The organism is Streptomyces sp. NPDC002676 (assembly GCF_053592455.1).
The window spans coordinates 617414-706584 of sequence record NZ_JBSFVT010000002.1 but is presented as its reverse complement, the minus strand read 5'-3'; the positions used below and the strand labels follow the sequence as shown (position 1 = coordinate 706584).

81 protein-coding genes and 5 pseudogenes (1 of these 86 cut by a window edge) are annotated in these 89171 nt (G+C 71.2%); 45 read left to right on the top strand and 41 right to left on the bottom strand.

Annotation, left to right across the window (positions count from 1 at the left end):
* From ACWD3E_RS10330 to ACWD3E_RS10305, 6 genes and pseudogenes are all read left to right on the top strand, one after another.
* A pseudogene (locus ACWD3E_RS10330) lies at positions 1-528 on the top strand (fumarate reductase/succinate dehydrogenase flavoprotein subunit); the annotation flags it as partial.
* Positions 525-1274 carry a succinate dehydrogenase/fumarate reductase iron-sulfur subunit gene (locus ACWD3E_RS10325; protein ID WP_451387102.1) on the top strand — a complete coding sequence of 250 codons (750 nt, stop codon included), beginning with the start codon at positions 525-527 and terminating at the stop codon, positions 1272-1274. The pseudogene ACWD3E_RS10330 and the gene ACWD3E_RS10325, both read left to right, overlap by 4 nt.
* Positions 1275-1512: 238 nt before the next feature.
* Positions 1513-2283 carry a GNAT family N-acetyltransferase gene (locus tag ACWD3E_RS10320; RefSeq protein WP_451387101.1) on the top strand — a complete coding sequence of 257 codons (771 nt, stop codon included), beginning with the start codon at positions 1513-1515 and terminating at the stop codon, positions 2281-2283.
* Positions 2283-3116, top strand: coding sequence for a lysophospholipid acyltransferase family protein (locus ACWD3E_RS10315; RefSeq protein ID WP_451387100.1), 834 nt, complete (start codon positions 2283-2285; stop codon positions 3114-3116). The genes ACWD3E_RS10320 and ACWD3E_RS10315 overlap by 1 nt, the downstream gene beginning before the upstream one ends.
* A gap of 62 nt (positions 3117-3178) precedes the next feature.
* Entirely contained in the window at positions 3179-3739 is a 561-nt protein-coding gene (locus tag ACWD3E_RS10310) for a hypothetical protein (protein ID WP_451387099.1), read from the top strand.
* Positions 3740-3770: 31 nt separating this feature from the next.
* The gene (locus tag ACWD3E_RS10305; RefSeq protein WP_451387098.1) at positions 3771-4316 is read left to right on the top strand and encodes a hypothetical protein; all 546 of its coding nucleotides are present in this window, start codon (positions 3771-3773) and stop codon (positions 4314-4316) included.
* A gap of 35 nt (positions 4317-4351) precedes the next feature.
* On the opposite strand, the gene ACWD3E_RS10300 is transcribed toward ACWD3E_RS10305, so the two are convergent.
* Positions 4352-6691 carry an ABC transporter gene (locus tag ACWD3E_RS10300; protein WP_451387097.1) on the bottom strand — a complete coding sequence of 780 codons (2340 nt, stop codon included), beginning with the start codon at positions 6689-6691 and terminating at the stop codon, positions 4352-4354.
* A gap of 188 nt (positions 6692-6879) precedes the next feature.
* Complete coding sequence (locus tag ACWD3E_RS10295) at positions 6880-7887, bottom strand: LLM class flavin-dependent oxidoreductase (protein ID WP_451387096.1); 1008 nt, start codon at positions 7885-7887, stop codon at positions 6880-6882.
* 137 nt (positions 7888-8024) lie between these two features.
* On the opposite strand from ACWD3E_RS10295, the gene ACWD3E_RS10290 reads away from it, so the two are divergent.
* Complete coding sequence (locus ACWD3E_RS10290) at positions 8025-8516, top strand: phosphatase domain-containing protein (RefSeq protein ID WP_451387095.1); 492 nt, start codon at positions 8025-8027, stop codon at positions 8514-8516.
* A 4-nt stretch (positions 8517-8520) separates the two neighbouring features.
* Here the strand turns inward: ACWD3E_RS10290 and ACWD3E_RS10285 are convergent, their stop codons facing one another.
* The gene (locus ACWD3E_RS10285; RefSeq protein ID WP_451387094.1) at positions 8521-8736 is read right to left on the bottom strand and encodes a dodecin; all 216 of its coding nucleotides are present in this window, start codon (positions 8734-8736) and stop codon (positions 8521-8523) included.
* Positions 8737-8819: 83 nt separating this feature from the next.
* Between ACWD3E_RS10285 and ACWD3E_RS10280 the strand changes: the two are divergent.
* Positions 8820-9154 (top strand): annotated as a pseudogene (locus ACWD3E_RS10280) (extracellular solute-binding protein); the annotation flags it as partial.
* Here ACWD3E_RS10280 and egtD read toward each other — a convergent pair.
* The 8 genes from egtD to ACWD3E_RS10240 form a co-directional block, all read right to left on the bottom strand.
* The gene (egtD, locus tag ACWD3E_RS10275; RefSeq protein WP_451387093.1) at positions 9145-10107 is read right to left on the bottom strand and encodes an L-histidine N(alpha)-methyltransferase; all 963 of its coding nucleotides are present in this window, start codon (positions 10105-10107) and stop codon (positions 9145-9147) included. The pseudogene ACWD3E_RS10280 and the gene egtD sit on opposite strands and share 10 nt — an antisense overlap.
* Positions 10104-10883: an ergothioneine biosynthesis protein EgtC gene (gene egtC, locus ACWD3E_RS10270; RefSeq protein WP_451387092.1), complete on the bottom strand. Its 780-nt coding sequence runs from the start codon at positions 10881-10883 to the stop codon at positions 10104-10106. Before egtC ends, egtD begins: the two co-directional genes overlap by 4 nt.
* Positions 10883-12235: an ergothioneine biosynthesis protein EgtB gene (gene egtB / locus ACWD3E_RS10265; RefSeq protein ID WP_451387091.1), complete on the bottom strand. Its 1353-nt coding sequence runs from the start codon at positions 12233-12235 to the stop codon at positions 10883-10885. Before egtB ends, egtC begins: the two co-directional genes overlap by 1 nt.
* Positions 12232-13548 (bottom strand): ergothioneine biosynthesis glutamate--cysteine ligase EgtA, encoded by a 1317-nt coding sequence (gene egtA, locus ACWD3E_RS10260; RefSeq protein ID WP_451387090.1) that lies wholly within the window; start codon positions 13546-13548, stop codon positions 12232-12234. Before egtA ends, egtB begins: the two co-directional genes overlap by 4 nt.
* Positions 13549-13896: 348 nt before the next feature.
* Positions 13897-14343 (bottom strand): type II toxin-antitoxin system PemK/MazF family toxin, encoded by a 447-nt coding sequence (locus ACWD3E_RS10255; protein ID WP_451387089.1) that lies wholly within the window; start codon positions 14341-14343, stop codon positions 13897-13899.
* Positions 14344-14385: 42 nt separating this feature from the next.
* Positions 14386-15855: an SPFH domain-containing protein gene (locus ACWD3E_RS10250; RefSeq protein ID WP_451387088.1), complete on the bottom strand. Its 1470-nt coding sequence runs from the start codon at positions 15853-15855 to the stop codon at positions 14386-14388.
* A gap of 176 nt (positions 15856-16031) precedes the next feature.
* Positions 16032-16250: a hypothetical protein gene (locus tag ACWD3E_RS10245; RefSeq protein ID WP_451387087.1), complete on the bottom strand. Its 219-nt coding sequence runs from the start codon at positions 16248-16250 to the stop codon at positions 16032-16034.
* 41 nt (positions 16251-16291) lie between these two features.
* Complete coding sequence (locus tag ACWD3E_RS10240) at positions 16292-17722, bottom strand: amidase (protein WP_451387086.1); 1431 nt, start codon at positions 17720-17722, stop codon at positions 16292-16294.
* 382 nt (positions 17723-18104) lie between these two features.
* Here ACWD3E_RS10240 and ACWD3E_RS10235 point away from each other — a divergent pair, with 382 nt between their 5' ends.
* The 4 genes from ACWD3E_RS10235 (at position 18105) to ACWD3E_RS10220 (ending at position 21846) form a co-directional block, all read left to right on the top strand.
* Positions 18105-20171 carry a molybdopterin cofactor-binding domain-containing protein gene (locus ACWD3E_RS10235; RefSeq protein ID WP_451387134.1) on the top strand — a complete coding sequence of 689 codons (2067 nt, stop codon included), beginning with the start codon at positions 18105-18107 and terminating at the stop codon, positions 20169-20171.
* Positions 20172-20219: 48 nt separating this feature from the next.
* Complete coding sequence (locus tag ACWD3E_RS10230; protein WP_451387085.1) at positions 20220-20678, top strand: (2Fe-2S)-binding protein; 459 nt, start codon at positions 20220-20222, stop codon at positions 20676-20678.
* On the top strand, positions 20675-20821 hold the full coding sequence (locus tag ACWD3E_RS10225) for a hypothetical protein (protein WP_451387084.1): 147 nt from the start codon (positions 20675-20677) through the stop codon (positions 20819-20821). Before ACWD3E_RS10230 ends, ACWD3E_RS10225 begins: the two co-directional genes overlap by 4 nt.
* A 143-nt stretch (positions 20822-20964) precedes the next feature.
* Entirely contained in the window at positions 20965-21846 is an 882-nt protein-coding gene (locus ACWD3E_RS10220; protein ID WP_451387083.1) for an LLM class F420-dependent oxidoreductase, read from the top strand.
* An 87-nt stretch (positions 21847-21933) separates the two neighbouring features.
* Here the strand turns inward: ACWD3E_RS10220 and ACWD3E_RS10215 are convergent, their stop codons facing one another.
* Positions 21934-22497 carry an NADPH-dependent FMN reductase gene (locus tag ACWD3E_RS10215; protein WP_451387082.1) on the bottom strand — a complete coding sequence of 188 codons (564 nt, stop codon included), beginning with the start codon at positions 22495-22497 and terminating at the stop codon, positions 21934-21936.
* Positions 22498-22596: 99 nt separating this feature from the next.
* Between ACWD3E_RS10215 and ACWD3E_RS10210 the strand changes: the two genes are divergently transcribed.
* The gene (locus ACWD3E_RS10210; RefSeq protein ID WP_451387133.1) at positions 22597-23277 is read left to right on the top strand and encodes a TetR/AcrR family transcriptional regulator; all 681 of its coding nucleotides are present in this window, start codon (positions 22597-22599) and stop codon (positions 23275-23277) included.
* Between the two features lie 128 nt (positions 23278-23405).
* The gene (locus tag ACWD3E_RS10205) at positions 23406-24407 is read left to right on the top strand and encodes a LacI family DNA-binding transcriptional regulator (protein WP_451387081.1); all 1002 of its coding nucleotides are present in this window, start codon (positions 23406-23408) and stop codon (positions 24405-24407) included.
* A 31-nt stretch (positions 24408-24438) separates the two neighbouring features.
* On the opposite strand, the gene trxA is transcribed toward ACWD3E_RS10205, so the two are convergent.
* On the bottom strand, positions 24439-24807 hold the full coding sequence (gene trxA / locus ACWD3E_RS10200) for a thioredoxin (RefSeq protein ID WP_451387080.1): 369 nt from the start codon (positions 24805-24807) through the stop codon (positions 24439-24441).
* A gap of 119 nt (positions 24808-24926) precedes the next feature.
* On the opposite strand from trxA, the gene ACWD3E_RS10195 reads away from it, so the two are divergent.
* On the top strand, positions 24927-26357 hold the full coding sequence (locus tag ACWD3E_RS10195) for a dihydrolipoyl dehydrogenase family protein (protein WP_451387079.1): 1431 nt from the start codon (positions 24927-24929) through the stop codon (positions 26355-26357).
* A gap of 42 nt (positions 26358-26399) precedes the next feature.
* On the opposite strand, the gene ACWD3E_RS10190 is transcribed toward ACWD3E_RS10195, so the two are convergent.
* The 4 genes from ACWD3E_RS10190 to ACWD3E_RS10175 form a co-directional block, all read right to left on the bottom strand.
* Positions 26400-27044 (bottom strand): peptide deformylase, encoded by a 645-nt coding sequence (locus ACWD3E_RS10190; protein ID WP_451387078.1) that lies wholly within the window; start codon positions 27042-27044, stop codon positions 26400-26402.
* 41 nt (positions 27045-27085) lie between these two features.
* The gene (locus tag ACWD3E_RS10185; RefSeq protein ID WP_451387077.1) at positions 27086-27433 is read right to left on the bottom strand and encodes a tetratricopeptide repeat protein; all 348 of its coding nucleotides are present in this window, start codon (positions 27431-27433) and stop codon (positions 27086-27088) included.
* 237 nt (positions 27434-27670) lie between these two features.
* Positions 27671-27955 carry a TetR/AcrR family transcriptional regulator gene (locus tag ACWD3E_RS10180; RefSeq protein ID WP_451387076.1) on the bottom strand — a complete coding sequence of 95 codons (285 nt, stop codon included), beginning with the start codon at positions 27953-27955 and terminating at the stop codon, positions 27671-27673.
* Positions 27956-27957: 2 nt separating this feature from the next.
* Positions 27958-28653 carry a type 1 glutamine amidotransferase domain-containing protein gene (locus ACWD3E_RS10175; RefSeq protein ID WP_451387075.1) on the bottom strand — a complete coding sequence of 232 codons (696 nt, stop codon included), beginning with the start codon at positions 28651-28653 and terminating at the stop codon, positions 27958-27960.
* Between the two features lie 190 nt (positions 28654-28843).
* On the opposite strand from ACWD3E_RS10175, the gene ACWD3E_RS10170 reads away from it, so the two are divergent.
* The gene (locus ACWD3E_RS10170) at positions 28844-29779 is read left to right on the top strand and encodes a LysR family transcriptional regulator (RefSeq protein WP_451387074.1); all 936 of its coding nucleotides are present in this window, start codon (positions 28844-28846) and stop codon (positions 29777-29779) included.
* 109 nt (positions 29780-29888) lie between these two features.
* Positions 29889-30671 carry an SGNH/GDSL hydrolase family protein gene (locus ACWD3E_RS10165; RefSeq protein WP_451387073.1) on the top strand — a complete coding sequence of 261 codons (783 nt, stop codon included), beginning with the start codon at positions 29889-29891 and terminating at the stop codon, positions 30669-30671.
* A gap of 84 nt (positions 30672-30755) precedes the next feature.
* On the opposite strand, the gene ACWD3E_RS10160 is transcribed toward ACWD3E_RS10165, so the two are convergent.
* The 3 genes from ACWD3E_RS10160 to ACWD3E_RS10150 form a co-directional block, all read right to left on the bottom strand.
* Positions 30756-31028, bottom strand: coding sequence for a hypothetical protein (locus ACWD3E_RS10160; RefSeq protein WP_451387072.1), 273 nt, complete (start codon positions 31026-31028; stop codon positions 30756-30758).
* An 89-nt stretch (positions 31029-31117) separates the two neighbouring features.
* Entirely contained in the window at positions 31118-31474 is a 357-nt protein-coding gene (locus ACWD3E_RS10155; protein ID WP_451387071.1) for a hypothetical protein, read from the bottom strand.
* Positions 31475-31597: 123 nt separating this feature from the next.
* The gene (locus ACWD3E_RS10150; RefSeq protein WP_451387070.1) at positions 31598-35974 is read right to left on the bottom strand and encodes an HAD-IC family P-type ATPase; all 4377 of its coding nucleotides are present in this window, start codon (positions 35972-35974) and stop codon (positions 31598-31600) included.
* Positions 35975-36124: 150 nt separating this feature from the next.
* On the opposite strand from ACWD3E_RS10150, the gene ACWD3E_RS10145 reads away from it, so the two are divergent.
* On the top strand, positions 36125-36451 hold the full coding sequence (locus tag ACWD3E_RS10145; RefSeq protein WP_451387069.1) for a hypothetical protein: 327 nt from the start codon (positions 36125-36127) through the stop codon (positions 36449-36451).
* Between the two features lie 425 nt (positions 36452-36876).
* Here the strand turns inward: ACWD3E_RS10145 and ACWD3E_RS10140 are convergent, their stop codons facing one another.
* Together ACWD3E_RS10140 and ACWD3E_RS10135 are read right to left on the bottom strand one after the other, a co-directional pair.
* The gene (locus ACWD3E_RS10140; RefSeq protein ID WP_451387068.1) at positions 36877-37659 is read right to left on the bottom strand and encodes an Fpg/Nei family DNA glycosylase; all 783 of its coding nucleotides are present in this window, start codon (positions 37657-37659) and stop codon (positions 36877-36879) included.
* A gap of 44 nt (positions 37660-37703) precedes the next feature.
* A complete protein-coding gene (locus ACWD3E_RS10135; RefSeq protein ID WP_451387067.1) occupies positions 37704-38510 on the bottom strand; it encodes a hypothetical protein in 807 nt (268 codons plus the stop codon).
* Between the two features lie 481 nt (positions 38511-38991).
* On the opposite strand from ACWD3E_RS10135, the gene ACWD3E_RS10130 reads away from it, so the two are divergent.
* From ACWD3E_RS10130 to ACWD3E_RS10105, 6 genes are all read left to right on the top strand, one after another.
* Complete coding sequence (locus ACWD3E_RS10130) at positions 38992-40539, top strand: long-chain-fatty-acid--CoA ligase (RefSeq protein ID WP_451387066.1); 1548 nt, start codon at positions 38992-38994, stop codon at positions 40537-40539.
* A 134-nt stretch (positions 40540-40673) separates the two neighbouring features.
* Complete coding sequence (locus ACWD3E_RS10125) at positions 40674-41876, top strand: exo-beta-N-acetylmuramidase NamZ family protein (RefSeq protein WP_451387065.1); 1203 nt, start codon at positions 40674-40676, stop codon at positions 41874-41876.
* A gap of 21 nt (positions 41877-41897) precedes the next feature.
* Positions 41898-42887: a GNAT family N-acetyltransferase gene (locus ACWD3E_RS10120; RefSeq protein ID WP_451387064.1), complete on the top strand. Its 990-nt coding sequence runs from the start codon at positions 41898-41900 to the stop codon at positions 42885-42887.
* Positions 42884-44248, top strand: coding sequence for an ABC transporter substrate-binding protein (locus tag ACWD3E_RS10115; RefSeq protein ID WP_451387063.1), 1365 nt, complete (start codon positions 42884-42886; stop codon positions 44246-44248). The genes ACWD3E_RS10120 and ACWD3E_RS10115 overlap by 4 nt, the downstream gene beginning before the upstream one ends.
* The gene (locus tag ACWD3E_RS10110; RefSeq protein WP_451387062.1) at positions 44242-45219 is read left to right on the top strand and encodes a carbohydrate ABC transporter permease; all 978 of its coding nucleotides are present in this window, start codon (positions 44242-44244) and stop codon (positions 45217-45219) included. The genes ACWD3E_RS10115 and ACWD3E_RS10110 overlap by 7 nt, the downstream gene beginning before the upstream one ends.
* Positions 45216-46085, top strand: a complete 870-nt coding sequence (locus tag ACWD3E_RS10105) for a carbohydrate ABC transporter permease (RefSeq protein ID WP_451387061.1) — start codon at positions 45216-45218, stop codon at positions 46083-46085. Before ACWD3E_RS10110 ends, ACWD3E_RS10105 begins: the two co-directional genes overlap by 4 nt.
* A gap of 36 nt (positions 46086-46121) precedes the next feature.
* Here the strand turns inward: ACWD3E_RS10105 and ACWD3E_RS10100 are convergent, their stop codons facing one another.
* Positions 46122-46823 carry a response regulator gene (locus tag ACWD3E_RS10100; RefSeq protein ID WP_451387060.1) on the bottom strand — a complete coding sequence of 234 codons (702 nt, stop codon included), beginning with the start codon at positions 46821-46823 and terminating at the stop codon, positions 46122-46124.
* A gap of 106 nt (positions 46824-46929) precedes the next feature.
* On the opposite strand from ACWD3E_RS10100, the gene ACWD3E_RS10095 reads away from it, so the two are divergent.
* Positions 46930-47073: a hypothetical protein gene (locus tag ACWD3E_RS10095; protein WP_451387059.1), complete on the top strand. Its 144-nt coding sequence runs from the start codon at positions 46930-46932 to the stop codon at positions 47071-47073.
* Positions 47074-47287: 214 nt separating this feature from the next.
* Here the strand turns inward: ACWD3E_RS10095 and ACWD3E_RS10090 are convergent, their stop codons facing one another.
* Entirely contained in the window at positions 47288-49003 is a 1716-nt protein-coding gene (locus tag ACWD3E_RS10090) for a SulP family inorganic anion transporter (RefSeq protein ID WP_451387132.1), read from the bottom strand.
* Between the two features lie 193 nt (positions 49004-49196).
* On the opposite strand from ACWD3E_RS10090, the gene ACWD3E_RS10085 reads away from it, so the two are divergent.
* Positions 49197-50102, top strand: coding sequence for a universal stress protein (locus tag ACWD3E_RS10085; protein ID WP_451387058.1), 906 nt, complete (start codon positions 49197-49199; stop codon positions 50100-50102).
* A gap of 24 nt (positions 50103-50126) precedes the next feature.
* Complete coding sequence (locus ACWD3E_RS10080; RefSeq protein ID WP_451387057.1) at positions 50127-50999, top strand: universal stress protein; 873 nt, start codon at positions 50127-50129, stop codon at positions 50997-50999.
* Between the two features lie 29 nt (positions 51000-51028).
* Here ACWD3E_RS10080 and ACWD3E_RS10075 read toward each other — a convergent pair whose 3' ends face one another.
* Positions 51029-51394 carry an STAS domain-containing protein gene (locus ACWD3E_RS10075; protein ID WP_451387056.1) on the bottom strand — a complete coding sequence of 122 codons (366 nt, stop codon included), beginning with the start codon at positions 51392-51394 and terminating at the stop codon, positions 51029-51031.
* 250 nt (positions 51395-51644) lie between these two features.
* Between ACWD3E_RS10075 and ACWD3E_RS10070 the strand changes: the two genes are divergently transcribed.
* Positions 51645-52715, top strand: a complete 1071-nt coding sequence (locus ACWD3E_RS10070; RefSeq protein ID WP_451387055.1) for a zinc-dependent alcohol dehydrogenase family protein — start codon at positions 51645-51647, stop codon at positions 52713-52715.
* A gap of 22 nt (positions 52716-52737) precedes the next feature.
* Here the strand turns inward: ACWD3E_RS10070 and ACWD3E_RS10065 are convergent, their stop codons facing one another.
* Positions 52738-53193, bottom strand: coding sequence for a pyridoxamine 5'-phosphate oxidase family protein (locus ACWD3E_RS10065; protein WP_451387054.1), 456 nt, complete (start codon positions 53191-53193; stop codon positions 52738-52740).
* A 373-nt stretch (positions 53194-53566) separates the two neighbouring features.
* Here ACWD3E_RS10065 and ACWD3E_RS10060 point away from each other — a divergent pair, with 373 nt between their 5' ends.
* Positions 53567-55285 carry a sensor histidine kinase gene (locus ACWD3E_RS10060; protein ID WP_451387053.1) on the top strand — a complete coding sequence of 573 codons (1719 nt, stop codon included), beginning with the start codon at positions 53567-53569 and terminating at the stop codon, positions 55283-55285.
* 122 nt (positions 55286-55407) lie between these two features.
* Complete coding sequence (locus tag ACWD3E_RS10055) at positions 55408-56112, top strand: CBS domain-containing protein (RefSeq protein WP_451387052.1); 705 nt, start codon at positions 55408-55410, stop codon at positions 56110-56112.
* A 115-nt stretch (positions 56113-56227) separates the two neighbouring features.
* Here ACWD3E_RS10055 and ACWD3E_RS10050 read toward each other — a convergent pair whose 3' ends face one another.
* The 3 genes from ACWD3E_RS10050 to ACWD3E_RS10040 all read right to left on the bottom strand — a co-directional run bounded on the left by ACWD3E_RS10050 (position 56228) and on the right by ACWD3E_RS10040 (position 58719).
* Positions 56228-56881 (bottom strand): CBS domain-containing protein, encoded by a 654-nt coding sequence (locus ACWD3E_RS10050; protein WP_451387051.1) that lies wholly within the window; start codon positions 56879-56881, stop codon positions 56228-56230.
* A gap of 25 nt (positions 56882-56906) precedes the next feature.
* On the bottom strand, positions 56907-57365 hold the full coding sequence (locus tag ACWD3E_RS10045; protein ID WP_451387050.1) for a cyclic nucleotide-binding domain-containing protein: 459 nt from the start codon (positions 57363-57365) through the stop codon (positions 56907-56909).
* Between the two features lie 148 nt (positions 57366-57513).
* Entirely contained in the window at positions 57514-58719 is a 1206-nt protein-coding gene (locus ACWD3E_RS10040) for an FAD-dependent oxidoreductase (RefSeq protein WP_451387049.1), read from the bottom strand.
* Between the two features lie 161 nt (positions 58720-58880).
* Here ACWD3E_RS10040 and ACWD3E_RS10035 point away from each other — a divergent pair, with 161 nt between their 5' ends.
* The 5 genes from ACWD3E_RS10035 (at position 58881) to ACWD3E_RS10015 (ending at position 62838) form a co-directional block, all read left to right on the top strand.
* Complete coding sequence (locus tag ACWD3E_RS10035; protein WP_451387048.1) at positions 58881-59639, top strand: GntR family transcriptional regulator; 759 nt, start codon at positions 58881-58883, stop codon at positions 59637-59639.
* Positions 59640-59758: 119 nt separating this feature from the next.
* Positions 59759-61120, top strand: coding sequence for a rhodanese-like domain-containing protein (locus ACWD3E_RS10030; protein ID WP_451387047.1), 1362 nt, complete (start codon positions 59759-59761; stop codon positions 61118-61120).
* A 49-nt stretch (positions 61121-61169) separates the two neighbouring features.
* Positions 61170-61541 carry a rhodanese-like domain-containing protein gene (locus ACWD3E_RS10025; RefSeq protein ID WP_451387046.1) on the top strand — a complete coding sequence of 124 codons (372 nt, stop codon included), beginning with the start codon at positions 61170-61172 and terminating at the stop codon, positions 61539-61541.
* The gene (locus ACWD3E_RS10020; RefSeq protein ID WP_451387045.1) at positions 61538-62284 is read left to right on the top strand and encodes a sulfite exporter TauE/SafE family protein; all 747 of its coding nucleotides are present in this window, start codon (positions 61538-61540) and stop codon (positions 62282-62284) included. Before ACWD3E_RS10025 ends, ACWD3E_RS10020 begins: the two co-directional genes overlap by 4 nt.
* A gap of 269 nt (positions 62285-62553) precedes the next feature.
* A complete protein-coding gene (locus tag ACWD3E_RS10015; RefSeq protein WP_451387044.1) occupies positions 62554-62838 on the top strand; it encodes a kelch repeat-containing protein in 285 nt (94 codons plus the stop codon).
* 36 nt (positions 62839-62874) lie between these two features.
* Here the strand turns inward: ACWD3E_RS10015 and ACWD3E_RS10010 are convergent, their stop codons facing one another.
* Positions 62875-63675, bottom strand: coding sequence for a helix-turn-helix transcriptional regulator (locus ACWD3E_RS10010; RefSeq protein ID WP_451387043.1), 801 nt, complete (start codon positions 63673-63675; stop codon positions 62875-62877).
* A 197-nt stretch (positions 63676-63872) separates the two neighbouring features.
* On the opposite strand from ACWD3E_RS10010, the gene ACWD3E_RS10005 reads away from it, so the two are divergent.
* Positions 63873-64610 (top strand): SDR family oxidoreductase, encoded by a 738-nt coding sequence (locus ACWD3E_RS10005; RefSeq protein WP_451387042.1) that lies wholly within the window; start codon positions 63873-63875, stop codon positions 64608-64610.
* A gap of 268 nt (positions 64611-64878) precedes the next feature.
* On the opposite strand, the gene ACWD3E_RS10000 is transcribed toward ACWD3E_RS10005, so the two are convergent.
* The gene (locus tag ACWD3E_RS10000) at positions 64879-65988 is read right to left on the bottom strand and encodes an FAD-dependent oxidoreductase (RefSeq protein WP_451387041.1); all 1110 of its coding nucleotides are present in this window, start codon (positions 65986-65988) and stop codon (positions 64879-64881) included.
* 353 nt (positions 65989-66341) lie between these two features.
* Between ACWD3E_RS10000 and ACWD3E_RS09995 the strand changes: the two genes are divergently transcribed.
* Complete coding sequence (locus ACWD3E_RS09995; protein ID WP_451387040.1) at positions 66342-67838, top strand: lysyl oxidase family protein; 1497 nt, start codon at positions 66342-66344, stop codon at positions 67836-67838.
* A 36-nt stretch (positions 67839-67874) separates the two neighbouring features.
* Here ACWD3E_RS09995 and ACWD3E_RS09990 read toward each other — a convergent pair whose 3' ends face one another.
* Positions 67875-68036 (bottom strand): hypothetical protein, encoded by a 162-nt coding sequence (locus tag ACWD3E_RS09990; RefSeq protein ID WP_451387138.1) that lies wholly within the window; start codon positions 68034-68036, stop codon positions 67875-67877.
* Between the two features lie 134 nt (positions 68037-68170).
* Here ACWD3E_RS09990 and ACWD3E_RS09985 point away from each other — a divergent pair.
* Positions 68171-68573 (top strand): annotated as a pseudogene (locus ACWD3E_RS09985) (transposase); the annotation flags it as partial.
* Between the two features lie 17 nt (positions 68574-68590).
* Here ACWD3E_RS09985 and ACWD3E_RS09980 read toward each other — a convergent pair.
* A complete protein-coding gene (locus tag ACWD3E_RS09980) occupies positions 68591-69322 on the bottom strand; it encodes an SDR family oxidoreductase (protein WP_451387039.1) in 732 nt (243 codons plus the stop codon).
* A 74-nt stretch (positions 69323-69396) separates the two neighbouring features.
* Entirely contained in the window at positions 69397-70398 is a 1002-nt protein-coding gene (locus ACWD3E_RS09975; RefSeq protein WP_451387038.1) for a GlxA family transcriptional regulator, read from the bottom strand.
* A 146-nt stretch (positions 70399-70544) separates the two neighbouring features.
* Between ACWD3E_RS09975 and ACWD3E_RS09970 the strand changes: the two genes are divergently transcribed.
* On the top strand, positions 70545-70940 hold the full coding sequence (locus tag ACWD3E_RS09970; RefSeq protein ID WP_451387037.1) for a nuclear transport factor 2 family protein: 396 nt from the start codon (positions 70545-70547) through the stop codon (positions 70938-70940).
* 232 nt (positions 70941-71172) lie between these two features.
* Here the strand turns inward: ACWD3E_RS09970 and ACWD3E_RS09965 are convergent, their stop codons facing one another.
* Entirely contained in the window at positions 71173-71319 is a 147-nt protein-coding gene (locus ACWD3E_RS09965) for a hypothetical protein (RefSeq protein ID WP_451387036.1), read from the bottom strand.
* Between the two features lie 35 nt (positions 71320-71354).
* Positions 71355-72851: an IMP dehydrogenase gene (locus ACWD3E_RS09960; RefSeq protein ID WP_451387035.1), complete on the bottom strand. Its 1497-nt coding sequence runs from the start codon at positions 72849-72851 to the stop codon at positions 71355-71357.
* A gap of 829 nt (positions 72852-73680) precedes the next feature.
* On the opposite strand from ACWD3E_RS09960, the gene ACWD3E_RS09955 reads away from it, so the two are divergent.
* On the top strand, positions 73681-75579 hold the full coding sequence (locus ACWD3E_RS09955; RefSeq protein WP_451387131.1) for a lamin tail domain-containing protein: 1899 nt from the start codon (positions 73681-73683) through the stop codon (positions 75577-75579).
* A gap of 265 nt (positions 75580-75844) precedes the next feature.
* Here the strand turns inward: ACWD3E_RS09955 and ACWD3E_RS09950 are convergent, their stop codons facing one another.
* Entirely contained in the window at positions 75845-76732 is an 888-nt protein-coding gene (locus tag ACWD3E_RS09950; RefSeq protein ID WP_451387034.1) for a TIGR03619 family F420-dependent LLM class oxidoreductase, read from the bottom strand.
* Positions 76733-76968: 236 nt separating this feature from the next.
* Between ACWD3E_RS09950 and ACWD3E_RS09945 the strand changes: the two genes are divergently transcribed.
* Complete coding sequence (locus tag ACWD3E_RS09945) at positions 76969-77622, top strand: class I SAM-dependent methyltransferase (protein WP_451387033.1); 654 nt, start codon at positions 76969-76971, stop codon at positions 77620-77622.
* A 42-nt stretch (positions 77623-77664) separates the two neighbouring features.
* Here the strand turns inward: ACWD3E_RS09945 and ACWD3E_RS09940 are convergent.
* Positions 77665-78218: pseudogene (locus tag ACWD3E_RS09940) on the bottom strand (IS630 family transposase); the annotation flags it as partial.
* Between the two features lie 827 nt (positions 78219-79045).
* Between ACWD3E_RS09940 and ACWD3E_RS09935 the strand changes: the two are divergent.
* The 3 genes from ACWD3E_RS09935 (at position 79046) to ACWD3E_RS09925 (ending at position 84380) form a co-directional block, all read left to right on the top strand.
* Positions 79046-79888 (top strand): alpha/beta fold hydrolase, encoded by an 843-nt coding sequence (locus ACWD3E_RS09935; protein WP_451387032.1) that lies wholly within the window; start codon positions 79046-79048, stop codon positions 79886-79888.
* Between the two features lie 552 nt (positions 79889-80440).
* Entirely contained in the window at positions 80441-82693 is a 2253-nt protein-coding gene (locus tag ACWD3E_RS09930) for an FUSC family protein (protein ID WP_451387031.1), read from the top strand.
* A 991-nt stretch (positions 82694-83684) separates the two neighbouring features.
* Positions 83685-84380: a type 1 glutamine amidotransferase domain-containing protein gene (locus tag ACWD3E_RS09925; protein WP_451387030.1), complete on the top strand. Its 696-nt coding sequence runs from the start codon at positions 83685-83687 to the stop codon at positions 84378-84380.
* Between the two features lie 91 nt (positions 84381-84471).
* Here ACWD3E_RS09925 and ACWD3E_RS09920 read toward each other — a convergent pair whose 3' ends face one another.
* Both ACWD3E_RS09920 and ACWD3E_RS09915 read right to left on the bottom strand, forming a co-directional pair.
* Complete coding sequence (locus ACWD3E_RS09920; protein ID WP_451387029.1) at positions 84472-85032, bottom strand: hypothetical protein; 561 nt, start codon at positions 85030-85032, stop codon at positions 84472-84474.
* A 1426-nt stretch (positions 85033-86458) separates the two neighbouring features.
* Positions 86459-87424: a pirin family protein gene (locus tag ACWD3E_RS09915; RefSeq protein ID WP_451387028.1), complete on the bottom strand. Its 966-nt coding sequence runs from the start codon at positions 87422-87424 to the stop codon at positions 86459-86461.
* A gap of 200 nt (positions 87425-87624) precedes the next feature.
* On the opposite strand from ACWD3E_RS09915, the pseudogene ACWD3E_RS09910 reads away from it, so the two are divergent.
* A pseudogene (locus ACWD3E_RS09910) lies at positions 87625-87788 on the top strand (cupin); the annotation flags it as partial.
* 73 nt (positions 87789-87861) lie between these two features.
* On the opposite strand, the gene ACWD3E_RS09905 reads toward ACWD3E_RS09910, so the two are convergent.
* On the bottom strand, positions 87862-89171 hold the 3' portion of the coding sequence (locus ACWD3E_RS09905) for a vWA domain-containing protein (protein ID WP_451387027.1). 43 nt of this gene lie beyond the right edge of the window; only the last 1310 of its 1353 coding nucleotides appear in the window; its start codon lies off the right edge, out of view; its stop codon occupies positions 87862-87864.

Genomic DNA, 89171 nt, shown 5'->3' with positions numbered 1-89171 from the left:
CCCGGGCAGGGCGAGGTGGGTTCGGACCACCCCGCCGTCAAGGAGGTCGCGGCCGAGACCGAGGCGCGGCTGGCGAAGCTGCTGGCCGTGGACGGCGACCGCACCCCCGACTCGTTCCACCGCGAACTCGGCGAACTCATGTGGGAGTTCTGCGGGATGGCCCGCACCGACGAGGGCCTGCGAAAAGCGCTCGACCGGATCCCGCAGATCCGCGAGGAGTTCTGGCGGCGCATCAAGGTCCCCGGCACAGGCGAGGAGTTCAACCAGTCGCTGGAGAAGGCCAACCGCATCGTCGACTACCTGGAACTTGCCGAGCTGATGTGTCTGGACGCGCTGCACCGCAGCGAGTCCTGCGGCGGCCACTTCCGCGAGGAGTCCCAGACGCCCGACGGCGAGGCGGCCCGCAGGGACGAGGAGTTCTCCTACGCTGCGGCCTGGGAGTTCACGGGCACGGGCGAAGCCCCGACCCTGCACAAGGAAGACCTGGTCTTCGAGTACGTCCACCCCACCCAGCGGAGCTACGCATGAAGCTCACCCTGCGCGTCTGGCGGCAGAAGAACGCCGACGCCGACGGCGCCATGTCCACGTACCAGGTGGACGGCATCTCGCCCGACATGTCCTTCCTGGAGATGCTGGACGTCCTCAACGAACAGCTCATCCTGGCCGGCGACGAGCCCGTCGCCTTCGACCACGACTGCCGCGAGGGGATCTGCGGGGCGTGCTCGCTGGTCATCAACGGCAACGCGCACGGCCCGGAGCGCACCACCACCTGCCAGCTGCACATGCGGTCCTTCAAGGACGGCGACACGATCGACATCGAGCCGTGGCGGGCCCGCGCGTTCCCGGTGATCAAGGACCTGGTCGTGGACCGCACGGCCTTCGACCGCATCATCCAGGCCGGCGGCTACATCACCGCGCCCACCGGTTCCGCTCCGGAGGCCCACGCCACGCCGGTGCCCAAGCCGGACGCCGACTACGCCTTCGAGCACGCCGAGTGCATCGGCTGCGGCGCGTGCGTGGCCGCGTGCCCGAACGGCGCCGCGATGCTGTTCACCTCCGCCAAGGTCAACCACCTGGGCGTCCTGCCGCAGGGCGCCCCCGAGCGCGAGACCCGCGTCCTCGACATGGTGGCGCAGATGGACGCGGAGGGCTTCGGCGGCTGCACGCTCACCGGCGAGTGCGCGACCGCCTGCCCCAAGGGCATTCCGCTCGTGTCGATCACCCGCATGAACCGGGAGTGGCTGCGGGCCACCCGGAAGGCGGGCAAGCGGTAGCCGCCCGATGAACGTTCGCCCAGGGACGGCGGACGGGCGGGGCCGGGAGTGGTGCTCATCCCCGGCCCCGTCTGGTTTTCGCCGTTCAAGATCTGGTTTTCGCCGTTCAACAAGCGCACATCCAGGCTCCTGACACCGGTCACGCGCAGGCCAACCGGCATCGGAAAAACAGGAGGAGCAGACCGGACCGCCGGACTGCCCCTCCTGCCGATCCCGGCCCGTGACCATGGAGAGAGCCATGACCGGCATCACCACGCTCGACCGCCCCGCGCAGCCCGCGCCACCCGCCCGCTACACCGTCTCCCTCGCCCGTGACGAGGCCGACGTACGAGCGGCGCAGCGGCTGCGGCACGACGTCTTCGCCGGGGAGATGGGCGCCCTGCTGACCACCCCGCAGCCGGGCCACGACGTCGACGCGTTCGACGCGTACTGCGACCACCTGCTCGTCCGTGACACCACGACCGGCCAGGTCGTCGGCACCTACCGCCTGCTGCCGCCTGAGCGGGCCGCGGTCGCCGGGCGGCTGTACTCGGAGGGCGAGTTCGAGCTGGGCGCCCTGGACCCGATCCGGCCCGGCCTGGTCGAGGTCGGCCGCTCCTGCGTCCACCCCGACCACCGCGACGGCGCCGTCATCGGCCTGATCTGGGCCGGCATAGCCCGCTACATGGTCGACCGGGGCCACGAGTGGCTGGCCGGCTGCTGCTCCGTCCCGCTCGCCGACGGCGGCGCCCTCGCCGCGGCCACCTGGGAGCGGGTGCGCGAGAAGCACCTCGCCCCGGCCGAGTACCCGGTACGGCCCCTGCTGCCCTGGGTCCCGGACGTCGAGGCCCCCGCCGGCCGCATGGAACTTCCCGCGCTGCTGCGCGGCTACCTCCGCCTCGGCGCCTGGGTGTGCGGCGAGCCCGCGCACGACCCCGACTTCGGGGTCGCCGACCTGTACGTGCTGCTGTCGATGCGCCGGGTCAACGCCCGCTATCTGCGGCACTTCCTCTCCCTCGTGCCCGCCTGATGAGCGCCTGGCTGCCCGCCGCGCCCTGCACCCCGGGCGCCTGTGTGGGGCCCGCCCCGGCCACCGTGGCCGTACCCCGGGCCGTGCTCCGGCTGCTCACGGTCGCCGTCCTGGTGATGACCGGGATCGTGCTGTCCCCGTTCGGCCGGAGGATCCCCGCCGACTGGATCAGCCGATGGTCCCGCATGGTCGTGCGGGCCGCGGGCGTCCGGGTCCGCGTCACCGGCACCACCGCGCCGGCCGGCGGGCTGCTGCTGGTCGCCAACCACGTCTCCTGGCTGGACATCCCGCTACTGGCCGCCGTACGCCCCGCCCGCATGCTCGCCAAGACCGAGATCCGGCAGTGGCCGGTGGCGGGCGCGCTCGTCGCGCGCGGCGGTGCCCTGTTCATCGAGCGCGACCGGCTGCGCGCCCTGCCCGGCACGGTCGCCCGGATCGCGCACGCGCTGCGGTCAGGCGCGGCCGTGGTCGCCTTCCCCGAGGGCAGCACCTGGTGCGGGCGAGCCCGGGGCACCTTCCACCGGGCTGTCTTCCAGGCCGCGCTGGACGCGGGCGTACCGGTTCAGCCGGTGCAGCTCAGCTACCGGCAGCCGGGCGGCGCCCCGAGCACCGCAGCCGCCTTCGTCGGCGAGGACACCCTGCTCTCCTCCCTGTGGCGGGTGGCCCGCGCCCGGGGCCTGACCGCCGAGGTGGCGGTACGGCCGCTGATCCCGGCCGGCACCCACCCCGACCGCCGCACCCTCGCGCAGGCCGCCGAGCCGGTCGTCCCCGGGCCGGCCTGGACGCATGCGGCCCTGGTCGCCCAGAGGCCGATCATGGGACGGGACGGGTGAAGGTGCGGCACAGGGGGTACCCGTAGGGCCGCATGTCACTACGTACTGAGGAGCGTGCGCCCATGTCGACCGGAACGCTTCTGGCCATCATCATTCCGATCGTCGTCGTGGTCGCCCTGGCCTTTGTGGCGGTCTTGCTGCTGATGCGGCGCCGCCGCCTCCGTGAGCGCTTCGGCCCGGAATACGAACGGACGGTCGAGGGATCCGACAGCCGGATGGCCGCCGAGCGTGAGCTGAGGGCCCGTGAGAAGCGGCACGACTCGCTGGAGATCAAACCGCTGCCCTCCGCCTCACGGGACCGCTACACGCGCGAGTGGAGCAGTGTCCAGGAGGAGTTCGTCGACCGGCCGGAGGACGCCGTGCACGACGCGGACCGGCTGGTGACCTCCCTGATGCACGAGCGCGGCTACCCGACCGAGGGGTACGAGCAGCAGATGAAGGACCTCTCGGTGGAACACGGCCGCACACTCGAGCACTACCGTGCCGCGCACGAGGTGGAGTCACTGACCACGCACAGCCGGGCGACGACCGAGCAACTGCGGGGCGCCATGGTGCACTACCGCGCCCTCTTCGACGAACTCGTCTCCGACGGCGGCGGCCGGGCACAGCCCGCCCGGTCCTGATCCCGATCACGACCTTGCACGGAGGGACGCCATGCACAGCAACGAGGGCGCGGACCGCAGCACCGGCGGTCCGTCCACCGAAGACCTCGCCCAGTCGTCCGGCACCGGCGCGGGCGAGGAAAGGCAGGCACCATCCACGGGAGCGCCCGTCTACCCGGGCGAGAGCACGGCGACCGGGCCTCCGAGCGGCGAGTCCGTCACCGGAGGAGCGACCGCCGCAGGAGCCGCCACCGGAGAGTCCGACGCCGAGGCCCGGGCCCCGGAGGCCGCGGCCGCCGAGGGTACCCCGGGCGCCGCGGACGAGGAGATGCCGCAGCTGCTGAGTGATGCGGAGGAACGGGACTACCGCGACCGCTGGCAGAAGATCCAGGGCAGGTTCGTGGACGACCCGCGCGAGGCCGTGCACGACGCCGACGCCCTGGTCGCGGACGTCATGCAGACCCTGGCCGGCACCTTCGCCGAGCACAAGAAGGACCTGGAGGGTCAGTGGAGCCAGGGCGAGAAGGTGGACACGGAGCAACTCCGCGGGGCACTGCGCCGCTACCGCTCCTTCTTCAACCGGCTGCTCAGCACCTGAGGTTCGACCTGCTGCCCATGCCCTGAGCGCTCCGCTCAGGGCATGACCCGTGCCAGATAGGGCGCCGTGACGCTGCCCGTCGCCTGTGCCACCTCTGCCGGTGGGCCGGACGCGACGATTCGGCCGCCGCGGTCGCCGCCGCCGGGTCCCAGGTCGATCACCCAGTCGGCGCCCGCGACCACCGTCATGTCGTGCTCGACCACCACGACCGTGTGCCCGGCGTCGACCAGCCCGTGCAGGCGGTCCATCAGCACCTCCACGTCGGCCGGATGCAGCCCGGTCGTCGGCTCGTCCAGGAGGTAGAGGGTGTGGCCGCGGCGACCGCGCTGCAGCTCGCTCGCCAGCTTGATCCGCTGCGCCTCCCCGCCGGACAGCTCGGTGGCGGGCTGGCCGAGGCGCAGATAGCCGAGGCCGACGTCGAGCAGCGTGCCGAGGCTGCGGGCCGCGGCCGGGGTGTCCGCGAAGAACGCCGCCGCGGCCTCCACCGTCAGGTCGAGCACCTCGGCGATGTTCCGTCCCCGGTACGTCACCCGGAGCGTCTCCGGGTTGTACCGGGCGCCGCCGCAGTCCGGGCAGGGCGCGTACGTGCTCGGCAGGAACAACAGCTCCACGCTGACGAAACCCTCGCCCTGGCAGGTCTCGCAGCGCCCTCCCGCCACGTTGAAGGAGAACCGCCCGACGCCGTACCCGCGCCCGCGCGCCTCGTCCGTGCCCGCGAACTCCTTGCGGACGACGTCGAACAGGCCCGTGTACGTCGCCAGGTTGGAGCGCGGGGTGCGCCCGATCGGTCGCTGGTCCACCCGCACCAGCCGGTCGACCCCCGCAACCTCTTCCGTCAACTCCCCGATGAGCGTGGACTTTCCGGAGCCGGACACGCCGGTCACCGCGGTGAACGCACCGACCGGGAAGCGCGCCGACACCTCCCGCAGGTTGTGCCGGGTCACCGGACCCACCGTCAACCAGCCGCGCGGCTCGCGGACTTCACGCGCCGGGCCGGGTGACTCGTCGAACAGGAAGACCGCCGTAGCCGAGTCCTCGACCGAGGCCAGCTCGGCCACCGGCCCGCTGTACAGCACCCGCCCGCCGTGCTCTCCCGCGCCGGGGCCCACGTCCACCAGCCAGTCGGCGCCGCGTACCACCTCCAGGTGATGCTCCACCACGAACACCGTGTTACCCGCCGCCTTCAGCCGCTCCAGCACGGTCAGCAGCGCCTCGGTGTCCGCCGGGTGCAGTCCCGCCGACGGCTCGTCCAGCACGTACACCACGCCGAACAGACCCGAGCGCAACTGGGTGGCGAGCCGCAGCCGTTGCAGCTCACCCGCCGACAGGGTCGGGGTGGAGCGGTCCAGGCTGAGATAGCCGAGGCCCAGTTCGAGGACGGGGGTGATACGGGACTTCAGGTCGTCCGTGAGGACCCGGGCGGTCTCCGTGGTCCCGTGCAGCAGCCCGGCCAGGCCGGTCAGCGGCATGGCCGCCAGCTCCGCGATGGTGCGGCCCCCGAAGGTCACCGCCAGCGCCTCGGGCCGCAGCCGGCTGCCCCCGCAGGCCGGACAGGGCGCGCTGGTCAGGAAGCGTTCCGCCTTGGCCCGAAGCGTGGGCGACTTGGTGTCCGAGTACGTCTTCATGACGTACCGGCGGGCACTCATGTACGTGCCCTGGTACGGCCGTTGGATCCGGTCGGCGTCCCGGACGGGGTGCACGGTGACGACCGGCTGCTCGTCCGTGAACAGGATCCACTCCCGCTCCTCGGCGGGCAGTTCGCGCCAGGGGCGGTCCACGTCGTGGCCGAGCGTGTCCAGGATGTCGCGCAGGTTCTTGCCCTGCCAGGCACCCGGCCAGGCGGCGATCGCGCCCTCGCGGATCGACAGCGAGGGATCCGGCACCAGCAACTCCTCGGTGGTGCGGTGCACTTGGCCGAGCCCGTGGCACTCCGGGCAGGCACCCGTCGGCGTGTTCGGCGAGAACGCGTCCGAGTCGAGCCGTTCGGTACCGGGCGGATAGTCGCCGGCACGCGAGTACAGCATGCGCAGGGAGTTGGAGAGATTGGTGACGGTGCCCACCGAGGAGCGCGAGGTGGGGGCCGAACGGCGCTGCTGCAGCGAGACCGCGGGCGGCAGCCCGGTGATCTCGCCGACCTTGGGCGCCCCGACCTGGTGGATCAGTCTGCGCGCGTACGGCGCGACCGACTCGAAGTAGCGCCGCTGGGCCTCGGCGTAGATGGTGCCGAACGCCAGGGACGACTTCCCCGAGCCGGACACCCCGGTGAACACGGCCAGGACGTCCCGCGGGATGTCCACGTCGACGCCCTTGAGGTTGTGCTCGCGGGCACCGCGAACGCGGACGTAGGGGTCGTGCGGGTCATGTGGACTGTGCATAGAGGCGCAACCCTATCTGCGCCCGCGCCCGTGCACTGCTACTGCGGAGGGTTGTCCGTGTCCCGCAGCTGCTCCTTCGGCTTGCTCTGCCTGAGCTTGTCCAGTACGGGCATGGCAGCCCTCCTCGTCGCTCGAGGCTTTCCTCCCAGGGTCACCGGGCCCGGCGGGGTCCGCATCTCGGGCCCGGTTCAGCGGCCCGGCGCGAACAGGGCCGCCAGTCGCCGGTAGGAGCCCAGCAGCGCGTCACGGTCGTACGTGCTGGTGGTGACGAGGACCTCGTCGGCTTCCGTCTCCTTCAGCACCGCCTCCAGCTCGGCGGCGACCTGCTCCTCGGGGCCCGCGATGTGTCCGGCGAGCCCGGACTCGTAGAAGCCGCGTTCCTTCGCGGTCATCGTGCGGGCCGCGAGCTCCTCGGCGGGGGCCAGCGGAGGGAAGGTGCCGTGGGTGCGGGAGTACGCCATGGACCAGGCCTCCGGGGCCAGCAGCCGGTGTACGGCCTCGGGGGTGTCGGCGACGGCGACCGTGCCGGAGATCACGACGTACGGCTCGTGCGCCCAGGGGGAGGGGCGGAACAAGGAGCGGTACTGGTCGATGCCGCGCAGCATCTTCTCGCGGCCCCGCAGATCACCGATGACCATGGGCAGGCCGGCGCGGGCCGCGATCCGCGCGCCCTCGCCCATGGCCAGCACGAACGGCGGCACCCTGAGGCCCTCCGCCGGGCGGGCGTGTGCCCCGGTCGGCGAGGTGCCCTCGAACCAGCCCAGCAGCTCACCGAGCTGGGCCGCGAAGTCCTCGGCGTCGCCCTTGTCCCGGCCGAGCGCCCTGCGCACCCCGTCCGTGAAGCCCACGGAACGGCCGAGCCCCATGTCGATCCGGCCCGGGAAGAGCGACTCCAGCACTCCGAACTGCTCGGCCACCACGAGCGGCTGATGGTTGGGCAGCATGACTCCGCCGGTGCCGACCCGGATCGTGCGGGTCGCCCCGGCCACGGCGGCGGCGAGCACGGTCGGCGCCGACCCGGCGACCCCGGGCACGCCGTGGTGCTCGGACACCCAGAAGCGGTGGTAGCCGAGCGCCTCCGCCTCTCGCGCCAGCGCGACGGTGTTCCGCAGCGCCTCGCCGGGCGGGCGCCCCTCGCGGGTGCGGGAACGGTCGAGGACGGAGAACCTGGTCCGGGCGATCACTGCGCTGCTCACGCAGGGTTCAACACCGTGGCGCGCGGGTGATTCCCGCCACCGCCCGCGACTCCCGCCACAACCGGGCGCCGGCGATTCCGGTCACAACCGGGTGCCCGAGTTCCCTGCCACGACCGGGCGCTGGCTAGTGTGGTCCGGTGACCGACAGCAGTAAGCGCCCGATCGCCGTGTTCGACCTGGACAACACCCTCGCCGACACGGCCCACCGGCAGCACTTCCTGGAGGGCAGGCGGCGGGACTGGGCCGGTTTCTTCTCCGCCGCCCCGGACGATCCGCCGCTCGCGGTGGGCGTGGCGCTGGCCCTGGACAGCGCCCGGGAGTGCGAGATCGTCTACCTCACCGGCCGCCCCGAGCGGTGCCGGCGCGACACGCTGGACTGGCTCGCGGCACACGGGCTGCCCAAGGGCGACGTCCATATGCGGGACAACGCCGACCGCAGGCCCGCCCGGTTCACCAAGCTGGAGCTGCTGCGCCGGCTCGCCCGGGACCGCGAGATCCGTGTCCTCGTCGACGACGACGAGCTGGTCTGCGACGACGCCGAGCGCGCCGGGTTCACGGTCGTACGGGCCCGCTGGAGCGCAAAGTCGGCCGTTCTGGAGGAGGCCCAGGAGCGAGAGGGCCGGACCTGAGGCCCTACGCGCTGTCCTCGATGCGGAAGCCCACCTTCAGGCCCACCTGCCAGTGCTCGATCTGGCCGTCCGTGAGCTGACCCCGGACCTGGGTCACCTCGAACCAGTCCAGATTGCGCAGCGTCTGGCCGGCCCGGGAGATGCCGTTGCGGATGGCCTGGTCGACGCCCTCGTGAGAGCTGCCGACGATCTCCGTGACCCGGTAGGTGTGGTTCGTCATGAGGGTGCTCCTCTCCTCCGTGACCGGGGTGTCACGCCGTACTCCACCGTGCCCCATGACCGCCCCGGCCGCACGGCGTCGCGGTCGTATCGGCGACATCCCTTGACGGGCTCGCCCAGGCGATCGTGCAGCAGAACCCCGGGCTCAAGGGCAAGCTCGGCTTCTTCCCGGTGCCCCGCAGCACCGCCGGCCGGCCCGGCACCGTCTTCACCGGCGGCTCCGACCTCGTCGTCCCGCGCATCACCGATGACCAGTTCGCCGCGACCGCCGGGGAGGAGGGGGTCGCCGCCATGGCGGCGGGGGCCGCGCACGGCCGGGCGACCCCCAACACGCCTCAGTGGGCCGAGTCGAGGCCGACAACCCGATCAAGGAGTACATGACCAGGGTGCTGACCGGACCCGCCCCGGCTCACCGGGCCACGTTCAGCGACAGCGCGAACCTGCCCTCCGCGTCGGTCCACCAGTGGGTCAACTCAAGCCCGGCCTCGGCAAGTTCGGCATTCACGCTTTCCCTGCGGAACTTCGCCGACACCTCGGTGCGCATCTCCTCGCCCGCCGCGAAGTGCACGGCGAGGTCCAGCGCGGGCACCTTCACGGTCTGTGCGGTGCGCGAGCGCAGCCGCATCTCGATCCACTCCTGCTCCGGGTCCCACCGCGCCACGTGCTCGAAGGCGGCGGGGTCGAAGTCGGCGCCCAGTTCGCGGTTGACGACGGCCAGCACGTTCTTGTTGAACGCCGCCGTCACCCCGGCCGCGTCGTCGTACGCCCGGACCAGGACGTGCTCGTCCTTGACCAGGTCCGTGCCGAGCAGCAGCCCGTCGCCCGGGGCGAGCAGCTTCCGTACGGAGGCCAGGAACTCGGCCCGCTCGGCGGGCAGCAGGTTGCCGATCGTGCCGCCGAGGAAGGCCACCAGGCGCGGCCCGGGCGTCTCGGGCAGCGTCAGGGGCGCGGTGAAGTCGGCGATCAGCGCGTGCACGTCCAGGCCCGGCCGCTCGGCGATGAGCGCCCGCCCGGCCTGGGTGAGCGCGCTCTCGCTGACGTCGACCGGGACGTACGCGGCAAGCCGGGGCAGCGCGTCGATCAGATAGCGGGTCTTCTCCGAGGAGCCTGAGCCCAGTTCGACCAGAGTGCGGGCGCCGCTCGCGGCGGCGATCTCCCCGGACCGGGTGGCCAGGATCTCCCGCTCGGCGCGCGTGGGGTAGTACTCGGGCAGTTCCGTGATCTGCTCGAACAGCTCGCTGCCGCGCGCGTCGTAGAACCACTTGGGCGGCAGCCACTTCGGGCGGACGGTGAGGCCGTGCCGGACGTCGGCGCGCAGCGCGGCGTCGGTCGCGTCCTCGGGCAGGGTGCGGGTGACTCGCAGGGGACTCACGTACAGGGCTCCTTCGGGGATACGGACGCCGGGTCCTCCAGCGGCGTGAGCAGCACGCCGGCGCGGCTCGCGGTGAGCACGGTGCGGTCGGGGACCTCCTGCCAGAGCGGGTCGTCGTCGTACGGCTCGGAGGCGACGACCGTGCACCGGCCCGGTTCCGTGCGGTGCCAGAGGCTGTCGCCCCAGGCTGTGGCGGCGATGGTGTCGCCGTCGGTGAGCAGGAGGTTCAGGCGTGAGGCGGGCGCCGCCTCGGCCAGTTGCTGAACGGTTTCGCCGAGGGCGCGGGCAGGCTCGTCGCCCAGGCGCAGCCGGTGCAGCACCAGCGCCCAGACGAACGCCGAGTCGGTACGGGCCTCCAGCGACAGCAGGTCGACCGGGGGCAGGGCGGACACCAGGGGCGCCGCCGACTGCGGCCAGCCCGCGATCGCGCCGTTGTGGCTGAACAGCCACCGCCCGGCCGCGAACGGCGCCGCCGCGGCCTCGCCGTCCGCACCGGCCACGGTCGCGTCGCGTACGGCGGCGAGCACGGCACCGGAGCGCACCACGCGCGCCAGGTCGGCGAAGGACAGGTCGGCCCAGATCGGCCCCGACCGGCGGTAGCGGGCCGGCACCGGATCGCCGGGGGCGTACCAGCCGACCCCGAAACCGTCGGCGTTGACCGTGCCGTACCGCTGCCGGCGCGGTGCCCACGACTGGCGGTACAGGCCGTGCGGGGGATCCACCAGGAGCCGGCCGAGCGGCTCCTCCGGTCCCAGACAGGCGAGGTGACGGCACATCAGGCACGCTCCGAGCTGGCGGTGCGGAATCCGGAGAAGATCTGCCGCCGGATCGGGTAGTCCCAGTTGCGGAACGTGCCCCGGCAGGCCACCGGGTCCACGGCGAACGAACCGCCGCGCAGCACCTTGTACTCGGGGCCGAAGAACACCTCCGAGTACTCCTTGTACGGGTACGCCGTGAAGCCCGGGTACGGCAGGAAGTCGCTCGCCGTCCACTCCCACACGTCACCGATCAACTGCCGTACGCCGAGCGCGGATTCACCGGCCGGGTAGCTGCCGGCCGGGGCGGGCCGCAGATGCCGCTGGCCGAGGTTGGCGTGTTCCGGCGCCGGGTCGGCGTCGCCCCACGGGTAGCGCCGGGAACGGCCGGTGGCCGGGTCGTGGCGGGCGGCCTTCTCCCACTCCGTCTCCGTGGGCAGCCGGCGCCCGGCCCAGCGGGCGTACGCGTCGGCCTCGTACCAGCACACGTGCAGCACCGGCTCGTCGGGCGGGACCACCTCTGTGACCCCGAAGTGCCGGCGCAGCCACTGGCCGCCGTCCCGGCGCCAGAACAGCGGTGCCGTGATCGCGTGCCGCCGGATGTGCGCCCAGCCCTCCGGCGTCCACCAGCGCTCGGTGTCATAGCCGCCGTCCTCGATGAACGCCTGGTACGACGCGTTCGTCACCGGTGTCGTGTCGATCCAGAACGGCGCCACCTCCCGCTGGTGTGCGGGGCGCTCGTTGTCCAGTGCCCACGGCTCGGTGGAGGTGCCCATGGTGAACGGCCCGCCGGGGACCAGGACTTCGGCCGCGCCCCGGAACGGGGGAGCGGGCTGCGGGTCGGGCGCGGTCAGGGCCTGTGGCCCCTTGCGGAGCTGATGGGTGATCAGCATGGTCTCGTCGTGCTGCTGTTCGTGCTGCGCGATCATCCCGAAGGCGAAACCGGCAGCGGTGAGCCGGGTGCCGTGGAAGTCCGCGCCCTCCAGCAGGTCCAGGGCCCGGCCACGCACCTCGGCCGCGTAGCGGCGGGCCTCGTCGGGCGGCAGCAGCGGCAGCGTGGGGCGCTCGGAACGCGGGTGCTCGAAGGCGTCGTACAGGCTGTCGATCTCCGGCCGCATCGCCTCCCGGCCGCCGACCGCCCGCAGCAGCCACAGCTCCTCCTGGTTGCCGATGTGCGCGAGGTCCCACACCAGCGGGGACATCAACGGCGAGTGCTGCGCGGTGAGTTCGGGCTCCTCGACACAGCTGGTGAGCAGGGTGGTGCGGGCCCGGGCGGTGGTGAGCGAGTCGAGCGCGCGCTTCCGGAGGGCCTCGACGTCGGTGTCGAGGCCGGCTGCGATATCGGTCTCCATACCGTTTTCGGGGGCGGTCATGTGCGGATGTCCTTCCCATGGGCGGTGCCGGTGGCGCTCAGTTGTTCCAGCAGGTCGTCGGCGGGGCAGCGGGCCCGGACGACATGGCGGTCGAGGAACGTCGCGACGGCGTCCGTGACTTCGGGTGTGGCGCCGATCCGGGGCAGGGCCTCCAGGGCGGCCGAGAAACAGGCGACGGCGGCCTCGTGCAGTTCCCGGTCGGCGAGGCCGTGGCGGGCCGCGTCGGTCCACAGGGGATTGTGCGGCGCGGGGCGGCCGAGGGTTCGCTCGGCCAGCGGCTTCACCGTCCGGTACGCCGTCTCGGCGGCCTCCGGGTCGTCGAACAGTGCCGCCGTCACCGCGAACGGCACGATCCAGCCGTCATCGCCGGGCTGCGCGTCGATCATGCGAAGTTCCAGGTGACCGCGCGGTCTGACCGGCGGGAACAGCGTCGTGAGGTGGTAGTCGACGTCCTCCCGCGCCGGCGGGCGGGGCGCCCCGGACCGGGTCCAGTCACGGAAGGTGAGGCCCTCGGGCACGTCCCAGGGTCCGCCGTCGCGCCGTACGCACATCACCGGGGCGTCCAGCGCGTGCCGGGCCCAGGCGGACCGGGGCTCGCCGTCCAGCGGAGGCGCGCCCGCCCGCCCGGGGCCGATCTCCGTCCACCACAGCTGCCGGCTGGACAGCCAGCCCGTGGGCCGCCCTCCGGCCAGCGGGGAGTTGGCGAACGCGGCCACCAGCACCGGGCCGAGCTGGTGCGCGAGCCACCAGCGCCGTACGTGCCCGAGCGGGCCGGGCTCGTCGTGGCCGGCGTCCACGCAGACCTGGACGGAGGCCGAACTGCACATCATCCGGCGGCCGGCCGCGCCGGTGCGGTCGAGGCAGGTCTCCAGGGCGTCGTAGCGCGGTGCGCGCAGGAACCGGCGGGGCTCGTGCCAGGGGTCGTTGCCGAAGCCGACGAGACCGAGCTCGTCCTTGGCGAGGACCGCGCGGACGGCGTCCAGATCGGCGGAGACGGTACCGATGCACTCCATCAGGGAGGCGGCGGGCGGCGAGCTCAGCTCCAGCTGACCGCCGGGTTCGACGGTGAGCGCCGACCTCAGGGGCACGGTACGCAGCGCGGCGTAGGCCGCTTCGAGTCGTTCGGGTGTCACGGGGAGCCGCGGTCGCCGCAGCTCATGAACGAGCCATTCCACTTCGACCCCGAGGAACCGGGGTGGTCCGGTCTTGAAGCAGATGCCCTTGACCAGGGCCTCCACCTCGGCCTCCGTGACGGCGGTGCGGTGCCCCGTACAGTCGCCGCCTTTACTCGTTGAACCTGATGAATCAGACATGTAGGGATCCTCCTGAGATTCCACCATGCCATCGGCCCGGTTCCGGATGAGCCGGGCAAACACTCGTCCCACCCAAGACCCTCGCGTCGCTTCGCACAAGAGTGCCCTTCGGGACGTCCGGAGCCGATCATCTCCGTTTCCTCGTGCGTTCCGGGACTGTTCCGCGGTGTTCAGGAGTCCGGGAAACTCCGTTGCACCGTCCGTCCAGCATCGCCCACGATGCGTACATGAGCACGGCGGAGGAAACCGCACGGGCCGCGCTCGTGGCTCCCACGGGGGTGGTGCCATGAGCGCGCGCCTGCGCGGTTTCCGCTGCTCAGAGAGGGTATGCGAGGGGCTCGGCGCGCCTCAGGTCCAGCCGTAGCGCTCGTGCAGCCGCTGCCGGACAAGGTTGAACCGCATGCGGTCCAGCGCGCAGGCCTCCCGGCGCATGCCCTCCTCGTGCAGCCGCAGGACGCGGTCCACGTCCACCCAGGAGTCCCGGCCCGTCCGGTCCCAGGGCCCGCTGCCGATCGCCACCCACTCGCGATCGCTGTCGTGCCGCTTGCTGGAGAGCTGCACCGCGAGGAAGGTGCCCGCCGCCTCCCGGGCGACGACCAGCACCGGGCGGTCCTTGCCCCGGCCGTCGTTCTCCTCGAACGGCACCCAGGTCCAGACGATCTCCCCGGGATCGGGGTCGCCGTCATGGGCGGGGGAGTACTCGGTGCGCACCCGGCCGACCTCGCGCGGATCGGCCTCGGTGGTGGCGTGGGGGCCGTGGCGGCCAGGGACGTTCTCATCCGTAAACGTGGTCACGGGGGCACCTTAGAGGGTGCCCCCGTGACTGCGCCCGCAGGGTTACTGCTCGTCCACCGTCACCTTCTGGGCAGGGCCGTCGACGGAGGGAGTACCGTTCTGCGCCTGGCCGTTCTGGTTCATCGAGGACAGCAGCTGGCGGGCCAGGCCGAGGCCGGTGCCGCCCATGGTGAGCGCCTTCGCGAACAACTCCGCCATGCCGTCGGCGCCGTTGAGCAGCACCATGTTGTCCACGTTGCCGAACGCGGACGCGCCGGCCTGGACGATCTCCGGCCACTTCTCGGCGAGTTGCTGGGCGACGACCGCCTCCTGGTTCTCGGCGAGCGCGGCGGCGCGGGCCTTGATGGCCTCCGCCTCCGCCAGACCCTGCGCCTTTGTCGCCTCGGCCTCCGCCAGACCCCTCGCCTGCGCGGCGGCGGCCTCGGCCTCACCGGTCGCCCGGGTCGCCGCGGCGGTCGCCGCACCCCGGGTCTTGGTCGCCTCGGCCTCGGCGCCCGCAGCCGTCTTGACACGGGTCGCCTCGGCCGCCGCCGCCAGCTCCGTCTCCTTCGCCTTGGCCTGCGCCGCCGAGATCCGCGCGTCGCGCTCGGCCTCGGCGAGCGTGCGCTTCTCGTACGCCTTGGCGTCCGCCGGCTTGCGGACGTCCGCCTGGAGCTGCTGCTCGCGCCGGTGCGCCTCCAGTTCCGCGACCCGCGTCTCCTGGACGACGACCTCCTGCCGGGCGGCTGCGTCGGCGAGTGGACCGGCCTGCCGGGCCTTCGCCGATGCCTTGTCCCGCTCGGCCTGGTAGCCGGCCTGGAGGATCTCGCTGTCCCGGGTCGCCTCCGACATCCGGGCCGCCGCCTGCTGTTCAGCCTCGGTGGCGAGCCGGTTCGCCTCCGCCTGCGCGATGCGCGCGTCCCGCTGGACGGCCGCCGCGTGCGGCATCGCCAGGTTCTGGATGTACCCGGTCGGGTCCTCGATCTCGTGGATCTGCAGCGAGTCGACGATCAGGCCGAGCTTCTCCATCTCGGTACCGCAGGCCGCCCGGGTCTGGCCCGTCAGCTTCTCCCGGTCGCGGATCATGTCTTCGACCGTCAACCCGCCCACGATGGACCGGAGATGACCGGCGAAGACGTTGTGCACCCGCTCCGACATCAGCCGCTGCTGGTCCAGGAAACGGCGGGCGGCGTTGGCGATCGACACGAAGTCGTCGCCGACCTTGAAGATGACCACGCCCCGCACCTTCAGCGGAATGCCCTGGTGCGTCACGCAGTCCACGTGCAACTCGGTCTCGTTCAGGTCCAGGGAGAGCCGGCGCACCGCCTGCACACCGGGCAGTACCAGCGTGCCGCGCCCGGTGACGATGCGGAAGCCCATGCCCTCCTCGAGGCCCTCGGTGCGGTGGTTGGACCCGGAGATGACGAGCGCCTCGTTCGGCTCGGCGACCCGCCACATCAACTTGAACAGACCGATCACTACAAGGACGGCAACGACGACCGCCCCCGCTACGACGCCGACAACCATCGGCATGCGCCCCCTTTGCATGGTGCCCGTTCGGCACCGAACGAAGGGAGTGTGCGCCTGTGCGAGCCCCGGGTGAAGACGCTGACGAATCCTTGTTGCAATCTTGATGCGCGTCGTCTCACCTGCGACGGAGCTTGCTCAACTGTCGTAGCGGGCGCGCTCAGTTGTCGCAGCGGACCTGCTCAGTTGTCGTACGCCGCCGTCACGTACACCGTTCTCGGCGGCAGGTGGTCCACCACCATCACCACCGTGCCCGGTGCCAACCGGCCCGTGCCGTCGGCCGGGTAGGCGAGAAAGTGCTCCGCGCCTCCGCGTACGCGGACGATCACCTCGCCGACGAGCCCGGGTCCGACCGTTCCGGTCACCCGTCCCATGAGCCCGACCAACGACGCATCGTCCATCGTCACAGGGTAGGGCCTGCGCGGTGGTGACAGAGAGCCCCTCACGCGGCTGCGGACGCGGCAGCCGTTCCGCCCGGCCGCTGCGGCCACCGCTCGAACCAGCGCAGCCGGTCCTCCAGCTGCGCGGCGACCGAGACCAGCACCGGCTCGCTGCCGGCCGGGCCGAGCAACTGCGCGCCCACCGGCAGCCCCGGACCGGCGAACCCGGCGGGCACGTTCACACCGGGCCACCCCAGCACGTTCCACGGCCAGGCATACGGACACGCGGCGATCATCGCGCGGTCCGTGGCCGCCCCGCCGAGCCGGTGCAGGGCGCCGATCGGGGGCGGGGGAGTGGCCGTGGTCGGGGCGAGGACGACGTCGTACGACCGGAAGAACGCGCCGATCCGCCGCTGCAGGACCGCCTCCGCGCGCCGGGCCGCCCGGAGCGGGGCCCCGCTCAGCAGCCGGCCCAGCCGGGCGGCGGACCGGGTGCGCGGGTCGAGCAGCGCCGGGTCGGGTACCTCCCGGACATAGTCCGCGATGCCGGCGGTGGCGCGCGGCACGAAGGTCAGCCCGATCTGGCCGTAAGGCGGGTCGGCCTCCTCCACGCTGTGCCCCAACGCGGCCAGTTCCTCCGCGAGTTGGCGGACCCGGTCGCGTACCTCCGGGTGCAGCCGGGCGGGCAGCGCGGTGAACGGCGGCTTCAGCGAGAGCGCGATGCGCAGCCGGCCGGGGTCGCGGCCGGTCCAGTCCGACACCGTGAGCGCAGGGGGCCGGTGCGGGTCCCGGGGGTGGTTGCCGCTCGCCGCGTCCAGCAGCAGGGCCGCGTCGGCGACGGTACGGGCGAGGGTGCCGTTGACGGTGATGCCGTGGAAGGCCTCGCCGCGCGGCCAGGTGGAGATGCGCCCGCGCTGCGGCTTGATGCCGATCAGGTGGGTCCAGGCGGCCGGGATCCGCACCGACCCGGCACCGTCCGAGCCGAGCGCGGCCGGGACCAGACCGGCGGCCACGGCGGCGGCCGACCCGCCCGAGGAACCGCCCGGGGTGTGACCGGTGTGCCACGGGTTGCGGGTCTCCCCGAACGCCGGGCCCTCGGTGAACGGCCACTGGCCCAGCTCGCAGGTGTTCGTCTTGCCGACGATCACGGCCCCGGCCGCGCGCAGCCGCCGTACCGCCTCCGCGTCCTCGGCGGCGGGCGGGAAGTCGCCCCGGCAGCCGAACGCGGTCGGCTCGCCCGCCACGTCCATGTCGTCCTTGACCGCCATCGGCACCCCGAGCAGCGGGCGGCGCGCACCGGCCGCCAACTCCCGGTCGGCGGCGTCCGCTTCGGCGAGCGCTGCCTCCGCGCGGACGACGCGGAAGGCGTTCAGGGTCGGCCGGCCGGCCTCGATCCTGGCCAGCGCCTGCTCCACCAGCACACGGGAGGTCACCTCACCTGCGGCCAGTGCACGGACGGACTCCGCGAGGCCTGCGGCACGGTCGGGCGTCATGATGGGGCACCTCCGGGGCTCGGGGCACGACTACTGAACGGTAACGTCAGATGGGGTGCCGCCGTAAAGCTTTCGCACAGGTCGGTTGGGCCGACCGGAGGTATGTGGCCGGTCAGCCCCGCCGCGGACGTCCAGCCGCCGCTGAAGCCTCGAATCAGACGGCCGTTGCCGAGCAGCACAACCGAAGCCGGGGCAGCCGAACGGATCCGGCAGGCAACCTGCGCACGGCCGGACCCCTCCTACCTGTCGAGTGAACCCCACCGGGACACGCGCAGCTCTCCGTGCCGTGCCCGTGCCCCTGCCCGCCACACGCGCCCACAGGAGCCCTCGTTTGGACCGCACCGCGCCCGAGCCCTCCGCCGGGCTGTCCCGCCGCAGGTTCATGGTGTACTCGGTGGCCGCGACCACGCTGACGGTCGCCGCACCACTCGCCTGCGCCTGCGCACCCGCCGAAGCCGCCGACGGCGCCGAACAGGCCCGCACGGACGCCGGTGTCCTGGCGACCGGCACCGACGAGGAGATGCTCGTCCTGGAGGTCACGACGGACAACCATGTCGTCGTCCGGCTGCCGCGCGCCGAGGTCGGCCAGGGCATCACCACCGCCGTCGCCATGATGATCGCCGAGGAACTGGACGCCCGCCTCACCGACGTCCGCATCCCGCTCGCCGACGCCCGCAGGAAGGGCAACCAGTACACCGGCGGGTCGAGTTCGGTGAGTTCGCTCTACGGCCCGGCCCGGCAGCTCGCCGCCACCGCACGGGCGAAACTCGTCACCGCCGCCGCCCGGCGCTGGCACGTGTCCCCGCGGCTGCTGCGCACGCACGACACCATGGTCGTCGCCCCGGACGGGCGGACGGCCACCTACGGCTCGCTGACCGAGAGCGCGGCCCGCATCAGCAACCCGGCCGTGCCGGGCCGTCCCAAGCCGGCGTCCCGGCACCGGGTGATCGGGAGGCCGGCGACCCGCATCGACGCCCGGGACATCGTCACCGGGAAGGCCAAGTACGCCGGTGACCTGGCGGTGGCCGGGGCGAAGCCCACGGTGGTGGCCCGGCCGCCGACCCTCCACGGCAAGCTCGTCGCGATGGACGACACCGCCGCCCGTGCCCTGCCCGGCGTCCACGCGGTCGTCCGGCTGCCCGGCGGGGTCGCCGTGGTCGCCGACACCTTCCACCACGCCTTCCGCGCCCGCGACGCGCTGCGCCTCACCTGGGGGCCGGGCCCCCTCGCCGCCCTGTCCGACGCGCAGATCGACGCCCGCCTGAAGGCCGCCGTGCCCCGGCTCGGCACCCCGCCGCGCGGATCCACGTCCGTCGAGGCCGAGTTCGCGTTCGCCTTCGTCAGCCACGCCCCGATGGAGGTGCTGACCGCGGTGGCCGACGTACGGGCCGACCGGGCCGAGCTGTGGTTCTCCTCGCAGACCCCCATGGACGCGCGGGACACCATCGCCGAGACGGTCGGGCTGCCCGCGTCGGCCGTCCGGGTCCATGTCGTGCGCGGCGGTGGCTCGTTCGGCAGACGGCTGGACTTCGACGCGGCGATCGAGGCGGCCCTGGTCTCCAAGGCGGCCCGCCGCCCGGTGAAACTGATGTGGAGCCGCTCCGACGACATCCGCCACGGCCGGATGCGCCCCGCGAGCCGACACCGGATCCGCGCGAGTGTGGCCGCAGGCCGGGTGGTGGCCTTCGAGCACGCGACGGCGTCGGTCGGGGAGGCGCACGACGGCAAGTCCGCCCGGACCCGGGCCGGCACCCCGCTGTCCGGCGACTCCGGCCTCTACAACTTCGGCCGGGTGTCCGGTGATTGGGGCGGCATCGAACTCGCCGTTCCGCTCGGCGCCTGGCGGTCGGTGGACTCCGGGACCTCGCGGACCGCCGAGGAGATCGTCGTCGACGAGATCGCCCGCCGCCTCGGCAAGGACCCCGTGGCCTTTCGCCGCGAGACCCTGCGCGGCAAGCGGGTGAGGGCGGTCCTGGACAAGGCCGCGAGCGCCGGCGTCTGGGGCCGCACGCTGCCCCCGGGAAGCGCCCAGGGTGTCGCCGTGCACGAGGAGTACGGCTCCTGCGTGGCCTGCCTGGCCGAGATCGACGCGAGCGATCCGGAGAACCCCCGCGTGACGAGGGTGGTGATGGCGGCCGATGTCGGCATCGCCGTCAACCCGCGTGGTCTGGAAGCCCAGTTGATGGGCGCGGCCGTCGACGGCATCTCGACGGTCCTGCAGGCCGGTCTGCACATCGACCGGGGCGCCGTCCGCGAGGGCAGTTTCGCCGACTTCCGCTACGCCCGCCAACGGCATGCGCCCCTCGCCTTCGAGGCCCACATCCTCCCCTCCACCCGTGAACCGGGCGGCGCGGGCGAACTCGGCGTCCCCGCCGCGTCCGGCGCCGTGGCCAACGCCTACGCCCGCGCGACGGGCAAGGTGCCCCACCACTTCCCGCTGACCTTCTGATCCTGCCGATGCCGCCGGTCCTTCCGGCCGACCACCCCGAAGGCACCCATGCGCTCGTACTCCTTCACCCTCAACGGCGAAACGGTGACCGTCGAGGCCCCCGCCGACATGCCCCTCCTGTGGGTCCTGCGTGACCTGCTCGGTGTCACCGGGCCCAAGTACGGCTGCGGCGTAGGGGTTTGCCGCGCCTGCACCAGCCACCTCGACGGCGCCGAGATCCAGCCCTGTGTCGTCCCCGTCGCCGACTGCGCGGGCCGTACGGTCACCACGATCGAGGGCCTGGCCGACGGCTGCACCCTCCACCCCGTCCAACAGGCCTGGCTGGACTGCGATGTGGCCCAGTGCGGCTTCTGCCAGCCCGGCCAGATCATGGCGACGGCGGCCCTGCTGAAACGCAATCCGCACCCGACGGACGCCGACATCGACGCCATCCAGAACGTCTGCCGCTGCGGCACCTACTCCCGAATCCGCGAGGCGATCAAGAAGGCCTCGCAGAGCGGAAGTTGACGCGCAGAGCCACCGTCGTGCAGAGGGCGACCAGCACGCAAGCGCTCACCGCCCTGCTCGGCGCGCCCCGGACCACCCTGCTGCGCCTGCCCGCCGACCCCCTCCCCAGCAGCCCGCTCGGCGAACGGCTGGCGTCGGCCTGATTCCGGCTGGTGTCGCCATGGCTTCTTTGCCGCGGCCCGTGTCGGTCTTGCCGCGGCCGGTGTCGGTTTGACGTCGAGCGCGCTCGAAGATCTAGCGTCGGTCGGGTCGGTGACTGGAGCGGTGCGGGCGGACGGAGACGGCCATGCGCGTGGGCGTGCACATCAACCGGTTCGATCACCCCGGCGGCGGTCCCGCGCTGGGGGCCGAACTCGCCGCCGCGGGTGCCGCGGCCGAGGCGGCCGGCGTGAGCTGGCTGTCGGTGATGGACCACTACTTCCAGATGGAGTTCAACGGCGGCGCCGCGGACCCCATGCTGGAGGCCTACACCACGCTCGGCTATCTCGCCGGCAAGACCTCCACGGTCCAGCTCGGCGCCCTGGTCACGGGGGTGACCTACCGTCACCCGGGACTGCTCGCCAAGGTCGTCACCACGCTCGACGTACTGTCCGGCGGCAGGGCCGCGCTGGGCATCGGGGCCGCCTGGTACGAACGGGAGCACCACGGTCTGGGCGTGCCCTACCCGCCGCTCGCGGAGCGCTTCGAGCGGCTGGAGGAGGCCGTGCGGATCTGCCTGCGGATGTGGGACCCGGCCGACAACGGCCGCTTCGAGGGCCGGTACCACCGGCTTGCCGAGACGCTGTGCGTGCCCGCGCCGCTGAGCTCCCCGCATCCCGAGATCATGATCGGCGGCGGGGGCGAGCGCAAGACGCTGCGGCTGGTCGCGCAGTACGCCGACGCCTGCAACCTCATCCCCGCCTCGCCCGAGGAACTGCGGCACAAGCTGGCCGTGTTGCGCGGCCACTGCGAGGCGGTGGGCCGCGACTACGACTCCATCCGCAAGACCATGGCGTACGTCGGCGACCCCGCGACCACCGGCGACCTCGACGCCTTCCTGCGCGACATCGACGGCTACACCGGGCTCGGTATCGACACCGTGATCCTCGCCCCGCGGCTCGGCGAGACCTCGGGGTGGATGGAGCGGTTCGCGGCCCCGGCGGTGGAGCGGCTGGCCGGGCTCGACTGAGCGGCGCGGCAACGCGTGAGGGCCGGAACCGATGCGGCTCCGGCCCTCACGGGGCACCGGTCAGGGTGCCTGCGGGGTGCGTACGGCTCAGCCGGCCTTGTGCTCGGTCACGACGACGTGCAGACGCTCCAGGACCTCGGTGAGCTGGGCGGAGACCTCGGCGTCGTCGATCGGGTGGGTCTCGGCGAAGCGGGTCACGGAACCGGGGATGGACAGCTTGATGTCCTCGATCGGCTTGCCGCCCGCGATGCCCACGGCCTTGCGGGCCTCGTCCTGCGCCCACACGCCGCCGTACTGGCCGAAGGCGGTGCCGATCACGACGACGGGCTTGCCGCCGAAGGCGCCGGCACCGTACGGGCGGGACAGCCAGTCGATGGCGTTCTTCTGGACGGCCGGGATGGTGCCGTTGTTCTCCGGGGTGAAGAACAGGAAGCCGTCGGCGGCCTGAGCGGCCTCGCGCAGCTTCTGCGCGCCGGCCGGGACACGGCCCTCGACGTCGATGTCCTCGTTGTAGAAGGGGATGTCGGCCAGGCCCTCGAAGAGCGCGATCTCGGCGCCCTCCGGAGCGAGCTTGACGGCCGCCTCGGCGAGCTGACGGTTGTGCGAGCCGGCGCGGAGGCTGCCGATGAGACCGAGGATGCGAACAGACATGGGAACTCCAAAGGGCTGATACATCGCTGAGCACGAACCGGACCGAGGTCCGGTTAGTTTGTAGCACTTGAACCGGACCGCGGTCCAGTTCTTTCCGTGATGCTTTACCCTGGCGTCATGTCCAGCTCCCTGCCATCCATCCCGCCCTCCCAGGAGCCCCCGGACGCGCAGCAACTGCTCGCCATCGGCACCGCCGCGGACGAGCCGTGCCTGCGCGCGGACGCCGCCCGCAACCGCGCCCGGCTGCTGGAGGCAGCCGCCCGGCTCATCGCGGAGCACGGGGTGGACGGGGTCACGATGGAGGCGGTGGCCGCCGCCGCCCAGGTCGGCAAGGGAACGGTCTTCCGCCGCTTCGGCGACCGTACCGGGCTGCTCACGGCTCTGCTCGACCATTCGGCACACACGCTCCAGGCCGACTTCCTCGCCGGGCCGCCGCCCCTGGGCCCCGGGGCGCCGCCCCTGGAGCGGCTGCGGGCCTTCGGCGTGGCGGTGCTCTACCGGTCCGCCGAACAGCTCGACCTGCAGTTGGCCGCCCAGCCGCAGCCGACCCGCCGGCTCGCGCACCCCACGGTGCAGGCGCTGCACACGCACGTCGTGATGCTGCTGCGGCAGATCCTGCCGGGCGCCGACTGCGAAATCCTCGCCCAGACCCTGCTGGCTTATCTCGACCCCGCCCTGATCCACCATCTGACCAGGCAACGCGGGATGCCCATGGAACGGCTGGAGGCCGGCTGGATCGACCTGGTCGCCCGAGTGACGTGCACGCAGCGGCCCTGCTGAGGCGCCCACTTCGGCCATGGTCGGGGGCGCGTTCTGGGTATGGGCGTGGGACACGCTTTGGTTGAGGCCGGAACGACGTTCCCCCGCCCGCTTCCGGCTTCCGCCCCTCTGCAACACTGCGGTCTGTCATGGTGCAGATACCGAACACGCCTACGAGTGCGGACGTGGCCCGTCTGGCCGGGGTCTCGCGCGCGACCGTCTCCTACGTCCTCAACAACACGACCGCCGTTCGGATCAGTGAACCGACCCGCCGCCGCGTCCACGAGGCCGCGCGGGAGCTGGGGTACGTGCCGCATGCGGGCGCGCGCAGCCTGCGCGCCGGACACAGCCGGACGGTCCTGATGCCCGCGCCGTCCTTCCCGGTCGGCCCCCTCTACAACCGGTTCCTCAGCGAACTCCAGTCGGCCCTCGGCCGACTCGACTACACGGTCGTGCAGTACGGCACCGTCGGCCTGCAAGGTGACGAAGCGGCCCGCGCCTGGGCCGAGCTGCGGCCGGTCGCGGTACTCGTACCGGGCGCCGAACTCGGGCCGCGTGGCGTGTCGGTGCTCAAACGGGCCGGTGCGCGGGCCGTGGTCACCCTCGGGCCCGAGCGCGTCGAGGGCGCGCACGCGCTGCTGATGGACCACGACCTCGTCGGCCACTGCGCCGGCGTCCACCTGTATGCCCGCGGCCGGCGCCGTATCGGCGTCGCGGTGCCCGAGGAACCCGGCCTGGAGGCCTTCTCGGCGCCCCGGCTCAAGGGGGTGCGCGACGCCGTGCACGGCACCGACGCGACCGTGACCGCGCTGCCGCTCGCCTACACGGAGCGGGCAGCCGCCGAACTCGCCGCACGCTGGCCCGAGTCGGGGCTGGACGCGGTGTTCGCCTACAACGACGAGTACGCGATGCTGCTCATGCGCGCCCTCCAGGACGAAGGGGTGCGCATCCCCGCCGACGTGGCCGTGATCGGCGCCGACGACCTCATGCTCGGACGGCTGCTGCGGCCCCGGCTGAGCACGGTCCACCTCGAACTGCCCTCGGGGCGCGAACTCGCCGAACTGGTCGACCGGGCCGTGCGCCACCCGGGCGGCGAGCCGGAGGTGCGCACGGTGCTGGGGGCGTCGGTGGTGCAGCGCGAATCCAGCTGACCCCTCCGTGCCCCCCGACGCCGAGAGCGTCCTACTCGGCCTGCTGGGCGGCGATGCTCTTGCGCACCTCGTCCATGTCCAGCTTCCGGGCCTGCCCGATGATGTCGGTGAGGGCGGCATCCGGCAGCGCGCCCGGCTGGGCGAACACGGCGACCTGGTCCCGGACGATCATCAGCGTCGGGATCGACTGGATGCCGAAGGCCGCGGCCAGCTCCGGCTGCGCCTCCGTGTCCACCTTGCCGAAGACCAGGTCCGGGTTGGCCTCGGCAGCCTTCTCGTACACCGGGGCGAACTGACGGCAGGGTCCGCACCAGGCAGCCCAGAAGTCGATGAGAACGAACTCGTTCTCGGTGACCGTCCGGTCGAAGTTCTCCTTGGTCAGCTCCACGGTGCTGCTCATGGCGTAATCCCTCATTCCTGGTCTGTGGGCGAAGCCGTCGGGTCAACACGGCCACCCGGGCACGTATTCCGCGCCCTACCCGTGTGGCCCACGCGCACACCACCCAGCAGACTGGCCCCATGACGGAAACGGAATCCATCGCGTACGACGTCGTGGTGCTCGGGGCCGGACCCGTGGGGGAGAACGTCGCCGACCGTACTCGCGCGGGCGGCCTCACGACGGCCGTAGTGGAGAGCGAACTGGTCGGCGGCGAGTGCTCGTACTGGGCGTGCATGCCCAGCAAGGCGCTGCTGCGGCCGGTGATCGCGCAGGCCGACGCCCGCCGCCTGCCGGGCCTTGCCCAGGCGGTCCAGAGCCCCCTCGACACCCCTGCCGTGCTCGCCCGCCGGGACGAGTACACCTCGCACTGGAAGGACGACGGCCAGGTCGGCTGGCTGGACGGCATCGGCGCCGACCTGTACCGCGGCCACGGCCGCCTCGCCGGGCCCCGCACGGTCACCGTGACCGGCCCCGACGGCACCGTGACCACCCTCACCGCCCGGCACGCCGTCGCCGTGTGCACCGGCACCCGCGCCCAGCTGCCCGACCTGCCCGGCCTCGCCGAGGTCCGGCCGTGGACCAGCCGCGAGGCCACCAGCGCCAAGGCCGCCCCCGGCCGGCTGATCGTCGTCGGCGGCGGTGTCGTCGCCACCGAGATGGCCACCGCCTGGCAGGCCCTCGGCTCCCGGGTCACCGTCCTGGTGCGCGGCAAGGGCCTGCTGAACCGCATGGAGCCCTTCGCCGGGGAACTGGTCGCCGAGGCGCTCACCGAGGCGGGCGCCGACCTGCGCACCGGCACCTCCGTGACGTCCGTCAGCCGCGAGAACGGCACCGTCGTCGCCGTCACGGACCACGGCGAGCGTATCGAGGCCGACGAGATCCTCTTCGCCACCGGCCGCGCCCCGCACACCGACGACATCGGCCTCGACACCGTCGGCCTGGAACCCGGCTCCTGGCTGAGCGTCGACGACAGCCTGCGCGTCGACGGCACCGACTGGCTGTACGGGGTCGGGGACGTCAACCACCGGGCCCTGCTCACCCACCAGGGCAAGTACCAGGCCCGGGTCGCGGGTGCCGCGATCGCCGCCCGTGCCGCCGGTGACCCCCTGCTGGAGGAGCAGTGGGGCGCGCACGCCGCCACCGCCGACCACGGCGCCGTGCCCCAGGTCGTCTTCACCGACCCCGAGGCCGCAGCGGTCGGCCTCTCCCTCGCCGAGGCGGAACGGGCCGGCCACCGGGTCCGCGCGGTCGACGTCGAGTTCTCCTCGGCCGCGGGCGCCGGCCTGTACGGCGACGGCTACAAGGGCCGCGCCCGCATGGTCGTGGACCTGGATGACGAGATCCTGCGCGGCGTCACCTTCGTCGGCCCCGGCGTCGGCGAGCTGATCCACTCCGCGACCGTGGCCGTGGCCGGGCAGGTCCCGGTCGACCGCCTGTGGCACGCGGTCCCGTCGTACCCGACGCTCAGCGAGGTGTGGCTGCGGCTGCTGGAGGCGTACCGGGACAGCTGAGCGGGGCGCGCGTGACCTTGAGCGGGGCTTGCACGAGCGGCTCTACGGCAGCTCGAAGCCCAGCTCCCGGGCGGCCAGCTCGGGCGTCGGCTGCGCCCAGCGGGCCGCCACCGCCTCGTTCGTGGACAGGGAGCGCAGCTCCGCGCGGTCGAGGTAGAGGGTGCCGTCGAGGTGGTCCGTCTCGTGCTGGACGATGCGGGCGGGCCACCCCGTGAACACCTCGTCCACGGCGCGCCCCTGCTCGTCCTCGCAGCGCAGCCGCACCTCGGCGTGCCGGGCGACCACCGCCTGCCAGCCCGGCACGCTCAGGCAGCCCTCGTAGAACGCGGCCCGCGCGGTGCCCACCGGTTCGTACGACGGATTGACCAGCACCCGGAACGGCTGCGGCACCCGGCCGCGGGCCAGCGCCACCTCCTCGGGCACCGGCGCCGGGTCCTCGGCGACCGCGATCCGCAGCGGAACCCCGACCTGCGGGGCGGCCAGGCCGACGCCGGGCGCGGCGTGCATGGTCAGGCGCAGCGCCTCGATGAAGCGGGCCAGGAGGGCGGGGCCGAGCTGCCCGTCGTACGGCTCGGTGCCGTGCCGCAGCACCGGCTGCCCGGCCGCGACGATGGGCAGGGGTCCGCCGGCGGCGAGAAGCTCCTCGACCCGCATCGCAAGGGGTACGCGATCACTGGGGGTTGCCATCAGGCCAGGATGCCACGGGCAACGCCCCGCCCTGTGCCCGCTCACTCCTCGGGGAAGTCACCCGCCAGCGCGGAGGCGATGCGCAGATGCCGCTCGGCCTCCTCGTGGCGCGCCTGCCGCTGGAGCGTGCGGCCCAGCATCAGCTGGGCGTAGTGCTCCACCGGGTCGCGCTCCACAATGACCCGCAGCTCGGCCTCCGCGCGGCGCAGTTGGGCCGAGTGGTAGTAGGCACGGGCCAGCAGCAGCCGGGGTCCGGTCTGCTCCGGCACCTCCTCGACCAGCCCGACCAGCACCTTCGCCGCGTCCGAGTAGTCCTTGGCGTCGAAGAACTGCTGTGCGCGCTCCCAGCGTTCGGCGGGAGTCCCGTGGTCGTAGTACGTCGTGTCCACTCCTGACCTCCTTCGACGCGCTCAACCGAAGCAGGTCGTTGAATATTCCACTATGGCCCGGAGGGTCGACGGCGACGGGTCAGCCCATGAAGGCGATGGCCTTCACCCCGGCCACGAGGGCGGCGACCCGGTCGAAGTGACGCTGGTTCAGGGGCGACGCAGGTCTGGCCCGCGTTGCGGAACCTGGCCTCGGCCAGGCGCGCAGCAGCTCCCGGGCGCCCGCCGTGTGCTCCAGTCCTATGGCGAGGGCGATGCCTTGGCGGTGAGAACGCCGCGGACGCGGTCGGCGCACGCGGCACCCGTGTCGCCTGCGGCCCGCCGGGCCCGCGCAAGCGCCTGGTCGTGCAGGCGTCCGGCGAGCCGTCGGAAGGCGTCGTCCTTGTTGCGGACGTAGTGGTGGACCGTGGACCGGGACACGCCCATGGTGGTGGCGATGTCGTCCATCGTGGTGCGCCGCACGCCGTACCGGGTCAGGCAGTCGTACGTCGCGTCGAGAACCTCGTCGAGCCGGTCGGTGCCCATGGTCAGGCCAGCTTCTTGAGCAGTTCGGCGGCGAGGGGTGCGGAGGAGGCCGGGTTCTGGCCGGTGACCAGGTTGCGGTCGACGACGACGTTCGGCGCCCACGGCTCACCCACCTGGACGTTCACGCCGGCCTCGGTGAGGCGGTCCTGGAGCAGCCACTTCGCCTTGTCGGCGAAGCCGGCCTGGGTCTCCTCGGCGTTCGTGAACGCGGCCACGTCGTAGCCCTGGAAGGCGTTGGTGCCGTCTGCCCGGGTGGCGGCGAGCAGCGCGGCCGGCGCGTGGCAGACCACGCCGAGGGGCTTGCCGGACTCCAGGGCGAGGGTGAGCAGCCTGCCGGAGTCGGCGTTGACGGCGAGGTCCTCCATCGGGCCGTGGCCGCCGGGGTAGAAGACGGCGGCGTAGTCGTCGAGGCTGACGTTCTCCAGCTTGATGGGGGACTGCAGCTCGGCCATCGAGGCGAGCGTGCCGGCGACACGGTCGGCGTTCTCCTGGCCGCCGTTCACCTCGGGGGCGAGGCTGCCCTGGTCGACGGTGGGGACGACACCGCCGGGGGTGGCGACGACGATCTCGTACCCGGCCGCCCTGAAGGCCTCGTACGGGGCGGCGGCCTCCTCGGCCCAGAAGCCGGTGGGGTGCTGGGTGCCGTCGGCCAGCGTCCAGTGGTCGACGCCGGTCATCACGAAAAGGATCTTCGACATGGGGTGCTCATCTCCGAGGGGACGGATTGACGTTCTGCGTCCGAGGTGTCGGTCGGGCGATGTCCTCGAAGGTAGGCCGCGCGTTCGGCGCCGACCAATGACGGATCCAATGCCTGCCATAGGAACCTTCATGGATCGCGGGGGAACAACGCGAGCAGCAGGGGTATAGGACTGTTCTAGGCTCATACGGGTGAGCCATAGCAATCCTGATGGGCCCGGGCAGGTGTCCACCCCGCCCGACCTCAACCTCCTGCGCACCTTCCTCGCCGTCTACCGCTTCGGGTCCTTCACGGCCGCGGCCCACGCCCTCGGCCTGTCGCAGCCGACCGTCACCACGCAGATCCGCAACCTGGAGCGGCAGACGCGGCGCGAGCTGTTCGAGCGGCTGCCCCGGGGCGTCGCCCCGACCCCGGTCGCCGACGAGCTGGCCGCGCGCATCGCCGCGCCGCTGGACGCGCTCGCCACCGCGGCAGGATACGGCCCGGCCGAGGGGGCGCGCCCGGAGCCCGTGCACCTGGCCGGACCTGCGGAGATGCTGGCGACCTTCGCGCTGCCCGCGCTGGGTCCGCTCGTCGCCGAGGGAGTGCGGCTGCGCGTGACCATGGGCCTGACCGATCCGCTCCTGGACGAGCTGCGGGCCGGGCGCTACGACCTGGTCATCTCCACGACGCGCCCTCGGGGCCGCTCCCTCGCGTGGGTGCCGTTCGCGGACGAGGAGTTCGTGCTGGTCGCCGCGCCCGTGTGGGCGGACCGCGCCAGGGAACAGCTGGCCGCGGAGGGGCCCGGGGTCCTGCACACCGTGCCGCTCGTCTCGTACGCGGAGGACCTGCCGATCGTCCGGCGCTACTGGCGCCACGTGTTCGGCAAGCGGCTGAACTGCCACGCGGCCGTCACCGTGCCGGACCTGCGCGCCGTCTTGGCCATGGTCGTCGCAGGCGGTGGCTTCAGCGTGCTGCCGCGCTACCTGTGCGCCGCCGAGCTGGCCTCCGGCGCGCTGGTCCTGCTCAACGACCCCGAGGACCCGCCGATCAACACCGGCTACCTCGTGCAGCGCCCGGGCTTCTCCACCAACCCGGACGTCGACCGAGTACGGGACCACCTGGTCGAGGCGGCCAGAGGCTGCTGACGCCGACAGGATGGGACTCACCAATGCGAATACTCAACTAATTGAGTACTCTGCTGGTGTAAGCCCACGCATCGCATTCCATCCACCAGGGACCAGGGGGCGCCGGACCATGCCCAGTCCGCAGATCGGCTACTCGCGCTATGTGGCCCTCGGCGACAGCCAGACCGAGGGGGTCGGCGACGGTGACGACGTCACCGGCCTGCGTGGCTGGGCCGACCGTCTCGCCGAGCAGCTGGCCCGGCACGACCCCGGCCTGCGGTACGCCAACCTGGCGGTGCGCGGCCGGCTCGCCGGCCAGGTGCGGGCGGAGCAGCTCGAACGCGCCCTGGCGCTGAAGCCCGACCTGGCGACCGTCGTGGCCGGAGTCAACGACCTCCTGCGCCCGCGCTTCGACGCGGACGAGGTGGCCGGACACCTGGAGGCGATGTTCTGCGCGCTCACCGCCCAGGGCGCGCGGGTCGCCACGCTCACCTTTCCGGACGTCGCCCGCATCACGCCGCTCGCCCGCCCGGTCGGCGGACGCGTCGCGGCACTCAACCAGCGCATCCGCGCCGCCGCCGGCCGGCACGGCGTCGTCGTCGCCGAGACGAGCGGCCACGCCGTGGTGACGGACCCCCGCCTGTGGAGCCCCGACCGGCTCCACGCGAGCCCGCTGGGGCACCAGCGCATCGCCGCCGCCGTCGCGCACGCCCTGGAGCTGCCGGGCACCGACGACTCCTGGACGCACCCCCTCCCGATCCCGCTCCCTTCCGTGCCGGGCCGGCGCGCCGGCCTCGGCGAAGTGCGCTGGGCCGCGGCCTTCCTGGGCCCCTGGGTCCTCAGGCGCCTGCGGGGCCGGTCGTCCGGCGACGGACGCACGGCCAAGCGCCCGGATCTGGCGACGCCGGCTTGAGGAACGCCGCGTGGATGTCGCGACGTTACGACCCCGGGCCGGTGTAGAACGCCTGCAGCGCGCGCCGACGGCTACCGCGTCAGCTCACGTGGCGGGGCCGGTCGTGGTGGTGCCGCGTGTCCTGCGCGCATGGGAGCCATGGTGGTGCCCCGTGCCGGCGGCCATGACGACCAGGCCCAGGCAGAAGATCAGCGCCAGTGCCAGGCCGGAGCAGAAGACCCCGAGCGGGCTGAGGGTGGCGATGTGGTGACCGAGTACCGACACCGCGTAATCCGGGCCGCCGGACAGGTTGCCGACGATCGCCAGGACGGTGAAGGCGCCGGTCGCCACCAGCAGCAGCAGTCCAAGGAAGCGCATCCGATCCATCTCCTCGGGAATCCTCAGGAAATCGTCCTGCCGGTTCGAGTACCTGCGGCACGGCGGATTACACAGCGCCGGGCACGGGCTCACCGCACGTGCTCCCAGCCGATCTCGTCACGGCCGGTGAGAACCGCTACGACGTCGTCGGCACCCAGGGGCAGCGGCAGCGGGTACCGCGGGCGGACCCTGTCGAGTGCCCGGTGCGAGCGGACCAGGGCGGCGAAGTCGCGGGGGTACGCGGTGGCGTCCGCGCCGGTCAGGACTCCGACCTTGCGGGCGCGGGCCGCCGTACGCTGCCACGCCTCCGCGTCGGCCAGACCGATGGACTCGGTGCCGTGGTTGAAGAGGATGACGCGGATCTCGTCGAACGGGTCCGTGGTGTCCAGGTATGTCTCGAGGCCGGCACGGAACGTCTCGGTGCCGAAGACGGTCCAGTACGGCACCGAGCCGGTGCGCAGCGCCTGCCAGGGGTCGAGAAGGAGGAACGACTCGACCAGGAGGCGGTCGGTGGGCAGGCCCGCTGGGACTTGTGCGTCCTTTGGCGACGATGCCCGCTTACCGCCGCTTCAGGAGCCGAGTACCCAGGAGCGCCCGGAATCGATCAGCCGTGGGAGGAACGGTGACATCACTGTCGCCCCGGCCGCGGCGGACAGGGCGATGCTCCAGGCGATCGGGCCGAGGGGCGTGCACCCGAAGAACTGGCTCAGGACCGGGGTCTGGACGACGGCCGCCAAGGCGACCAGAGAGCCGAGGGAGGAGAAGGCGATCGCTCTGCTGCGGCCTCCCACCAGAAGGGTCTGGCCGAGTTGCGCGCCGACGAGCGCGACCAGGGCGATGGTGCGGGCGCGGGCGGCACGGCCGGTGAACCGACCGGCGAGCCAGCCGGCCGTGGCGCCGACGGCGGTGGCCACCGCACGGCGCACCATCTCCTCGCTCAGCGCCGTGCCGAGCGAGACCTCGGGTCCCTCGCGGAGCATCCGCTCGGCGGCCTCCGGCCGCGGGGGACGCAGGGCGACGGCCATGGCCGGGACAAGGTCGGTGAACAGGTTGACCAGCAGGAGCTGACGGGCCGTCAGGGGTGAGGTCCCGGTGGCAGCCGCACCCAGGAGGGTGAAGGCGATCTCACCGAGATTGCCGCCGACCAGGATCGCCAGCGCCTGCCGTACGGAGGCCCACATCGCGCGGCCCTCCACGAGCGCGGCGAGCACCGTCTCCAGCCGGTCGTCCGTGACGACGAGGTCGGCCGCCGCACGCGCGGCAGGAGTGGCCCGCGCCCCGAACGCGATCCCGATGTCGGCGAGCCGGATGGCGGGCGCGTCGTTGGCGCCGTCGCCGGTCATCGCGACCGTACGGCCCAGGCGCTGGAACGCCCGCACCACACGGACCTTGTGCACGGGGGTGCCGCGGGCGACGACGCCGACGTCGGGCAGCAACTGGTCGAGGGCGTGGTCGTCCAGGTCGTCGAGTTCGGCTCCGGTCACCACCCGTCTGCCGTCCAGGACACCCAGTTCGCGGGCCATCGACTCGGCGGTGCCCGGGTGGTCGCCGGTGATCATCACGATGTGCACCCCGGCGTCGGCGAGTCGGCGTACGGCGTCGCGGGCGGTACCGCGCACCCGGTCGGCGAACGCGAGGAAGCCGAGGAAGTCGAGGCCGTCCACCGTCTTGTCGGTGAGTGTGCCGCCGGGCGCGTCCCGGAGTTCGGCGACCGCGAGGACCCGGTGGCCCTCGGCGGCCAGCTTCTGGCCCGCCGCGAGGACGGCCTTCCTGCCCTTGGGGTCCAGGCGCCGGCCACCGCGGGTGGCGCAGCGCTCCACGACCTCCTCCGGCGCCCCCTTCACCGACAGGATCCGATGCGGGCCGCAGCGGCCTCGCGTCGCGTGGAAGCCACGGCTGGGTTCGAAGGGCAGGCTGGAGGTGCGTCGCCAGCCCGCCGCGGCCGTGGTGCGGCTCACCTGCGCCTCCCCGGCGCCGTCGGTGACCGCGCCGTCGGTGGCGTGTTCCAGTTCCCCTCCGTTGTGCGGGCGGGGTGTCGCCCGCAGCGCCGCGGCGAGGACGGCGCGCTGCTCGTCCTCCAGCCGTTCGAGGGGGCGGCTGTCGCCGTCGGCGGCGACGGCGACGAGGGAGATCCGCCCCTGCGTGAGCGTTCCCGTCTTGTCGAAGCACAGGACGTCGGCACGGCCGGCCGCCTCGATGGTGCGGGGATGCCGGAGCAGGGCTCCGCGTGCGGAAAGCCTTCGGGCGGAGGCGAGTTGGGCGGCGGAGACCAGGAACGGAAGTCCTTCGGGCACGCTGGCCACGGCCAGTCCGACGCCCGCGCCGACCGTGTCCCGGGCGGGGCGCCCGCGCAGCAGGCCGGCCGCCACCACGGCAGCGGCCGAAGCGAGGGCCACCGGCAGCGTGGTACGGGTGATCCGGGCCAGCCGGCGTTCGACCCCGGCGGAGGGCGCCGCGCCCCGTCCGCCCGCCGCGGCACGGCCCGCCTCGGTGGCCGGGCCGGTCGCGACGACGACCGCACGGCCGCGGCCGGCCGCCACGGTGGTGCCCTCGTAGACCATGGACGTACGGTCCCCCAGCTCCGCGGCCAGAACGGGGGCCACGCTCTTGGCCACCGGCAGCGACTCCCCGGTCAGCGCGGATTCGTCGACCTCCAGGTGGTGCGCCTCCAGCAGGCGCCCGTCGGCCGGCACCACCTCACCCGGGTTCAGGTTCACCACGTCGCCCACGACCAGTTCCCCGGCGGGGGCGACGGTCTCGGCCCCGTCCCGTACCACGTTGGCCATCACGGCCGACTCCCGGCGCAGCCTGGCGACCGCGCGGTCGGTCCGGTACCGCTGGAAGCCGCCGAAGAGCCCCGACAGCGCGGTCACGGCCACAATGACGACGGCGTCGAGGACGGCGCCCACCGACGCCGACATGGCCGCCCCGGCGCCGAGGACAGGTGTCAGCGGATTGGCCATCTCGGACAGGTAGGCCTGGCCGAGCGAGGCCTTCGGCGCCGCTTCGCCGGCGCTCGTGGCCCGCTCCCGCGCCTCCTCGGCCGTGAGGCCCTCGTCGCCGCCACCGGTCCTGTCGAGCACGGTGGCCGGGTCCATGGCATGCCACGGGTGCGGCGGCATGGGCAGCGGCGGCGGTCGCCGCAGCAGCCGTACCGCCACCCAGACACCGGCCACCAGGCCCAGTCCGGCAGCCGCGTTGAACGCCGTCACACCTCGGGCGGCCGGGCGCCGCGCCCGGCCCGCCAGCACCGCCGTCGCGCCGACCGCGGCGGCGGCCTGGGCGAGCCGCACGCCCGCGCGCGCGGTTGTCCGGGCGGTGCGGCAGGCGCTCACGATCACCACAGCCGACGCCGGATCGCGGTCCAGGTACAGGTCCGCGCCCCAGGGCGGTGTCCCCCGCGGGTCGGCGAGGCCCACGCCGACATCGGCCGCCGCGAGCGCGCGCCGGTCGTGCGAGAGCAGCAGCACGCCGTCGCCGTCGCGCTGCAGCTCCCGTACGTCGTCGAGCAGCCGGTCGCCTCCCGCACGGACCTCGTCGGCCTCCCGCACGGACGCGTCGGCGGTGTACGCGCCCGCGGCCACGACCTTGAGCCCGGCCGCGTGGGCGGCCGGGACGAAGGCGCTCGCGGCGTCGTGCATCTCGGGCAGCACCGAGATCACCGCGAGCAGGCGTTGTTTGTGCGCCAGGCCCAGCACGAGCCGCGCACCTTCCCGCCGCAGCCGCTCCCGCGCCCGCTTCCCCTTACGTCCCTGCAACGTCAGGCGCTCGACCGGCCCCAGCACCCACTCCCCGTCCCGCTGCACCCGTTCCGGGTCGGAGCCGTCGAAGAGGCGGTGGGCCGTCGCGGCGAACTCACCCGCGGGCGCGTCCTCGCCGAGGGCGACAAGATCGGCCGGCCGATGCGCCCCGGTGGCCAGCGCGTCCGTGTCCAGCAGCACGGCGCCGATCCGGTCCAGCCTCCGCAGCGACCCAGGGTCGGCCACGATGACTCCCCGGCGGGCCAGTCCCCGGCCGAAGGCGCAGGCGAAGCCCTCGCGCGCGAGGGGCGGCGCCTTCGGGATCGCCGCGAGCGCCGCCCCGACGGCCCGCCCGGGGCGCCTGGTGAGCAGCAGCGATCCGGCGAACGACGCCGCCGCCACGGCGAGGGCCTGGTCGGCGTAGCGCTCGATCGGGCCCGGTTTCAGCGGCACTTCGCGGGGAGGGGGCCCGGGCACCGTGCGATGGGCCCCCGCCACGGGGCTGCCGGCGAGGCGCGGCTCGGCCGCGGCCCAGGCGGCGGTCTCCGCGTCCGCCTCCATCGCGCGCAGGGCGTGCCGCAGCAGGTCCACGCCGACCCCGGCCAGACCGCCGGAGCCCGCCTGACCCAGCGCGGTGAGCGAGGCCAGCAGCACTCCGGCGTTGTCCGCGCCGACCGCCTGCTCCACCCGGCGCCGCAGCCGGGGGTGAGAGTCGACGAGCGGCGCGAGCGCCGCGATGCCCGCGGGGATGGGAGTGCGGCGCGTCAGACCGGCCAGCGCCGCCAGCGGCGCGGCGGCCACGTGCAGGGCCATGGCCGAGGCGGAACGGCGGACCGGCCCGCCCGACACGGGATGCTCGGGCAGGGGATGGGCGACCCCGTGGGCCTCCTCCACCGCCTCCACCGCCTGGATCAGGGCGTCCGTGATCGTCTCGCCCTCCCACGCGCCCTCGGTGCCGACGACGGCGTGACCGAGCACGGTGTTGACCACCGCCCACTCCACCGCGGGCAGGGCGGCAAGGCACCGCTCGACGTCCTCGGCCAGCTTCTTCGCCGCGGACTCCGGCAGGTCACCGGGGCGCAGACCCCGTACGGCGATGTGCGCGCGCCTTCCGAAGAACCGCACGCGTGTCCCGGCCTCGTCCTGGAGCACACCGGCCGCACGGGACACCGCGTCCCGCAGCAGTCCGCGTCCTGGCAGTGCCACAGCGCATCACCAGCTCCCTGCGTCCGGCACAGACTCCCTGTGCACAGTGGCCCGGCATTTCCACCGCAACGCGTTCCCTTCGCGCACGCCACCGCAAGCGCGAGAATTGAAGAGGCACACCTTGCCGACTCCGATGAGAGGAGGAGGGGGATGGCCAGGACAGCGCAGAAGGCGCAACAGGAACCCCATGTGGTCGACGGTGCGGGTCTGCACCTGCACATGCGCACGCTGCATCCTCCGGTGCCGGTTCCGTACGTCACCAAGGAAGAGATGACCAGCACGGCCCGTGCGGCGACGGCACGTCTGCCCGGTACGCCCGACGTCAAGGATCTCGCGTTCTACGGAGGCCTCGGAGCAATGGCCGTGGCGGGTGCTCTGGAGTGGCCGGTCGCACTGGCGGTCGGCGGAGCCACCTGGCTGCTGCGCAGCGGACGGAAGGAGAAGCAGGCGAAGCAGGCCACACGTGCCCGGACGTAGCCGTCCAGGTGCAGGGGAGGTACGGCGCCCGGTCCGGGCGCCGTGGTGTCGCCGGGCGGCGGACTCGGTCCGGCGGTTCCTGCGCCGCCCCGCCGCCTTCACTTCTCTTCTTCTTTCACCTCGTCCGGCATGTCCTGCGTGGGCGGTCGGTCCCGAGGGACGGGACGGTGCGCATGCCCTTCGGACGCACGCGCGAGGGCATGGATCGGGTGCCCGAGGAGCAACCGGATTCGGGGGTGGTCAAGGATCAGGAATCGCAGAGACATCGTGGTCATTCCGTGGATCGGGGTTCACGCCGACTTGGCGGTGGCGAGCACCTCGTCACCGATTCAACGTTTCACCGGCCTGTCGAAGTGCCGAAGTGTGTCGTGCCTCGACTACCCGTCCGGGCCCGAACGAAGCGGATGCGGCCCACGACCAGTGGGTCAGTGCTGGCAGTGCGGGCACCACACCGTGCGGCGGCCGGAGACGCGGCGCGAGCGCAGACGGCTGCCGCAGCGCGGGCACCCCGGTTCGTCGTCGTCGCGGTGACCGGTGAGCCACGTGCGGCGCGGCGGCACGCATGCGGCGCGTACGGAGGAGGCGAGCACCCGACGCATCGCGGTGAACACGTGCCGTGCCTCGCCGTCGCTGAGGTCCTGCGCCGGCCGCCCGGGGGCCACCCGGGCCCGCCAGAGGATCTCGTCGCTGAGCAGGTTCCCGAGGCCGGCGAGGGCGGACTGGTCCATCAGGACGCCCTTGACGGCGCCCCGCCGCCCGGCGAGCAGCGCCAGGAAGTCCTGGCGCTCGATGTCGAGGGCATCGGGTCCCAGACCGGCCAGGAGGCGCTCCACCGCCTCGGCCCCGTCGGCGAGCCGTACGCCCTGGAGCTTGCGCTGGTCGCGGTAGCGCAACTGCCGTTTGCCGCCGAGCGTGAAGACGATCCGGTCATGGGCGTCCAACGCGTCGTCCGCGGACGCGCACAGCAGCGCTCCGGTCATGCCGAAGTGCCAGACGAGGACCGGGCCGTCGCCGACCGGGGCGATCAGCAACTTGCCGTGGCGGCTCGGCCGCCCCAGCCGCCGTCCCTCGACCTCCCGCCGCAGACGCTGCGCGGTGACCCCGCGCAGCACGCCCGTGTCCCGCACCTCGACGCGCTGGACGCATCGCCCCCGTCCACAGGAGTCCAGCACCTCGCGAAAGCCTTCGACGTCCGGCAACTCCGGCATGCGTTCCTCCAGAAGTGCCAGGTCAGCGGCAGCTACGACACCTGCTACGACACCGGGCGGGAGTCGTAGAGCACGCTGTGGAAACGACCGGCCTCCTCCCGCCCGGACGGGTCACGGCCGAGTTCCGTCACCGCCTCGATCGCGTACTGCTGCTCCCCCTCGTCAGTGAAACGCCGCTGCGGGTAGGAGCGGGACTGATCCACCGTGGTACGCAGCCCGTAGGCGGCCAGTTTCCGGGCTACCGGCTCGTACGACACGGTCCGCAGGACGAACGCGCTCACCCACACGGGGCGCCGGGTGCCGTCCAGCAGCGTGGCGAAGGTCCGCTCGGTGATGTAGCTGCCGCCGCCCGTCAGGGTGATCAGCCCGACATCCGCCAGTGCGCTGCTCAGCCGGGGGCTGGGCGGTGCCTGTTCCAGGTCGTCGGTGAAGGCACCGTCCAGCAGACCGGTCTGCTGGGCGTACTGCACGGCCGGTGCAGCGATGTCCAGGCCGTACACCGGCAGCGTGTCAGGCCGCCGCCGCTCGGCGTAGAACTCCTTGTCCCACGCGGCCAGTTCCGCCGTCGACATGCGACGCGCCGTATCCGAGGTGTACCGCTCGTACAGCTCGGCGAGCGTCACGTCGTGATTGAGCAGCGCGGCGTTGATGCCGTACGAGCAGCACACGTCCAGCACCACCGGCTTGCCGGGCCGGCCGTCGTCGAACGCCGCCCGTTCGGCGGCCACCTGCCGGAAGACCGGCTGGGCCTGGTGCGGGATCTCGTACTCCAACGGGGCCAGCCGGGTGAAGTAGGCGCGTGGGTCAGGCTGGACGTAGACGTCGTCGAACCGCGACTTGCCACCCGTCATGGCGTACTCCCTGCTCGACCCCCCTGCTCGCGGACACCCCTCCAGTCCCATCATGTTCCGATGTCGGCCACGCGCCAGGCGACCGACGTCACCATCTGTAGCTGAGCGCAGCGTCACGTGCGCTTCGGGTCCACGCGACTCCCGGAGGAGGACGATGCCCAGCGCGCCGAGCCCGTAGACGCTGATGCCCATTACCCGGGCAGGGAGGTTGACCCGCGAGGGTGAAGCAGACGGTGGCCGCCGCCGGCAGTCCGAGCTGCCAGGCGCCGGCCGTCACCGGAGAGCCGTGCCCGGGGCGGATCCTGGCCAGGGACCACGGCAGCAGGCCGTCCCGGGCCAGTGCCACCTGGTAGCGGCCGATGGCGACGGCGGCCCACCGCGACCGGGTCGAGGGGTAACCCATACTCTTCACCCGGCCGGTCCGGGCCGGGGGTCCGAACCGTTGCGGCCCGGCCGGGACACCACACTTCGGGAGGACACCATGTTGAACCTGTCGGTCCTGCTAGAGGACTCCGCCCGCGCGCACCCGAACCGTGACGCGCTGGTCCTCGGCCCGACCCGGCTGACCTACGCGCAGGTCGACGCCGCCGCGAACCAGGTCGCGAACCTGCTCGTCGAACGTGGCATCAACCCCGGCGACACAGTGGCGTTGAGCTGTCCGAACCTGCCGTACTTCCCGATCGTCTACTACGGCATCCTCAAGGCCGGCGCGGTCGTGGTGCCGCTCAACGTGCTGCTCAAGAGGCGCGAGATCGCCTACCACCTCGAGGACGCCGAGGTGGCGGCGTACTTCTGCTTCGAGGGCACCGCGGACCTGCCGATGGGCGCCGAGGGCTTCGCGGCGTTCGACGAAGTCGCCACGGCCCGGCACTTCTTCCTGATGACCGCCGACCCGGCCGCGCCCAGTCCGGTCGAGGGTGCCGAGACCATGGGCGCCGCGCTCGCCGGCAAGAGCCCCGTGTTCGACCCGGTCGTCACCGAGGCCACCGACACCGCGATCATCCTCTACACCTCGGGCACCACCGGCCGGGCCAAGGGCGCCGAACTGTCCCACGCCAACACGATGATGAACGTGATGGCCTGCAACCGGATGTTCGAGAGCAGGCCGGCGACCGACAGCCACGTGCTCTGCCTGCCGCTGTTCCACACCTACGGAGCGACCGTGCAGATGCACGCCGGTTTCGCGACGGCCGCCACGCTCCACCTGGTGCCGCGGTTCGACGCGCGGCAGGTCGTGCAGTTGATGAGCACCGAGGAGATCACCTTCTTCGCCGGCGTCCCGACGATGTGGTGGGCTCTGCTCTCCGCGCTCACCGACGACATCGACGTGGACCGGATCGCGAGGAACCTGCGGGTCGGCGTCTGCGGCGGTGCCAGCCTGCCGGTCGAGATCATCAACCAGGTCAAGGACCGGCTGCACGTGCAGATCCTGGAGGGCTACGGCCTCTCCGAGACCAGCCCGGTGGTCACGTTCAGCGACCCGGACCAGGAGCCGCGGCCCGGCTCCATCGGCGTACCGGTGTGGGGCGTCGAGGTGAAGTTGATCAACGACGACTGGTCCGAGGTGACGGCGGTCGGCGAGGTCGGCGAGATCGCCGTCAAGGGCCACAACGTCATGAAGGGCTACTACAACCGCCCCGAGGCCACCGCCGAAGTGATCAAGAACGGCTGGTTCCGCACCGGCGACCTGGCCCGGAGAGACGAGGACGGCTTCTACTACATCGTCGACCGCTCCAAGGACATGATCATCCGAGGCGGCTTCAACGTGTACCCGCGCGAGATCGAGGAGGTGCTGATGACACACCCCGCGATCAGCCTGGCCGCGGTCGTCGGCGTGCCCCACCAGAGCCACGGCGAGGAGGTCAAGGCGTTCGTCATCCTGAACGCCGGCGCCGAGGCCTCGCCCGGCGAGCTGGTCGCCTGGGGCAGGGACCAGATGGCCGGCCACAAGTACCCGCGCATCGTGGAGATCGTCGAGGCCCTGCCGATGACCGCCACCGGCAAGATCCTCAAGCGCGAACTCAAGTGACCTGCCGCGTCACCGCAAGAAGACCTGAGTCCGCCCTCGGCGCGAGCTGTCGGTAGATCGTTGCCAAGTTCCCGGACAAACCAGTAAATTTCCGACAACTGCATCGAGGTGTCACCGGCAGACGGGGCCAGAGGATGAGCACGGACGACCGCGTCGCGGTGACGCCCGGGATCGCGCGACTGCACGCGTCGCCCGGACTCGCCGGGCCCGGCCGGCTCGGGCTGGTGACCAACCACACCGGCGTCCTCCCCGACCTGCGCCCGGCCGCGCCCGCGCTGCTCGAAGCCGGCGCGCGGCTGGTCGCGCTGTTCGGTCCCGAGCACGGGTTGCACGGGACCGGCCAGGCAGGCGAGAGCGAGCCCGTTCAGGCGGACATGGACCCCGGCACCGGTCTGCCGGTCCACGACACCTACCGGTGCAGCGGCGAGCGTCTCGACAAGCTGCTGATCGACAGCGGCGTCGACGCCCTGGTGTACGACCTTCAGGACATCGGGGCCAGGTTCTACACCTACGTGTGGACCATGTTCGACCTGATGGTCTCGGCGGCCCGTACGGGCGTGCGGTTCGTGGTCGCCGACCGGCCGAATCCCCTCGGTGGACTCGTCAGCGAGGGCCCGCTGCTCGACCCGGCGTGGGCCAGCTTCGTCGGGCGCGCCGCGGTACCCGTCCGGCACGGCCTCACATCGGGCGAACTGGCCCGGCAGCTCAACGTCTGCGCCGTGCCCCAAGCGGCGGGCATTTCCGCCGACTTGACGGTGATCGAAGCGGCCGGCTGGCAGCGCGCCATGGACCAGGAGGCCACCGGCCTGCCGTGGGTCGCGCCCTCGCCGAACATCCCGACGCCCGCCACCGCCGCCGTCTACCCCGGCACCTGCCTGTTCGAGGGCACGAATCTCTCGGAGGGCCGTGGCACCACGCAGCCCTTCGAGCTCGTCGGGGCCCCGTACATCGACGCCCGGTTCGCGCCCTCCCTCGCCGAACTCGCCCTGCCCGGAGTGCACTTCCGTGACCTGCGGTACGTACCGACCTGCCACAAACACGCCGGACGGCCGCTGCGCGGAGTCCAGCTCCACATCACCGACCGCGAGGCGTTCGCTCCCGTACGCACCGCTGTCGCGATGCTCGCCACGCTGCGGCGGCTGTACCCGGACGACTTCGCCTGGCGCACCACGGACGGCGGCGCGGAGGGGACCGGGCACCGTCACTTCATCGACCTGCTGTGGGGTTCCGACCGGTTGCGGCGCGCCGTCGACGCGGGCGACGACCCGCTGCCGCTGTGCGAGCCGCCGGCGCCGCCCGGCAAGTGGGCCGGCGACGACGTGCTGCTCTACCCCTGAGAGCGGAAGGACAACCCGTCGATGACCGATCAGACCGATCGCACGACGACAACCCGGGCCGCGATCCGCGGCTTTCGCGCGGGCGACGGACCGAGGTTGGTGGAGGCCTGGCGTCGGAGTGTGCCGGCCGACCCCATCACCGCGGACCGCTTCCGCTGCCTGGTGCTGCTCGACGCCAATTTCGATCCGGAGGGGCTTCGGGTCGCGGTCGACGGCGGCCGTCTCGTCGGCGCCGCCTACGCGGTGCGCCGTCTGACGCCGATGTGCGGCACCGACCTGGAGCCCGAGCAGGGCTGGATCCCGTTCTTCTTCGTCGACCCGGCCGCCCGCGGGCGCGGCCTCGGCCGCCGGCTGCTGACCGAGGCCCTCGACTGGCTGAACAGCCACGGCCGCACCCGGGTGGACTTCTCCTCGTACACCCCGAACTACATCCTCCCCGGCCTGGACGCAGAGGCGTACCCGGAAGCGGCCGGACTCCTTGAGTCCCTGGGCTTTCGCACGCTGTACGAGGCGGTGGCGATGGACCGCGGCCTGGTCGGCTATCGCCTCCCGGCCGAGGTCGCGCACCGCCTGGACGAACTGACGGCGCAGGGCTACCGGTTCGCCACCCCGTCCGACGACGACCTGGTGGAACTGGTCGCGCTCGCCGGGAACCACTTCAACCCGGACTGGGCGCGCGCGATCCGGGAGTGTCTGGCCTCGGGCACGCCGCTCGACCGGATCGTCGTCGCCCGGGACCCCTCGGGCCGCCTGGCCGGCTGGGCGATGCACGGCGCGTACGAGTCGGTGGACGAGCGGTTCGGCCCGTTCGGTGTGCGGGAGGAGCAGCGCGGCACCGGACTCGGCAAGGTCCTGCTCCACCTCGTCCTGGAGCGGATGCGGGCGCGCGGTGCGCACTCCGCTTGGTTCCTGTGGACCGGCGAGCGGTCGCCGGCGGGCCACCTGTACCGCACGGCCGGTTTCACCACGACCCGGGTGTTCCGCGTGCTGCGCCGGGAGGCCGCCGGATGATGCCGTCCCGCCGCACCAGGGCACCTGGCGGCCTGAGCCGCCGTCACTTCGCGTTCGGGCTCCCCTCGGTGCTGCTCAGCTCCGGCGCCTCCGGATGTGCCGCGCCGCACCGGGGCACCGGGCGGCCCGGGGATCCGATCGTGCTCACCCTGCTCTCCCACTACGCGAGCGGGGAACTCAAGGCGGCTTTGCAGGGCCCGGTCGACGAGTGGAACGCCACGCACGACCGGGTCAAGGTGCGGACCAAAGCCGTCGAGTTCACGGACCTGCTGACCACGCTCATGGTCCGGCAGGCCGCGGGCCAGGGCGCCGACATCCTCCACCCGTATTGTCTGTGGAACGGCCAGCTCGTCCAGGCCGGCGTCCTGCGGCCCGCTCCGCCCGAGCACGCCGAGGAGATCCGGCGCGGCTACGGTGAGGCCGCGGTCGGCGCCGCGTCGGTCGGGGGCAAGGTCTACGGCTACCCCACCGAGGTGCAGACGTACGCCCTCTACTACAACAGGCGGCTGCTGCGCGAGGCCGGTGTCGACGGCCCTCCGCGCACCTGGCGGGAGCTGGAGGACACGGCCTACCGCACCGCCAGACGGGACCGGTACGGCAACACGCTGGTCCAGGGGTTCGGTCTTTCGACCTACGACGACTCCACCACCGTCGGCCAGACGCTCGCCCTGCTCAACGCCGCCGGCGGAAGGTTCGTCTCCGCGGACGGCAGGAGCACCGCCATCGACTCACCGGCCGGCCGGGCCGTGTTCGACCTGGAGCACCGCCTCGTCGTCCGGGGCGCCAGCGCCCCCGGCGTCAACGTCTACAAGGCGTTCGCGTCCGGGCAGGTGGCCATGGTGATCAGCGCCGGCTGGTGGACCGCGGACCTGAAGGGCCTGATGGGCAAGGACTACGGCGACATCGGCGTCGCACCCGTGCCCGTCCCCGAGGCGGACGACCGGCGCGCCACGCTCTCCACCGGCTTCATGCTGGGGGTCAACACGTCCGGCAAACACCCGTGCGAGGCCTGGGAGTTCCTGCGCTGGCTCAACAGCGAGAAGGTGGGTGTGAAGAACGCCGGTGCCCTGAAGGGCGCGACGGCGACCCGGATGAGCTCCCTCCAGGTATCGGTCGGCTCCCTGACCGGCCGCGCCGACGACATGCGGACACTCCTGAGCAGGGGCGGCGATCCGAACCTGCGCCCCTTCCTGGACGCGCTGGCGTACGCGGTGCCGGAGCCGAACGTGCAGGGCGCGCAACAGGCCAAGTCGCTGCTGCGCAAGAACATCGAGGCGTTGTGGACCGGTCAGCAGTCGGTCGACGAGGCCCTGCGCACCACCCGCCGCCAGGTGGATCAGGAGGTGTCGCGCTCATGGTGAACGCCCTGGCGGGGGAGACCACCGAGACGACCGAGCGGGCGCCGCACGGCCCGCGGCCCGCCGCTTGCGCGGTCGACGGCCGCAGCCGGCCCCGACTCCGGCGCCGCCAGACCGTCGTCGCCTGTCTGTTCCTGGCGCCGACGCTGTTGTTCTTCGCGGTCTTCCTGATCCTGCCGCTCGGCTTCGCGCTGCTGCTGTCGATGTCCCGCTGGGCCGGGTTCGACCTCGGCGACATCGAACCGGTCGGCCTGGACAACTTCACCGGCCTCTTCGCGGACGGCTCCACGTTCCTGGCGCCGATCCTCACCAACACTCTGTTGTTCGCCCTGGGCACGGTGGCCCTCGCGCTCGCCGGCTCCGTGGTCGTCGCCACCTGCATCGACAACCTGCGGTTCCAAGGGCTGTGGCGCACCCTGTACTTCCTGCCGATCGTCACGACCGTCGTCGCCGTCGGCAACGTATGGAAGTACATGTACGAGCCGGGCGGCCTCGTCAACGGCGTCCTCAACGCCCTCGGGCTCGGCTCGGTGGCGTTCCTGCAGGACCCGGACACCGCACTGCCCTCGGTCGTGGTCGTCCAGGCCTGGGCCTCGGTCGGCTCGGCGATCCTCATCCTGACCGCCGGGCTGAAGTCCGTTCCCGAGTCGTACTACGAGGCCGCCGCGCTCGACGGCGCCGGTCCCGTCACCGTCTTCTTCAAGATCACACTGCCGCTGCTGCGGCCGTCTCTGCTGTTCGTGTGCATCACCCAGTTCCTCACCGGGCTGCAGTCGTTCGCGCTGATCATCGTGATGACCGAGGGCGGGCCGGGCGACGCGACCAATGTGGCCGCGCTGGAGATGTACCGGCAGGCCTTCTCCTACGGCGACTGGGGCACCGCGAGCGCCGCCGCCTTCGTGCTGTTCGTGGTGGTCCTCGCGGTCACCCTGGTGCAGTTGTGGATCTTCCGGCGCAAGGGGGAGGACGCATGAACCGCCGCCGTTTCCCGTGGTTGTCGTACCTGGTGGTCGTCACCGGCGCCGTGCTCACGGTGGTGCCGTTCCTCGACATGGTGATGACGTCCTTCAAGGGGCCGGGTGAGGCGGGCACACTGCCGTACCGGTTCCTGCCCAAGGCGTTCGATCTGTCCAACTACCGGGCGGCGATCACACAGTTGGACCTGCCGGTGCTCTTCCGCAACAGCGTCGTCGCCACCGCCGTGATCACCGGATCCGTGCTGCTCACGTCGTCGCTCGCGGGCTACGCCCTCGCCAAACTCCGGTTCCCCGGCCGGGACTTCGTCTTCCGCCTCGTACTGTCGACGATGATGTTCCCGCCGTTCCTCTTCTTCATCCCGCACTTCCTGATCCTGGTGCACTGGCCGCTGGCCGGCGGCAACGACCTGTCCGGGCGCGGGGGAGCGGGCCTGACCGTCAGCATCGTGGCGCTCGCCATGCCGTTCCTCGTCAACGGCTTCGGGATCTTCCTGATGCGCCAGTTCATGGTCTCGATCCCGGACGAGGTCCTGGAGGCCGCGCGCATCGACGGGGCCGGCGAGTTCGCCGTGTGGTGGCGGATCGTCGTGCCGCAGACCAAGCCGGTCCTGGTGACGCTCGGCCTGCTGACCTTCGTCGACGCCTGGAACGAGTACATCTGGGCACTGCTCGTGTCGACCGCCGACCCGGACGTGATGACCCTGCCGGTCGGCATCCAGCTCCTGCAGGACCACGTCGACCCGACCCGCACGATGCCCATCGTCATGGCCGGTCTCGTCCTGAGCATCCTGCCGGTCCTGATCCTCTTCCTGCTGCTGCAGAAGTACTACATCCGCGGCGTCATGCTCAGCGGCCTCAAGTAACACGCGCTCCTCGACGAGAAGGAACCCTCAGGACCCTCAGTGGTCCGCGTGTCCCCCGGAGTCGTGCGGTTCCAGATGGGAGGCGAGGACAGCCGCCTGGACCCGGCGCTGGACGCCCAGCTTCGCCAGCATCCGCGAGATGTGGTTCTTGACGGTCTTCTCCGACAGGTACAGCTTCTTGCCGATCTCACGGTTGGTCAGACCGTCCCCGACCAGGGCGAGGATGTCCCGCTCGCGCGGCGACAGGCTCGCCAGCTCGGGCGGCAGCGACGGGGTCTGCCCCGGGTCGGCCCGCAGGGAGTTCATGAGGCGGGCGGTCGTCGCGGGGTCGAGCATCGACTGTCCCGAGGCGACGGTGCGGACCGCGGAGACGAGGTCGGAGCCTTTGATCTGCTTCAGGACGTAGCCGGAGGCTCCCGCCATGATGGCGTCCAGCAGGGCGTCATCGTCGTCGAACGAGGTGAGCATCAGGCACGCGAGTTCCGGCATCCGGCTGCGCAGCTCGCGACAGACCGAGATGCCGTCCCCGTCGGGCAGACGGACATCGAGCACGGCGACGTGCGGACGCAGAGCGGGTCCGCGGGTGATGGCGTGTTCGGCAGAGTCCGCGTCGCCGACCACGGTGATGTCCGGTTCGGCGTCGAGCAGGTCCGTCAGGCCGCGTCGCACGACCTCGTGGTCGTCCAGCAGGAACACCCGGATCGGGTCCTGCTCCGTGAAGGTGCGTGTCTCGGTCATGACGACCTCTCGTTACCGGGGACGGACAGACCACGGGCGGTCCACGAGGCTGATCATCCATCCGCGGGTGCCGTGTGGACTAGGGCCGACCGGCCCTACTCACTCCATGATCGTCCACTCCATGGTCGTCGCGTGCGAGGTCGAACTGCACGTCCACCACTCCTTCCACGGCCCGCACCGGGCGCGCGGCCACCGGGACCAGCGCGTGACGACTCCGTCGTGCAGGCCCTCGATCACGGCAGGGCGCTGACCTGCCAGTCCTGCATCAGCCGCACGATCTCCTTGAACGGGGCCCGCCGCTCGACGGCGACCGGTGCGTTTTCAGCATGTGCCGGCGCCGACGGACGAGCCATGGGCCACTAGGCCCTGCCGTCAAACTCCCGCCTGCCCCGCGACGGGAGTCTGACGACAGGACCCAGACCTGCGGGTGGGCCGTTCGGCTTCCCGCCGCCCGTTCCGTGTGGTCAGTGGTCCGTGCACCACGCCCGGTACGCGGACACCGCCGTCGGCAGGGTCGGGAAGATGCGCTCGGCGCCGACGGACTCCGCGAGGCCGTACGCCTCCAGGTCGTCCAGCAGGTCCTGCTTGACCCGGGCGAGGGCGAACACGATGCCCCGGTCCGTCAGCTTCCGGCGCAGGTCGTCCACGGCGTCGAGCGCGGTGATGTCGACCTCCACATTGGCTTCGGTGTTGAGCACGAACCAGCGGACCGGTTCGGTCTGTTGTTCGACGGCGGCCAGCGCGCGGCGGTGGAAGTCCTCCGCGTTGGCGAAGAACAGGGGCGAGTCGTAGCGGTACACCAGCAGCCCGGGGATCGTGCGTGCCTGCGGGTAGTCGTCGATGTCGTGCATGCCCGCGACCCCGGGCACCAGCCCCTCGATCGCGTCGTGCGGACGGGCCACCCGGGTCAGCAGTTCGGCCACGGACAGGCCGACGGCCACGAGGACCCCGTAGAGGATGTCCAGGGCGAGCACGCCCGCCAGGCAGCCGAGCGCGAGGAGGAGTTCGCGGCGTCGGAAGGAGGCGAGCCGGCGATAGCCCGCGAGGTCGATCATGTGGACGCCGGCGTACACGACGAGCGCGCCGAGCACCGCGGCGGGGGTGCGGGTGAGCAGCGGGCTCAGGAACAGCAGGACGGCCAGCACCGCCGCCCCGGCGACCAGGGAGTACGCCTGGCTGCGTGCGCCCGCCGAGGCCGCCAGCGCGGTACGGCTGGCGCTGCTGCTCACGGGGAAACCGTGCAGCACACCGGCGCCCAGGTTGGCCGCGCCCAGGGCGAGGAATTCCTGGTCGGTGTCGAGCGGGGCCGCCGGCTCGTCGTCACGCTTCGCGAACGCCCGCGCCGTGAGGATGAAGTCGGTGTACGCCACCAGCAGGACCCCGAGGGCGGGCAGCACGAGGCGGGGCACCTCGGGGAGATCAGGCAGGGCGAGATCCGGAAGCCCGGACGGCACCCTGCCGATCACAGCGACCCCGTGCCGGCGGTCGAGGTCGAAGGCGGCCACGGCGGCCGTCGCGAGGACCACGGCGAGCAGCGGCCCGGGAAGCGCGGGGAGGAAGCGGGCCATGGCGAAGAGGAACACGAGGACTGCGGCGGACAGGGCCACCGTCGCGGGGTGGATCCTCGTCAGGTGGACGAAGAAGGAGGCCAGTTGAGGGAAGAACGCCGTACTGCTCGTGCGCACGCCCGTGAGGCGGGGGAGCTGGTCCACCATCATGATCAGCGCGACCCCCGTGAGATAGCCGATCAGCACGGGGCGGGAGAGCAGGTCCGCGAGAAAACCGAGCCGGACCACTCTGGCCGCCAGGCACAGCAGCCCGACCGTGACGGCGAGAGCCGCTGCCAGCGAGGCGTAGCGCCCAGGGTGTCCGGCGGCCAGAGGAGCCACCACGGTGGCCGTCATCAGCGCGGTCGTGGACTCGGGGCCGACCGACAGCAGACGTGAGGAGCCGAACAGCGCGTACAGGGCGAGCGCGGGGAGGATGGCCCACAGCCCGGAGACCGGCGGCAGACCGGCCACCGCGGCGTACGCCATGACCTGCGGGACGAGATACGCGGCGACCGTCACCCCCGCGGGCACGTCGTTCCCGAGCCAGACCTGCCGGTGGCCGAGGAGGTCATGGAGCCCGGGCAGGAGGGACCGTTTCCCGGGTGGTCGTCCGTCCGCACCTTCGGCCATGCGCTGCCCTTCGCCGTCCGCTCCGGCTTCCACCGGTGTGGGGTACTCGTTCCTGGTAATCGTTCCCACGCCGCACGCCCGACGGCTCCGCCGACAGGGCCGGTCGGTCCCGCACAGGGCCGTGCGGCCCCTGACCCGGCGGGCACGGCGTCACCACGCTGGAGCTGGATCCTCGTCCCGGGAGGTGGAGACAATGCCCCGAACCGTCACGGTAGGTCTCGACGGCTCGCCCGAGAGCCGGGCAGCGGCCGAATTCGCGGCGCGCGAAGCACGGCTGCGGGGTCTGCCGCTGAAGGTCGTCCACGTCTGGGAGCCGCTGCCCGAGCCCGTGGCCCAGGCCCCCCTGCTCGGCGCCGAGACCCTGCAGCAGTGGACCGAGGAGGTTCCCCGTGAGGCCGCCGAGGGGCTGCGGCTGCGCCACCCCGGTGTCGAGGTGATCACCGATCGGCTCACCGGGAACCCGGCCGAGGCCCTGATCGAGGCGGCGGACTCGGCCGAGCTGATGGTGCTGGGCTCGCGCGGCCTCGGCGCGATCGGCGGGTTCGTGGTCGGCTCGGTCAGCCTGGCCGTGATCGCCCGTGCCGGACGTCCCGTGATACTGGTCCGGGCCGGCGAGCAGGCCGCCGACGAGCACCAGATGGACCCTGCGGGCGTGCCCTCCGCCGCGACCCCCTTCCGGCCGGTCGTCCTCGGCCTCGACACCGGCGGCCCGGACGAGACACTGCTGGAGTTCGCCTTCGACGCCGCCGCGCGCCGCGACGCGTCCCTGCGGGTCGTGCACGGCTGGAGCGCGCCGCCCACCTCCTTCTACCGCTTCTACGGTGACGCGGAGCTGTACAGCACGCTCGCAAGCGAGCAGGCCACCGCCCTGACCGAGGTGCTGCGCCCCTGGCGGCAGAAGTTCCCGGGTGTGGAGGTGACCGAGGTGAGCCGGTCCGGCAGCGCCGCGCAGGTACTCGTCGACGCCTCCCGCGAGGCCTCCTTGGTCGTCGTGGGCCGGCACATCCGCACGGGCCGCCTCGGCACCCACGTCGGCCACGTCGCGCACGCCGTCCTGCACCATGTCGAGGCCCCGGTCGCCGTCGTTCCGCACGACTGACCCGTCAAGGAAACGGTGAGCACGATGGACCGTCCGATCGTCGTCGGTGTCGACGGCTCCGAGCCCAGTCTGCGCGCTGTCGACTGGGCCGCCGACGAGGCCGCCCTGCGCGGAGCACCGCTCCGGCTCGTGTACGCCTCCCTCTGGGAGCGCTACGAAGGCGCCCTGCTCGCACAGGAACTCGGCAAACCGCTGGAGGAGGTGATGGCCCGGGACGTCGTCGGCACCGCGGAGCAGCGCGCCCAGCACCGCCAACCGGGCGTGAAGGTCACCACCGACGTGCTGCCCGACGAGCCGGACCACGGGCTCGTACGGGAGAGCAGCATGGCCCTCGCCGTGGTGCTCGGCTGCCGGGGCCGCAGCGGGGTGGCCGAGGCGCTCCTCGGTTCCGTCAGCCTGGCGGTCGCCGGGCATGCGCACTGCCCCGTGATCGTGCTGCGCGGCAGCCACGACAACCAGGCCCGCGCCGGGACCCGGGGCCGCATCGCCCTCGGGGTGGGCGAGAAGCCGGAGAGCTCGGCCGCCGTGCGGTTCGCCGTCGAGGAGGCATCCCTGCGCAGAGTGCCCCTGGCAGCCGTACGGGCCTGGCGGCGCCCGGCGCACGCGACCACCGGTCACCCGCTGCTCGCGGGCGAGCCGGCACACGTGCGGCAACAGCAGGCTGTGGAGCTGCTGGAGGAGGCCCTGCGCGACACACCGGCCGACCTCGAGACGGACCGTCGCGCCGTCGAGGGCCATGCCCGCGACGCCCTGGTCGCCGCTTCCTTCGAAGCCGACCTGCTCGTCATCGGCTCCCGGCGCCACCACGGCCACCTCGGCCTTCCGCTGGGCCGCGTCGCCCACGGGGTGCTGCACCACGGGGCGTGCCCGGTGGCTGTCGTACCGGAACCTTCCTGACGTCGTCGGCGCACGCGCCGCGACCCCGTTCAAGGAAGCCGTGCGTGCAGCTCGAAGACGTCCCCCAGTCCTGCGGCCCGCAGCATCCGCCGGAAGGCCGTACTCTCCGCGACCAGCCGCAGCCGTCCCCGCCGGGCCAGTACCCGGTTGCGCACGCGGCACAGGATCCCGAGCCCGGAGCAGTCGATGAACGTGACCGGCCGCAGATCCAGGACCAGGTCGGGGCACGGGTGCGCCGTGAGCGCGTCGAGTCGTTCCGACAGCGCGGACACCGCCGGAAGGTCGATCTCGCCGTGCAGGGACACGACGGTTGCCGCGTCGGCCGCACGATGGGCCACGACCACGTCCGGTTCGGTGTGGGGATCTGACACGCGGGCCATGTCGTTCTCGGACATAAGGAGAGCAAACCTGGAACCCGGACGGGGTGGTAGGGCCGTCCGGCCCCACTCGCCGGTCCGTTCCGGGTACCGCACAGCCTCACGGCGGGCCGCGGCCTTCGACAGGCACGCTCCGGTCGAGCGCGAGGGCCGGACGGCCCAAGCGGCACGACCGCCCACTGGCGAAGCTGAACGTGCGGGACGGTTCCGGCGCCCTGCCGAAGCCACGGATCCCGCGGCGGACCGACCGAAGAGGGTGAGGAGAGCCATGAAGGGCTTCGTCTACCGCGGTCCCGGGCAGGCATCCTGGCAGGACGTCCCGGACCCCGCCGTCAAGGAACCCACCGACGCGATCGTGAAGGTCGACGTCGTGACGATCTGCGGGACGGACCTGCACATCCTCAAAGGCGATCTGCCCGAGGTGCGCCCCGGCACGGTCCTCGGCCACGAGGCGGTCGGCGAGATCGTCGAGGCCGGCAGCGACGTGCGCACCGTGCGGCCCGGCGACCGGGTGCTGATCTCCTGCATCACCCCCTGCGGCCGGTGCCGGTTCTGCCGGGACGGCTCCTACGGCCAGTGCCGGGGCGGCGGAGGCTGGATCCTCGGCCACCTCGTCGACGGCACGCAGGCCGAGTACGTCCGCGTCCCCTACGCCGACCTGTCCGTGCATCCGCTGCCGGGCGCCGTGCGCAGCGAGGACGCCGTCCTGCTCGCGGACATCTTCCCGACCTCCTACGAGGTCGGCGTCATCAACGGCCGCGTACGCCCCGGGGACACCGTCGCCATCGTCGGCGCCGGTCCCATCGGCCTCGCGGCGATCGCCACGGCCCGCCTGTTCTCCCCCGAGCGGATCATCGCCGTCGACCTGGCCCCCGCCCGCCTGGAGGCTGCCCGACGGCTCGGCGCCGACGCCGTGGCCGACGTACGGGAGGCACCTGCCCAGCTCGTCGCCGACCTGACGGACGAACTCGGCGCGGATGTGGTCATGGAGGCGGTCGGCGTACCGGAGAGCTTCGAGCTGTGCACCCGCATGGTCCGACCCGGCGGTCACGTGGCCAACATCGGCGTGCACGGCAAGCCCGCCACGCTGCACCTCGAAGACCTGTGGATCAAGAACGTGACGATCACGACCGGCCTGGTCGACACCTACTCCACGCCCACCTTGCTGCGGATGGCCGCGGCAGGCCGGCTGCCGACCGGGCAACTGGTCACCCACACCTTCCCGCTGGACGACATGGAGGAGGCGTACGACGTCTTCTCCCGGGCCGCCCGGACCGGCGCGCTCAAGGTGGTGCTCGGCGGGGAGCAGCATGCGGAAGTGGCCGTTCCCACGGAATGACCGAGAAGGGGCGGAGGGCTGCTCAGCCACGCTCCTGCGCCGCGTCCCTCCCGGTGAGCAGCACACCCGAAACCAGTTCGGGACGGATACGAACCGCCTGATCCATGCTCTGCTGCGGCACCCAGGGATCCAACAACCCCCGTATGCGCGCCAGTTCGGCGGGATCGGTGACCAGGCGGGCGTAGCCGGTGACCACCACGCTCCAGCCGATGTGCGTGTCCGGGTCGATCGCGTCGGCCTCGTAGGCGACGACCACACCCGCGCTGTCGCCCTGCCGGGCATGCGAGGTCAGGGCCGCGCCCTCGTGCATACGGATCACGATGTCACCGCTGTCCAGGATGTGGTTGACCGGGCGGATGGTGGGCAACGCCTGTCGGGTGAAGACGACCCTGCCCAGGCGCACGCTGCCGAGCAGGCGCAGTGCCTCGGCCCGGTCGAGGTCGATGCGGCGGTTCCTCGAATCGTGTTCACGGATCATGGCTGGCTTCTTCGCGGGTGCGTGGCTCTGCGCTCGGCGGAAACGGCGGAAACGGCGGAATCGGTGGAGACGGCGGATTCGGTGGCTCCAAGCCCGGGTGCGGGCTGTGGCGCCTCGTCGGTGGAGCGACACCGCGGGGGATCGGTGCCGCTCCTGATTGCACTGTCGCCCATGGCCTCCGGGCCTCTCCAGTGCCGTTCGGCCCTCGATCGAGGGCCGGTCGTCCTCGGGCCCGCTCACCGGCGTCACCGGCGTCACCGGCGTCGGAGAGGCCGGTTGCCGCTGCGAGGTACAGTCCTGCGCCCGGGACGGATACCGTGGAGGTGGCCCGTGGGTACCGGGTCCGCACGCCTACGGGAGCAGGAGGGATGGGGTGACAGGCCCCGAGGAGCCCCGCGTACGACTGCCACAGCTGAAGCTCGACGAGCTGCTGGAGGAGCTGCAGGCCCGGATCGACGCGGCCCGCGGCACGCAGAATCGCGTGCACAGTCTGCTGGAGGCGGTCCTCTCCGTCGGCCGGGAACTGGACCTGGAGCAGGCCCTGCACGCCATCGTCGAGGCGGCTGCGGCGCTCGTGGACGCCGAGTACGCCGCCCTCGGCGTCATCGGACCGGACGGCAGCCGGCTGTCCGCCTTCCACACGGTGGGCGTCACCGAGGAACAGATCTCCGCGATCGGCCCCTATCCGGAAGGCCACGGGATCCTCGGCGAGCTGATCCGGCACCCGCAGCCGCTCAGGCTCGCGAAGATCTCACAGCACCCGGCCTCGTACGGCTTCCCGCCGCACCACCCGCCGATGAACAGCTTCCTCGGTGTCCCGATCCGGGTCCGCGACCAGGTCTTCGGCAACCTGTACCTGACCGAGAAACGCGGCGGGCTGGAGTTCGACGAGGAGGACGAGTCGGTGCTCTCCACGCTGGCCGTGGCCGCCGGCGTGGCCATCGACAACGCCCGCCTGTACGAGGACTCCCGGTTGCGGGAGCGCTGGCTGCGGGCGAACGCGGAGATCGGCCACAGCCTGATGTCCGGCAGCGACCGCGCCGAGTCCTTGGGGCTGATCGCCGAGCATGCCCGGGAGATCTCCGGCTCGGCCCTGGCCGCGGTCGCCATGCCGATGGAGGGCACGAAGTCGCTCAACGTGCAGATCGCCGTCGGAGTGGGCGCCGAGGCACACCGCGGACTGGTGCTGCCCATGGACGAAAGCCTGATGGGGCTGGCGTACACCGCCGCTTCCCCGGTCACCAGTGACGACGTCATCCGCGACCCTCGGATCTCCCCTCAGCCACCGCGCTTCGTCGGGCTCGGCCCCGCCGTGGCCGTCCCGATCGGCACGGGTGCGGGCGGCGTTCGAGGGGTGGTCCTGGTGGCCCGGGAAGCCGGCCGGCCGGTCTTCCTCCACAAGGAGACCGAGATGCTGCAGGGCTTCGCCGCCCAGGCCGCCATCGCGATGGAGCTGGCCGAGCGGCGGCAGGACGCTCAGCAGATCGCGCTGCTGGAGGACCGCGACCGCATCGCCCGGGACCTGCACGACCTGGCGATCCAGCGGCTGTTCGCCACCGGGATGACCCTGCAGAGCGCGGGCCGGTTCATCGAACACCCGGAGGCCTCCGAGCGCGTGCTGCGGGCCGTGGACGACCTCGACGAGACCATCAAGATCATCAGGTCGACGATCTTCGGACTGCGGGCACGGGAGGGCACTGCCGCAAGCGGACTGCGGGCGAGGGTCGTCCGTGCGGTCGGTGAGGCCGCCCCCGTGCTGGGCTTCGCGCCCAGCGTGCGCATGGAGGGCCTGGTCGACACCGATGTGCCGCCCGGGATCGCCGACGACATCGTGGCCGTGCTGACCGAGGCCCTCACCAACATCGCCCGGCACGCTCATGCCGACCGGGCCCAGGTGGTCCTGACGACCGACGGCCGCGAGGTGCGCCTGCAGGTCTCGGACGGCGGCGTGGGCATCCCGCCCGGTGGCCGGCGCAGCGGACTGCTCAACATGGCCGAGCGGGCGGAAAAGCTCTGCGGGCGGCTCGAGGTGACCAGCCCCGAGGGCGGCGGCGCCGTACTCGACTGGCGCGTCCCGCTGCCCGCCGAATAGGCCTCCTGGGCCTCCGAGGCCTCCCGGGCAGGGGATCGGGCCCACTCGGCCCATGCACGACCGGGTCCGAAGCCGCAGCCTGAAGATGTCGGAAGGCGGGACCCGAGCCTCTGGAGGACGCCATGAACAGCACCCCGGCCCTCGTGAACGACGTGATGACCCACCGGGTGGTCGCCCTGCGAGCCGGGGCGTCCTTCAAGGACATAGTGAAGGCCATGCGCGAGTGGCGGGTCAGCGCCCTCCCGGTGCTGGACGACGCGGGACGCGTCGTCGGCGTCGTATCCGAGGCCGATCTGCTGCCCAAGGAGGAGTACCGCGCCGCAGACACCGGCCGAAGCGGGCAGGCGCAGTACCTCGCCGGGGCCCGCAAGGCGGACGCCGTGACCGCCGCCGAGCTGATGACCACGCCGGCCGTCACCGTGGCGTCCGACGCGACACTCGCCCACGCCGCACGCATCATGGCCCGCGCCGGCGTCAAGCGGCTGCCGGTCGTCGGCCGTGACGGCACTCTGCAGGGCATCGTCAGCCGCTCCGACCTGCTGAAGGTCTTCCTGCGGGACGACGAGGACATCGCCGAGGAGGTCCGGCGCGAGGTCGTCGTGCCTCTCTTCGGCACGCACACCACCACCACCGTCGTCGTGGAGGTGCGCGACGGTGTCGTCACGCTGGCCGGCGGGGTCCACGAGACCGCTCTGGTCCCGGTCGCGGCGCGCCTCGCACGGGCCGTGGCGGGCGTGGTGGACGTCCACTGCGCCCTGGCCGGACCGCCCCGCCGTCCGAACCTCGACCCCGACTTTCCGGACGCGGACCGGGCCCACACGCCGTGACGCAGAACCTCGGACCCGCGAGAGGGAGCGGCGACGATGCCGCGGACACCTCCCCGGCCATCGGCTCAACACCGACGGCCGGGCCGGCCCTTGCAGTTGCCGCCCTCCCGCGGTTTCACTCCGTGCCGGCCGCGGTGAGGCGGCAGTCCACGCTCACGACACCCTCGACACCGCGCACGAGCCGTGCGGCGAGAGGAATGCGGTCGGCGTCCGCCACCCGTCCCGTCAGGGTCGCGACGCCGTCGGTGACCACGATGTGAACGGGCTCGACCGGGGCCGGGAAGAGGGGGTCGACGATGTCGCGCCGGATCTCGTCGGCGAGGTCGTCGTCCGGGCGCAGGAACACCTTCAGCAGGTCCCCGCGGCTGACCACGCCCTCGAGCAGGCCCTCGGCGTTGACGACGGGCAGCCGCTTGACGTGACACAGCGCCATGATGCGCGCGGCTTCGGCGAGGGTGGCGTCGGGGTGGACGGTGACAGCCGGAGTGCTCATCAGTTCCTCGGCGGTCAAGGCCCCGGCCTTGGCCAGGTCGGACAGCCGGCGCCGCTGGGTGAACCGGTCCGGATCGCTGTCCCGGAACTCCTCCTTGGGCAGCAGATCGGCCTCGGACACCACGCCGACCACCCGGCCGTCGCCCTCCAGCACGGGAAGCGCGCTGACCTTCCACTCATCCATGCGCTCGACGACGTCCTTGAACAGGGCCTTGCGGCCCACGGCGACGACAGCTCGCGTCATCACGTCACTCACCCGGTGCGGGCTGCTGTCCATGCGGTACTCCTCACAGGACCTCCGGTCACATCTGGCCACCGCTGCCGTAGGGGGCGTAGAGGTCGAGCAGCCGGATCCGGGAGGCGTGCAGCCGCTGGGCGACCACGCGCCCGACCCAGACGGCGATCGCCCGGCCGAACTCGGTGTCCTCGGCGCACAACGCCCGCACGTCCCCGGCGTCGAACTCCCAGGCCCGTACCGGGGTCGTCGCCTCGGCGCCCAACTGCCACAGGTACGGCTCGAAGTGCCAGGACCAGCCGATCAGCTCACCGTGACCAAGGGTCTCGATGACGGCGGGCCGCCGGCCGGGCACGTGCAGGTCGAGGGCGACGGTGCCGGTGCGCACGATCCAGAAGCGGTCGGCGCGCCGGCCCTCCTCGAACAGGCGGGCCCCGGCCTCGAAGGAGACCTCACGGGCCATCCGCGTCAGGCGTTCGCGGTGCACGGGCTCAAGAGCGGCGCTCATCGTGGTGGTGGAGGTCATCGCACCGGCTCCCTTCACGTCTTCTGCACCCAGCGTGGCGCGCCCGGCACCGGGCACCAAGGGCCACTCGGGCCCGGCCGGGGGCCCTTCGGCCCCCGGTCCGGACGACGGTGCGCGGCCGGTGCGGGGCTCGGGCCTGCGCCGGGTTTCAGGCGCGTCCGCGGAGCATGAGGTTCCAGTAGAGGAACGGCAGGCCGTAGCGCTTGAGGTACCACATGTCGCGGCGTTCGTGGGTCGCGTCGATGAGGGGGAAGGTGGGACGGTGTCGCAGGGTGTAGTCGAACTCGGCGAGCAGCATGGTGTGCCGAGAGGTGGTGATCGGGCAGGAGGAGTATCCGTCGTACGAGGCGGGCAGTGGCTCGGCACCGGCGAGGCCGGCGCTCACGTTGCGGGCGACGACCGGTGCCTGTTTGCGGATCGCGGCTCCGGTCTTGGAGTTGGGTGACGAGCCGGCGTCGCCGAGGGCGAAGATGTCGGGGTAACGCACATGACGCATGGTGTGCTTGTCGATCTCCACGTAGCCGCCGGGGTCCGCGCGATCGGCCAGCGGACTCGCCTTGAGCCAGTCGGGTGCCGACTGGGGCGGCACGACGTGCAGCATGTCGAAGCGGATGGTGTCCTTGCTCCCGGATTTGTGGTCGACGACGATGGCGTTGCGGCCGTCCGGGTCCACCTCGGCCAGCTCGCTGTTCTTGTGCACCTCGATGCCGTAGCGGGCCACGACCCGTTCCAGTTCCTTGGCGAACACCGGAACCCCGAACATGCCCGGCGTGGGCAGCACGAGGACCACTCGTATGTCCTTCAGGACACCCTGCTCGCGCCAGTGGTCCGCGGCGAGATACGCGATCTTCTGGGGAGCTCCACCACACTTGATCGGGCCCGACGGCATGGTGAAGACGGCTGTCCCCGAGCGCATGGAGCGGATCAGGTCCCAGGTCTTGGGCGCCAGTTCGTAGGCGTAGTTGCTGGAGGTGTGCGGTGCGGCGACAGCCTGCGCCATGCCGGGCACCCGGTCCCAGTCGAGTTGGATGCCGGGGCAGACGACGAGCCGGTCGTAGCCGACGGTCCTCCCGTCGGCCGTACCGACCGTCCGCCCCTCGGGGTCCACGGTCTCCACGCGGCTGCGGATCCAGGAGACACCCTTCGGTAAGACGGACCGCTGGGGGCGGGCGCTTGCCCGGGCTGTGGCCCGGCCGCCGCCGACGAGTGTCCACAGCGGTTGGTAGTAGTGCGTGTCAGAGGGCTCGACGAGCCCGATGTCGCGGATGCCGTGGCGCAGCAGGCGGGCCGCGACGCTGACTCCGGCGGCTCCTCCGCCCACGATGAGGACCTTGTGATGAGCGTCTGTGGTCATGTACGCCTTCCCCCTCGCGGCCGTCCCGGCTAATGTACGTACATTATCTTTTCGAATGTACGTACACAAGGATGAGAATCATGGGTGAGGAACCCACTCCCTCGGCTGGCCGGGGCGCGCGTTCCCAGGCAGGCCGGGGCGGGACTCCGCTGTGGCGTCATGTGCGCGACGACCTCAGGGCCCGGTTGGAGCGAGGCGAGTTCGTCGACTCCTTCCCCGGCGAGAACGAGCTGGCCGCCCGGTACGGAGTCAGCCGGCACACCATCCGTGCGGCGCTGCGCGGGCTGCGGGAGGAAGGTCTGGTCACGGCGGCGAAAGGCCGACGGCCGCGACCGGTGGGCGAGGCTGTCATCGAGCAGCCCGTCGGCGCGCTCTACAGTCTGTTCGCCTCCGTCGAGGCGGCTGGTCTCGAACAGCGCAGCGTCGTCCGCAGTCTCGACATCCGCGCCGACGCGCACGTAGCGGTGCGTCTGGGCATGGAGGAGTCGACGCCGCTTCTGTACCTGGAACGCATCCGCCTGGCCGATGGAGAACCGCTGGCCCACGACAAGGTGTGGCTTCTGGCCTCGGACGCCCGGGCGCTGCTCGACGCCGACTTCAGTCACACGGCGCTCTACGACGAGCTCGCCGATCGGTGCGGTATCCGTCTTGTGGGCGGAGAGGAACGCATCCAGGCGGTCATTCCAACTGCCGCAGAACAAAGACTGCTTGGCCTCCCAGAGGGCGTGGCGGCGTTCTCCATCGAGCGGGTCGGCCGCGCGCACGGCCGCACTGTCGAGTGGCGCACCACTCTCATCCGTGGCGATCGCTTCAGTGTCGTGGCGCAGTTCGACGCCCGTGCCGGCTATCGCCTCGACCCGGCGGGGAGCCGGTTCACGCGCTCGCGTCGGAGCGCACGGCGGTTCGATCCGGTGCGGTGAGGGGGCCTTCAGCAGGCCTCTTGTTCCCGAATTAGCTGAAACCGTTCCCGAATTGGCTGAATGTTCGTGCTCGCACCATATGCCCCTACGGGTATGTGGCGCTGGGGGGAGTGTCTGAAATGTTCTTCGTCGACACGATCGAGGTCGCTGGGCTCGGCAACCGTAGCTACCTGGCGGGCGGCGAGCGCTCGGCCGTGGCCGTCGACCCGCCGCGTGACGCCGACCGTGTGCTGGAAGCCGCGGCGCGCAGGGGCGTGCGGATCTCACATGTCGTCGAGACCCACATCCACAACGACTACGTCACCGGTGGCCTGGAACTCGCTCGTTTCACCGGCGCCGCCTACCTCGTACCCGCCGGGGCCACCGTGTCCTTCGAGCGAATACCCGTGCACGACGGGGACCGCACGACCATCGACGCCGGGCTCGCCCTGCAGGCGCTGGCGACACCCGGTCACACCCCGCACCACACCGCATACGCCCTTCAGCAGCACGGGACGGTGGTCGCGGTGTTCACGGGAGGCTCTCTGCTGATCGGCACCGTCGGCCGTCCCGACCTGGTCGAGCCCCGCCTGACAGAGCGCCTCGCCCGGGCTCAGCACGCATCTGCGCACCGTCTTGCCGCGGAACTGCCCGACGCCGCCGCGGTGTTGCCCACGCACGGATTCGGCAGCTTCTGCTCCGCGGGCCAGGCCGAGGGGAACGAGACCACCATCGGCAAGGAGAAGGCGTCGAACGAAGCGCTCACGCAGGACGTCGACACCTTCATCACCCGGATGCTCGCGGGACTCGACGACATCCCCGCGTACTACGCACACATGGGGCCCGCCAACTCCGCCGGACCCGCTCCGGTCGACCTCACGGCGCCCGCAGTGGCCGACGCCGAGGAGCTCGCGGCGCGACTGGCCGCCGGGGAGTGGGTGGTCGACCTGCGCAACCGGATCGCGTTCGCCGAAGGGCACGTCGCCGGCACCTACAACTTCGAGGCCGACGGGCAACTCGCCACCTACCTGGCCTGGTTGATTCCCTGGGGCAAGCCGGTGACGCTGCTCGCCGAGTCGACGGAGCAACTGGCTTACGCACAGCGAGAGTTGGTGCGCGTCGGCATCGATCGCCCGGCCGCCGCAGCCACCGGCGGACCGTCGGCCTGGACGGCCGGGAGCGAGGCCCTGGCCTCCTTCCCTCGCGCGACCTTCGCCGACCTGGCCGGGCGACACCCGGCGGAGGACGTGGTCGTGCTGGACGTCCGGCGTGCCTCCGAGCGGGCTGCCGGCTACATCGAGGATTCGGTCCACATTCCGCTGCACACCCTGCACCGCCGCCTCGACGCGGTGCCGCCCGGTGAGGTGTGGGTGCACTGCGCGGGTGGCATGCGCGCCGCCATCGCCGCCTCGCTGTTGGACGCGGCAGGCCGTGATGTCGTCGCGCTGGACGACTCCTTCTCCGCCGCCGACAAGGCCGGACTCACCCTCCGTACCGCCTGAGCCCACCTGGGCCGGACCCACCCACTACTGCACAAGGCGAGGATCACGCATGGAGACTTCCCAGTCCGGCATAGGCCGGATCGCCGTGGAGGAAGCGGCCGAACGTACCGGGCACGGACCTGAGGGCGCAGCGTCCGTTCTGCTGGACGTCCGGGAGCTCGACGAATGGAACGCGGGTCACGCGCCCGGAGCCGTACACCGCTCCCTCACCGAACTCTTCGAAGGCATGCCACTGCCTTCCGAGGCCCAAGGACGACGCCTGGTCGTCATCTGCCGCTCGGGCAACCGGTCCCGGCAGGCCGCCGAACTGCTCACGGACAAAGGCGTCGAGGCTGTGGATGTGATCGGAGGCATGCGCGCGTGGGCGGGGGCCGGGCTGCCCGTGGTGGACTCGCAGGACCTGCCCGGTACGGTCGCGTGAGTGCCCTGATCCTCGCCCTTGTGGCCGGCGCGCTGATCGGGCTGGCCCTCGGCGCGCTCGGGGGCGGTGGCAGCGTCCTGGCCGTTCCCGCCCTGATCTACCTGCTCGGCTTCACCCCGGTCGCGGCGACCACCGCCGGACTGGTCATCGTGGCCCTCACCTCGGCAACCGCCCTGACCGCCCACGCCCGTGACGGACACGTCCGTTGGGGCGCGGGACTGCTCTTCGCCGCAGCCGGGATCGGCCCGGCGATGCTCGGCTCCGCGCTCGCCGCCAACCTTCCTGCGGGCGCCCTGTCGGCGGCCTTCGCGATGGTCGCGGCAGTCGCGGCGGTGCGCATGCTGAGGTCCAGGGAAGAGGACGATGCCATCCGGAGGATCAGACCCGGGCACGCGGCAGCGGCAGGCGCCGGACTCGGCGCGGTGACCGGTCTCCTCGGAGTCGGCGGTGGCTTCCTCGCCGTGCCGGCTCTCGTGGGTGTACTCGGCCTCCGCATGCGCGAGGCGGTGGGCACCAGCCTCCTGGTCATCACCGCCAACTCGCTCGCGGCACTCGGACTGCGTGGTGGCACTGCGAGCCGGCTCGACTGGGCGGTCGTCGCCCCCTTCGCCGGCGCCGCGATCCTGGGAGCGTGGGACGGCAGGCGCCTGGCGTCGAAGGTGAGGGGCAGGACACTGCAGCGGGCCTTTGCCCTGGGGCTGCTGGCAGTGGCCGCTTTCATGTTCATCGACGGGATGGTCTGACGTACCAACCTCTGAGGACGCGGCTCGTGCATTGACTACGAGCGCTGTTGACGCCGGCCGGGCTTGAACATGTCGAAGACCTCCGGTGTGGTGGAGCTGTTCAGGACTGCACCGCGCGGAAGTCTTCGTGTCCCGCCGTGATGCCCGGTTGACCACTCACGGCAGGCGGCCTTTACGTCGTCGGTGGCCGTGACCGGGGGCAGGCCCATGTACGGGGCGAGGTCTGCGCCCTCGACCTGCGCACCCGTCGGTGGGGCCGGCGTGCCCCCATGCCGACGGCCCGCGGCGGCATCGCGGCGGCGGCCATCGGCACGACGATCTACACCTTCGGCGGTGAAGGAAATCCGGCACCCGGATCCCACGGCGTTTTCCCCGACACCGAGGCATACGACATCACGCGCGACCGCTGGCAGATCCTCGCGCCCATGCCGGTGCCCCGCCGCGGCACCGCCGCTGCCGCCGTCGGCAACACGATCCACATACCCGGAGGGGGCACCGAGGGCGGCGGCGCCCCCGTGGACACCCACGACGCCTGCCGCCCGCACGGACGCTGACCCGGACACCACGCCGTGCGGGATGGTCGACAGAGCTCAAGCGGCGGATTCGCGGCCGTCGGAGTAGATCACCAGTGTCTGCTCCGGCTGTTCGGCCAGGTGGAACGCGGTGTAAGCGAAATCGACCACCCCGCGTCCCGGGCTCCGTAGCCGCTTCCGTCCGCCGTGCCGGGCTTGCACGTCGTACTGCGGCCACCAGGCACGCACTTCCGGGCTGCCCGCGTTCAGCTCGTCGATCAGCCGGGTGTACCGGACGTCGCCCGGGTGGCGTCCGGCCAGCGCCCGCAGCCGGGCAAGCAGACCGCGCGCCTCGGGCTCCCAGTCGACCAGAACGTCCCGGGCCGCAGGTTCGAGGAAGACCCAGCGGGCGAAGTTCGCCGGCCGGTCTGCTGCCGCGGTGAGGTGCGGGAACAGCTCGTCGGCCGCCTGGTTGTGGCTCAGCACGTCGTAGTTGCCGCCGATGATGTACGACGGGTGCGGCTGGAGCAGGAGCGGGACGGCCGCCACCTCGGCCGCGAGCGGCTCAGCTTCTTCGGGTTCGGCCGCAGGCGCGTGTCCGGCCAGCCGGAAGAGGTGACCGCGCTCGTGCCGGTCGAGCCGCAGCACCGAGGCGAGGGCGTCGAGCACCTGGTCCGAGGCGCGGATGTCCCGGCCCTGCTCGAGGTACGTGTACCAGGTCGCGCTGATCCCGGCGAGCAGCGCGAGTTCCTCCCGGCGCAGGCCCGGGGTCCGGCGTCGGCCGGTGTGTGGCAGTCCGACCTTGTCAGGGGTGATCCGCTCCCTGCGGCTGCGGAGGAAAGAGCCCAGCTCACGGCGTTGGTCCGGCTGTTGCGGCATGACGGATGGCACTCCTGGTTCCAGAATAAACACGCTCTGGATACCAGGCTAAAGCCATCGCAGACTGAAGCCCGAGCGGGAGGTGCGGCTCTCACCGGTGGCCTGCGGCCGGTCATCCCGGCGCCGGGCGGCCCCGGTGCGCGGACGCGTTCAGGCGATCACCGGGAACCAGTACTGAGAAGGAAGAGGAAGACATCATGTCGGGAATCGACGGCAAGGTCGTGGCGATCACGGGAGCCGGCAGCGGCATCGGCGAGGCGACCGCACTGCTGCTCGCCGCGCGAGGCGCACGGCTCGTCCTGGGTGCGCGCCGGTCCGAGCGCCTCGCGGAGCTGGTGGCGCGGATCGAGAAGTCCGGCGGCGCGGCCGTACAGATCCGTACGGACGTGACCCGACGGGACGACCTGCACGCCCTGGTCGCCCTGGCCGGCGAGCGATTCGGCCGGCTCGACGTGCTGGTCAGCAACGCCGGGGCCGGCACGATCTCGCCCCTCGACGATCTGCGGGTGGACGAGTGGGACCAGATGGTCGATGTCAACATCAAGGGCGTGCTGCACGGAATCGGCGCCGCGCTGCCGATCTTCCGGGCCCAGAGCACGGGCCAGTTCATCACCATCGCCTCCACGGCCGCATTTCGCATCGTGCCGACCATGGCGGTCTACGCCGGTACGAAGTTCGCGGTCCGGGCCATCTGCGAGGGCCTGCGCCAGGAAGCCGGTGACTGTCTGCGGGTAACCACCGTCTCGCCCGGCGCGGTCGGGACCGACTTCGCCGAAGCATCAACGAATCCGCAGGTCCGGGCGGAGATCACGGCCATGCGGGACCGGATCGCGATACCGCCTGAGGCGATCGCCCAGGCCATCGCGTTCGCCATCGAGCAGCCGGCGACCGTCGACGTGAACGAGATCGTCGTCCGGCCCACGGCCCAGAGCTGAACCCGCCCAAGTCCGAGGCGCATTGCGGGCCCGGAGGACGGAATGCACACGGATCCCTGCTGGTTGGCCTCTACGCCGACGACATCCAGCGGCACCCCCGCCCACGCCGCGCGGGCCGAGCCGTGGCACCCCGGCACCCCGGTCCCGCTCGCCCTCGCGCCGAACTCACCGCGCTCGCCGGCCACCTCACCCGCCCACGGCCTGGTCCTGGGGATGCTCGCCGCACCTCTGCCCGGCATTTCAGACGAGGTGTGGTGGTGGCGCTTGCTCAGGAGTCCGTCGGGGGAATGAGGTTGTCGAGCGCCTCGGCGCAGTCCTGGGCGGCCTGGGCCGAGCGCGGCAGCATGAGGTTCTCGTAGGCGCGGACGGCGTCGTCGATGCTGGATTCGGTGATGAGGGCGTGGGCGAGGTCGGTGCCGTCGAGCATGGCGAGGTTGGCACCGAGCCCGACGGGGGGCATCAGGTGCGCGGCGTCGCCCAGCAGGGTGATGCCAGGGACGTGTTCCCAGGTGTGCGGGGCGGGCAGCACGAACACGGGCCGGTTGACGAACCCGCCGTCGGGGTGCCGCAGGAGGTGGAGCAGGTTCTCGTCCCAGCCGTCGAACATCTTCAGCAGGTGTGCGCGCACGGCCGCCGTGTCGTCGAGTTCCACGTCGGCGGCCACGTGCCAGTCATATGGGGCGCGGAAGGCGACGTAGACGCGGATGTGGCCGTTGCTGTTGCGTTGGGCGAGCAGAGCCTTGCCGTCGGCCGCCGCCAGCAGGGTGCCGTTGCCGACCATGCGTGCGAGGGCGGGATGGCGGGTGTCGCAGTCGTCGAAACCGGTCTCGATGAAGGTGACACCGGTGTAGCCGGGTGTCGCGTCCGACAGGGCTGGGCGGATGCGCGACCAGGCGCCGTCGGCGCCGACCACCAGGTCGGCGTCCTCGGCGGTGCCATCGTCGAGGAGCAGGCGCCAGGAGCCGTCCCCGAGCGGGGCGGCCTCGGTGACAGTGCGGCCCCACCGGACGGTGCCCTCGGCGAGGGATTCCAGGAACAGGCTGCGCAGCTGGCCGCGATCGATCTCCGGGCTGTCGTCGTCGTGGCCGGGCCCCGGGACGGGCAGGGTGGTGGCGGTGACGGGGTCGACCACGCGCCACTCCTGGCCTTCGGGGCGGGACAGGGCGCGGAACCGGTCGAGCAGGCCCGCCGCGCGCAGAGCGATCTGACCGGTGTCGTCACGTATGTCGAGGCTGCCGCCCTGGGGGCGGGCGCCGGTGGCAGCCTCACACTCGAAGACGGTGACGGAGCGGCCATGGAGCTGCAGGACGCGAGCCAAGGCAAGGCCGCCGAGTCCGGCGCCGACGACCGCGATGCGGGGGCCGTGAGCGGAGTTCATGGGGGTGTCCCCTCGAAAGGTGGGTGAGTTGCCAGGAGGTCCGGCGCGGGACCAAGAAAGCACACTCACCAAGAAAGTGCCTCTGAAATACGGTGCGCCGGCACCGAACCGGCCAGGCGCCACCAGAACCTGACGAAGCACTGACGGGCACTCCTCCGCAGTGAGGCTGCGTCGGCCGTGCCGCTACTCCGCTGCGGTGAGAACCCGTCAACTCGCCTCATCGCGCGATGACTTGCCGAGTGCGAGGCAACCAACGCGCCCTTCTCACCCTTTTCACAAGTGACACACATGTGACCTCCGACGGCTGCCAGGGGGATCGGCAGCCACCGGACGACGCACGCGAGAAGGAACCGATGACCAGACACCACCGCCATACCCTCGGACGCGCGGCGTTCATCGCCACCGCGGCCCTCACCGTCGGTGCTGCCGGAACACTGGCGGCGCCCGCTGCTGGAGCGGCAACGCCGACGGGCACCCCAAAGCTGAGGCTCATTGCCGCGTCGGACACGGTGACCGTGGACCGCTGGAGAGGTGAGCCGGGGGTCTACCTCGACCTCGGCACCTACGTCACCGTCGACGACGCACCCCTCGAACTGCGGGTGACGCGCAAGTCCTACAACGACCCCGTCGTCGCCTCGCAGATCATTCGCTCAGGCGGCAGGACCGTGACCAAGTCCCTGCCCAAGGACCTGGTGAAGGACTTATCGGGGCTGCCCGGCTTTCTCAAGATCAGCATCAGCGACCAGTCGGGCCGAAAGGTGGCCGACACCTCGCAGACCTTCTGCCCGAACAACCAGGCGGGGCGGATACGGCCGGACGCTCCGGCCACCTCGAAGTACCCCGGCAGCTGCTCCGACAACCCGTTCGCGCTCGGCTCCGTATGGGGCGTCGACAAGGGCTGGGCGGCGGCCACGTCACCGGGCTACGGACCGAACGCCTCGGTAGACCTGAAGCCCGGCGTCTACACCGCAAACGTCTCCGTGGCGAAGAAGTACCGGGACTTGTTCGGCATGCCGTACCAGACACGGACCATCAAGGTGAAGGTCCGCGAGCAGAATCCCGGCGGCGGTGAGGGCCTGCTCAAGGCCAAGGGGAAGAGCCTGAGGCCGGCCGCGAAGCCTTCGGCGGGCCGAGCGGGCGTCCCCGCTGACGCGCCCAAGCCGGACCTGCGCGCCCTGCCCGCGTACGGCATCACCGTCAACCACGGGGACGGGGAAGGCGCCGCCCCGGCCAAGGACTACCTCGCCTTCAGCGCGACCGTCTGGAACGGCGGCTCCTCACCGCTGGTCGTGGACGGGTTCCGCCGCCCCGGCGCAAAGATGATGGACGCCTACCAGTACTTCTTCGACGCCAAGGGCAAGCAGGTCGGATACACGCCCACCGGCACCATGGAGTGGGACCCGCGGGTGGGCCACCAGCACTGGCACTTCAGCGACTTCGCCAGCTACCGGCTGCTCGGCGCGGACAAGAAGGAGATCGTCCGCAGCGGCAAAGAAGCCTTCTGCCTCGCCAACACCGACGCCATCGACTACACGGTGAAGAACGCCAACTGGCGCCCGTACAACACCGACCTCGCCACCGCCTGCGGTGAGGAGTCCTCCGTCTCCGTCCGCGAGGCTCTGGACATCGGCAACGGCGACACGTACTCCCAGGAGCGGCCCGGACAGTCCTTCGACATCACCGGCCTGCCGAACGGCACCTACTACATCCAGGTCTTCGCCAACCCCGATCACCGACTCACGGAACAGAGCACGGCCAACAACGTCACCTATCGCAAGGTGATCCTCGGCGGTAAGCCGGGCGCCCGCACGGTGACCGTCCCGAAGTACGGCCGCGTCGACGCACCGTGATCCTCCGCGGGCGGGGGCTCCCATGTCCCCGCCCGCTCAACTGGGACGACACGTCTTCGGCTCGCTGATCCGGTACGCGGCCTCGACGACCACAGCGCGGTGCTCGCCCAGCCGCTCCGGTGACGAGGTCCGCCCGACCGCCTCGGTGTCCACGCCTTGCGCGTCGGCAATGGCCCGTTGCAGCACCTCGTCGGACAACTGCTCCTTGTCGCCGAAGCAGGCGTAGATCAGCCGCTTGTTCGCCCCCGCGGCCTCAGCGATCCGGCCCCCCGGGCCGTGGTGGCGCTGGAATCCCGTGGCATGCCCGCCTGGGGGCGGCGGCCCGGCTGACCCTTCCGCAGGTGCGGGCCATGGGCTCGCAGCTGCTGGCCCTGATCGGCCGGTTGGACGCCGCCTGCCGGGCCGTGGACGACCACGCGCAACCGGTGGAGGCGTCGTTTCTTCAGCACCCGGACGCTGACATCATGCTCAGCTTCCCCGGCATGGGCGTCCAGCTCGGCGCCCGGTGCTCGCCGAGACCGGCGACGACCGCGGGCGGTTCGCCGACGCCCGCGCGCTGAAGGCCTACGCGGGCTCGGCTCCCATCACCCTGCCTCGGGCAAGAAACGGTTCGTCGGCCGCCACTTCATCAAGAACAACGGCCTGGCCGACGCCGGCCATCAATGGGCCTTCGCGGCCCTGAAGGCCTCGCCCGGCGCCGACGCCCACTACCGGCGCAGGCGCGAGCACGGGGACCGCGCCGCAGGCCTGGGCTACTGTCCCCCGGCCACCCGGAGGATCGCTCCAGTCGCGTACGACGCATCGGCGGAAAGCAGCCAGGAGACGGCGGCGGCGATCTCTTCGGGCTGTCCGGCACGGCCCAGGGGGATGGCGGAGGCGACCTTCCGGGGCCGTTCGGGGTCCTGATGGAAGTCGGTCCAGATGGTGCCGGGGGCAACGCAGTTGACGCGGATGTCCTGCGCGGCTACCTCCTTCGACAGCCCCACCGTCATCGCGTCTACGGCAGCCTTGGCGGCGGCGTAGTGGACGTACTGTCCCGGGCTGCCGAGCGTGGCTGCGGCCGAGGAGATGTTGACGATCGCTCCGCCGCCGTGGCCGGCCATCTCCTGGATGGCGCGCCGGGCACAGAGGAGGTATCCGAGGACGTTGACGTCGAGTGCCCTGCGGATACCCGCGGCGTCGGCGTCGGTCAGCCGGCCGTTCGGCCCGCTGGTACCGGCATTGTTCACGAGCGCGGTGACGGGACCGAGGTCGGCGGCACGGTCGAAGAGTCCATCGACGTCCGCTTCGTCGGCGGTGTCCGCACGGACGGTGACGCACCTGCGGCCGGCCTGTCGGACCAGTTCGGCGACCGACTTCGCCGCGGAGCTGTCGGAGCGGTAGCCGAGGACGATGTCGTGTCCCTCGTTCGCAAGGCGGGCGCAGACAGCTGCGCCGATCCCGCGACTTCCACCCGTGACCACCGTCACGAGTCGTGCTTCCATGTCAACCTCCCAAGGCTGTGTGGGAATTCAAGACTGTTCCGGGCCCGAGTGCCCCGGGCCGGCTCCGGTCGCCCTCAGACCCGTTCGCCGTCGGTCTCCCGGCCGGGGGCGACGTCTCGCGCTTCGGCCGAGCCGAAGCGGTCGCGGTATTCGGCGGGGGCGATCCCGACGCGGCGGTGGAAGGTGCGGCGCAAGGTCTCGGCGGTGCCGAAGCCGAGGCGGCGGGCGAGTGCGGCCACTGGCTCGTCGGCCTCGGTGAGCGCCCGCCGGGCCGCCTCCACCCGAACGCGTTCGACGTAGGCCGCCGGCCCCACGCCGATCTCCGCGGTGAAGCGACGCTGAAGGTGACGTGGGCTCAGGCCGGCGCAGTCGGCCAGTGCTGCGATGGTGTGCCTGCCGCCGGGGTTGTCCTGGACCGCCCGCACGGCTTTGCGGATCGGGTCGCTGGTCGGCTGCGCCGACCACAGCGGAACGCTGAACTGGGACTGGTTACCCGGCCGCCGCAGGTACAGGACCATCTCGCGCGCGGCAGCCAGCGCGATCTCCGGGCCGTGGTCGTCCTCCACCAGGGCGAGCGCGAGGTCCATGCCGGCGCTGACCCCGGCCGAGGTCCACACCCGACCGTCCCTGATGAAGATCGGGTCGCAGTCCACCGTCAGCTCGGGGTGCTCATCGGCGAGTTGCCGTTCACGAGCCCAGTGCGTGGTAACCCGTCGTCCGACGAGGAATCCGGTCGCGGCGAGGAGGAGCACCCCGCTGCACACCGACGCGACCCGCCGCGCACCGGCCGCTGCGGCGGCGATCCACGCGACCAGTCCGGGGTCGCGGCGCGCGTCGTTCACGCCTGGTCCGCCCACCACGACGAGGGTGTCCAGCCCTTTGGGGGTGAGGTCGCCGATCCCGTGTGCGGCGAACATCGGCAGGCCGCTGGAGGACCGGACCGGACCGGCGTGGGGCGCCACCACCTGGCAGTCGTAGCCACCGACCGCTTGCTGTGCGTAATGGAACACCGAATGCGGGCCCACCAGATCGACTGCCTGGAACCCCTCGTACACGACGAACACCACCCGACGCATGGCAGCAGGCTGCCTGACCTGCGCGAAAGGCGTCAACGACGCGCAACCCACAGATCACGCCACATGCCGCGGAGGACCCTTGACCTAGGACCGGTCGGGACGTTGCATGCAACAAAGCTGATTTTCTACGGACTGGAGGGCAGGCAATGACCGCTACCACCCGCGACCTGTTCGAGCGCTACCACGCTTGTTGGGAGGCTCGCGACCCCGATCGGATCGCCGAACTCCACACGGTCGACTCGGTGTTCCATCTGCACTCGGGTCAGCCCCCGGCGTGCGGGCGGGCAGCCGTCCGTCAGGCGGCGGCCGGCACGTTCGAGCTCGTCCCTGACCTGACGTTCGAACTTGTCTCGCTGCGTGTCGGGGAGGACTTCTGGGTTGCCCAGTTCAAGATGACCGGGAAGTCCGCCTCCGGCGCCGCACTCGACGTCGACCTCGCGGACTTCGTCCTGGTCGAGAACGGGGCGGTGAAGGAAAAGCACTCCTACGTCGACGGAGTGGCGATGCAGGCCGCGATCGCGCCCGCTGAGGTCTCCCCTTGATGTCGGACGCGTGGAGGCTGGGCGATGCACGCCCGGAGGAAGCAGCATCAGGGTGGGGTTCCGCGCTCGCCGAGGGAAGGGCGATCCGCGGACGACTCGCGGCGCGAGTTCGAGAACGCGGTAGTGAGAAACGGATGGCGTGAAGGGGGTTTGCTCACGCGGTCTGATCAAACCGGGCGGGGTGGATTTCACCTCGCCCGGCTATGTGCGCGCCGGACTGGAAAGCCCCAGCTCAGCGCACTCGACCCCGCGCCTTCAGCGGCACCGGCGGCAGCTCCGGCGCAGGCAGCGGATGCAGCTGCCGGCCGGTCCGGCGTACGGCACGGGCCTGCCCGGCGCTGTCGTCACCGCTGAGGCGGTAGATGCCGCTCTGCTTCACCCTCCGGCCAGTACTCCGCGGCCCTTGGCAGCTTCTCAGGCGAGTGTCGGCGGGGCGTCCCGCAGAGTGACGTTGGCGTGGCTCTCCTGGAAGCTCTGGTCTGAGACCAGAGTGAGCCGGGCGGTGGACTGGAACTCTGCCAGGGTGGTGGAACCGCAGGAAACCATCGTGGTCTTGAGCTTGGCGATGGTCAGTGCGAGCCCTTCGTTGAGGTCGCCGGCGTAGGGGACGTAGCCGTCGACGCCTTCCTCGAAGACCAGCCCCTGACCTCCCTGGCCGTAGCGTTGCCAGTTGCGGGCACGGTTCGATCCTTCGCCCCAGTACTCCTTGACGAAGCCGTCGCGAGTGGGCAACTTCGCGCCGGCTGCTTGGTCGAAGCGCGCGAAATAACGCCCCATCATGACGAAGTCGGCTCCCATCGCCAGAGCCAGGGCCACGTGGTAGTCGTGCACGAGCCCGCCGTCGGAGCAGATCGGCACGTACTCGCCGGTGCGCTCGCGGAAGGCGTCCCGAGCCGCAGCGACGTCGAGCACTGCGCTGGCCTGCCCGCGGCCGATGCCCTTCTGGTCGCGGGTGATGCAGATGGAGCCGCCGCCCACGCCGACCTTGACGAAGTCCGCCCCCGCCTCGGCGAGGAAGGTGAACGCCTCGCCGTCGACCACGTTGCCGCCACCGACCGGGATCTCCGGATAGTGCTTCTTCACCCAGGTCAGTGCCTGTGCCTGCCAGTCGCTGTACCCGTCGGAGGAGTCGAAGCACAGCACGTCCGCGCCTGCCTCCAGCAGCGCCGGGACACGCTCTTGGTAGTCATGAGTGTTGACGCCCGCGCCCACACGCAGGCGCTTGGCGGCGTCCACGACCTGGTTCGGGAAGCGCTTGTTGTCGGTGTAGTCGGATCGGAACACCAGATGCTGCAGGTGGCCCTCGGCGTCCAGCACCGGGAGACAGTCGAGCCGTTCGTCCCACAGCCGGGCGTTGGCCTCGGAGAGCGTGGTGTCGGGTCCGGCATGGGGAAGATCGGCGATGGCGGTCATCCGGCCGCTGACCGGTCCGTCGAGGTCGTGGCGTTGGGGGTGGAAGTCGCGGGAGGTCACCAGTCCGAGGAGGCGGCCGGTGGCGGTCCCGTCGTGGGTGACTGCGGCGGTGCTGTGGCCGGTGCGGCGCATGGCGTCTGCCAGGAGGCTCAGGCTGTCGTCGGGGCGGACGTTCGTGTCGCTGGTGACGAATCCGGCCTTGAAGTTCTTCACCTGGCGGACCGCGGCGGCCTGGTCCTGGATCGACTGGTTGTGGTGCAGGAAGCTCAGACCGCCGTTGCGCGCGAGGGCGATCGCGAGATCGGGTGTGCTGACAGCCTGCATGATCGCGGACGTGAACGGGGAGTGCAGCTCGATCGCCGATGCTTCGCCCGCGAAGTGCCGCACCAAGGGCGTGCGCAGGTCAACCGTCGCAGGCGAGCAATCGGTCCGGGTCCGGTTCGGCAAGAGCAGAAATTCGTTGAACGTCCGTGAGACCTCGGCGATGATCTGTGCCACTCGTTCCTCCTGACTCGTCGACGGGGCCCGACTGCCCCGCCGTCAAGATCGCCCCCGTGTCCCAGGGCCCGGGCAGGCAGGAGTCGGCAAGGCAGCCGTGGAGGTGCCACAAGCTGCGGCAGAGCCCTGACCGGCCCGTGGATCGAACACGGTGCGATCGTGACCTGGCACCCTATCGACTGCACCGGGGGCTGCACGAATCGCGTCCTGTCGTCAGCAACCGCCAGTCGTGGGCGGTTCTTTCCGGTCCTCGGCTCGGGCAGCGAGGTACTCGGCCCAGTCACGTTTGCCGTAGGCGACCCAGCGGAGAGCGGTGTGGCGGTGCATCCCGGTCACGTCGGCGAGGACGGGGCTGGGGGAGATCGGCAGCGAGGGCGGCCGGCGCCGCGTCGCGCGCGGTGCGAACCGGGATGCCGTGCCGGTTGAGGCGTGCCGACGACGAACTGCTGGCCGGCCTTCACCTGGACGAGGACGAGCGGGCGTCACTGGTCCAGGCGGCCGGACTGTAACGCGCAAAGCACCCCGGGCAGGCCGACGGCCACGGCTGCCGGACTCCGATCCCCGATGGTCGGCCTGCTTCGGCTGTTGCTCCTTGCGGTCGTCTTCTTCCAGGCTGCGAGTTCGACCGTTTTCGGCGGTGCCGTCGCATCGCAAGGTGGCAATGTGCGCCTGGTGTTCCGGTGGCCAGCAGGCGGCATTCAGCTGGAATGCACACTGTTTCCAGATCGTGTCGCCAGAGTTCCGCCTCGTGTCTACCTCACACTCGCGTGCCGGCGTCGCCTCAGTATGCGCCGCGGCTTTGACGCTTTCAGGACTGCTCGTGACAGGGATGGTTGCCGCTCAGCCTGCGGCTGCCGCAGACCCGGCCGGCTACCAGAATGTTCGGATCAACGAGGTCACCTCGTCGAACAGCGACACGGTGGAGCTGTACAACACCGGCTCGATCGCAGTGAGCACCAGTGGCTGGAAGATGTCCGACGACAGCTTCTCGCCGCAGACGTTCAGCCCGTCCTCCAGCACGATCCCGGCAGGCGGCTTCGTCACCTTCAACTCGCCCAAGGGGCTCGGTGATTCGGACAAGCTCGTGATCTACACGGCCGGCGGCGCGGTGGTCGACCGCGTCGAGTGGGCCACCAACGGGGCGAAGCCGGCGATGGCGCGTTGCGGCGGCGACGGCACCGGGGGGTGGGTGACCACGACCGCGGCGTCCACGTTCGGCGCCTCGAACGCCTCCGGCTGCCCGTCGTCGACACCGGCGGCGAGCCGGGTGCGGATCAACGAGGTCACCTCGGACGGCGCGGACACCGTGGAGCTGTACAACGGCGGAACGAGCGCGGTCAGCATCGGGTCGTGGAAGTACGTCGACAACGACACCACCCACTCCCCGGTCTCGATCTCGTCCTCCTCGCCGAGCGCGACCAGCATCCCCGCGGGAGGCTACGTCACGTTCAACTCCACGCTCGGTCTGGGCGACAACGACTCGGTCTTCCTCCTCGACAGCAACGGCAACACCGTCGACTCGGTGACCTGGGAGACCGCTGGCGCCAAGCCGTCGGACGAGCGCTGCGCCAACGGCACCGGCTGGTTCCAGACCTCCACGACCGCGACGCTCGGCAGCGCGAACTCCTGCTCGGGCAGCGGCGGTGGCGGTGGTACCGGCGGCGGTGGCGGTCAGCTGCTGGGTGGCGGCGGCGCGCTCACCAGCGGCTGCACCCCCGAAGCGCCCTCCGGTACGGGTTCCACCCCGGCGGGCACCCTGGCCTGGCCGGGCGGGCTGGACGTCACGATCGCCGACAACGTCTGCGCGTTCACCACGCCCACCGGCCCCGAGGGCCGGGACCTGAGCGGCCTGGCGTTCGACCCGGCGAACCCGTCGGTGCTGTGGGCCGCCAAGAACAAGAACTGGCTGTACAAGCTGGTCAAGAGCAACGGCAAGTGGATCCCGGACGCGTCATGGAGCGCGACCGGCAAGCAGATCCGTTTCGCCGGCGGCACCGGCCAGCCGGACTCCGAGGGCCTGACGGTCGGCGCCAACGGCCACATCTACGTGACCTCCGAGCGTGACAACACCAACAACACGGTCCCCAAGGACACGATCATGGAGTTCGACCCGGCCGCGACCGGATCGACGCTGACGCCGATCCACCAGTGGGACATGACCTCGCAGTTCCCGCAGCTCAACACCGGCAGCAAGGACGACGCCAACCTGGGCTTCGAGGGCGTCGGCTACGTACCGGACAGCTGGCTGACCGCGAACGGCTGGGTCGACCCGCTCACCGGCGCCGCCTACAACCCTGCGGACTACCCGCTGCACGGGTCGGGCCTGTTCTTCGCAGGCCTGGAGTGGGACGGCACGCTGCATGTCTACGGCCTGAACTCCGACGGCACGTTCACCACGTTCGGCACGATCGCGACCGGCAAGGTCTCCGTGATGGATGTGACGTTCGACGCCGGAACCCAGCGCATCGTCGCGACCTGCGACAACACCTGCGGCGAGACGCACACCTTCATGAAGGTCAACGCCGACGGCGCGATCGTTGCGGACCTGACCTACACGAACCCGGCCGTCATGCCGACCGACAACCTGGAGGGCTTCGCGATCGCGCCGACGTCGACCTGCGTCAACGGCTTCCGCGAGGCGGTCTGGACCGACGACGGCATCTACGGCTTCGGCTCCGGAAGCTCCTCCTACGGACACGCTCTCTACAGCGGCACCTTCCCCTGCTGATCCTGCCGACCACGGGAGACGGCTCGCGCACGGGGCCGCCTCCAAGGTGAGGCGCCCAAGCAGTACACGGCGACGAAGCTCCCGGCAGACGGGGTGACGACCAAGACCACCCGTTGACTACCAGGAGCTTCGTCGTGCCTGTCCCGGGACCGCCTTCGGCCCGGGTTGGAGGCCAGGCGAATGCCCTGGTCCGTACGTCCGTACCGGTCACGATGCGAGGAGGTCGGCCTGGTCTCCGAGGTACAACTGGCGAGACTTCCCTGTATCAGGCGAGCTGCGGTACGACCTCGGCCGCGACCCACTCCATCGCCTTCTCCACATGTTCAGCTGCAATGGGCAACCATAGGGTGCAGACGGCGAGCCCTGCCTCTGCGAGCTTTCCGAGGGCGTCAGCGACGCTCGCTGCGGTAGGCGAAACGCCGCCGAGTGGCTGTCCCGGAGACGAGACAGCCGCAGGTATTCCGGGTGGCGTGAGGAACACGGCCGAAGCGAGCGTCATGCGGTCGGCCTCCTCTGTGGTGGAGGCGAGTTCGCGCAGGCGGCGCTGCACGTCGGCGACCTCCGCAGCGTCGACGCCGGTGCCGTACCAGCCGTCGCCGAACCGCAGTGCGCGGCGCAGAGCGGCGTCACTGTGACCGCCAACCCACACCGGCGGGCCTCCGCGGGTGACCGGAGGTACTCCCAGGTGAGCGGCACGGAGTTTCGTGAACGGCCCGTCGAAGTCTGCCGGACGCGTCGTCCACAAGGCCCTGGCGGCCGCGAGATGGTCGTCGGTGCGGGCGCCTCGTTCTCGGGAGGGTACGCCGACAGCTTCGAACTCGTCAGGGTTCCAGCCGGTACCGATGCCCAGGATCAGACGGCCGCCCGACACGACGTCCAGCGTGGCCGCCTGGTTGGCGAGCACCAGCGCCGGATAGTACGGCGCGACGAGTACGGACGTCAGCAACCGCAGGCGTGTGGTCACACCCGCGACGGCCGACAGCAGGACGAGAGGGTCGGTGTCGAGGCCGAATCCGCTGTCCAGGAGGCGGTTTCCGACCGCTACGTGGTCGAAGCCCAGTTGCTCGGCATGCAAGGCGGCGCGGAGCGCGGCGGTTCCGTCGTCGATCGGCCAACGCGGCTGGAGGGAGACACCGAGACGCAACAGTGACATCGGAGGAAACCTTTCAGTGGCGGTCTGGTTCTGACAGGACGGCTACCGGACCGCCCCGTCACCACACCCAACCACCTCCCGGCGTAGGTTCATCCGCCGAGAAGCAGCGCGGCTTCCTTGCCCTTGGCCCAACGCCGAGAGCGCCCGATGAAGCTGACGCTACGGCGGTGGACGTCGCGCAGGTCAACTCAAGGTCGTGACACGGCCTGTCAGTTCTCTCGCCTAGGGTCGTCCGCATGGCTGAGCCCTCCTTTCTGACCGCCGTCCGCGAGTCGTACGACACGGTCGCCGCCGATTACGTCGAACGCGTCCCGCCTCCAGCCGCGATGGACCCGCTGTCACGCGCGATGCTGGCGGGGTTCGCCGAACTCGTGCGGACGGCCGGTCTGGGGCCGGTCGCGGACCTGGGATGCGGCCCCGGCCGCGTGACGGCGCACCTGGCCGGGCTGGGGGTGTCCGCCTTCGGCGTCGATCTGTCGCCGAAGATGATCGGGCTGGCCCGGCACGCCTATCCGGACCTGCGGTTCACCGAGGGCTCGATGACCGCGCTGGAGATGAGGGACGACGAGCTCGGCGGCATCCTGGCCTGGTACTCCACCCACCACACGCCCCCGCAGTGGCTGCCGGCGGTGTTCGCCGAGTTCCACCGCACGCTCGCGCCCGGCGGCTACCTGCTCTGGGGAGACTATGTCGGCGATGAGCGGCTGCAGCCGACCCAGGGCTATGGCCGTCCGGTGTCCTACGAGTCGTATCTCCTGCCCCTGGACCGCATGATCGGCCTGCTGAAGCAGGCCGGACTCGTCGTCACCGCGAGGCTGGAGCAGGAGCCTGGCGGACGGGTGAACAGACCGCGCGCCTGCCTGCTGGCCCGCAAGCCCGAAAAGCCCTGACGGGGCTTGTTCCTGCGGCGAGGCCGCTCGTGTCAGATCGCCGACGGTCACGGCGCGGCGGTGCTGGGCGGCCAGGACGTCGGGGTGGCGGGCGTTCTGGTTGCGCCAGTGCAGGTGGAGGTGCAGCGCGTGGGTTTGGACGGTGTGGTTGGGACGGTTGGCGTTGGCGAGGGTGAACTGCCGCAGCGGCCCGAAGTGCGCCTCGATCGGGTTGGTCCAGGACGCGTTGGTCGGCGTGAAGCAGGGCTCGACCTTGTTCCTGGCCGCCCGGATGCTCTGGAGCGCGGCAAGACTGTGATCGGCGCCTTGCGGCGCCGGTTGACACCCCAGAGCGTGTCGTCGCCGACCGAGTAGCAGCCATGGAAGTAGCGCACTCCGTGGGTGCGGTGGAAGGCGGCCGGGAGCTGGTCGGACTTGCCCTGGCCGGCCCAGCAGGCCCCGGCGGTCGGGCGGATGCCGAGTGGGCCGAACTCGTCGAAGGCGAAGGTGCGGCCGGGGCGCTCGTGGAGGGCGTACTCGATCCGGTCCAGCTTGGCGTCCTTGTCCGGGTCGGTGGACTCCTTCCACGTCTTACGGAGCAAGGTGATCGGCGCCCTGGGCGTGTTGGGGCTGTGCGCACTCGCACCTACCTACGTGGTCGGCCTGCGACGACCGGCCCCGAAGGGTGATGGGACTCGTGGGCCTCGGCGGCCTGCGCCACCGCCCGGATGATCTCCGGGTGAGCACCCCACGTAATACGCGGAGCATGCAGGCCCACCCGCATACACCGCCTCCTGAAACCGCCGCGGGGTCTGCCGCGCCGCCGGCTGCGGAGACATGCAGACTCCAGCAGGACCGAAAGAGAGAGGACCAACCGACCGTAACGGCGCCGCCCGTATACACCTGCGCGACGTACCGGCAGACGGCAGCTGCTGCTCGCCGCCGGAGACTTGGGTGTCAGTGGTGGCGCTTATCGTGTAAGTCCTGTTGAGTGGCGCGGTGTGCTGAGACTGGTTGGTACGGTTGGCCGCTCTCGTTCGGGTTTCCGGAACCGCTCCTGGGCGGGGGTTGGCTCAAGTGCCTGAGGTGTCTTTCTCGGCCTGGCAGTCGCCATCTGCTGCATGCGACTGGTCCGCCCCACCACGGAGGACACGGTCTTGAGGTTATGCGGGACAGGTCAACGAGTAATTCGATATGCGAATAGGTGTCGTTCACCGATCTCCGGGTAACCGCTCGGCTTGCCCTCCGTCGGTTCAGGGCTACGCTGATCTAGCACCTAACGTCGGCTCTCCGCATTCCGCGCCGGAGGCTCCCGCCCGGGTTCACGTTGCCGACCGGATACGGCAATCGCGGCGACTACGGCCGCCCCCTTCCGCGTGATCGTTACTGGTCTCAGTCGCTGAAAAGGCCGACTTCGCCTTGTATGCCGAGGAAGTGGAAGCACATGACTGCCTCTGGGATCTTGAAATCAGGCAAGGGCAGACTGGCCCTCGGAGTGGCGGTGCTCTCCGCCCTGACCTTGGTGCCGGCTCACGCCGCAGACGACCTCGGCAGGGCCCCGGAGGGCCGGAAGCCGACCGTGGTGCTCGTACACGGAGCATTCGCCGACGGGTCCAGCTGGAACGGAGTGGTGCAGCGCCTGCAACAGGACGGCTACCAGGTCATCGCCCCGCCCAACATGCTGCGCGGTATACCCCAGGACTCGACCTACCTGAACAGCCTCCTGAAGACCGTCGAGGGGCCGATCGTCCTCGTCGGACACTCGTACGGCGGTGAGGTGATCTCGCAGGCGGCCGCCGGGCTCGACAACGTCAAGGCACTGGTGTACATCAACGCGATCATGCCGGACAAGGGTGAGTCGTTCGCCAGCCTCTCCGGCAAGTTCCCGCCCGCCCCGCTCACCACGGCGCTCAAGCAAGTGCCGTTCCGCAATGGCGACGGCACCACGGGCACGGACGTGTACATCCAGGCCGACAAGCTCCACGCGACCTTCGCCCAGGACCTCCCGCAGAATCAGGCGGCCGTCATGGCGTCGACGCAGCGCCCGATCGCGCAGTCGGCCTTCGCCGACAAGCTCACCGCAGCGGCCTGGCGGGACAAGCCGGTCTACGTGCTCGTCGGCAGGCAGGACCGGGGCATCAACCCGAGCCTCGAGCGGTACGAGGCCGAGCGCGCACACGCGCGCACGACGGTGGAGATCAACTCCTCGCACGTTTCCCTGGTCTCCCACCCCCAGGCGGTCACGGATCTCATCGTGACCGCGGCCCGCGATTCCGGTCACCAGTAGGCGAACGGGCAGCACCCCGAGCGCACGCGGCGGTGGGCCTCCACCACACACCGGAGGCCCACCGCCGAGCGCGTCCGTGGTCACCCACGAGATGGGCAGCAAAGACGCAAGAGCCCGGGATCACCCGGAGCCGGGTTCATCAGGCGGCAGCTCGGTCATGGCCAGCATCCGCCGCGGGAGTGCGGCCGCACTCCGGCCAATACGGATGGAAGAGCACCGCAGTCGACAACGGCGACGCCCCAATCGCCGCTGCGGTGGCCGAGCTGACAGCTGTCACCGCGAAGCGTCAGTCCTCTTGATGTTGCCAGCGAGCTCGCGGACGGGGCGTCGATGGCAGTACAGGAGGCGGGTCTGCTCCCTAGTCCCCAGCCTCCGCCTTTCGCATCCTAGAGCAAAGGGCTGAATTCCATGGGATCAGCTCCTCAGTATTTGACCAAGCAGCGTGCTCACCTTGCAACAGGCATGCCGAGTTGGCTTCGCAGGCGTGATCCGGAAATGTCGGCGCTGCGCCGCGCACTTCGCGTCGCTGTCATCACACCAATACTCTTCGCAGTGGCAGCTCTTGTGATGGGTAGGCCGACGATTGCAATTTTCGCGGCCATCAGCCCGATAGTGCTGACGATGTTCGTAAACTTCAGTGGCCCGATGCGCGAACGTGTGACCTCACAGGCGACCCTGGTCGTCGTCTCCACCCTCCTGCTCTGCCTGGGAAGTCTGACCGACCAAGTGGTGTGGCTGGCCGTCGCCGCGACTTTTCTGGCTTCCTTTCTCATCCTGTTCGTAGGCATCATCAGTTCCATGCTGGCAGGAGCAACAACTTCGCTCCTTATCAGTTTCGTGCTCCCCGCGACATTCACAGGCCCGGTGAGCAGCATCCCGGACCGTGTCGCCGGCTGGTCGATGGGCGGCGCGGCTACTGTCGTCACTACCGCCATCCTGTGGCCGGCTCCCGTCAGTACGCCCCTAAGGACCTCCGTCACACGAGCCTGCACCCTGCTTGCCCAGCGCCTACGCGTGGAGATCGAATGCATCGGTTCCTGGTTCTCCCCTGTACACACAGATGCGCTCAACGCGGCGGTTCAGGATGCGACGACTGGCGTGGCAGATCTACGGAATTGCTTTTTCAGTACACCGTATCGGCCCACCGGTCTGTCCGCTGAATCACGCGCCTTGGTCCGACTTGTGGACCAGGTGATATGGCTCGACAAAGTTCTGGAGCAAACACCCTCGAGAGAGCAGCCTCCCCTCAGCGAGGGCGTGGTGTGCGAGGTCAAGGTGGCGGCAGCAGTGCTCTTGGAGCACGGGGTGGCGCTTCTGGAATCCAGTACGACCGCTCCTCAGAGCCTGATCGTCCACATCGATCGACTTGAACAAGCCCGGGCGGCATTGGAAGAGACGATGACCACCGTCCTTCCTGAAATCCTCACGCCCAAACCGGCTCAGGACCTCTCCCGGTCTGCCTCCCTTCCCGCCCCTGGGCCTATGAATACTTTGCTCCGTGCATTGGGTCCCAGCTTCCGCGCCCAGGAAATGAGCTTCGTTGTATCCGCTATTGCCGCGAATATCGAACTCAGTGCTTCAGCGCGGCAGCGGACCTGGTGGCAACGACTGCTCGGGTATCGCCCTGCAGGGGCGAAGTCAGTTCTCTCCTCAGCCCGAGAACGTTCTCGAGCTCATCTGGACCGCCACTCGGTTTGGCTGCGCAACAGCGTGCGAGGGGCCGCCGCGCTGAGCCTTGCGGTGCTTCTCGCCCATGCGAGCGGTTTGGAACATTCGTTCTGGATCGCCTTCGGCGTACTGACCGTCCTGCGATCCAACGCGCTGAACACCGGTCAAACCGTCGCTCGCGCCTTGCTGGGCAACGTCATTGGTCTCGTCGTCGGCGTAGCGCTCATTCTCGCGCTGAGCTCACACCCCACCGGCCTGTGGCTGCTACTCCCTGTCGCAATCGCGGCCATGGGGCTCGAGGCAGCGGTCACTTCACTCACAGCAGGGCAGGTCGGCTTCACTGTCGTGCTACTCATCATCTTCACCATCATCGCCCCTGCCGGCTGGGAGATCGGACTCATTCGGATCGAGGATGTGGCGCTCGGGTGTGCGGTGAGCCTGGTCGTGGGCATCCTGTTCTGGCCGCGCGGCGCCACCGCTGGTCTAGGGCGAGTACTAGGCGATGCCGTCGGCGACAGCGCCCAGTACGTGCGTAGCGCCATGGCGTTCGGACTCACGCGATGTGACAGCCTTGCCCTGCCTTCTCAAGCCCCTGACGACGACAGAGAACGGGCCGCGGCCTCGGCCCGTCGGCTCGACGACGCATTCCGCACCTATCTTGCCGAGCGTGGTACCAAGCGTCTGGTGCTGGCTGATGTGACCGCACTCGTCAATGCAGTCGTGACACTGCGTATGACCGCCGATGCCATCGACGATTTGTGGTCTCACGCCAGCTATGTGCCCACGGGGGATCGTGCCGCGGCGCGCGCCGAGATCCTTGACGCGAGCGCACCAGTTATTGGATGGTTCGAGAGAGCAGGTCGAGCGATTGCGGACGGTGAGCCCACTCCTGGCGAGATGGTAGAGCGAACGGTGGCGGGCAAGGCGCTTCAGGACGCAGTGTGCCGCGACCTGGCCGGGGGTGCGGTGTCCGGCACCGCTACAGCTGTCAGGATGGTGTGGACGGCGAAGTACATGGATACTCTTCGCCGTCTCCAAGCCGAGATTGTCGGGCCTGCCCGGGCCGCCGCTTCTGCTGGCGGAAGGCGATTGATTCGAAGCGGCGACTTCAAAGGATCAGGCCCGGAGCAGGGCTGAGGCGAGGTGCGCGCGGCCCTGGAAAGCCGGCCGGCAGTTCGGCCTCTTTGATGGCGAGTTCGCTTGCGGCGATGGCGTCGTACTGACCAGTCCGGTTCGGCCCCGCGTCTGCTGTCCCGACGCACCCATTGCGGACCTGCTGGGCGTTGGCTGTCGACCGGCCAGCAGGCTCTGTTGGCCTCGCCCACCTGCGCGCTGCAGCGACGCCAGCGCCTCTCTGCACTGGCTTCCACGTCGCCATCGCACACAGGTGCGCTGTCGAAGCCGGGCTCGCTGCAGCTCCAATCGGGCTCACGTCACAGGGCGGTTCCTCGCGTTCGAGAAGCAACGCTGAAGATCCTTGGCGATCAGCCGGCAGAACCTCGCGGTCGGGCATGCCCGCCCAGGCGCGGTCACCTCGAGGTCCTCGAAGAGCCCAGCCGGCCCTCCGCGGACACCAGGAACTGGCGCTTCCAGTGTCCGACCGACTACTCGGACGCCTTCGCCCGCCGCGCGGCCTCGGCGACCGTGATCTCACCGGCCAGGATCGACAGCACGATCCGGACCTCATAGAGCAACGGCTTCTCACCGCATAGGGCGTGGTCTCTTTCTCGATTGGCGTGTTCCGGGATGCGGGCGCTGTTGGGCGGGAATTGGTTGCGGTGGGCTTGATGTGTGTTGGCGGCTGGTCGGGCGGCTACGTTCGTGATCTTGTGCTGCCATCCTGTTGCTGGTCCCGGTGGCTGCTCTTACGGTTGAATCATGGCCGTCTCGGCGGCATGTCCGGTGGCAGGCGCGAGGGTCTCGAGATCTTCGACGGGCTGGGTCCTGGGGAACTGTTGTTGCAGAGGCTGTGCGCGAACGACTGCGGGTGGTCGCCCGGACGGGATTGGCCGGGTCCACGCCGTCCTGTGTAGTCGATGTCGCCGCCATGTGATCGCCAGTCCCGACGGGTCCCGGCCGATCGGTGTTCGCCGTCAGTCGATTCTTCCACCTCCGGAGAGGTGTTCCCATGGCCAAGGTCTTGTTTGTGCTGACCGGAGCGAGCTATTGGACGCTCAAGGACGGTCACCGGCACCCTACCGGGTACTGGGCTGAGGAGTTTGCGAGTCCGTTCAGTGTGTTTACCGGGGCCGGTCACGAGGTCACCGTGGCTACTCCGGACAGTGTCATACCCGTGGTCGACACGATGAGTCTCCGGCCCCGGATGGCAGGGGGAGAGGAGGCGTCCCTCAAGCTGGAGGGGATCATCGAGGAGGCGGAACAACTTCGTCACCCCGTCTCGATCAAGAGCGTCAACCTCGACGACTACGACGCCGTGTACTACCCAGGGGGCCACGGCCCCATGGAGGACCTTGCGTCCGACGCCGACTCCGGGCTGCTGCTGAGGAGGGCTCTCGCGTCCGGCAAGCCGCTGGGTATCGTGTGCCACGCCCCCGCGGCTTTGCTCGCCACCCGGGACGAGAAGGGTGACACACCCTTCGCCCATTACCGCGTCACCGGATTCTCGAACGAGGAGGAGGCGGGCGTCGGCTTCGCGGATAAGGCCAAGTGGCTCATGGAGGACGAGGTCAGGGCACTTCCAACGAACTACTCGTGCGGCCCGATCTGGGAGCCGTACACGGTGGTTGACCGTAATCTCTACACGGGGCAGAATCCGGCCTCCTCTGGGCCGGTCGCGAAGGAGATGCTCAAGAAGCTTTCGTAGGCGGGCAGGCGTGAAGCCCCTGGCAGGACAAGTTCAGCGCGGCGACTGCTCGGTGTAAAGATCGCGCACGACGTCGCCTCCGCCCGTCGCCTCACGAGAAAGAACACCTACGGCCCCTGGCCGGGGCTGATACCACTTGGGCCAGCAACCAGAACGTGATTCCTGTGCCCACGCCGTAGGCGAGGTGGGAGCCGAGATCCCAGGCCACGAGCTTGGCGTCGTACTCCCAGATCGGCTTGTAAAGTCCGGCGATCGGCAAGGAGATGTAGTCGCTGGCGAAGACCGCAGCGCCGAAAGGCACGCCGTATGCGGGATACGGTGTGGGCAGCGATCCAGCCAGGATGCCGTACACCGTGCCCACCACTGATCCGTAGGCCCAGTGAGCCATGGTGCTCGTGAGCCAGGCCGAACTGTCGGGGATTTTGCGCTGCGTGAAGCCCTCGATCACCCGCTTCGCTACCTGACCCGGATCAGGGGCCTTCTCCCAGTTCTCGATCGGCGCGAATTCCCAGGCGAGCGGGCTCTCCTTACCGCCTGAGCGACGGTACTCCAGGTAGTGGACGGCATCCAGGCACACCGTTCCTACGGCCCCGGCCAGCAGGCCGGCAGCCACTGCCGCGAGTGGAGTCAGCGGGTTTCGTTGGGCGCGCATGATGAAATCTCCCTCGTGGTCAGGGTGCGAGCCAGGCCGGGTCGCTAAACCGCTGCCTCGGTACTGGTCCGCGGGGTGGGCTGGAATGGCCGGCGTTCCCCAGCACCATGACTTGGGTTTTCTGCCTGAGTTCGGGCCGCCGGCTCAGGGGTGGCAGGTCGCGTATCAGGTCCGGCCCGCTCGGGGTCGTCGTCGCCGATGAATCACCGCGCTGCGTGATACCTCTGTCGCTCGGGGTGATCCGCGGTGCGCGATACACCTCAGCCGCCCCTACGGCCTTTCTGGGGTCACGGGCGCGGACCGACGGTGTCGTGCATGTGGGAAGCCCTTTGACGGCGAACGGATCTCCGCCGCTGACGACGGCCGGCGATCCGCACGCAGTGGCCTTCGAAGACCTCGTTGAGAGGGCGTTCATGCTGTACTCCTCTTGTCACAAGTGTCACACTTGCGGACCGCCTGCTCTATCGAAGATGAGCTGGCCGGAGGACTGCGATCTGGTAGGCCGCCTCAAAGCGGCGTCCACGTCCCGGAGGTTGTCGGTGTCGGGTGACCTGGCTTGACGCACCTGTCTGGGCCACTGCTGAGGCTTGCGGTCATGAACTTCCTCGCCAGCATCGGCTTGGTGTCGTCCTGCTCATCGAACGCTTCTGGTCTCTGAATGCCCTCCCTCGTGCTGCGTCGAGCCCTCGTCTGCCACCTCAGTCAGCACGGTCGAGTTCCGGTGCTGGTTCGGTGCAGACTCTGCTTGGGGTGCCATGTGCACCGCTTCCTGGTGCGCGGTGGTGGTCCGGCAAGCAGCCCGACCCGTCAATGATGCTCGCGATCCACAGAGGACAACTGCCGGACCTGGTGGCGCTGAGCGTCTCGCGGGGCGAGGATGGCGGTGCCGGACAGGGTAGGCGATCGGAGCAAGGTGATCGGCGCCCTGGGCGTGTTGGGGCTGTGCGCACTCGCACCTACCTGCTCGGGCAGGGCGACGTCACCCAGTCGTCCATGCCGCGGCCGGAACTCTCCGCGCCGGCCTGGGGGCCGCAAGGCTCGGGCGTTCGTCCTACTCCACCTGAACCGGTTGGGTTCCCACAACCACCCGAGTGGTCGGCCTGCGACGACCGGCCCCGAAGGGTGCTGGGCTCCGGAGGCAGCGTCAGCCGACTACGCGATGCAGACGATCTGACCCCCATGCCGGGCTCCAAGGGGCGACCACACCGCTTCACCATGTTCTGATGGCTCGTCAGTAAAGTCGGCATTGGGCCAGCATTCGTCCGGCCAAAGCTGCCCTCGGATGCCCAGACCTTGGAAACGCGGACAGCCTCGGAGGAGCCCGTGCGGCAGCATCCAAGCGCCCGCGTCACCAGGGGTCCTCGTGGCCGGACAGGCGTAGACACGGTCTCGAACTCCCTGGACGGGAGAATCGGGCTTTCCCAGGTCAACGCACCCTTCCGCGTGGCTTCAACGGCACCGGCGGCAGCTCCGGCGCAGGCAGCGGACCCCCGGCGTACCCCTTCACCTCCCCGAATCGCGACCCGCTCATCCAGTCCTCCCGGGCCTGCGCGATGTCCTCCTGGGTACGCCCGACGAAGTTCCACCACATGATCAGCTCCTCGGCGAAAGGCTCGCCGCCGAGCAGCATGATCCCGGCGTCCGACTCGGCGCGCAGCGGGAGTTCGGTGCGTCCGCAGCCCAGGTACAGCATCGAGCCCGGCAGCACCGGCACCCCGTCCACGTGGACCTCGCCGGACATCGCCAGCACGCCGTACTCGAAGTCCGCGTCGAGAGGCAGGCGGACGTCGGTCCCCCGGGTGAGGGCGAGGTCGGCGCCGACGATCGGCGTGTACGTCGTGCCGGGTGAGGCGGAGCCGTCCAGGGCGCCGAGGATCACCGTGGCGGTCAGGCCGGGTGCGGTGACCGTGGGCAGCTCGGGGTGGTACTCGAACCGGGGGTCGGTGTGGCGGTGCGCGTCCGGCAGCGCGACCCACAGCTGTGCGCCGTGCAGGAACCGGGCGTGCGGACGGGGGCTCTCCTCCGAGTGGCTGATCGCGCGGCCCGAGGTCATCAGCCCGAGCTGTCTGGGCCGGATCGTCTGCAGGCTGCCCGTGGAGTCGCGGTGCAGCACCTCGCCCTCGTGCAGCCAGCTGACCGTCTGCAGCCCCATGTGGGGATGCGGCGGGACCTGCATGCCGGGCTCGTCGGCGATGTCGTCCGGGCCGTAGTGGTCGACGAAGGCCCAGGCACCGATCATGCGGCGGCCCAGGTTCGGCAGCAGCCGACGCACCTCGGTCGACTCGCCGAGCTTCACATGACGGGGGCTCAGCAGCTCGCGGACGGGCTCGGCGACGACGAATCCGCGTCCGCCGCACACACTGGGCACGGGCGCGCGGTCAAGGTTGCTCATGGCGGCCAACTTAGCGCTCGGCCGTCTCGGCTGCCGAGCAGACGCTCGGCCACGCGCCGAGGTCAGCGTACGGCTCGCCGAGGAGGCGGGGGACATCGTCGTCCGTGCCGCCGAATGGCCGTGCCGAGATGCCGGGTCGACGATGGACGCGTAAGGTGCGCCTGCGTCGCCGTGGGCGGCCCGAAAGGGAGGACACCGTCATGCTGGAAGTGAAGACGGTCGACAAGCCGGACGAACGGCGCGACTTCCCCCGCGGCCACATCGAGGCCCTCCACCTGAGCGGTCTCGACTTCGCGGTGGCCACCTTCGAGCCGGGCTGGTGCTGGACGGGTCCGTGGCCCCTATCGCGGGCACCGAGACCTGCCTGGCCCGCGAAGTCGTACAGATGGCGAACGAGTGCGTCAAGGGGTCGTAGGGCACGAGGACGAGCGCCTCGCTCACGTCACCGGCAGCAGCCGTCCCACCAGCGTGCCCAGCTGCCGTGCCGTGCGGCACTCGTGCATCTCCACCAGTTCGGCGTAGGCGGGCGCCGCCGAGTCGCCCGTGCCCCACTGGGTGCGTGCCTCGGGGTTGAGCCAGTAGACGCGGCGGGCCCGCCGGGCGAGTTCGCGGACGGCGGGGAGGTTCGGGTCGCTCATGTTGGTGCGTGCGTCCCCGAGGACGAACACCGTCGTGCGCGGTCCGACCGCAGCGCCGTAGCGCTCCGTGAACTCGCCCAGGGCCACGCCGTAGTCGCTGCTGCCGTGCCAGCCGGTGAGCGTGGCTTCCGCGCGGATGCGGGCGCTGAGCCCGTCCGGGTCGGCCCTGCCGTGGTCGAGGAGGCCGGTCACCTCGTCCAGACGGTTGACGAAGGCGAACACGCGGAACTTGCTGAACTGGTCGTGCAGCGCCTGCACCAGCAGCATCGTGAAATCCGAGAAGCCCGCCACCGAGCCCGAGACATCGCACAGCAGGACCAGTTCGGGGCGGGCCGGGCGGCGTCGGCGCAGCACCGGCCGCATCGGGACCCCGCCCGTGGACAGCGAGGAGCGCAGCGTGCGGCGCAGGTCGATACTGCCGCGCGCGGCCCGGCGGCGGCGCGCGGCCAGCCGGGTCGCCAGCTTGCGCGCCAGCGGCTGAACCGCCCTGCGCAGCTCGGCCAGTTGGTCCCGGCCGGCGTAGAGGAAGTCCACCCGGTCGGCGGTCGGCCGGACCGCGCGCCGGGCGATCTCGTCCCGGCCGCGCCGCTCGGCGACCCGGCGCCGGGCCTCCGCCGCGACCATCCGCCGGAACTCCTCGATCCGGCGCCGGATCTCGTCGTCCAGCAGCCGGTCCGCGAATCCCGTGCCCCCGTCCCGCCCGCGTACGTCGGCCCGCACCCGAGCCAGCAGGGTCTGCGGACGCAGCCGGTCCAGGGTCTGGTACGAGGACCAGCCGTCCGACTCCGGTGAACTCCCGTACCCGCCAAGGCCGTCCACCGCCTCCGCCGCCAACTGGGCCAGCAGCGAACGGTCGTCGGCGGCCAGCGCGTCCGCGAGCCGGTCGCGCAGCTCCTCCCGGTCCGCCGCCTCCCGGTCCGGACGGCCGATGCCGCGCGGGAAGTACAGGTCGAAGACCGGGTCGAACACCGCGCGTTGGCCCGGTCCGTGCAGCAGCGTGGCCGCCAGCCCCTCGCGCAGCAGCTCCCGGTCCGACAGGCCCAGCGCCTCGACAGCGAGGGCCGCGTCGACGGTCTCCCCGGTGCCGATCCGCACACCGTGCGCGCGCA

Excerpts from the sequence above, each read along its gene's own strand:
- ACWD3E_RS09915 (WP_451387028.1), bottom strand. The coding sequence starts at position 87,424 with ATGAGCAACCTTGACCGCGCGCCCGTGCCCAGTGTGTGCGGCGGACGC.
- ACWD3E_RS09945 (WP_451387033.1), top strand. The coding sequence starts at position 76,969 with ATGGCTGAGCCCTCCTTTCTGACCGCCGTCCGCGAGTCGTACGACACG.
- ACWD3E_RS09935 (WP_451387032.1), top strand. The coding sequence starts at position 79,046 with ATGACTGCCTCTGGGATCTTGAAATCAGGCAAGGGCAGACTGGCCCTC.
- ACWD3E_RS10240 (WP_451387086.1), bottom strand. The coding sequence starts at position 17,722 with ATGACGCCCGACCGTGCCGCAGGCCTCGCGGAGTCCGTCCGTGCACTG.
- egtC (WP_451387092.1), bottom strand. The coding sequence starts at position 10,883 with ATGTGCCGTCACCTCGCCTGTCTGGGACCGGAGGAGCCGCTCGGCCGG.
- ACWD3E_RS10085 (WP_451387058.1), top strand. The coding sequence starts at position 49,197 with ATGCCCCGAACCGTCACGGTAGGTCTCGACGGCTCGCCCGAGAGCCGG.
- ACWD3E_RS10245 (WP_451387087.1), bottom strand. The coding sequence starts at position 16,250 with ATGGACGATGCGTCGTTGGTCGGGCTCATGGGACGGGTGACCGGAACG.
- ACWD3E_RS10165 (WP_451387073.1), top strand. The coding sequence starts at position 29,889 with ATGCCCAGTCCGCAGATCGGCTACTCGCGCTATGTGGCCCTCGGCGAC.
- ACWD3E_RS10190 (WP_451387078.1), bottom strand. The coding sequence starts at position 27,044 with ATGGCAACCCCCAGTGATCGCGTACCCCTTGCGATGCGGGTCGAGGAG.
- ACWD3E_RS10005 (WP_451387042.1), top strand. The coding sequence starts at position 63,873 with ATGTCGGGAATCGACGGCAAGGTCGTGGCGATCACGGGAGCCGGCAGC.
- ACWD3E_RS10305 (WP_451387098.1), top strand. The coding sequence starts at position 3,771 with ATGCACAGCAACGAGGGCGCGGACCGCAGCACCGGCGGTCCGTCCACC.
- ACWD3E_RS10195 (WP_451387079.1), top strand. The coding sequence starts at position 24,927 with ATGACGGAAACGGAATCCATCGCGTACGACGTCGTGGTGCTCGGGGCC.
- ACWD3E_RS10025 (WP_451387046.1), top strand. The coding sequence starts at position 61,170 with ATGGAGACTTCCCAGTCCGGCATAGGCCGGATCGCCGTGGAGGAAGCG.
- ACWD3E_RS10000 (WP_451387041.1), bottom strand. The coding sequence starts at position 65,988 with ATGAACTCCGCTCACGGCCCCCGCATCGCGGTCGTCGGCGCCGGACTC.
- ACWD3E_RS10285 (WP_451387094.1), bottom strand. The coding sequence starts at position 8,736 with ATGACGAACCACACCTACCGGGTCACGGAGATCGTCGGCAGCTCTCAC.
- ACWD3E_RS10215 (WP_451387082.1), bottom strand. The coding sequence starts at position 22,497 with ATGTCTGTTCGCATCCTCGGTCTCATCGGCAGCCTCCGCGCCGGCTCG.
- egtB (WP_451387091.1), bottom strand. The coding sequence starts at position 12,235 with ATGACCGCCCCCGAAAACGGTATGGAGACCGATATCGCAGCCGGCCTC.
- ACWD3E_RS10180 (WP_451387076.1), bottom strand. The coding sequence starts at position 27,955 with ATGGGCACCGACCGGCTCGACGAGGTTCTCGACGCGACGTACGACTGC.
- ACWD3E_RS09970 (WP_451387037.1), top strand. The coding sequence starts at position 70,545 with ATGACCGCTACCACCCGCGACCTGTTCGAGCGCTACCACGCTTGTTGG.
- ACWD3E_RS10205 (WP_451387081.1), top strand. The coding sequence starts at position 23,406 with ATGGTGCAGATACCGAACACGCCTACGAGTGCGGACGTGGCCCGTCTG.
- ACWD3E_RS10055 (WP_451387052.1), top strand. The coding sequence starts at position 55,408 with ATGAACAGCACCCCGGCCCTCGTGAACGACGTGATGACCCACCGGGTG.
- ACWD3E_RS10130 (WP_451387066.1), top strand. The coding sequence starts at position 38,992 with ATGTTGAACCTGTCGGTCCTGCTAGAGGACTCCGCCCGCGCGCACCCG.
- egtA (WP_451387090.1), bottom strand. The coding sequence starts at position 13,548 with ATGTCTGATTCATCAGGTTCAACGAGTAAAGGCGGCGACTGTACGGGG.
- ACWD3E_RS10175 (WP_451387075.1), bottom strand. The coding sequence starts at position 28,653 with ATGTCGAAGATCCTTTTCGTGATGACCGGCGTCGACCACTGGACGCTG.
- ACWD3E_RS10050 (WP_451387051.1), bottom strand. The coding sequence starts at position 56,881 with ATGGACAGCAGCCCGCACCGGGTGAGTGACGTGATGACGCGAGCTGTC.
- ACWD3E_RS10160 (WP_451387072.1), bottom strand. The coding sequence starts at position 31,028 with ATGCGCTTCCTTGGACTGCTGCTGCTGGTGGCGACCGGCGCCTTCACC.
- ACWD3E_RS09955 (WP_451387131.1), top strand. The coding sequence starts at position 73,681 with ATGGTTGCCGCTCAGCCTGCGGCTGCCGCAGACCCGGCCGGCTACCAG.
- ACWD3E_RS09980 (WP_451387039.1), bottom strand. The coding sequence starts at position 69,322 with ATGGAAGCACGACTCGTGACGGTGGTCACGGGTGGAAGTCGCGGGATC.
- ACWD3E_RS10300 (WP_451387097.1), bottom strand. The coding sequence starts at position 6,691 with ATGCACAGTCCACATGACCCGCACGACCCCTACGTCCGCGTTCGCGGT.
- ACWD3E_RS10235 (WP_451387134.1), top strand. The coding sequence starts at position 18,105 with ATGGTGTACTCGGTGGCCGCGACCACGCTGACGGTCGCCGCACCACTC.
- ACWD3E_RS10040 (WP_451387049.1), bottom strand. The coding sequence starts at position 58,719 with ATGACCACAGACGCTCATCACAAGGTCCTCATCGTGGGCGGAGGAGCC.
- ACWD3E_RS09950 (WP_451387034.1), bottom strand. The coding sequence starts at position 76,732 with ATGTCACTGTTGCGTCTCGGTGTCTCCCTCCAGCCGCGTTGGCCGATC.
- ACWD3E_RS10075 (WP_451387056.1), bottom strand. The coding sequence starts at position 51,394 with ATGTCCGAGAACGACATGGCCCGCGTGTCAGATCCCCACACCGAACCG.
- ACWD3E_RS10045 (WP_451387050.1), bottom strand. The coding sequence starts at position 57,365 with ATGACCTCCACCACCACGATGAGCGCCGCTCTTGAGCCCGTGCACCGC.
- ACWD3E_RS10315 (WP_451387100.1), top strand. The coding sequence starts at position 2,283 with ATGAGCGCCTGGCTGCCCGCCGCGCCCTGCACCCCGGGCGCCTGTGTG.
- ACWD3E_RS09920 (WP_451387029.1), bottom strand. The coding sequence starts at position 85,032 with ATGCGCGCCCAACGAAACCCGCTGACTCCACTCGCGGCAGTGGCTGCC.
- ACWD3E_RS10095 (WP_451387059.1), top strand. The coding sequence starts at position 46,930 with ATGATCGTCCACTCCATGGTCGTCGCGTGCGAGGTCGAACTGCACGTC.
- ACWD3E_RS10140 (WP_451387068.1), bottom strand. The coding sequence starts at position 37,659 with ATGCCGGAGTTGCCGGACGTCGAAGGCTTTCGCGAGGTGCTGGACTCC.
- ACWD3E_RS10015 (WP_451387044.1), top strand. The coding sequence starts at position 62,554 with ATGCCGACGGCCCGCGGCGGCATCGCGGCGGCGGCCATCGGCACGACG.
- ACWD3E_RS09995 (WP_451387040.1), top strand. The coding sequence starts at position 66,342 with ATGACCAGACACCACCGCCATACCCTCGGACGCGCGGCGTTCATCGCC.
- ACWD3E_RS10125 (WP_451387065.1), top strand. The coding sequence starts at position 40,674 with ATGAGCACGGACGACCGCGTCGCGGTGACGCCCGGGATCGCGCGACTG.
- ACWD3E_RS10230 (WP_451387085.1), top strand. The coding sequence starts at position 20,220 with ATGCGCTCGTACTCCTTCACCCTCAACGGCGAAACGGTGACCGTCGAG.
- ACWD3E_RS09925 (WP_451387030.1), top strand. The coding sequence starts at position 83,685 with ATGGCCAAGGTCTTGTTTGTGCTGACCGGAGCGAGCTATTGGACGCTC.
- ACWD3E_RS10250 (WP_451387088.1), bottom strand. The coding sequence starts at position 15,855 with ATGCCGATGGTTGTCGGCGTCGTAGCGGGGGCGGTCGTCGTTGCCGTC.
- ACWD3E_RS09975 (WP_451387038.1), bottom strand. The coding sequence starts at position 70,398 with ATGCGTCGGGTGGTGTTCGTCGTGTACGAGGGGTTCCAGGCAGTCGAT.
- trxA (WP_451387080.1), bottom strand. The coding sequence starts at position 24,807 with ATGAGCAGCACCGTGGAGCTGACCAAGGAGAACTTCGACCGGACGGTC.
- ACWD3E_RS10090 (WP_451387132.1), bottom strand. The coding sequence starts at position 49,003 with ATGGCCGAAGGTGCGGACGGACGACCACCCGGGAAACGGTCCCTCCTG.
- ACWD3E_RS10320 (WP_451387101.1), top strand. The coding sequence starts at position 1,513 with ATGACCGGCATCACCACGCTCGACCGCCCCGCGCAGCCCGCGCCACCC.
- ACWD3E_RS10310 (WP_451387099.1), top strand. The coding sequence starts at position 3,179 with ATGTCGACCGGAACGCTTCTGGCCATCATCATTCCGATCGTCGTCGTG.
- ACWD3E_RS10070 (WP_451387055.1), top strand. The coding sequence starts at position 51,645 with ATGAAGGGCTTCGTCTACCGCGGTCCCGGGCAGGCATCCTGGCAGGAC.
- ACWD3E_RS10010 (WP_451387043.1), bottom strand. The coding sequence starts at position 63,675 with ATGCCGCAACAGCCGGACCAACGCCGTGAGCTGGGCTCTTTCCTCCGC.
- ACWD3E_RS10110 (WP_451387062.1), top strand. The coding sequence starts at position 44,242 with ATGGTGAACGCCCTGGCGGGGGAGACCACCGAGACGACCGAGCGGGCG.
- ACWD3E_RS10135 (WP_451387067.1), bottom strand. The coding sequence starts at position 38,510 with ATGACGGGTGGCAAGTCGCGGTTCGACGACGTCTACGTCCAGCCTGAC.
- ACWD3E_RS10105 (WP_451387061.1), top strand. The coding sequence starts at position 45,216 with ATGAACCGCCGCCGTTTCCCGTGGTTGTCGTACCTGGTGGTCGTCACC.
- ACWD3E_RS10115 (WP_451387063.1), top strand. The coding sequence starts at position 42,884 with ATGATGCCGTCCCGCCGCACCAGGGCACCTGGCGGCCTGAGCCGCCGT.
- ACWD3E_RS10325 (WP_451387102.1), top strand. The coding sequence starts at position 525 with ATGAAGCTCACCCTGCGCGTCTGGCGGCAGAAGAACGCCGACGCCGAC.
- ACWD3E_RS10080 (WP_451387057.1), top strand. The coding sequence starts at position 50,127 with ATGGACCGTCCGATCGTCGTCGGTGTCGACGGCTCCGAGCCCAGTCTG.
- ACWD3E_RS10065 (WP_451387054.1), bottom strand. The coding sequence starts at position 53,193 with ATGATCCGTGAACACGATTCGAGGAACCGCCGCATCGACCTCGACCGG.
- ACWD3E_RS10120 (WP_451387064.1), top strand. The coding sequence starts at position 41,898 with ATGACCGATCAGACCGATCGCACGACGACAACCCGGGCCGCGATCCGC.
- ACWD3E_RS10100 (WP_451387060.1), bottom strand. The coding sequence starts at position 46,823 with ATGACCGAGACACGCACCTTCACGGAGCAGGACCCGATCCGGGTGTTC.
- ACWD3E_RS10145 (WP_451387069.1), top strand. The coding sequence starts at position 36,125 with ATGGCCAGGACAGCGCAGAAGGCGCAACAGGAACCCCATGTGGTCGAC.
- ACWD3E_RS10030 (WP_451387047.1), top strand. The coding sequence starts at position 59,759 with ATGTTCTTCGTCGACACGATCGAGGTCGCTGGGCTCGGCAACCGTAGC.
- ACWD3E_RS10210 (WP_451387133.1), top strand. The coding sequence starts at position 22,597 with ATGCTTTACCCTGGCGTCATGTCCAGCTCCCTGCCATCCATCCCGCCC.
- ACWD3E_RS10220 (WP_451387083.1), top strand. The coding sequence starts at position 20,965 with ATGCGCGTGGGCGTGCACATCAACCGGTTCGATCACCCCGGCGGCGGT.